The sequence below is a fragment of the Enterobacter cloacae complex sp. P14RS genome (assembly GCF_014895895.1).
Taxonomy (GTDB): Bacteria; Pseudomonadota; Gammaproteobacteria; order Enterobacterales; family Enterobacteriaceae; genus Enterobacter; species Enterobacter bugandensis.
Genome location: NZ_JADBQM010000006.1, coordinates 1 through 115,343 on the forward strand (window position 1 = coordinate 1; position 115,343 = coordinate 115,343).

The 115,343-nt window shown below is 57.7% G+C and carries 101 protein-coding genes (1 of these 101 running past the window's edge); 72 read left to right on the forward strand and 29 right to left on the reverse strand.

Annotated features, from left to right (window positions below; all coding sequences use genetic code 11):
• Window positions 1-141: 141 nt before the first annotated feature.
• On the forward strand, window positions 142-594 hold the full coding sequence (locus tag IM295_RS04045; RefSeq protein WP_193066265.1) for a DUF4385 domain-containing protein: 453 nt from the start codon (window positions 142-144) through the stop codon (window positions 592-594).
• A gap of 151 nt (window positions 595-745) precedes the next feature.
• Complete coding sequence (locus IM295_RS04050) at window positions 746-2,053, forward strand: MFS transporter (protein ID WP_041908648.1); 1,308 nt, start codon at window positions 746-748, stop codon at window positions 2,051-2,053.
• Here the strand turns inward: IM295_RS04050 and IM295_RS04055 are convergent.
• The 5 genes from IM295_RS04055 to trxC all read right to left on the reverse strand — a co-directional run bounded on the left by IM295_RS04055 (window position 2,050) and on the right by trxC (window position 7,771).
• A complete protein-coding gene (locus tag IM295_RS04055; RefSeq protein ID WP_045260160.1) occupies window positions 2,050-2,373 on the reverse strand; it encodes a YfiM family lipoprotein in 324 nt (107 codons plus the stop codon). The genes IM295_RS04050 and IM295_RS04055 overlap by 4 nt on opposite strands.
• Before the next feature lie 45 nt (window positions 2,374-2,418).
• Window positions 2,419-3,774, reverse strand: coding sequence for a CDP-diacylglycerol--serine O-phosphatidyltransferase (gene pssA, locus IM295_RS04060; protein WP_023331103.1), 1,356 nt, complete (start codon window positions 3,772-3,774; stop codon window positions 2,419-2,421).
• A 110-nt stretch (window positions 3,775-3,884) separates the two neighbouring features.
• Complete coding sequence (pat, locus tag IM295_RS04065; RefSeq protein WP_193066266.1) at window positions 3,885-6,548, reverse strand: protein lysine acetyltransferase; 2,664 nt, start codon at window positions 6,546-6,548, stop codon at window positions 3,885-3,887.
• A gap of 35 nt (window positions 6,549-6,583) precedes the next feature.
• Window positions 6,584-7,282, reverse strand: a complete 699-nt coding sequence (tapT, locus tag IM295_RS04070; protein WP_193066267.1) for a tRNA-uridine aminocarboxypropyltransferase — start codon at window positions 7,280-7,282, stop codon at window positions 6,584-6,586.
• Window positions 7,283-7,351: 69 nt separating this feature from the next.
• Complete coding sequence (gene trxC, locus IM295_RS04075; RefSeq protein WP_028014108.1) at window positions 7,352-7,771, reverse strand: thioredoxin TrxC; 420 nt, start codon at window positions 7,769-7,771, stop codon at window positions 7,352-7,354.
• A gap of 204 nt (window positions 7,772-7,975) precedes the next feature.
• On the opposite strand from trxC, the gene IM295_RS04080 reads away from it, so the two are divergent.
• Window positions 7,976-9,076: a tRNA/rRNA methyltransferase gene (locus tag IM295_RS04080; RefSeq protein ID WP_041908658.1), complete on the forward strand. Its 1,101-nt coding sequence runs from the start codon at window positions 7,976-7,978 to the stop codon at window positions 9,074-9,076.
• A gap of 39 nt (window positions 9,077-9,115) precedes the next feature.
• Here the strand turns inward: IM295_RS04080 and ung are convergent, their stop codons facing one another.
• Window positions 9,116-9,805: a uracil-DNA glycosylase gene (gene ung, locus IM295_RS04085; protein ID WP_193066268.1), complete on the reverse strand. Its 690-nt coding sequence runs from the start codon at window positions 9,803-9,805 to the stop codon at window positions 9,116-9,118.
• 314 nt (window positions 9,806-10,119) lie between these two features.
• On the opposite strand from ung, the gene grcA reads away from it, so the two are divergent.
• A complete protein-coding gene (gene grcA / locus IM295_RS04090; RefSeq protein WP_006176733.1) occupies window positions 10,120-10,503 on the forward strand; it encodes an autonomous glycyl radical cofactor GrcA in 384 nt (127 codons plus the stop codon).
• A gap of 53 nt (window positions 10,504-10,556) precedes the next feature.
• Here the strand turns inward: grcA and srmB are convergent, their stop codons facing one another.
• A complete protein-coding gene (gene srmB / locus IM295_RS04095) occupies window positions 10,557-11,885 on the reverse strand; it encodes an ATP-dependent RNA helicase SrmB (RefSeq protein ID WP_193066269.1) in 1,329 nt (442 codons plus the stop codon).
• Between the two features lie 132 nt (window positions 11,886-12,017).
• On the opposite strand from srmB, the gene IM295_RS04100 reads away from it, so the two are divergent.
• A complete protein-coding gene (locus tag IM295_RS04100) occupies window positions 12,018-12,755 on the forward strand; it encodes a tRNA1(Val) (adenine(37)-N6)-methyltransferase (protein WP_193066270.1) in 738 nt (245 codons plus the stop codon).
• On the opposite strand, the gene nadB is transcribed toward IM295_RS04100, so the two are convergent.
• Window positions 12,740-14,359, reverse strand: coding sequence for an L-aspartate oxidase (gene nadB / locus IM295_RS04105; RefSeq protein WP_193066271.1), 1,620 nt, complete (start codon window positions 14,357-14,359; stop codon window positions 12,740-12,742). The genes IM295_RS04100 and nadB overlap by 16 nt on opposite strands.
• Window positions 14,360-14,702: 343 nt before the next feature.
• Here nadB and rseD point away from each other — a divergent pair, with 343 nt between their 5' ends.
• The 12 genes from rseD (at window position 14,703) to acpS (ending at window position 24,118) form a co-directional block, all read left to right on the forward strand.
• Complete coding sequence (gene rseD, locus IM295_RS23270; RefSeq protein ID WP_231940818.1) at window positions 14,703-14,786, forward strand: rpoE leader peptide RseD; 84 nt, start codon at window positions 14,703-14,705, stop codon at window positions 14,784-14,786.
• On the forward strand, window positions 14,783-15,358 hold the full coding sequence (rpoE, locus tag IM295_RS04115; protein WP_028014102.1) for an RNA polymerase sigma factor RpoE: 576 nt from the start codon (window positions 14,783-14,785) through the stop codon (window positions 15,356-15,358). The genes rseD and rpoE overlap by 4 nt, the downstream gene beginning before the upstream one ends.
• Window positions 15,359-15,389: 31 nt before the next feature.
• Window positions 15,390-16,040 (forward strand): anti-sigma-E factor RseA, encoded by a 651-nt coding sequence (gene rseA / locus IM295_RS04120; protein WP_014832926.1) that lies wholly within the window; start codon window positions 15,390-15,392, stop codon window positions 16,038-16,040.
• The gene (rseB, locus tag IM295_RS04125) at window positions 16,040-16,993 is read left to right on the forward strand and encodes a sigma-E factor regulatory protein RseB (protein ID WP_048999422.1); all 954 of its coding nucleotides are present in this window, start codon (window positions 16,040-16,042) and stop codon (window positions 16,991-16,993) included. Before rseA ends, rseB begins: the two co-directional genes overlap by 1 nt.
• Window positions 16,990-17,466 carry a SoxR-reducing system protein RseC gene (rseC, locus tag IM295_RS04130; RefSeq protein WP_045260167.1) on the forward strand — a complete coding sequence of 159 codons (477 nt, stop codon included), beginning with the start codon at window positions 16,990-16,992 and terminating at the stop codon, window positions 17,464-17,466. Before rseB ends, rseC begins: the two co-directional genes overlap by 4 nt.
• Window positions 17,467-17,651: 185 nt before the next feature.
• Window positions 17,652-19,451, forward strand: coding sequence for a translation elongation factor 4 (lepA, locus tag IM295_RS04135; protein WP_028014099.1), 1,800 nt, complete (start codon window positions 17,652-17,654; stop codon window positions 19,449-19,451).
• 16 nt (window positions 19,452-19,467) lie between these two features.
• Window positions 19,468-20,442, forward strand: coding sequence for a signal peptidase I (gene lepB / locus IM295_RS04140; protein WP_028014098.1), 975 nt, complete (start codon window positions 19,468-19,470; stop codon window positions 20,440-20,442).
• Window positions 20,443-20,664: 222 nt separating this feature from the next.
• Window positions 20,665-21,345, forward strand: coding sequence for a ribonuclease III (rnc, locus tag IM295_RS04145; RefSeq protein WP_003860711.1), 681 nt, complete (start codon window positions 20,665-20,667; stop codon window positions 21,343-21,345).
• On the forward strand, window positions 21,342-22,247 hold the full coding sequence (era, locus tag IM295_RS04150; RefSeq protein WP_193066272.1) for a GTPase Era: 906 nt from the start codon (window positions 21,342-21,344) through the stop codon (window positions 22,245-22,247). Before rnc ends, era begins: the two co-directional genes overlap by 4 nt.
• Before the next feature lie 18 nt (window positions 22,248-22,265).
• The gene (recO, locus tag IM295_RS04155; RefSeq protein WP_028014096.1) at window positions 22,266-22,973 is read left to right on the forward strand and encodes a DNA repair protein RecO; all 708 of its coding nucleotides are present in this window, start codon (window positions 22,266-22,268) and stop codon (window positions 22,971-22,973) included.
• A gap of 33 nt (window positions 22,974-23,006) precedes the next feature.
• Window positions 23,007-23,738, forward strand: coding sequence for a pyridoxine 5'-phosphate synthase (pdxJ, locus tag IM295_RS04160; RefSeq protein WP_063437746.1), 732 nt, complete (start codon window positions 23,007-23,009; stop codon window positions 23,736-23,738).
• Entirely contained in the window at window positions 23,738-24,118 is a 381-nt protein-coding gene (acpS, locus tag IM295_RS04165; protein WP_023294331.1) for a holo-ACP synthase, read from the forward strand. Before pdxJ ends, acpS begins: the two co-directional genes overlap by 1 nt.
• Here the strand turns inward: acpS and IM295_RS04170 are convergent.
• Together IM295_RS04170 and IM295_RS04175 are read right to left on the reverse strand one after the other, a co-directional pair.
• A complete protein-coding gene (locus IM295_RS04170; RefSeq protein WP_028014093.1) occupies window positions 24,115-24,375 on the reverse strand; it encodes a YfhL family 4Fe-4S dicluster ferredoxin in 261 nt (86 codons plus the stop codon). The genes acpS and IM295_RS04170 overlap by 4 nt on opposite strands.
• A gap of 46 nt (window positions 24,376-24,421) precedes the next feature.
• Entirely contained in the window at window positions 24,422-25,270 is an 849-nt protein-coding gene (locus IM295_RS04175) for a MurR/RpiR family transcriptional regulator (RefSeq protein ID WP_193066273.1), read from the reverse strand.
• Window positions 25,271-25,388: 118 nt separating this feature from the next.
• On the opposite strand from IM295_RS04175, the gene murQ reads away from it, so the two are divergent.
• Genes murQ through tadA form a run of 4 tightly spaced genes read left to right on the forward strand, consistent with a single transcriptional unit; the run spans window position 25,389 to window position 28,858 of the window.
• Complete coding sequence (gene murQ / locus IM295_RS04180; RefSeq protein ID WP_193066274.1) at window positions 25,389-26,282, forward strand: N-acetylmuramic acid 6-phosphate etherase; 894 nt, start codon at window positions 25,389-25,391, stop codon at window positions 26,280-26,282.
• An 11-nt stretch (window positions 26,283-26,293) separates the two neighbouring features.
• Window positions 26,294-27,655 (forward strand): PTS transporter subunit EIIC, encoded by a 1,362-nt coding sequence (locus IM295_RS04185; RefSeq protein WP_193066275.1) that lies wholly within the window; start codon window positions 26,294-26,296, stop codon window positions 27,653-27,655.
• 3 nt (window positions 27,656-27,658) lie between these two features.
• Window positions 27,659-28,294 carry a phosphatidylglycerophosphatase C gene (gene yfhb, locus IM295_RS04190; RefSeq protein WP_045260171.1) on the forward strand — a complete coding sequence of 212 codons (636 nt, stop codon included), beginning with the start codon at window positions 27,659-27,661 and terminating at the stop codon, window positions 28,292-28,294.
• 24 nt (window positions 28,295-28,318) lie between these two features.
• Window positions 28,319-28,858 (forward strand): tRNA adenosine(34) deaminase TadA, encoded by a 540-nt coding sequence (gene tadA, locus IM295_RS04195; RefSeq protein WP_048338854.1) that lies wholly within the window; start codon window positions 28,319-28,321, stop codon window positions 28,856-28,858.
• Here tadA and mltF read toward each other — a convergent pair.
• A complete protein-coding gene (gene mltF / locus IM295_RS04200) occupies window positions 28,746-30,296 on the reverse strand; it encodes a membrane-bound lytic murein transglycosylase MltF (RefSeq protein ID WP_028014088.1) in 1,551 nt (516 codons plus the stop codon). The two genes, tadA and mltF, sit on opposite strands and share 113 nt — an antisense overlap.
• 267 nt (window positions 30,297-30,563) lie before the next feature.
• Between mltF and purL the strand changes: the two genes are divergently transcribed.
• The 5 genes from purL (at window position 30,564) to glnB (ending at window position 38,879) form a co-directional block, all read left to right on the forward strand.
• Window positions 30,564-34,451, forward strand: coding sequence for a phosphoribosylformylglycinamidine synthase (gene purL, locus IM295_RS04205; protein WP_049136688.1), 3,888 nt, complete (start codon window positions 30,564-30,566; stop codon window positions 34,449-34,451).
• Window positions 34,452-34,984: 533 nt separating this feature from the next.
• Window positions 34,985-36,409 carry a two component system sensor histidine kinase QseE/GlrK gene (qseE, locus tag IM295_RS04210; RefSeq protein WP_126327211.1) on the forward strand — a complete coding sequence of 475 codons (1,425 nt, stop codon included), beginning with the start codon at window positions 34,985-34,987 and terminating at the stop codon, window positions 36,407-36,409.
• A 4-nt stretch (window positions 36,410-36,413) separates the two neighbouring features.
• Window positions 36,414-37,151, forward strand: a complete 738-nt coding sequence (gene qseG, locus IM295_RS04215; protein WP_126327210.1) for a two-component system QseEF-associated lipoprotein QseG — start codon at window positions 36,414-36,416, stop codon at window positions 37,149-37,151.
• Window positions 37,138-38,475 (forward strand): two-component system response regulator GlrR, encoded by a 1,338-nt coding sequence (glrR, locus tag IM295_RS04220; RefSeq protein ID WP_028014084.1) that lies wholly within the window; start codon window positions 37,138-37,140, stop codon window positions 38,473-38,475. The genes qseG and glrR overlap by 14 nt, the downstream gene beginning before the upstream one ends.
• A 65-nt stretch (window positions 38,476-38,540) precedes the next feature.
• Complete coding sequence (gene glnB, locus IM295_RS04225; protein WP_003860685.1) at window positions 38,541-38,879, forward strand: nitrogen regulatory protein P-II; 339 nt, start codon at window positions 38,541-38,543, stop codon at window positions 38,877-38,879.
• 51 nt (window positions 38,880-38,930) lie between these two features.
• Here glnB and hmpA read toward each other — a convergent pair whose 3' ends face one another.
• Entirely contained in the window at window positions 38,931-40,121 is a 1,191-nt protein-coding gene (gene hmpA / locus IM295_RS04230) for an NO-inducible flavohemoprotein (RefSeq protein ID WP_101865759.1), read from the reverse strand.
• Between the two features lie 303 nt (window positions 40,122-40,424).
• On the opposite strand from hmpA, the gene glyA reads away from it, so the two are divergent.
• Entirely contained in the window at window positions 40,425-41,678 is a 1,254-nt protein-coding gene (gene glyA / locus IM295_RS04235; protein WP_025757663.1) for a serine hydroxymethyltransferase, read from the forward strand.
• A gap of 55 nt (window positions 41,679-41,733) precedes the next feature.
• Here the strand turns inward: glyA and IM295_RS04240 are convergent, their stop codons facing one another.
• Window positions 41,734-42,156, reverse strand: coding sequence for a DoxX family protein (locus IM295_RS04240; RefSeq protein WP_059358596.1), 423 nt, complete (start codon window positions 42,154-42,156; stop codon window positions 41,734-41,736).
• 172 nt (window positions 42,157-42,328) lie between these two features.
• Here IM295_RS04240 and IM295_RS04245 point away from each other — a divergent pair, with 172 nt between their 5' ends.
• The gene (locus IM295_RS04245) at window positions 42,329-43,468 is read left to right on the forward strand and encodes a 3-phenylpropionate MFS transporter (protein ID WP_048960048.1); all 1,140 of its coding nucleotides are present in this window, start codon (window positions 42,329-42,331) and stop codon (window positions 43,466-43,468) included.
• On the opposite strand, the gene csiE is transcribed toward IM295_RS04245, so the two are convergent.
• Entirely contained in the window at window positions 43,469-44,746 is a 1,278-nt protein-coding gene (gene csiE / locus IM295_RS04250) for a stationary phase inducible protein CsiE (protein ID WP_193066276.1), read from the reverse strand.
• Between the two features lie 125 nt (window positions 44,747-44,871).
• Between csiE and IM295_RS04255 the strand changes: the two genes are divergently transcribed.
• Both IM295_RS04255 and IM295_RS04260 read left to right on the forward strand, forming a co-directional pair.
• Window positions 44,872-45,510, forward strand: coding sequence for a DUF1007 family protein (locus IM295_RS04255; protein ID WP_028014079.1), 639 nt, complete (start codon window positions 44,872-44,874; stop codon window positions 45,508-45,510).
• Window positions 45,501-46,493, forward strand: a complete 993-nt coding sequence (locus IM295_RS04260; RefSeq protein WP_028014078.1) for a nickel/cobalt transporter — start codon at window positions 45,501-45,503, stop codon at window positions 46,491-46,493. Before IM295_RS04255 ends, IM295_RS04260 begins: the two co-directional genes overlap by 10 nt.
• A 5-nt stretch (window positions 46,494-46,498) precedes the next feature.
• Here IM295_RS04260 and suhB read toward each other — a convergent pair whose 3' ends face one another.
• Window positions 46,499-47,302, reverse strand: coding sequence for an inositol-1-monophosphatase (gene suhB / locus IM295_RS04265; RefSeq protein ID WP_028014077.1), 804 nt, complete (start codon window positions 47,300-47,302; stop codon window positions 46,499-46,501).
• 132 nt (window positions 47,303-47,434) lie between these two features.
• Here suhB and trmJ point away from each other — a divergent pair, with 132 nt between their 5' ends.
• The 11 genes from trmJ to sseB all read left to right on the forward strand — a co-directional run bounded on the left by trmJ (window position 47,435) and on the right by sseB (window position 56,157).
• Complete coding sequence (gene trmJ / locus IM295_RS04270; protein ID WP_193066277.1) at window positions 47,435-48,160, forward strand: tRNA (cytosine(32)/uridine(32)-2'-O)-methyltransferase TrmJ; 726 nt, start codon at window positions 47,435-47,437, stop codon at window positions 48,158-48,160.
• 216 nt (window positions 48,161-48,376) lie between these two features.
• Window positions 48,377-48,868, forward strand: coding sequence for a Fe-S cluster assembly transcriptional regulator IscR (iscR, locus tag IM295_RS04275; protein ID WP_008502158.1), 492 nt, complete (start codon window positions 48,377-48,379; stop codon window positions 48,866-48,868).
• 117 nt (window positions 48,869-48,985) lie between these two features.
• The gene (iscS, locus tag IM295_RS04280; protein WP_193066278.1) at window positions 48,986-50,200 is read left to right on the forward strand and encodes a cysteine desulfurase; all 1,215 of its coding nucleotides are present in this window, start codon (window positions 48,986-48,988) and stop codon (window positions 50,198-50,200) included.
• Between the two features lie 24 nt (window positions 50,201-50,224).
• Entirely contained in the window at window positions 50,225-50,611 is a 387-nt protein-coding gene (iscU, locus tag IM295_RS04285) for a Fe-S cluster assembly scaffold IscU (protein ID WP_003860661.1), read from the forward strand.
• Between the two features lie 13 nt (window positions 50,612-50,624).
• Window positions 50,625-50,948, forward strand: coding sequence for an iron-sulfur cluster assembly protein IscA (gene iscA / locus IM295_RS04290; protein WP_003860659.1), 324 nt, complete (start codon window positions 50,625-50,627; stop codon window positions 50,946-50,948).
• Window positions 50,949-51,024: 76 nt separating this feature from the next.
• Window positions 51,025-51,540, forward strand: a complete 516-nt coding sequence (gene hscB / locus IM295_RS04295; protein ID WP_193066279.1) for a co-chaperone HscB — start codon at window positions 51,025-51,027, stop codon at window positions 51,538-51,540.
• A 14-nt stretch (window positions 51,541-51,554) separates the two neighbouring features.
• Complete coding sequence (gene hscA, locus IM295_RS04300; protein ID WP_193066280.1) at window positions 51,555-53,405, forward strand: Fe-S protein assembly chaperone HscA; 1,851 nt, start codon at window positions 51,555-51,557, stop codon at window positions 53,403-53,405.
• Window position 53,406: 1 nt separating this feature from the next.
• Entirely contained in the window at window positions 53,407-53,742 is a 336-nt protein-coding gene (gene fdx, locus IM295_RS04305) for an ISC system 2Fe-2S type ferredoxin (RefSeq protein WP_003860652.1), read from the forward strand.
• A gap of 1 nt (window position 53,743) precedes the next feature.
• Window positions 53,744-53,944: a Fe-S cluster assembly protein IscX gene (gene iscX, locus IM295_RS04310; protein ID WP_003860650.1), complete on the forward strand. Its 201-nt coding sequence runs from the start codon at window positions 53,744-53,746 to the stop codon at window positions 53,942-53,944.
• 53 nt (window positions 53,945-53,997) lie between these two features.
• Complete coding sequence (pepB, locus tag IM295_RS04315; RefSeq protein ID WP_045260180.1) at window positions 53,998-55,284, forward strand: aminopeptidase PepB; 1,287 nt, start codon at window positions 53,998-54,000, stop codon at window positions 55,282-55,284.
• A 96-nt stretch (window positions 55,285-55,380) separates the two neighbouring features.
• Window positions 55,381-56,157, forward strand: coding sequence for an enhanced serine sensitivity protein SseB (sseB, locus tag IM295_RS04320; RefSeq protein WP_032648693.1), 777 nt, complete (start codon window positions 55,381-55,383; stop codon window positions 56,155-56,157).
• A 17-nt stretch (window positions 56,158-56,174) separates the two neighbouring features.
• Here sseB and IM295_RS04325 read toward each other — a convergent pair whose 3' ends face one another.
• From IM295_RS04325 to IM295_RS04340, 4 genes are all read right to left on the reverse strand, one after another.
• A complete protein-coding gene (locus IM295_RS04325; RefSeq protein ID WP_028014071.1) occupies window positions 56,175-56,945 on the reverse strand; it encodes a MurR/RpiR family transcriptional regulator in 771 nt (256 codons plus the stop codon).
• A complete protein-coding gene (gene sseA / locus IM295_RS04330) occupies window positions 56,945-57,790 on the reverse strand; it encodes a 3-mercaptopyruvate sulfurtransferase (RefSeq protein ID WP_069733425.1) in 846 nt (281 codons plus the stop codon). The genes IM295_RS04325 and sseA overlap by 1 nt, the downstream gene beginning before the upstream one ends.
• A gap of 90 nt (window positions 57,791-57,880) precedes the next feature.
• The gene (locus tag IM295_RS04335; protein ID WP_193066281.1) at window positions 57,881-59,248 is read right to left on the reverse strand and encodes a 6-phospho-alpha-glucosidase; all 1,368 of its coding nucleotides are present in this window, start codon (window positions 59,246-59,248) and stop codon (window positions 57,881-57,883) included.
• Window positions 59,249-59,260: 12 nt separating this feature from the next.
• Complete coding sequence (locus IM295_RS04340) at window positions 59,261-60,805, reverse strand: PTS transporter subunit EIIC (protein WP_126327202.1); 1,545 nt, start codon at window positions 60,803-60,805, stop codon at window positions 59,261-59,263.
• Window positions 60,806-61,092: 287 nt separating this feature from the next.
• Here IM295_RS04340 and IM295_RS04345 point away from each other — a divergent pair, with 287 nt between their 5' ends.
• From IM295_RS04345 to IM295_RS04425, 17 genes are all read left to right on the forward strand, one after another.
• Window positions 61,093-66,045, forward strand: a complete 4,953-nt coding sequence (locus tag IM295_RS04345) for an alpha-2-macroglobulin (protein ID WP_193066282.1) — start codon at window positions 61,093-61,095, stop codon at window positions 66,043-66,045.
• A 1-nt stretch (window position 66,046) separates the two neighbouring features.
• Window positions 66,047-68,374, forward strand: a complete 2,328-nt coding sequence (gene pbpC, locus IM295_RS04350; protein ID WP_193066283.1) for a peptidoglycan glycosyltransferase PbpC — start codon at window positions 66,047-66,049, stop codon at window positions 68,372-68,374.
• 88 nt (window positions 68,375-68,462) lie between these two features.
• Window positions 68,463-70,841 carry a DMSO/selenate family reductase complex A subunit gene (locus IM295_RS04355; protein ID WP_193066284.1) on the forward strand — a complete coding sequence of 793 codons (2,379 nt, stop codon included), beginning with the start codon at window positions 68,463-68,465 and terminating at the stop codon, window positions 70,839-70,841.
• On the forward strand, window positions 70,838-71,467 hold the full coding sequence (locus tag IM295_RS04360; RefSeq protein WP_003860631.1) for a DMSO/selenate family reductase complex B subunit: 630 nt from the start codon (window positions 70,838-70,840) through the stop codon (window positions 71,465-71,467). Before IM295_RS04355 ends, IM295_RS04360 begins: the two co-directional genes overlap by 4 nt.
• Window positions 71,460-72,248 carry a DmsC/YnfH family molybdoenzyme membrane anchor subunit gene (locus tag IM295_RS04365; RefSeq protein WP_028014064.1) on the forward strand — a complete coding sequence of 263 codons (789 nt, stop codon included), beginning with the start codon at window positions 71,460-71,462 and terminating at the stop codon, window positions 72,246-72,248. The genes IM295_RS04360 and IM295_RS04365 overlap by 8 nt, the downstream gene beginning before the upstream one ends.
• A complete protein-coding gene (locus tag IM295_RS04370; RefSeq protein WP_028014063.1) occupies window positions 72,248-73,123 on the forward strand; it encodes a 4Fe-4S dicluster domain-containing protein in 876 nt (291 codons plus the stop codon). The genes IM295_RS04365 and IM295_RS04370 overlap by 1 nt, the downstream gene beginning before the upstream one ends.
• A 123-nt stretch (window positions 73,124-73,246) precedes the next feature.
• On the forward strand, window positions 73,247-73,678 hold the full coding sequence (gene ndk / locus IM295_RS04375; RefSeq protein ID WP_003860625.1) for a nucleoside-diphosphate kinase: 432 nt from the start codon (window positions 73,247-73,249) through the stop codon (window positions 73,676-73,678).
• A 148-nt stretch (window positions 73,679-73,826) separates the two neighbouring features.
• Window positions 73,827-74,993: a bifunctional tRNA (adenosine(37)-C2)-methyltransferase TrmG/ribosomal RNA large subunit methyltransferase RlmN gene (locus IM295_RS04380; RefSeq protein ID WP_028014062.1), complete on the forward strand. Its 1,167-nt coding sequence runs from the start codon at window positions 73,827-73,829 to the stop codon at window positions 74,991-74,993.
• A 291-nt stretch (window positions 74,994-75,284) separates the two neighbouring features.
• Window positions 75,285-76,292, forward strand: a complete 1,008-nt coding sequence (gene rodZ / locus IM295_RS04385) for a cytoskeleton protein RodZ (protein ID WP_192986415.1) — start codon at window positions 75,285-75,287, stop codon at window positions 76,290-76,292.
• Between the two features lie 26 nt (window positions 76,293-76,318).
• Entirely contained in the window at window positions 76,319-77,437 is a 1,119-nt protein-coding gene (gene ispG / locus IM295_RS04390) for a flavodoxin-dependent (E)-4-hydroxy-3-methylbut-2-enyl-diphosphate synthase (protein WP_025757688.1), read from the forward strand.
• 80 nt (window positions 77,438-77,517) lie between these two features.
• Window positions 77,518-78,792 carry a histidine--tRNA ligase gene (hisS, locus tag IM295_RS04395; RefSeq protein ID WP_193066285.1) on the forward strand — a complete coding sequence of 425 codons (1,275 nt, stop codon included), beginning with the start codon at window positions 77,518-77,520 and terminating at the stop codon, window positions 78,790-78,792.
• A gap of 13 nt (window positions 78,793-78,805) precedes the next feature.
• Complete coding sequence (locus IM295_RS04400) at window positions 78,806-79,426, forward strand: YfgM family protein (protein ID WP_028014059.1); 621 nt, start codon at window positions 78,806-78,808, stop codon at window positions 79,424-79,426.
• Window positions 79,427-79,436: 10 nt separating this feature from the next.
• Window positions 79,437-80,615: an outer membrane protein assembly factor BamB gene (bamB, locus tag IM295_RS04405; protein ID WP_028014058.1), complete on the forward strand. Its 1,179-nt coding sequence runs from the start codon at window positions 79,437-79,439 to the stop codon at window positions 80,613-80,615.
• 112 nt (window positions 80,616-80,727) lie between these two features.
• On the forward strand, window positions 80,728-82,203 hold the full coding sequence (gene der, locus IM295_RS04410; RefSeq protein WP_028014057.1) for a ribosome biogenesis GTPase Der: 1,476 nt from the start codon (window positions 80,728-80,730) through the stop codon (window positions 82,201-82,203).
• 299 nt (window positions 82,204-82,502) lie between these two features.
• Window positions 82,503-84,047, forward strand: a complete 1,545-nt coding sequence (locus IM295_RS04415) for a peptide MFS transporter (protein ID WP_193066286.1) — start codon at window positions 82,503-82,505, stop codon at window positions 84,045-84,047.
• Window positions 84,048-84,105: 58 nt separating this feature from the next.
• Window positions 84,106-85,140, forward strand: coding sequence for an oxidoreductase (locus IM295_RS04420; protein ID WP_028014055.1), 1,035 nt, complete (start codon window positions 84,106-84,108; stop codon window positions 85,138-85,140).
• A gap of 47 nt (window positions 85,141-85,187) precedes the next feature.
• On the forward strand, window positions 85,188-85,409 hold the full coding sequence (locus tag IM295_RS04425; RefSeq protein ID WP_028014054.1) for a zinc ribbon domain-containing protein: 222 nt from the start codon (window positions 85,188-85,190) through the stop codon (window positions 85,407-85,409).
• Here the strand turns inward: IM295_RS04425 and IM295_RS04430 are convergent.
• Genes IM295_RS04430 through xseA form a run of 3 tightly spaced genes read right to left on the reverse strand, consistent with a single transcriptional unit; the run spans window position 85,406 to window position 88,208 of the window.
• A complete protein-coding gene (locus IM295_RS04430) occupies window positions 85,406-85,756 on the reverse strand; it encodes a protealysin inhibitor emfourin (RefSeq protein WP_028014053.1) in 351 nt (116 codons plus the stop codon). The two genes, IM295_RS04425 and IM295_RS04430, sit on opposite strands and share 4 nt — an antisense overlap.
• Window positions 85,757-86,776: a M4 family metallopeptidase gene (locus tag IM295_RS04435; RefSeq protein WP_028014052.1), complete on the reverse strand. Its 1,020-nt coding sequence runs from the start codon at window positions 86,774-86,776 to the stop codon at window positions 85,757-85,759.
• Between the two features lie 58 nt (window positions 86,777-86,834).
• On the reverse strand, window positions 86,835-88,208 hold the full coding sequence (gene xseA, locus IM295_RS04440) for an exodeoxyribonuclease VII large subunit (protein WP_047368089.1): 1,374 nt from the start codon (window positions 88,206-88,208) through the stop codon (window positions 86,835-86,837).
• A 158-nt stretch (window positions 88,209-88,366) separates the two neighbouring features.
• Between xseA and guaB the strand changes: the two genes are divergently transcribed.
• Both guaB and guaA read left to right on the forward strand, forming a co-directional pair.
• Complete coding sequence (gene guaB, locus IM295_RS04445; RefSeq protein ID WP_014884799.1) at window positions 88,367-89,833, forward strand: IMP dehydrogenase; 1,467 nt, start codon at window positions 88,367-88,369, stop codon at window positions 89,831-89,833.
• Between the two features lie 66 nt (window positions 89,834-89,899).
• Window positions 89,900-91,477, forward strand: a complete 1,578-nt coding sequence (guaA, locus tag IM295_RS04450) for a glutamine-hydrolyzing GMP synthase (protein WP_003860599.1) — start codon at window positions 89,900-89,902, stop codon at window positions 91,475-91,477.
• A 57-nt stretch (window positions 91,478-91,534) separates the two neighbouring features.
• Here the strand turns inward: guaA and IM295_RS04455 are convergent, their stop codons facing one another.
• Complete coding sequence (locus IM295_RS04455; protein ID WP_193066287.1) at window positions 91,535-92,365, reverse strand: MurR/RpiR family transcriptional regulator; 831 nt, start codon at window positions 92,363-92,365, stop codon at window positions 91,535-91,537.
• Window positions 92,366-92,657: 292 nt separating this feature from the next.
• Between IM295_RS04455 and IM295_RS04460 the strand changes: the two genes are divergently transcribed.
• From IM295_RS04460 to iolB, 10 genes are all read left to right on the forward strand, one after another.
• Window positions 92,658-94,163 carry a CoA-acylating methylmalonate-semialdehyde dehydrogenase gene (locus tag IM295_RS04460; protein WP_045630997.1) on the forward strand — a complete coding sequence of 502 codons (1,506 nt, stop codon included), beginning with the start codon at window positions 92,658-92,660 and terminating at the stop codon, window positions 94,161-94,163.
• Between the two features lie 11 nt (window positions 94,164-94,174).
• Window positions 94,175-96,100: a 3D-(3,5/4)-trihydroxycyclohexane-1,2-dione acylhydrolase (decyclizing) gene (gene iolD, locus IM295_RS04465; RefSeq protein WP_193066288.1), complete on the forward strand. Its 1,926-nt coding sequence runs from the start codon at window positions 94,175-94,177 to the stop codon at window positions 96,098-96,100.
• A gap of 300 nt (window positions 96,101-96,400) precedes the next feature.
• Entirely contained in the window at window positions 96,401-97,387 is a 987-nt protein-coding gene (gene iolG / locus IM295_RS04470) for an inositol 2-dehydrogenase (RefSeq protein WP_047368086.1), read from the forward strand.
• A 31-nt stretch (window positions 97,388-97,418) separates the two neighbouring features.
• The gene (locus IM295_RS04475; protein ID WP_041908742.1) at window positions 97,419-98,348 is read left to right on the forward strand and encodes a sugar ABC transporter substrate-binding protein; all 930 of its coding nucleotides are present in this window, start codon (window positions 97,419-97,421) and stop codon (window positions 98,346-98,348) included.
• 48 nt (window positions 98,349-98,396) lie between these two features.
• Window positions 98,397-99,944, forward strand: coding sequence for a sugar ABC transporter ATP-binding protein (locus tag IM295_RS04480; RefSeq protein ID WP_028014046.1), 1,548 nt, complete (start codon window positions 98,397-98,399; stop codon window positions 99,942-99,944).
• An 11-nt stretch (window positions 99,945-99,955) separates the two neighbouring features.
• Window positions 99,956-100,984 (forward strand): ABC transporter permease, encoded by a 1,029-nt coding sequence (locus IM295_RS04485; RefSeq protein WP_028014045.1) that lies wholly within the window; start codon window positions 99,956-99,958, stop codon window positions 100,982-100,984.
• An 8-nt stretch (window positions 100,985-100,992) separates the two neighbouring features.
• Complete coding sequence (locus IM295_RS04490; protein ID WP_126327191.1) at window positions 100,993-102,126, forward strand: Gfo/Idh/MocA family protein; 1,134 nt, start codon at window positions 100,993-100,995, stop codon at window positions 102,124-102,126.
• Window positions 102,127-102,138: 12 nt separating this feature from the next.
• Window positions 102,139-104,043, forward strand: a complete 1,905-nt coding sequence (iolC, locus tag IM295_RS04495) for a 5-dehydro-2-deoxygluconokinase (RefSeq protein WP_193066289.1) — start codon at window positions 102,139-102,141, stop codon at window positions 104,041-104,043.
• Window positions 104,044-104,054: 11 nt separating this feature from the next.
• The gene (iolE, locus tag IM295_RS04500) at window positions 104,055-104,945 is read left to right on the forward strand and encodes a myo-inosose-2 dehydratase (RefSeq protein ID WP_045260203.1); all 891 of its coding nucleotides are present in this window, start codon (window positions 104,055-104,057) and stop codon (window positions 104,943-104,945) included.
• A gap of 9 nt (window positions 104,946-104,954) precedes the next feature.
• Window positions 104,955-105,779 (forward strand): 5-deoxy-glucuronate isomerase, encoded by an 825-nt coding sequence (iolB, locus tag IM295_RS04505; protein ID WP_193066290.1) that lies wholly within the window; start codon window positions 104,955-104,957, stop codon window positions 105,777-105,779.
• Between the two features lie 89 nt (window positions 105,780-105,868).
• On the opposite strand, the gene IM295_RS04510 is transcribed toward iolB, so the two are convergent.
• From IM295_RS04510 to IM295_RS04520, 3 genes are read right to left on the reverse strand one after another with little or no spacing between them, the layout of a single operon-like run.
• The gene (locus IM295_RS04510) at window positions 105,869-106,612 is read right to left on the reverse strand and encodes an alpha/beta fold hydrolase (protein ID WP_047368081.1); all 744 of its coding nucleotides are present in this window, start codon (window positions 106,610-106,612) and stop codon (window positions 105,869-105,871) included.
• Window positions 106,613-106,624: 12 nt separating this feature from the next.
• A complete protein-coding gene (locus IM295_RS04515) occupies window positions 106,625-107,092 on the reverse strand; it encodes a DUF6130 family protein (protein ID WP_047368080.1) in 468 nt (155 codons plus the stop codon).
• A 49-nt stretch (window positions 107,093-107,141) separates the two neighbouring features.
• Window positions 107,142-108,371, reverse strand: a complete 1,230-nt coding sequence (locus IM295_RS04520; protein ID WP_047368079.1) for an MFS transporter — start codon at window positions 108,369-108,371, stop codon at window positions 107,142-107,144.
• A 97-nt stretch (window positions 108,372-108,468) separates the two neighbouring features.
• Here IM295_RS04520 and IM295_RS04525 point away from each other — a divergent pair, with 97 nt between their 5' ends.
• Window positions 108,469-109,359: a LysR family transcriptional regulator gene (locus tag IM295_RS04525; protein WP_047368078.1), complete on the forward strand. Its 891-nt coding sequence runs from the start codon at window positions 108,469-108,471 to the stop codon at window positions 109,357-109,359.
• On the opposite strand, the gene IM295_RS04530 is transcribed toward IM295_RS04525, so the two are convergent.
• Entirely contained in the window at window positions 109,356-109,526 is a 171-nt protein-coding gene (locus IM295_RS04530) for a YfgG family protein (protein WP_193066291.1), read from the reverse strand. The genes IM295_RS04525 and IM295_RS04530 overlap by 4 nt on opposite strands.
• Before the next feature lie 371 nt (window positions 109,527-109,897).
• Between IM295_RS04530 and IM295_RS04535 the strand changes: the two genes are divergently transcribed.
• Window positions 109,898-112,138 (forward strand): EAL domain-containing protein, encoded by a 2,241-nt coding sequence (locus IM295_RS04535; protein WP_028014035.1) that lies wholly within the window; start codon window positions 109,898-109,900, stop codon window positions 112,136-112,138.
• A 4-nt stretch (window positions 112,139-112,142) separates the two neighbouring features.
• Here IM295_RS04535 and ppx read toward each other — a convergent pair whose 3' ends face one another.
• Together ppx and ppk1 are read right to left on the reverse strand one after the other, a co-directional pair.
• On the reverse strand, window positions 112,143-113,681 hold the full coding sequence (gene ppx, locus IM295_RS04540; protein WP_028014034.1) for an exopolyphosphatase: 1,539 nt from the start codon (window positions 113,679-113,681) through the stop codon (window positions 112,143-112,145).
• Window positions 113,682-113,684: 3 nt separating this feature from the next.
• A protein-coding gene (ppk1, locus tag IM295_RS04545) for a polyphosphate kinase 1 (protein WP_193066292.1) crosses the window boundary here: on the reverse strand, window positions 113,685-115,343 show its 3' portion. It continues 402 nt past the right edge of the window; only the last 1,659 of its 2,061 coding nucleotides appear in the window; its start codon lies off the right edge, out of view; its stop codon occupies window positions 113,685-113,687.

The following is a 115,343-nucleotide window of genomic DNA, read 5'->3' on the forward strand; positions in this document are numbered from 1 at the left end:
GGGAACTGCCAGGCATCAATTAAGAAGAACCCCGTACCGTAAGGTACGGGGTTTTTTGCTTTGTGCGCCGGAAAATACCGGGTGGCGGCACCGCCTGACCGTGCCTACAATTGTTAAAACGATTTTAACAATGGTGCCGCTTTGACACGTCCCTTTAATTACCAACAAGATTTTGCCAACATTAATTTCCGTGACCATGCAGAGCTGTATCAGGTGGGGCGGGGAGAGCAGGGTGTGCTCATGGTGGAACCTTACAAAAGCGAGATCCTTCCGCACTGGCGATACAAAGATGCTGAAGTTGCAGCGCGATCGGCAAAAGAAATTTACGCCCTGTTTGAAGAATATCGTCAGCAAAACGACTTTGTGGGTATGGATATGGCGCGTAAATTCATTCAGATGGGCTATACGCGCGCCAGGCGATACGCCAATCATAAAGGCGGTAAAAAGTACGATGAGAAGCGCCAGGTCAAACCGCCGGATTGCGATCCCGTAAAAGCCGAAGCCGCCGCGGTCTTCAAAAAGTGGTGGGATAAAATTCGTGCAGATGAAGATTATTTGCAGCGAAAAAAGGCGCATCAGCAGAAGTGGGGATAATTACTACGTACGCTAATAATTCGATACCTGATCGAGTTCACAAAACGCAATGAAACATATTAGAAACATTTTATTTACCTAACGATTCGTTTTAAATCCGGTTTTACTGTTTGTGGGCAATGGCCCGCAATGTGAGACAGGGGATTTTAAAATGACAGAAACCGTAGCCAGTGCAGATACGGATAACACCAATTTGGCAGGTAAGGATACCCGTCGTCGGGTTTGGGCAATCGTTGGGGCCTCCTCGGGGAACCTCGTAGAGTGGTTTGACTTTTACGTCTATTCATTCTGTTCACTCTACTTTGCGCATATCTTTTTCCCGTCCGGGAATACCACCACTCAGCTTCTGCAAACCGCAGGCGTTTTTGCCGCCGGGTTCCTGATGCGCCCTATCGGTGGATGGCTGTTCGGCAGGATCGCAGACAGAAAAGGGCGCAAGACCTCCATGCTCATCTCCGTATGCATGATGTGCGTCGGCTCGCTGGTGATTGCCTGCCTGCCCGGATATGACACTATCGGAACATGGGCACCCGCGTTGCTGCTGCTGGCACGTCTGTTCCAGGGGCTGTCGGTCGGTGGGGAATACGGCACCAGTGCGACATACATGAGCGAAGTGGCGGTTGAAGGCCGAAAGGGTTTCTATGCATCATTCCAGTATGTGACACTCATTGGCGGACAGCTGCTGGCGTTACTGGTTGTGGTGATCCTGCAACAAATCCTTAGCGATGAAGATTTGCACGCCTGGGGCTGGCGCATCCCGTTTGCTATGGGCGCTGCCCTGGCGGTTGTCGCCCTGTGGCTACGCCGTCAGCTTGATGAAACCTCTCAACAGGAGGTCAGGGCGCTGAAAGAGGCGGGCTCGATGAAGGGGCTCTGGCGAAACCGCAAAGCATTTTTGATGGTGTTAGGTTTTACCGCCGCGGGCTCGCTAAGTTTCTATACCTTTACCACCTACATGCAAAAATATCTGGTTAACACCACGGGCATGCATGCAAACGTTGCGAGCGTCGTCATGACGGTGGCGTTACTCGTCTTTATGCTTATCCAGCCGATTGTCGGCGCGCTGTCGGACAAAATAGGTCGCCGCACCTCCATGCTGATCTTTGGCGGCATGCTCACCCTGGGTACCGTTCCGCTTTTGACTGCGCTACAGCAGACAACGTCGCCGTATGCCGCTTTCGCGCTGATCATGGTGGCACTCATTATTATCAGTTTTTACACGGCAATCAGCGGCATTTTGAAAGCGGAAATGTTTCCCGCACAGGTAAGGGCGCTGGGTGTTGGCCTCTCTTATGCGGTCGCGAATGCCCTGTTTGGCGGTTCGGCAGAGTATGTCGCGCTATCGCTTAAGTCGTGGGGCAGTGAAACGACCTTCTTCTGGTATGTCACCGTAATGGGAGCGCTGGCGTTTATTGTCTCGCTGATGCTGCATCGCAAAGGAAAAGGTATCCGCCTTTAATAATGTGCCATCTGCCAGACGGCGTAGCCGGTTGTTGCGCCGGCTACGTCCCAGGCGAAATCTTTCCAGCTCCAGCCGCTCCCTGCGGGGCGGCTATCCCATAGTTCTTTTGATGCCCCAAGGCCCACTGAGAACATCAACCCTATCGCCGCGCTACGGTCCCGGCTGTATCCCTGATGCTGCGCATACTCATTACCGGCTGCAGACAGCATAGCGGAAGCGAGGAAGTGTTGTGCTTTGTCCTGACCGGACCAGCTATCATTGGCCATATGACTGCAGCCAGTCAGAAAGAAAGCGCTCAGTAACAGAGGAATACGCATCAACGGGCTCCATAAAAAAGCCCTGCGGGTAACAGGGCCTGGACATTACAGAATTCGGCTGATAAGTCGGTCAATACGGATACGACGCAAGCGGCGAATCAGCTTGCGAACTTTCACCGGATAATCGGCAATGCTCTGCAGCTCGCGGTAATGATTAACCACCGTGGTGTGCGTGCGAATCAACTCCAGTTCACGCTCACGCTGTGCGGCTAACTCATGCTGCGGGTCATGGATCAGGATCGCGTTTTCCAGATCCAGTCTCCACGCGCGCGGGTTCAGGTTATTACCGGTCAGCAGCATCCACTCATCGTCGACCCACATACCTTTCAGATGGTAACTGTTGTCTTCATCTTTCCACAGACGCACAACCAGCTGGTCAGTGTTTACGTAATACTGTAAACGGCTCAGGAAGCGGCGCAGGTTAATTTCATAAAGATAAGGCAGCGCACCGATGATTTTGAACGGCTGATCTTCAGGTATGAAGAAGTCGTTCGCCGTTTTATCCCCAACGATAATTTCCACTTTTTTACCATCGCGCAGCAGCTGAATGATATTACGCACCAGCACGGCAGGAAGGTTAAAGTACGGCGTACAGATGGTGAGCTTTTGCTCCGCGCACGGCATCAGATGGAAGATCGTTTTATTCAGCAGGCTTGATTTGCCAAGCCCAACCAGCGGGGTAACGGATAACTCTTCGTTGTTAGCGTCGCCCTGAAAATGGTAAACAGCATCGCGCAGCTCCTGGCGGAAGGCGCGAACATCGTTTTTAATTTCCGGGCTCTTAGGGCGCTCGGGATCGTCAAGGCGATTAACGCCACGGCCATGTACCAGGTTTTTATCAACCCAGTTAAACATGATATCGGCCATCTGAGGATTACGGATCAGATGGTAGCGGTCATAGCGATATTTATCGAGCTGATGAAGGTAGACATCATTGAGGCTTGCGCCGCTGTAAAGCACGCTGTCATCGATGATGAACCCTTTAAAATGAAGGACGCCGAGCGCTTCGCGGGTATTCACCGGGACGCCATAAACAGGTACATCGACGCCAGGATTTTCCTGCGCCGTGCGGCAATACCAGTCTGCATTGGTGTTTGAAGCGGCCGCGCCAATACGGCCACGCTGGGCGCGATGCCAGTCAACCAGCACGCGAACATCCAGCTCCGGACGCTGACGCTTGGCTTCATAGAGCGCGTTCAGGATCGCGCGCCCGCCTTCATCTTGTTCAAGATACAGGGCCACAATGCAAATGCGTCGCGTGGCACTGGCAATCTTTTCCAGAAGCGTCTCCCGAAAATGAGCGGGAGCGTAAAAGAACTCTACATCATCAACTGACTGAGAAATCTTCGGTAGTTGAGCAAGGTGTTGTTGATGTTTATTACGCTTAAATTTTGACAACATCACAGTGCGTTTCTTCTCTGTTCATTGAAGGGTTGTCTGTACCATGCAAACAACATAAGCGGACAATGATACCACCAGTCCCGTCCAAAGTGGGTAACATTTCCAGTAGCTTACTCGGGTTTGTCTGCCGGTGTCAGGCCGAGGGATAAGGCGACAATACCTTCGTCCAGCTGAATATCAACGTCAAATCCGAGTTTTCGCGCCAGGGTCACCATACCGCGATTGTTCGGCATAGTAATGCCATTCAGGCGTAACAATCCGTGATCTCGCGTATAACTGATGAGTTTTTCCAGCAGTCGTCTGCCCAGACCCAGGCCTTTAAGATCGGAGCGCACCAGCACAGCAAATTCCGCGTCAATGTTATCCGGGTCAGAAATTGCGCGCGTCACGCCGAGGATCTCATCGCCCCGTTCGGAACGTCGAACGGCGACAAACGCCATCTCTCGATCGTAGTCGATCTGGGTCATATTGGCTAAATCATCGTGGGTAAATTCGTTGATTTCGCTAAAGTAGCGATAATAGAGATCTTCTTTCGTAACCTGAGAAATAAAGGCACGCAGCTGCGGTTCATCTTCCGGCAGAATAGGGCGGAACAGGGCGCGTTCCCCATTCTTCATCTCGACCCACTCCTCCAGCTGCAGAGGATACGGACGGATCGCCAGGCGGCTCTCTCTGTCCCCTTCAAATGGCGCGATATCCAGCGTTACGTCCAGCGCCGTAAACTCAGTGCCGGAGGCGAGCAGCGGATGGATATCCAGCCGCTGGATCTCCGCACAATCTACAACCAGGTTAGACACCTGCACCAGGAACTGACTCAACCCGGCAATATCGAGCGGACGCAGGGCGCTGCGGCCACGGATCTTTTTGCTTTTAATCGCCTGAATGATCAGATAGCGCGCCAGATTCATGTTCAGCGGCGGTAGCGCCACCGCGGCCTGTTCCTCTGGACGCCACTCAACGCCGCCTTCCCCCAACATAATGAGCGGGCCGAAGACAGGATCGTGTTCAACCACCACCCGCAGTTCCTGGGCGCCCGCGCGGTGAGCCATGCTTTGCACCAGCAGTCCGTGGATCCGGGCCTGCGGCCAGGCCATTTTGACGCGATCGAAAATGGCATCGGCTGCCTGCTGCACCTCCGTTGCCGTACGCAGGTACAACATGACCCCCTGAACGTCAGACTTATGCGGGATATCGGGGGAACGAAGCTTAAGGGCGACCGGGTAGCCAATCTGTTCGGCTATATGTACGGCCTCAGCGCTGTCGCTGGCGATCCAGGTTGGCAGAGTTTGCATCCCGTAGCTGCCCAGTATGGGCTGCACTTCATGCGTATCAAGCGAGGTCGCGCCTTCTTCAATGGCCTGCTGTAACAGCCGATGAACGTCGACGGTGTTCGCCGTCAGGTTTCCGGGCAAAGCCGGTGTCTCACGCAGCTGTTTCTGGTTGCGGCGATATTCCACCATATGCATAAATGCCGTGATGGTGCCTTCCGGCGTGCGGTAGGTTGGCAGTCCGGCTTCACTGAACAAGCGTCGCGCCTCCTGAGAGGAAAACTCACCGCACCAATTGGTCAGCAGGGTGACATATTTGCCGCGCGGATGATTTCGTATCGCCTCAATCAGCGCCCGCGCGCTTTCACTGCCCGGCGCGGCCGCGCTGGGGGAGTGGATAATCATCAGCGCATCGAAATCCTGGCTGTCCAGCAATATGGAGATTGCCCTGATATAGCGATCGCTGCTGGCATCATCGCGCAAATCAAGCGGATTGCCGGGCGTCACGCTTGCCGGAAGCGCCTCTCTGAGGCGTTGCAGCGTCTCTTCACCCAGCGTGGCCAGCTTGCCGTTACGCAGCCAAAGCTCATCCAGCGCCAGCGCGGCAGGGGCCGCGCCATTGCTGACAATCATTAACTTCTCGCCGCGCAGCGGACGCATGTGGCTCAACGTCTCGACGGCGGAAAAAAGCTCGTGTGTATCCTGCACCCGCAGCAACCCCGCGCGCTGAATGGCAGCATCCCAGGCCGGATCCATACCGGAATGAGACTGCAGCAGACGCTGCGCCGCAGGGCTGCGACCGCTTTTGATAACGAGGATCGGTTTATTGCGCGATGCGCTACGCGAAGCGGAAACAAAACGACGGGCGTCGCTCAGGTGCTCAAGATAAAGGAGGATTGCGCTGGTTTTGCTGTCTCGCGCCAGGAAATCCAGCAGTTCGTCAACGTCAATATCCAGGCTGTCGCCCAGAGCAATGAAGTAGGAGAATCCCATTTCACGCTGCTGCGCCCAGTCAAGGATGGTGTTTGAGACCGCAGCCGACTGCGAGATAAACGCCAGCTTACCTTTACGGATCGGCACCGGGGAGAAGCTGGCGTTCAGCCCCTGCCAGGGCGCGAGCAGACCCAGGCTGTTCGGCCCGAGAATGCGCATCTGATATCGGCTGGCGCAGGCCAGCAGTTCGGGCTGCTGTTCAGGCGGAGACGAGAGAATAATGCTGGTTTTACACCCTTTCTTACCGAGTGACTCCAGCAGTTCCGGATTGCGTTTGGCGTTTGTACACAGAACGGCGAGATCCGGTACGAAAGGCAGGCTCTCCACGTCCGGCCAGGCAAGCACGCCCTGAACGGCCTTATAAGACGGCGTGACGGGCATAACGGGACCGTTAAATCCTCCGGCCAGAAGGTTGCGCATCATCAGATAGCCTGCACGATCCGGTTTCATTGATGCGCCGATGACGGCAATGGATTTAGGACGGAGTAGCGCTTCTAACCCTCTCTGGCTCATGCAGGCCTCCTGTGAATGCAAGCGACCTGATGATTTTAAACGCTTTCTGTCTCCGTTGCTGTGATGCTGCCCTTATGAACGGTTTTTCCCGCCAGATAGCGCTCCCGGAAGCATGAGAAATGGTTGCCCAGGGTGCCAGCTGCAGCGGTATCTCCTGCTAAATCCAGTAGCGCAATGGCGACTTCGGCAGTGCAGTATTGCCCGTCAGCATGCGCTTCGCGCAGGCGGTAGGCCGAGACGCGGGAAAGATCGACAGAAATAACCGGCAGAGCGTCGAGGTAAGGGCTTTTGCGAAACATTTTCCGCGCTTCGGTCCAGGTACCGTCCAGCATAATAAACAGCGGTGGTTTGCCTGATGGCGGCGCGGTAAGGACCTGACGCTGTTCTCCCGCATAAGATGCCGGGAAAACCACCATCGGCTGGTAGTCCGGGCTTGCCACCAGGTCGAGCAGAGCCTGAGGTGGCTCAGTGCGCGACCACTGAAACGCGGCGGTATCCGGCAGAATATCGGCAATAAGACGCCCCGTATTACTGGGCTTCATCGGCTCGGTATCGAACATGACCAGACAAAAGCGGCTCTCCGCAGTACTTGGGGCCAGCGTCTCGCACAGACACACCTTCAGCGGCAGCAGGCAGCGCTGACAGCGACGTATGCGATTGCCACGAGCAAGAAAGGGGCGAGTCGCGCGCGCAAGGCGTTCGGCGCGTAATTTAAGGACAGCGTTATCAGTCATGGGCGAAATGGAGGAAAAACCCTATTTTCGCAGAGGCGGGAACGGGGCACAAGGTGTGCCCCGGGAATGTTACAGCGATTCGTTTAACCAGCTATCAAAAGGTGCTTTTGGAACCGCACCGTTGAGCATATCGATCACTTCACCATTTTTGAAAATCATGATGGTCGGGATACTGCGAATACGAAAACGTGCGCTTAACTCGCGTTCGGCCTCGGTATTAACCTTAACGAACCGCATTTTTCCGCTGCGCTCTTCGGCCACATCTTCGAAGATTGGCGCGAAGCTGCGGCACGGACCGCACCATGGCGCCCAGAAATCGACCACCACCGGGAGATCGTCCTTGAGGAGTTTGTCCAGCGTAGCACCCGTCGCGTTAATGACATCGCCATCAAACAATTCATGGCCACAACGTCCGCATTTCGCACCGTCATCCATCCGATCGTCCGGAATGCGGTTTAAAGCCTGACAGTTGGCACATACGGTATTCATAACTAACCTCTGATAGAGCCGTGGGACAGCGGCAGAACGCCGATAATGTTTCTGATATGTTACATATTATCAGTGAGCCTGTATGAAACGACAATGCGTTTTATTCAATGGGAACAATAGTCACAGGCTTTTGTACGAAATTATGGCTATGCGCTGGCACATCGGGTAATCTGCGCGCTTCGCGCAGCGCTGGTGGAGAAAAGCATGAACGACGAAATGAAAAACAAAAGCGGCAAGGTCAAAGTGATGTATGTCCGCAGTGATGATGACTCTGATAAACGCACCCAAAATCCGCGTACCGGAAAAGGTGGCGGGCGTCCAGCGTCCTCTCGTGCAGACGGTGGCCGTCGCCCCGCCCGCGATGACAGAAATAACCGCGGTGATGACCGCAAACGTGATGACCGCAAGCGTGACGATCGCAAGCGCGATGACCGTCCGCGTGATGACTTCTCACGTGATAACGCCTCTCCGTGGCGCACCGTTTCTCGCGCCCCTGGCGATGAGACGCCGGAAAAAGCCGATCACGGCGGTATCAGCGGTAAAAGCTTTATCGACCCGGAAGTGCTGCGTCGTCAGCGCGCGGAAGAGACCCGTGTATATGGCGAGAACGCCTGCCAGGCGCTGTTCCAGAGCCGTCCTGAGTGTATTGTCCGCGCCTGGTTTATCCAGAGCGTGACCCCGCGCTTTAAAGAAGCGCTGCGCTGGATGGCCGCGAACCGCAAAGCCTACCACGTGGTTGATGATGCTGAACTGACAAAAGCGTCCGGTACCGAGCACCACGGCGGCGTCTGCTTCCTGATTAAAAAACGTAACGGCACGACAGTTCAGCAGTGGGTCAGCCAGGCAGATGCCGATGACTGCGTGCTGGCGCTGGAAGACGTGGGCAACCCGCACAACCTGGGCGCAATGATGCGCAGCTGCGCGCATTTTGGCGTGAAGGGCGTGCTGCTGCAGGATGCCGCGCTGCTGGAATCCGGCGCCGCGATCCGTACTGCGGAAGGCGGAGCCGAGCACGTACAGCCGATCACCGGCGACAGCGTTCTGGATGCCCTCGAGCAGTTCCGTAAAGCGGGCTATTCCATCGTGACCACATCCAGCCATGCCGGTACGCCGCTGTTTAAAGCGACGCTGCCGCGCAAGATGGTGCTGGTGTTGGGTCAGGAACGCGATGGTCTGTCTGATGCGGCGCTCTCCAGTTCGGATCTGAGCGTCTCCATCGACGGGACGGGCAATGTGGAAAGTCTGAACGTATCCGTTGCGACCGGCGTGCTGCTGGCCGAGTGGTGGCGTCAGAATAAGGCATAAGCCTCTTATGTGCCGGGCCTGACCCGGCACATTCAAACCCTACTCGCTCTCTGCCGGTAACACAGGCATCCAGTCAATTGGCGTTTCGCCACGTTTTTCCAGCCATTCATTTGCCAGAACAAAATGATTACTGCCAAAGAAACCGCGATGGGCAGAAAGCGGTGACGGGTGCGGTGCCTTCAACACGTGATGACGCTGACGATCGATAATTGCCCCTTTCTTCTGCGCGTGAGAACCCCAGAGTAAAAACACGACCCCTTCACGATGCTCGTTGATAAGGCTGATAACTTTATCGGTAAAGGTTTCCCACCCAAGGCTGGCATGCGAGTGCGCCTGGCCCGCCCGTACGGTGAGCACAGTGTTCAATAACAGCACGCCCTGGCGCGCCCAGCTTTCCAGATAACCGTGGTTGGGGCGGGTAAACCCGGGCACGGTTCCCTCAAGCTCTTTATACATGTTGAGCAGAGAAGGGGGGATCGCCACGCCTGGGCGTACGGAAAATGCCAGCCCGTGCGCCTGTCCAGGGCCGTGATAGGGATCCTGGCCCAGAATGACGACTTTCACATCGCTCAACTCGGTATAGCGAAACGCGTTGAATACATCTTTTTGCGGCGGATAAATCGTTTGCCCGGACTGACGCTCAGCGGCAACGGTACTGAGCGTATTGATAAAATAAGGCTGCTGCTTTTCTTCTGCCAGCACGTCATGCCAGGCTAAAGGTGTCGTCATGTCGCTCTCCTGCGAATCTCAATCTGTCACTAGCTTACCTGTTTAACGCTTGTGAGCAAAATTACGCGCTGAAATGCGTGCTAAGTCGTTAAATTTATTTTGAAATGATGCAGGTTAAGTTGAGTTGGTAGAGGTGTGAAATTGATCTAAAGCAATAAATTCAAACCACACACTTTATGTGGTTGGTGTTTTTGTTGATTTAAATCAATAAATCGCCGTGGTGTGAATGATATATATACACACAAGAAACAATGGTTTTACCAATTGGCCGCGTAAGGCCAGCATCAGTTAATGTAGCCTAAGGGAGGCAACACATGATTACAGGTATCCAGATTACCAAAGCGGCAAATGACGATCTGCTCAACTCTTTCTGGCTGCTGGACAGCGAGAAAAATGAAGCGCGCTGTGTGGTTGCGAAAGCGGGTTTTGCTGAAGATGAAATCGTACCGGTGAATAAACTGGGCGAAATCGAATACCGTGAAATCCCAATGGAAGTGCAGCCGGAAGTGCGCGTTGAAGGGGGTCAGCACCTGAACGTTAACGTGCTGCGCCGCGAAACGCTGATGGATGCCGTTGAGCACCCGGAAAAATACCCACAGCTGACTATCCGCGTGTCTGGTTATGCGGTTCGCTTTAACTCACTGACTCCAGAACAGCAGCGCGACGTTATCGCCCGTACCTTTACTGAAAGCCTGTAAGGCTTCAGCCACGGGGGTGGAACAAAAAAGCCGGAGATTACCCCGGCTTTTTCTTACTCTTCAGTCTTCGTTTCCTGCGCGACAGCGCTTGGCTTACGACGCTTACCAATGTTTTTGGTATCGCGGTGGCGCTGCTTCACGCGCGGCTTCTCTTTTTCTTTCTCTTTTCTCTCAGCACGTTTCGCGAGCGCTTTCTTGGACGGTTTACCCGTCATTTTTTCACTCGGCGCACGTGTGGTTGGGCGCAAGCCATCAATAACGCGCGCTTTCAGCGGCTCGTCAACATAGCGGCCAATTTTCTGCAGCAGCAGGTAGTCATGCGCTTCAACCAGTGAAATTGCAATCCCTTTGCGGCCCGCGCGACCGGTACGGCCAATGCGGTGCAGGTAGGTATCTCCGCTGCGCGGCATATCGAAGTTAATGACGTGGCTCACGTCAGGGATGTCGATCCCGCGGGCGGCAACGTCTGTTGCGACCAGCACGTTAACGCGGCCATCGGTCAGGCGCTTAATGCCTTCGGTACGCTTGATCTGCGCCATCTCACCTTCAAGATAGCAGTTGTTGATCCCGGCGTTGCGCAGCATTTCAGCCAGCTCGTGCACGCGCTCGCGCTTACGCACAAACACGATAGTGCGGGTGGCGTCTTCCTGCTTCAGCAGGTGCTTGAGCAGCTCAACCTTATGCTCAAGGTTGTCCGCACGGTAATACCACTGGTGGATCTTTTTACGCTCTCGCGTGGATGGCGTCGCAGAGACTTCCACCGGATCTTCCAGCAGACGCTCTGCGAAGTCTTTAATCGCATCCCCTTCAAGGGTGGCAGAAAACAGCATCGTCTGGTTACGCCAGCGCGTTTCACCTGCAATATGCTCGATATCCTGCGCAAAGCCCATGTCCAGCATGCGGTCCGCTTCGTCGAGGATCAGCGTTTCTACCGCGCGGCAGTCGAAGTTCTCTTCTTTAATATACTGCAGCAGGCGGCCCGTCGTCGCGACGACGATGTCCTGGTTTTCGCTGAACACTTCGGCGTGGTTCATATACGCAACGCCGCCGGTGATGGTGGCGATATCCAGATGCGTATTCGCCGCGAGTTCACGCGCGTGATCGGCAACCTGCATGGCCAGCTCGCGCGTAGGCGTCAGGATCAAAATACGCGGCGGGCCAGATTTTTTACGTGGAAAGTCGAGCAGGTGCTGCAACACAGGCAGCAAATAGGCTGCTGTCTTCCCCGTGCCGGTTGGCGCAGAACCGAGCACATCGCGGCCCTCAAGCGCAGGCGGAATGGCCGCTGCCTGAATGGCGGTCGGGCGTGTAAAGCCTTTGCTCTCAAGAGCATCGAGCAGGCTTTCATCGAGTTCAAGTTCGGAAAAAGTCGTTACAGTCATGTTCTACCTCTGTGTGGGGCGCTGATTATAGACGTTACGGCTGTAATCTTCATCTGTTTGTATGGATATCGCTTTGCGGCCACTTCGCTTTCCCCTATGCTACTCCAGTTTCACTTAGAAGGTTGCCCTGACATGTCTCAACTCAAAGCGCAGCTGCGCCGCGATGGTTTTACGTTTAAACAATTTTTTGTCGCTCACGATCGCTGTGCCATGAAAGTCGGTACAGACGGCATTTTACTGGGAGCATGGGCACCTGTCGCAGGTGTTAAGCGTATTCTTGATATCGGTACCGGCAGCGGGCTGGTGGCCTTGATGCTGGCGCAGCGTACTGAAGAGCATGTCACCATTGATGCCGTTGAGCTGGATGCGCAGGCCGCAGGGCAGGCGGGTGAAAACGCGGCCGAGTCCCCCTGGGCTGACCGGATAACCGTTACGTGCGCGGACGTGCTGGCCTGGGCGCCAGAGCAGACGGCGCGTTACGATCTGATTGTCAGCAACCCCCCTTACTACGAGCCCGGCGTGGAGTGTGGTACACCGGAGCGTGAACAGGCGCGCTATACCGGTTCACTCGATCACAAAGCGCTGCTCGTCAACGCGGCTGAACTTATCTCAGAAGAGGGCTTTTTCTGCGTGGTGCTGCCAGAAAGTACGGGCAACACGTTTATCGCTACCGCGCAGGAGATAGGCTGGACGTTACGTTTGCGAACCGACATTTCTGATACGGAAGGCCGATTGCCGCACCGCGTGCTGCTGGCGCTTTCGCCAAAAGAGGGGGAGTGTTTTAATGACCGTATGGTGATCCGTGGGCCAGACCAGAGTTATTCCGAAGATTACACGGCTCTGACCCAGGCGTTTTATTTGTTTATGTAAACCTGCGGGGCGAGTATCGACGGGCCGGACTCAGCAAGCGGATCCGGGTAGTCGAGTGTGTAGTGCAAACCGCGGCTCTCTTTACGCATCATCGCGCAGCGAACAATCAGCTCGGCAACCTGCACCAGATTGCGCAGCTCCAGCAGATTATTGGAGACGCGGAAATGGGCATAATATTCATCAATTTCCTGCTGCAGCATCGTAATGCGGCGCAACGCGCGTTCCAGACGTTTCGTGGTGCGCACAATCCCAACGTAGTCCCACATAAACAGCCGTAGCTCGTGCCAGTTGTGCTGGATCACTACCAGCTCGTCCGGGTTCTCCACGCGGCTTTCATCCCAGGCCGGTAAACGCTCTGTTTCACGGGCGTAAGGCATGCGCTTCGTGATGTCCTCCGCCGCTGACCAGCCGTACACCAGACATTCAAGCAGCGAGTTAGACGCCATACGGTTCGCGCCGTGTAGCCCGGTATAGCTGACCTCACCAATAGCATACAGACCGTCTACATCAGTGCGTCCGTGATCGTCAACCATCACGCCGCCGCAGGTATAGTGGGCGGCTGGCACAATGGGCACCAGATCGCGTGTTAAATCAATGCCAAGATTGAGCAGCTTTTCGTAAATCATCGGGAAGTGCTGGCGAATGAATTCTGCCGGCTTATGGCTGATATCGAGATACATGCAGTCCACGCCAAGGCGCTTCATTTCGTGGTCGATGGCGCGGGCAACAATATCACGCGGCGCCAGTTCACCGCGGGCGTCAAAGTCCGGCATAAAGCGGGTACCGTCAGGGCGTTTTAGATAAGCCCCTTCGCCGCGCAGGGCTTCCGTCAGCAGGAAATTTCGCGCCTGAGGGTGGAACAGGGCGGTGGGGTGAAACTGATTAAATTCGAGATTCGCCACGCGGCAGCCGGCGCGCCAGGCCATAGCGATACCGTCCCCGGAAGCGATATCCGGATTCGTGGTGTACTGATACACCTTAGAGGCGCCACCTGTAGCCAACACCACAGCCTTCGCCTGACAGGTTTCCACCTTCTCTTTATTACGGTTCCAGACCCACGCTCCCACCACGCGACGCGTGCCGGGCAGGCCTATCTTGTCGGAAATGATCAGATCAACCGCGTTGCTCCGCTCAAGGACCCGGATGTTAGGATGGTTCAGCGCTTTGCTGACCAGAGTGGTTTCCACTTCTTTTCCGGTAGCATCCGCGGCGTGCAGGATGCGGCGGTGGCTATGGCCGCCTTCACGCGTTAAGTGGTAGCTCTCTTCACCGTTGGGCTGAACCTGAGTATCGAATAAAACACCCTGATCGATAAGCCACTGAACGCAATGGCGGGCATTGCTGGCGACAAACTCTGCCGCGTGTGCATCCACGATCCCGGCCCCGGCAATCAGCGTATCTTCCACATGTGACGCAATGCTGTCGGTCTCGTCAAATACCGCGGCAATGCCGCCCTGAGCATAAAATGTGGAGCCTTCACTTATCGGGCCTTTGCTCAGAACGATAACGTTCTGATGTTCAGCCAGACGCAGCGCCAGAGAGAGACCGGCAGCGCCGCTGCCGATGATCAGTACATCACAATGAAGTTCAGGTGTTGTGTTCATGATTGTTGTTTAATTTACTAAACAGTGTTGGGGCAGAATAGCACCTGAATGCGAGATATCGCACGTTTTTTTTAAGGGAAGTTGCAATGACTAAACGCGCAGGCAGGGGTAAACGAAGGGTAAATAAATGAAATTATTTTGCGAAGCAGATCGTTAGCGTCAGATTTTGTGGTGAAATAAAGCCTGTGTTGCGTTACTCTTCTGGCGGGAAAAAGATGTTTCTTGTCAGAAAGTGGTGCGTATCGTGAACAGACTTATAATGAGAGAAAATGAACGGTCTGCGGCGCGATGAACAAAAACAAAGGCGTTACGGAACTTATTGAAGATCAGACACTCTAAGCTGGTGCTTGCTCAAAGTGCGGTAGTTATAGAGTGGCGTTTCGATAACGCGTGGAATTTAGGTTTGGGGAGACATTACCTCGGATGAGCGAGCAGTTAACGGACCAGGTCCTGGTTGAACGGGTCCAGAAGGGAGATCAGAAAGCCTTTAACCTACTGGTGGTGCGCTACCAGCATAAGGTGGCGAGTCTGGTTTCCCGCTATGTACCGTCAGGTGATGTACCTGATGTGGTGCAAGAGTCTTTTATTAAGGCCTATCGCGCGCTGGAATCTTTCCGGGGAGATAGTGCTTTTTATACCTGGCTGTACCGTATTGCTGTCAATACGGCAAAGAATTACCTGGTTGCTCAGGGCCGTCGTCCGCCGTCCAGTGATGTAGACGCTATCGACGCCGAAAACTTCGAAAGTGGCGGTGCGCTGAAAGAAATTTCGAACCCTGAGAACTTAATGTTGTCAGAAGAACTGAGACAAATTGTTTTTCGCACGATCGAGTCACTCCCGGAAGATTTACGCATGGCAATTACGTTACGGGAGCTTGATGGTCTGAGCTATGAAGAGATAGCCGCTATCATGGATTGTCCGGTCGGCACGGTTCGTTCACGAATTTTCCGTGCGCGAGAAGCTATTGATAATAAAGTTCAACCGCTTATCAGGCGTTGACGATAGCGGGATACTGGAAAAGGTATTAGGCATGCAGAAAGAAAAACTTTCCGCTTTAATGGATGGTGAGACGCTGGATAGTGAGCTGCTCAACGAGCTGTCTCATTCTCCCGAAATGCAAGAGACCTGGGAGAGTTACCATCTCATCCGTGACACGCTGCGCGGTGATACCGGAGAGGTTCTCCATTTCGATATCTCAGCCCGCGTGATGGCGGCCATCGAGAATGAGCCTGTTCATCAGACCACTCCGCTGATTCCTGAAGCGCAACCCGCACCGCACCAGTGGCAGAAAATGCCGTTCTGGCAAAAAGTGCGTCCGTGGGCCAGCCAGCTCACCCAAATGGGGGTGGCTGCATGCGTATCGCTTGCAGTTATCGTTGGCGTCCAGCACTATAATACTCAGTCTGAAACTAATCAGCAGCCAGAAGCGCCAGTGTTTAACACACTGCCGATGATGGGCAAAGCCAGCCCGGTAAGTCTGGGCGTACCGGCTGATGCCTCCGCCAGCGGCGGTCAGCAACAGCAGGTTCAGGAGCAGCGCCGTCGCATTAATGCGATGTTGCAGGATTATGAGTTGCAGCGTCGTCTGCACTCTGAACAGCTTCAGTTTGAGCAGGCCCAAACTCAGCAAGCTGCTGTGCAGGTGCCCGGAAACCAAACTTTAGGAACGCAATCGCAGTAATGAAGCAACTTTGGTTCGCCATGTCTCTGATGGCGGGTAGCCTGTTCTTCTCTGCTAACGCCTCGGCTGATGTTTCATCCGGGGCGTTGTTGCAGCAAATGAATCTGGCCAGCCAGTCACTCAATTACGAGTTGGCATTTATCAGCATCAACAAGCAGGGCGTCGAGTCGTTACGCTATCGCCATGCCCGTCTTGATAACCAGCCGCTCGCCCAGCTTTTACAGATGGATGGCCCGCGTCGGGAAGTTGTCCAGCGTGGCAACGAAATCAGCTATTTCGAGCCCGGTCTGGAGCCTTTCACCCTGAATGGCGACTATATCGTTGATTCTCTACCGTCGCTTATCTATACCGACTTCAAACGACTTGCCCCTTACTATGATTTTATTTCGGTAGGGCGTACCCGTATTGCAGACAGGCTGTGTGAAGTGATCCGCGTGGTTGCGCGCGATGGCACGCGCTACAGCTATATCGTCTGGATTGATGCGGAAACCAAGCTGCCGATGCGCGTGGACCTGCTCGACCGCGACGGCGAGACGCTTGAACAGTTCCGCGTCATCTCCTTCAGCGTGAACAATCAGGTTGGCAACAGCATGCAGAATCTGGCGAAGGCCAGCCTGCCGCCGCTGCTTTCTGTTCCTGCAGGGGACTCCGCTAATTTCAACTGGGTTCCTTCCTGGATACCGCAAGGCTTTAGCGAAGTGTCCAGCAGCCGTCGTCAGTTGCCCACCATTGATACGCCGGTTGAATCACGCCTCTATTCCGATGGCTTGTTCAGCTTCTCGGTGAATATCAACCGCGCAACGGCAAACAGCGCTGAACAAATGCTTCGTACCGGGCGTCGTACGGTCAGCACCATGGTTCGCGATAACGCAGAAATCACGATTGTGGGGGAATTACCTCCGCAGACGGCGAAGCGCATTTCAGACAGCATTAAATTCAGGGCCGCACAATGATTAAAGAGTGGGCGACCGTCGTCTCGTGGCAGAATGGTATTGCGCTGGTCAGCTGTGATGTTAAAGCCTCATGCAATAGCTGCGCATCCCGAGCCGGTTGTGGCAGTCGCGTGCTGAATAAGTTAGGGCCACAGACATCGCATACAATCTCCGTGCCGAGCGAACAGCCGCTGGTGGCGGGTCAGAAGGTGGAACTGGGCATTACGGAAGGCAGTCTGCTGAGTTCCGCGATGCTGGTCTATCTCTCCCCGCTGGTGGGGCTGTTTGTCATGGGCGGCCTTTTTCAGATGCTGTTTGGTACCGACGTGGCCGCCATGTGCGGCGCAGCTTTGGGTGGCGTAGGGGGATTCTGGCTTGCCAAAGGCATCTCACCGAAGCTCGCCGCGCGCGATGAGTGGCAGCCCGTTATTCTGAGCGTTGCGCTGGCGCCTGACCAACTTCGCGTCGAGACGCTCTCTTCTGAGGCCCGGTGATCCACCGGGCTTTATCATTATTTACATCTCAAAAAAGAAAACGCCATTTCTTCGCGCTATGCTTGGCTCTAAGTGCATTTCCAGGTTGCGGGTATGTAGTGTAGAATGCTGCGTTTTCGCACTGAAAAACGTCAGGCTAAGAACAGCGGCCTCCAGGAATTCGTAAGGCATAATTATTTAACTATATGAAGAACATACGTAACTTTTCGATCATTGCTCACATTGACCACGGTAAGTCGACGCTGTCTGACCGTATTATCCAGATTTGCGGTGGCCTGTCTGATCGTGAAATGGCAGCCCAGGTACTGGACTCCATGGACCTGGAACGCGAACGCGGTATCACCATCAAAGCGCAGAGCGTGACGCTCGACTATAAAGCTTCTGATGGCGAAACCTATCAACTGAACTTTATCGACACCCCAGGCCACGTTGACTTCTCCTATGAAGTATCACGCTCGCTGGCGGCCTGTGAAGGTGCGCTGCTGGTGGTCGATGCCGGGCAGGGCGTTGAAGCCCAGACCCTGGCGAACTGCTACACCGCGATGGAAATGGATCTCGAGGTTGTGCCGGTTCTGAACAAAATCGACCTGCCCGCCGCCGATCCTGAGCGCGTGGCGGAAGAGATTGAAGACATTGTCGGCATTGACGCGACCGACGCCGTACGCTGCTCCGCGAAAACCGGTGTGGGTGTGACCGACGTGCTGGAACGCCTGGTACGTGATATTCCGGCCCCGGAAGGCGACCCGGATGGTCCATTGCAGGCGCTGATCATCGACTCATGGTTCGATAACTACCTGGGCGTGGTCTCTTTGGTGCGTATCAAAAACGGCACCATGCGTAAAGGTGACAAAATCAAGGTCATGAGTACCGGACAGGTCTACAACGCAGACCGTCTGGGTATCTTCACGCCAAAACAGGTTGACCGTACCGAGCTGAAATGCGGCGAGGTAGGCTGGCTGGTCTGCGCGATTAAAGACATCCTCGGCGCGCCAGTGGGCGATACCCTGACCGGCGCGCGTAACCCGGCAGACAAAGCGCTGCCAGGCTTCAAAAAGGTGAAACCGCAGGTTTACGCAGGTCTGTTCCCGGTCAGCTCTGACGACTACGAAAACTTCCGCGATGCGCTCGGCAAGCTGAGCCTGAACGATGCCTCCCTGTTCTATGAGCCAGAAAGTTCAACGGCGCTGGGCTTCGGCTTCCGCTGCGGCTTCCTCGGCCTGCTGCACATGGAGATCATTCAGGAGCGTCTGGAGCGTGAATACGATCTGGATCTGATCACCACTGCACCAACGGTAGTCTACGAAGTGGAAACCACCTCGAAAGAAGTGATCTACGTAGACAGCCCATCCAAGCTCCCGCCGCTGAACAACATTCACGAGCTGCGCGAGCCTATTGCAGAATGTCACATGCTGCTGCCGCAGGAGTTCCTGGGGAACGTTATTACGCTCTGTATTGAGAAGCGTGGCGTGCAGACCAACATGGTTTACCACGGTAACCAGGTGGCGCTGACCTATGAAATCCCTATGGCGGAAGTGGTACTCGACTTCTTCGACCGTCTGAAGTCTACCTCCCGTGGCTATGCGTCACTGGATTACAACTTCAAACGTTTCCAGGCCTCCAACATGGTGCGCGTGGATGTGCTGATCAACGGCGAGCGTGTGGATGCGCTGGCGCTGATCACCCACAACGACAATGCGCCGTACCGTGGCCGCGAGCTGGTTGAGAAGATGAAAGATCTGATCCCGCGTCAGCAGTTTGACATTGCGATTCAGGCGGCCATCGGTAACCACATCATTGCCCGCTCAACCGTGAAGCAGCTGCGTAAAAACGTTCTGGCGAAGTGCTATGGCGGTGACGTCAGCCGTAAGAAAAAGCTGCTGCAGAAGCAGAAAGAAGGTAAGAAGCGTATGAAGCAGGTCGGTAACGTTGAGCTGCCGCAGGAAGCATTCCTTGCCATTCTTCATGTCGGTAAAGACGGCAAATAACCTTTAAGGAGTTGGCATGGCGAACATGTTTGCCCTGATCCTGGTCATCGCTACGCTGGTGACAGGCCTGCTGTGGTGTCTGGATAAGTTTATCTTCGCCCCAAAACGCCGTGAACGTCAGGCTGCCGCGCAGGTAGCGACTGGCGATGCGCTTGACGCGAAAACCCTGAAGAAAGTTGGCCCGAAACCGGGCTGGCTGGAAACGGGCGCGTCGGTGTTCCCGGTGCTGGCTATTGTGCTGGTGGTACGTTCGTTTATTTATGAGCCGTTCCAGATCCCATCGGGATCAATGATGCCAACGCTGCTGATCGGTGATTTTATTCTGGTTGAGAAGTTTGCCTACGGCATTAAAGATCCGATTTACCAGAAAACGCTGATCGAAACGGGGCATCCGAAACGTGGCGACATCGTGGTGTTTAAATATCCGGACGATCCGCGTCTGGATTACATTAAGCGCGCGGTGGGTCTGCCGGGGGATAAAGTGACCTACGATCCGGTTGCGAAGGAAGTCACCGTTCAGCCGGGCTGCAGCTCCGGTACCGCGTGTGAAAACGCGCTGCCAATCACCTACTCAAACGTTGAGCCAAGTGATTTCGTGCAGACTTTCGCCCGTCGTAACGGCGGTGAAGCGACCAGCGGGTTCTTCCAGGTGCCAAAAGGTGAAACCAAAGAGAACGGCATTCGTCTGGTTGAGCGCAAAGAGACGCTGGGCGATGTCACTCACCGCATTCTGACCGTGCCAATCGCGCAGGACCAAGTGGGGATGTATTACAAACAGCCGGGTCAGCAGCTGGCCAGCTGGATCGTACCGCCGGGACACTACTTCATGATGGGCGATAACCGCGATAACTCCGCGGACAGCCGTTACTGGGGCTTTGTGCCGGAAGCGAATCTGGTGGGTAAAGCAACCGCGATCTGGATGAGTTTTGAGAAGCAGGAAGGCGAGTGGCCGACCGGCGTGCGCCTGAATCGTATTGGCGGAATCCATTAATTCTCAGGAAAAGAACACGTAGCCGCGTTATTTCGCGGCTACGTGAATTATTTCCTCGATAAACCTCTTTGAACTAACGACATCCCCTGTCGTTGTGTATAGAATATTCCCCCGAAGTTTAAGGTTGGCCCTGCAAGGGTGCCACGGCACACGAAACCGCGTTGGTTTTCTCAGGTCGGTTTCGTGTGCTGCATTTTTGACGCATTCATTTATTGGTATCGCATGAACCCCATCGTAATTAATCGGCTTCAACGGAAGCTGGGCTACACTTTTCATCATCAGGAGTTGTTGCAACAGGCATTAACCCATCGCAGTGCCAGCAGCAAACATAATGAGCGTCTCGAGTTTCTGGGTGACTCTATTTTAAGTTTCGTGATTGCGAATGCGCTTTATCATCGTTTCCCGCGCGTGGACGAAGGTGATATGAGCCGCATGCGCGCCACGCTGGTGCGCGGCAACACCCTCGCTGAAATCGCGCGCGAATTTGAACTGGGCGAATGTCTGCGTCTTGGGCCGGGTGAACTGAAAAGCGGCGGCTTCCGTCGTGAATCTATTCTTGCCGATACGGTCGAAGCATTAATTGGTGGCGTGTTCCTGGACAGCGATATCCAGACCGTAGAAAAGCTGATCCTTAACTGGTATCAGACCCGTCTGGACGAAATTAGCCCGGGCGATAAACAAAAAGATCCGAAAACGCGCCTGCAGGAATATTTGCAGGGCCGTCATCTGCCGCTGCCATCCTATCTGGTGGTGCAGGTGCGTGGCGAAGCGCACGATCAGGAATTTACCATCCATTGCCAGGTCAGTGGCCTGAGTGAACCGGTGGTGGGCACAGGTTCGAGCCGCCGTAAGGCTGAACAGGCTGCCGCCGAACAGGCGTTAAAAATGCTGGAGCTGGAATGAGCGAAGAAAAAACCTATTGCGGATTTATTGCCATCGTCGGACGTCCGAACGTCGGCAAATCCACCCTGCTGAATAATCTGCTTGGGCAGAAGATTTCCATCACCTCGCGTAAGGCGCAGACCACGCGTCACCGCATTGTCGGCATCCATACTGAAGGCGCGTATCAGGCAATCTACGTCGATACACCTGGCCTGCACATGGAAGAGAAGCGTGCCATTAACCGTCTGATGAACAAGGCGGCGAGCAGCTCCATCGGCGACGTAGAACTGGTGATTTTCGTTGTGGAAGGCACCCGCTGGACGCCGGACGACGAAATGGTACTGAACAAGCTGCGTGACGGCAAAACGCCGGTGATCCTCGCGGTCAACAAAGTTGACAACGTGCAGGAAAAAGCTGACCTGCTGCCGCACCTGCAGTGGCTGGGCAGCCAGATGAACTTCCTCGATATCGTTCCGCTGTCTGCTGAGACCGGCCTGAACGTCGATACCATCGCGGGCATCGTACGTAAGCACTTGCCAGAAGCGGTTCACCACTTCCCGGAAGACTACATCACCGATCGCTCTCAGCGCTTTATGGCGTCTGAAATCATCCGTGAAAAGCTGATGCGTTTCCTGGGCGCCGAGCTGCCGTACTCTGTGACGGTGGAGATCGAGCGTTTCCAGAGCAACGAGCGCGGTGGCTACGACATTAACGGCCTGATCCTCGTCGAGCGTGAAGGGCAGAAGAAGATGGTGATCGGCAACAAAGGCGCCAAGATCAAAACCATCGGTATCGAAGCCCGTAAGGACATGCAGGAGATGTTCGAAGCGCCGGTTCATCTGGAACTGTGGGTGAAGGTGAAATCTGGCTGGGCCGATGATGAGCGTGCTCTGCGCAGCCTCGGTTACGGCGAAGATCAGTAACTCAAGACGACGAGTATAATGGAAGGTTGGCAGCGCGCCTTCGTTCTCCATAGTCGTCCCTGGAGCGAAACCAGCCTGATGCTGGACGTCTTCACGGAAGAGTCGGGCCGCGTGCGCCTTGTTGCGAAAGGCGCACGTTCCAAACGTTCTAATCTGAAGGGTGCCCTACAGCCTTTTACGCCGCTGCTGGTTCGCTTTGGCGGGCGAGGGGAAGTCAAAACCTTGCGCAGCGCTGAAGCCGTCTCTCTGGCGCTTCCCCTTTCTGGCATCACGCTCTACAGCGGTTTGTATGTCAACGAGCTCATCTCCCGCGTCCTTGAACATGAGACTCGCTTCTCGGAACTTTTCTTCGATTATCTGCACTGTATCCAGGCACTGGCGGGTGCGACCGGCACGCCCGAACCCGCCCTGCGTCGTTTCGAACTGGCGCTGCTGGGCCACCTCGGGTACGGCGTGGATTTTCTGCACTGCGCAGGCAGCGGTGATGAGGTGGAAGACACCATGACCTACCGCTACCGCGAAGAAAAAGGTTTTATTGCCAGCGTCGTCGTTGATAACAGTACTTTTACCGGACGCCAGCTCAGAGCGCTTTATGAACGCGAGTTTCCGGACGCCGACACCCTGCGCGCAGCAAAACGCTTTACCCGGATTGCCCTCAAGCCGTATCTTGGCGGCAAGCCCTTAAAGAGCCGCGAATTATTCAGGCAGTTTATGCCCAAACGTTAGACCACAGCATCAGAAAGAAAACCGAGGATTGTCATGGCTGAATTACTGTTAGGCGTCAACATCGACCACATCGCCACCCTGCGCAACGCGCGCGGCACGGCGTATCCCGATCCGGTTCAGGCGGCGTTTATCGCTGAACAGGCTGGTGCCGACGGCATTACCGTTCACCTGCGTGAAGACCGCCGCCACATTACCGACCGCGACGTGCGCATTCTTCGTCAGACGCTGGACACCCGTATGAATCTGGAGATGGCGGTCACCGAAGAGATGCTGACCATTGCCTGCGAGACCAAACCGCACTTCTGCTGCCTGGTGCCGGAAAAACGCCAGGAAGTGACCACCGAAGGTGGACTGGACGTGGCGGGGCAGCAGGACAAAATGCGCGATGCCTGCAAGCGCCTGGCGGATGCCGGTATCCTGGTTTCTCTGTTTATCGACGCCGATTTCGTGCAGATTAAAGCGGCAGCCGACGTGGGCGCGCCGTATATCGAAATTCACACCGGCTGCTATGCCGATGCTAAAAACGATGCCGAGCAGGCCAAAGAGCTGGAGCGTATCGCCAAAGCGGCCACCTACGCCGCGAGCCTGGGACTGAAGGTTAATGCTGGTCACGGCCTGACCTACCACAACGTGAAGGCCATTGCCGCCCTGCCGGAAATGCACGAGCTGAACATCGGCCACGCCATTATTGGCCGCGCGGTGATGAGCGGCCTGAAAGAGGCGGTTTCAGAGATGAAACGCCTGATGCTGGAAGCGCGTCAGTAATGGCCATTCTGGGCTTAGGCACCGATATCGTCGAAATAGCCCGCATTGAAGCGGTGATCGCCCGGAGCGGCGATCGCCTCGCAAGGCGCGTGCTGAGCGATAACGAATGGGCCATCTGGGAGGCGCACCAGCAGCCGGTGCGTTTTCTGGCAAAGCGCTTTGCGGTAAAAGAGGCGGCAGCCAAGGCCTTCGGGACCGGCATTCGTAACGGCCTGGCATTTAACCAGTTCGAAGTTTTTAATGATGAGCTGGGCAAACCGAGCCTGCGTCTGTGGGGTGAAGCGCAAAAGCTGGCGGAGAAGCTGGGGGTGAATCATATGCACGTGACGATCGCAGATGAACGCCACTATGCCAGCGCGACGGTGATTATCGAAAGCTAAATTTTGTCCGCGTGGTGCATCAGGACAAATTTATCCCACAGCTGCTCTTCGCTCTCGACGTGTGTCGGATCCTTCAGAATAGTGTTGGGGATCGGGCACACCTTCTGGCAGGTCGGCGTCTCATAGTGGCCGACGCATTCCGTGCAGCGGTCGCTGTTAATCTCGTAAATGCTGTCGCCCATCGAAATCGCCTGGTTCGGGCATTCGGGTTCGCACATATCGCAATTGATGCATTTTTTGGTAATTAACAGCGCCATCAGGAAATTCTCAGAAACAACACAAACTGGGCGGGCATTATACGCGTCAAACCAGTTTCTTTACCAGTTCTTCGCTGTGACGAATGCGCTCAGGCGCGCGCTCCAGATCCTGCTGTACCAGCGCCATAAACAGCAGGTCCGTCAGCATCATTTGTGCGCTGGTGGACGAAATTGCCGCGCTGCGCGTGGCCTGCTCTTCGGCAATGGTATATAAACAGCGCGTTGCCCGCTGCTGCAGCGCATTAGGCGTAAAGCCGGTGATCGCCAGAATTTTGCCGCCGACGCGCAGGGCTTCGTCGGTCGCCATGTTGATCTCGCGGCGCTCGCCGGAGTAGGAGATGGCCAGCAGCATATCGTCAGGATCCATCGCCTGCACGGTCGCCAGCAGGGCGTGCATATCCTGCTCGACGATGGCGTTAAAACCGATTTTAGTCAGCTTCCAGCCAAAATTACGCGCCACCAGACCGGACGCGCCAATACCGGTCAAAATAATACGCCGCGCCGCCCGCAGCATCGCCACGCTTTCCAGTAATTTCTCTTCGGTATTCACGTCCAGCGTGGCGTGCATGGCCGCCACGTTCTCCTTGATCAGCTTTTCCCCAACCAGACGCATCGGGTCATCGCCGCGGATCTGGTTATGCACCGGCATGGACTGCGGATTCGGGTTACTCACCAGCGCTTCGCTGATTGCCAGCTTAAGAGCGGGAAAACCCTTAAACCCGATCTTCTGGGCAAATTTCACCACGCTTGACTGGCTCACTCCAGCTTCGCTTGCCAGCTGCTGTGAGCTGAGGTGGCGGGCGCGATCGGGCTGAGAAAGCAGAAAATCCGCCAGCTTTTTGTCGCTTTGAGCAAAGCCGGCGTAGCGCTGGCGAATGCGAATTAAACAGTTCATAAGTACTCCCGGCGGAAATGTGATTGTCTGCGCAAAAACGAATTCTGCTCGCCTGAATGAATTTTATATTCCATTATAGTGTGATTATTATGAATTAAAAATTCTTGAGGTACAAAAAATGAATCTTGGCTCACTTGTTTCTGAAACGCGTAACCCGCAAACCATGGATCTGGATGCGCTCTCCACCCTGGAGCTGGTTAACCGCTTTAATCAACAGGATACGCTGGTCGCGCAGGCAGTGAAAGAGACATTGCCAGAGGTGGCGAAAGCGGTCGATGCGGCGGCGGAATCTCTTAAGGCCGGTGGTCGCATTATCTATATGGGGGCCGGTACCAGCGGGCGTCTCGGGGTGCTGGATGCCTCGGAATGTCCGCCCACCTTTGGCGTTCCGCACGGCCTGGTGGTTGGCCTGATTGCAGGTGGTCCCGGCGCGCTGCTGAAGGCCGTTGAAGGGGCGGAGGACAACAAACAGCTGGGTGAGGATGACCTGAAGGATCTGAACCTGACGGCGAACGATCTGGTGGTCGGCCTGGCGGCATCCGGGCGCACGCCGTACGTCATTGGCGGCCTGGAATACGCCAACCGGACCGGCTGCACGACGGTCGCCATCTCCTGCAACCCCGGCTCGCCGATTGCGCAGGTGGCCGCTATCGCCATCTCTCCGGTCGTTGGGCCGGAAGCGCTCACCGGCTCCACGCGCCTGAAATCCGGGACCGCGCAAAAGCTGGTGCTCAATATGATCTCCACCGGTGCGATGGTGAAGTTCGGAAAGGTCTACCAGAACCTGATGGTCGATATGCAGGCCACCAACGTCAAGCTGGTGGACAGAGCCTGCCGCATGGTGATGGAGGCGACAGGCGCGGGCCGTGAAGAGGCAGAAGCGGTGCTCAGGCAGACCGATCACGAGGTTAAACCGGCCATTTTAATGATCTTAAGCGGGCTGGACGCGGCGGCCGCGCGAGCCAAACTCGACGCGCACAACGGCTTCTTACGGGCGGCTTTAGAAAACTAGCAGAGGCGTTTATGGACAAAACAGCAGCGCTCGCCAGCGATATCCTGCAGGGGATAGGCGGGGAGAAAAATATTCAGCGTCTGGAAAACTGCATGACGCGCGTGCGCGTCGAGGTGCATAACGACGATCAGCTTGACGTGCCGGGCCTGAAGAAGCTGTCCGGCGTCAGTGGCTACGTGAAACAGGGGCAGCAACACCAGCTGATCGTCGGGCCGGGCAAGGCGGCGCAGGTTGTCGATGCCATGCGCGCGCTGATGGTCGGCGGTGCAAGCGTGACGGTTGACGACGCTGAACGCACCAAAGCGCAGGCGAAGGCCAAATACAAAGCTCCCATGAGCGATGCGCTGCGACAGCTGGCAAACGTCTTTATCCCGCTGATCCCGGCGTTTATAGCTTCCGGCTTGATCACCGGGATCATCAACATCCTTAAGCGGCCAGATATCGTCGGGGATTTTGCCACGCAGTATCCGAACCTGCTGGGCATTCTCGGGATCTTCGGCAGCGCGGTGTTTGCCATTATGAACATCCTGGTCGGGGTCAATACCGCGAAGGTGTTTGGCGGCTCGCTGGCGATGGGCGGGGTGATGGCGGGCATTCTCTCCAGCCCGCAGCTGGCGCAGATCACGCTGTTTGGTGAGGCGCTCCAGCCTGGCCGCGGCGGGGTGATCGCGGTGCTGCTGGTGGTCATCCTGATGTGTTGGATCGAGAAGCGGCTGCGCGCGGTTCTGCCCGGCTCGATTGAGCTGATCCTCAACCCGCTGCTCACCACGCTGATCACCGGTAGCATAGCGATTGTGGCCCTCCAGCCGTTAGGCGGTTGGATCTCTGACGCCATCGCCCACGGCGCGTCTCTGGCTATCGACCGCGGCGGCCTGCTGGTGGGGGCGGTGCTGTCAGGTACCTTCCTGCCGCTGGTGCTGACCGGCCTGCATCAGGGGCTGGTGCCGATCCACGTCGAGCTGGTGCAGGCGCACGGCTATAACGCGCTGCTGCCTATTCTCTCGATGGCGGGCGTCGGGCAGGTGGGGGCAGCGATTGCCGTCCTGATGAAAACCCGCAACGCGCGCCTGAAAAAAGTGATTAAAGGGGCGCTGCCGGTCGGGCTGCTCGGCATTGGCGAGCCGCTGATATTCGGCGTCACGCTGCCGCTGGGTAAACCGTTCCTTGCGGCCTGTCTGGGGGGCGCGGTAGGCGGGGCACTCATCAGCTACTGGAAAGTCGCCACCGTTATCACCTTTGGTCTCTCCGGTTTACCGCTGGCATTAACCATCGTGACCGGAAAAGTCATGCTCTATCTGTTAGGCTATTTAGTAGCGGTGATCGCCGGGTTCCTGTTTACCTGGCTGTTAGGATTCAACGACCCAGAGGAGTAAGGTTTGGCCAATCACGAGCGTCGCGTTGTCTTTTTCGATCTGGATGGAACGCTGCATCAGCAGGATATGTTTGGTACGTTTATGCGCTACCTGCTGCGGCGTCAGCCTCTGAACGCGCTGCTCGTCTTACCGCTCTTACCCCTCATTGGCATCGCGCTGCTGGTAAAAGGCCGGGCGGCGCGCTGGCCGATGAGCCTGCTGCTGTGGGGATGTACGTTTGGCCACAGCGAAGCGCGGCTCAAACAGCTCGAAAAGGAGTTCGCTCTCTGGTTCCGCGGCCACGTTGCCGCGTTTCCCGTGGTGCAGGCGCGCCTGACCAGCTATCTTGACGCCAACGATGCCGATATCTGGCTGATTACCGGCTCCCCGCAGACGCTGGTGGAGCTGGTCTACTTTGATACCCCCTGGCTGCCGCGCGTAAATCTTATCGCCACGCAAATTTCCCGCGGCTACGGCGGCTGGGTCCTGACGATGCGCTGTCTGGGGCATGAAAAAGTGGTCCAGCTGGAAAAACGCATCGGCACGCCGCTGCGTCTTTACAGCGGCTACAGCGACAGCAAGCAGGACAACCCGCTGCTCTATTTTTGCCAGCACCGCTGGCGCGTTACTCCCCTCGGTGAACTTCAGCAACTCGAATAGTCTTATCTATAAGGGCTGTGTATAATGCCGCCCGCTTTTAGACTGGAGTATCAGCCCTTGTCCACCTCAGAACACAATCATGAATACTGGATGCGCCACGCGCTGGCGCTGGCTCAACGGGCCTGGGACGAGGGCGAAGTGCCCGTGGGCGCGGTGCTGGTTCATAACAACCGGGTGATTGGGGAAGGGTGGAACCGTCCTATTGGCCGCCACGATCCTACCGCGCATGCCGAAATTATGGCGCTTCGTCAGGGCGGGCTGGTGCTGCAAAACTATCGTCTGCTTGATACCACCCTGTACGTCACCCTTGAACCCTGCGTGATGTGCTCCGGGGCGATGGTGCACAGCCGAATCGGTACCCTGGTGTTTGGAGCGCGGGATGAAAAAACCGGTGCGGCCGGTTCACTGATGGACGTGCTGGGTCATCCAGGAATGAATCATCAGGTGCAGACTATCGGTGGGGTACTTGCACCAGAGTGTTCGGGGCTATTAAGCGATTTCTTTCGAATGCGCCGTCAGCAGAAAAAGCAACAAAAGGCAGAATTGAAGTTGTCGGATGATTAAGCTCGTCCGGCGCCACAACCGGATAACTTTCCGCCAGCTGTTTTGCCTCTGTTGCCTCTTTCTCTTTCTCCAGCAGATAGCCGACCAGGCTAATCTGATACTTACGTATATTTTCCACGTAGGCGTAGGCTTCATGTCCGCGCGCGTAGCCATACGTCAGCTTGTTGTACCATGGCTTCTGGCTCAGCAGCGGCAGGCGCTGTTTTACGTCTGACCAGCTGTCCGGGTTTCCCTTCGTTTTCGCCGTCAGAGCCCGCGCGTCAAGCATGTGCGCGTAGCCCATGTTGTAGGCCGCCAGCGCAAACCAGATCCGTTCCTCTTCCGGCACGGTTTCCGGGACTTTAGCCATCATATCCTGCAGGTAGCGCGCCCCGCCGCTGATGCTCTGTTCCGCATCGGTACGGTCGTTAACGCCCAGGCTCAGCGCGGTATTTTTGGTTAACATCATCAGTCCGCGTACGCCCGTTGGCGACGTGGCCTGAGTGTCCCAGTGGGACTCCTGGTACGAGATAGCCGCCAGCAGTTTCCAGTCAATCTCCTGGGCATATTTTTCGAAAAGCGGCTGCAGGTCAGGCAGGACGCTGTCAACCGCGCGCAGGAAGCTGCGGGTGTCAACGTAGTCAAAGTCATCCCCGTGGCCGAGGTACTTCTCCTCAAGTCGCGCCAGCGTGCCGTCTTCATTGATGGTGTTATAAAAATCCAGCATGGCCGCCGAGAGGGTCTGGTCATCATCCAGATGGGTAAACCAGGTCACCGGCTGTTCGTCCGTCACGTCCAGCGCCACGGCGATTTCAGGATGCACCCGCTGGAACAGGCTGATCGCCACCGAATCGGCGATGGTGTAGGGCAGTTTCTGATCTTTGACCTGCTCCAGCAGCTCCGTCGTGCCGAGTTTAGGGTCAACCGTCCAGCTCAGATCCGGGTATTTTTTCTCCTTTAACTCACGCAGGTCGTCAATCACTACGTGGCCGGGAGCAATCGTCAGCTGTTGCGCGTTGATCGAGGCAAGCGTACGCGGGCGCAGGCTCCCGACGCGATAAACCAGCTGCTGGGAAACGGAGTAGTAGGTCGGGCCCGGCTGGTAGTTCTTGCTGCGCTCGCTGTTATAGACCAGCCCGGCAGCGAGGATATCGGCGTTGTTGTTGTCCAGGTCGTCAAACAGCTGGTTGATGTTCTGGCGGACGGTAATTTTAAGCTTCACGCCCAGATAATCGGCAAACTGCTGCGCCAGCTCATAATCCAGACCAATAATTTTGCCGTTGATGTCGCTGTAAATCAGCGGAGAGTTGAGGGTACTGACGCGCAGTTCCCCCCGCTCCTGAATGGCGGCGATACGATTTTCGGCTTTGCCGAACCAGGGGATGGAAGGCCAGAGGGCCACTGCCAGCAGCAACGTTACAATGCCGATGAGCAGATAATTAATCTTTAATTTTTTCAATTAGTTAATTCTCTGCGACGCCGGTTGCCTCAGTCTGCTGTAGCCATGTTAATCATAAGGTTTGTCATTGAATGAGCGGCATTTTGCGTAAACTTGCGCCACTTGGCAACCAATTAGAGAGACAGGTCACATCTATTGTTAAACGCTGAAGTCGATTTTATTTCGACGCAAACGGTTTCGTCGGCGCTCAGGATTCTCTATAATGACGCCCGTTTTCCCCCCTTGCGCACACTGTAAGCGCCCCGGCGCTTCGAAGACGAGAGACTTATGATGGAAATTCTGCGTGGTTCGCCTGCACTGTCTGCCTTCCGTATTACCAAACTGCTGGCACGTTTTCAGGCGGCCGACCTTCCGGTAAGCAATATTTACGCTGAGTATGTCCATTTTGCTGACCTGAATGCCCCCCTGAATGCAGAGGAGCGCGTACAGCTGGAACGCCTGCTCAAGTATGGCCCAAATCTGAGCAGCCATACGCCAACCGGCAAACTGATCCTTGCGACGCCGCGTCCGGGCACCATCTCCCCCTGGTCTTCCAAAGCCACCGACATTGCCCACAACTGCGGCCTGAGCCAGATTAACCGTCTGGAACGCGGCGTAGCGTACTACGTCGAAGCCTCTACCCTGAGCGACGCGCAGTGGCAGGCGGTTGCGGCTGAATTGCACGACCGCATGATGGAGAGCGTGTTTGCCTCTCTTGATGACGCACAGAAGCTTTTCTCCCATCATCAGCCTGCGCCGGTACAGAGCGTGGACCTGCTGGGGCAGGGCCGCCAGGCGCTGATTGACGCCAACCTGCGTCTCGGTCTGGCGCTGGCAGAAGACGAAATTGACTACCTGCAGGACGCGTTCGTTAAGCTCAACCGCAACCCGAACGACATCGAACTCTACATGTTCGCGCAGGCCAACTCTGAGCACTGCCGCCATAAGATTTTCAATGCCGACTGGATTATCGACGGCGAACAGCAGCCGAAGTCGCTGTTCAAAATGATCAAAAACACCATGGAACAAACCCCTGACCACGTGCTGTCTGCCTATAAAGACAACGCCGCGGTGATGGAAGGTTCCGAGGTGGGCCGCTTCTTCGCCGATCGCGAAGCAGGGCGCTATGACTTCCATCAGGAGCCTGCGCATATTCTGATGAAAGTGGAAACCCACAACCACCCGACGGCCATTTCTCCGTGGCCGGGTGCGGCAACCGGCTCCGGCGGCGAAATCCGTGACGAAGGGGCGACCGGGCGTGGGGCGAAACCCAAAGCGGGTCTGGTCGGCTTTTCCGTTTCTAACCTGCGCATCCCTGGCTTTGAACAGCCGTGGGAAGAAGATTTCGGCAAGCCAGAGCGCATTGTGACCGCGCTGGATATCATGACCGAAGGCCCGCTGGGCGGCGCGGCGTTTAACAACGAATTTGGTCGTCCGGCGCTGAACGGTTACTTCCGTACCTACGAAGAGAAGGTGGACAGCCACAACGGCGAAGAGCTGCGTGGCTACCACAAACCGATCATGCTGGCGGGCGGGATCGGCAACATCCGTGCCGATCACGTGCAGAAAGGCGAGATCGTCGTCGGCGCGAAGCTGATAGTGCTGGGCGGCCCGGCGATGAACATCGGTCTGGGCGGCGGTGCGGCCTCTTCTATGGCCTCCGGCCAGTCTGATGCGGATCTTGACTTCGCGTCCGTGCAGCGTGACAACCCTGAGATGGAGCGTCGCTGCCAGGAAGTGATCGACCGCTGCTGGCAGCTGGGCGATGCCAACCCGATCCTCTTTATTCACGACGTGGGCGCGGGCGGCCTGTCCAACGCCATGCCGGAGCTGGTGAGCGACGGTGGTCGCGGTGGCCGTTTCAACCTGCGCGATATTCTGAGCGATGAGCCGGGCATGAGCCCGCTCGAAATCTGGTGTAACGAATCCCAGGAGCGCTACGTGCTGGCGGTTGCGGCCGACCAGCTGCCGCTGTTTGACGAACTGTGCCGCCGCGAACGCGCGCCGTATGCCGTGATCGGTGAAGCAACCGAAGAGCAGCACCTGACTCTGAGCGACACCCATTTCGACAACCAGCCGATCGATCTGCCGCTGGACGTGCTGCTCGGTAAAACGCCGAAGATGACCCGCGACGTAACAACCCGTAAAGCAGCGGGCAAAGCGCTGGATCGCCAGGGCATTACCGTGGCGGAAGCGGTCAACCGCGTGCTGCACCTGCCTGCTGTGGCAGAGAAAACCTTCCTGGTGACCATTGGCGACCGTACCGTGACCGGTATGGTATCCCGCGATCAGATGGTTGGCCCGTGGCAGATCCCGGTGGCGAACTGCGCCGTGACCACCGCGAGCCTCGACAGCTACTACGGTGAAGCGATGGCGCTGGGTGAACGCACCCCGGTCGCGCTGCTGGACTTCGCCGCCTCTGCACGACTGGCGGTCGGTGAAGCGCTGACCAACATTGCGGCGACGCAGATTGGCGACATCAAACGTATCAAACTTTCCGCGAACTGGATGGCGGCAGCCGGTCACCCTGGTGAAGACGCTGGCCTGTATGAAGCCGTGAAAGCGGTGGGTGAGGAACTGTGCCCAGCCCTCGGCCTGACCATTCCGGTGGGTAAAGACTCCATGTCGATGAAAACCCGCTGGCAGGAGGGTAACGAGCAGCGCGAGATGACGTCTCCGCTGTCGCTGGTGATCACCGCGTTTGCCCGTGTAGAAGACGTACGCCATACCGTTACGCCGCAGTTGGCGACCGAAGATAACGCCCTGTTGTTGATTGACCTGGGTAAAGGCCACAACGCGCTGGGCGCCACCGCACTGGCGCAGGTTTACCGTCAACTTGGCGACAAGCCAGCCGACGTGCGCGACGTGGCGCAGCTAAAAGGCTTCTACGACGCAATTCAGGCGCTAGTGGCACAGCGCAAGCTGCTGGCCTACCACGACCGTTCCGACGGCGGCCTGCTGGTGACCCTGGCAGAGATGGCCTTCACCGGCCACTGCGGCGTGGAAGCGAACATTGCAACGCTTGGCGAAGACCGCCTGGCGGCGCTGTTTAACGAAGAGCTGGGTGCGGTGATTCAGGTTCGCGCCGCAGACCGCGAGGCGGTGGAAGCGATTCTGGCGAAGCACGGTCTGGCAGACTGCGTCCACTATCTGGGGAAAGCCGTTCAGGGCGACCGCTTCGTCATTGAGGCCGACGGTCACGCCGTGTTCAGCGAAAGCCGCACCACGCTGCGCATGTGGTGGGCAGAAACCACCTGGCAGATGCAGCGCCTGCGCGATAACCCGGAATGCGCCGATCAGGAGCATAACGCGAAAGCGAATGACCAGGATCCTGGCCTGAACGTGAAGCTCTCCTTCGACATCAACGAAGATATCGCTGCGCCGTACATTGCGACCGGCGCGCGTCCGAAAGTGGCCGTGCTGCGCGAGCAGGGCGTTAACTCCCACGTTGAGATGGCTGCGGCCTTCCACCGCGCGGGCTTTGACGCTATCGACGTCCACATGAGCGACCTGCTGGCCGGGCGTACCGGTCTGGAAGATTTCCATGCGCTGGTGGCGTGCGGCGGTTTCTCCTACGGTGACGTGCTGGGCGCAGGCGAAGGCTGGGCGAAGTCCATTCTGTTTAACAGCCGCGTGCGCGACGAGTTCGAGACCTTCTTCCATCGTCCGCAAACCCTGGCGCTGGGCGTGTGCAACGGCTGCCAGATGATGTCTAATCTGCGCGAGCTGATCCCGGGCAGCGAAGCCTGGCCACGCTTTGTGCGCAACCAGTCCGACCGCTTCGAAGCGCGCTTCAGTCTGGTTGAAGTGACTCAGAGCCCGTCTCTGCTGCTGCAGGGGATGGTTGGCTCTCAGATGCCAATCGCCGTTTCCCACGGCGAAGGTCAGGTAGAAGTGCGCGATGCGGCCCATCTGGCGCAGCTCGAGAGCAAAGGCCTGGTGGCGCTGCGCTTTGTCGATAACTTCGGCAAGGTCACGGAAACCTATCCGGCGAACCCGAACGGCTCCGTCAATGGTATTACGGCGGTGACCAGCGAAAGCGGTCGCGCGACCATCATGATGCCGCACCCTGAACGCGTGTTCCGTACCGTCAGCAACTCCTGGCACCCGGAAAACTGGGGCGAGGACAGCCCGTGGATGCGTATCTTCCGCAACGCGCGTAAACAGCTGGGTTAAGATGTAAAGCAGGTACTTTGTAGGCCCGGTGAGCGTAGCGCCACCGGGTTTTTTTATGCGTGTCGCAAAATTGCGACAAAGATGGTATAGGGGTGTCTCCAAATGGAGACACTTAACTCATTGATTTATATATGGCAGGACAGGTTCCCGTTAAGGTGTTGCTTAATAGCGACACTTAGCCTGAAAATCATTCAGCGCACAACAAATAGATCAAACGAATAAAAGATATATATTTCAATGTGTTAATATTTTGTTTTGCATTCTGGCATGGGTGTTGCATAATATTAACCAGTGGCTCATTCACCTTCTTATGTCAGCCCCTTCGGGACGTGCTACATAAACTTCGAATGACGCACAAAAAGGTGCCTGCCGTCCAACTACTGATCATAGCGATGCTTTATCAGGCCAGGGCGAAACGTCGAGTTAGGCACCGCCTTATTCCATAACAAAGCCGGGTTTTTACCCGGCTTTGTTGTATCTGAAGGGCAGACTCAGTTACGCTCTCCGTAAACCCCCATGAAGAGAGTAATGCGTTGAAACGCTGGCCCGTTTTTCCCCGCTCCCTGCGACAGCTCGTGATGATGGCCTTTCTGCTGATCCTGCTGCCGCTGCTGATCCTCGCCTGGCAGGCATGGCAGAGCCTCAACGCGCTGAGTGCCCAGGCGGCGCTGACGAACCGCACCACGCTTATCGATGCCAGACGCAGTGAAGCGATGACCAACGCCGCGCTGGAGATGGAGCGTAGCTATCGTCAGTACTGCGTGCTCGACGATCGGACGCTGGAGAAGGTCTACCAGAGCCAGCGCAAGCGCTACAGCGAAATGCTGGATGCCCACGCGGGCGTGCTGCCGGACGACAGGCTGTATCAGGCGTTACGTCAGGATCTGAACGATCTCGCGCAGCTGCAGTGCCAGAACAGCGGCCCGGATGCGGCTGCCGCCGCGCGCCTTGAGGCATTCGCCGCCGCCAATACCGAAATGGTGCAGTCAACGCGCACGGTCATTTTCTCTCGCGGCCAGCAGCTGCAGCAGGAGATTGCCGAGCGCGGCCAGTTCTTTGGCTGGCAGGCGCTGGTGCTGTTCCTGGTGAGCCTCGGGCTGGTGCTGCTCTTTACCCGCATGATCATCGGCCCGGTAAAGGGTATTCAGCGTATGATCAACCGCCTGGGGGAGGGGAAATCGCTCGGGGATACGGTTGCCTTTAAAGGCCCGCGCGAGCTGCGATCCGTCGGTCAGCGCATTATCTGGCTATCCGAGCGCCTGGCGTGGCTGGAATCCCAGCGTCATCAGTTCCTGCGCCATATTTCCCATGAGCTGAAAACCCCGCTGGCCAGCATGCGTGAAGGAACGGAGCTGCTGGCGGACGAGGTGGCAGGGCCGCTTACGCCGGAGCAGAAAGAGATTGTCGACATTCTGGACGCCAGCAGCCGCAACCTGCAAAAGCTGATCGAGCAGCTTCTGGATTACAACCGCAAGCTGGCTGACGGGACGGTGGTACTGGAAGAGGTGGAGATTGAGCCACTGGTGGATATGGTGATCTCCGCCCATAGCTTGCCGGCAAGAGCTAAAATGATGCATACCGGGGTGGAGCTGAATGCGCTGACCTGCCTGGCTGAACCCATGCTATTAATGAGCGTTCTGGATAATCTTTACTCCAATGCGGTGCACTATGGTACTGAATCCGGTAACATTTATATCCGAAGTTATACGAAGGGCTCCCGGGTGTTTATTGACGTCGCAAACACCGGCACCCCGATCCCCGATGACGAAAAAACCATGATCTTCGAACCCTTTTTCCAGGGGAGTCATCAGCGGAAAGGCGCGGTAAAAGGAAGCGGTCTGGGATTAAGCATTGCCCGGGACTGCATACAACGCATGCAGGGTGAGCTAAACATTGCCACGGACGAACGTTCAGATGTTTGCTTCCGTATTGAACTGCCCCTGAGCCGGAAAAATTAATAAAATGAATCTATATCTGGTGAGTATGTCACACGTCTTTTTCCGCGCCATACGCGCGGTGTTTTCCAGCAAAGCGGGTCGCCTGAGTCTGCCCTGTTTAGTTCTGGCGGGGTGCGTTTCCCATGCGCCGCAAAGTGCGATAAGCGGTAAACATGAAGACAAATGGCCCGATAACCAGCTGGCGGATTTCCTCTCTACCCGCTGTGAGGATATCTGGAATCTGTCAGGGCATGATGTCGAAAATAATCCGCTGTTCTGGCTGCGCGGAATAGATTGCGCCCAGCGGCTTGCGCCGGTAGACGCCCGCATGAAGGCGGCGATGCTGGATGAAGACACCTGGCAGGACGCTTTCAAGCGTGGGATTTTACTGGCCGATGCGAAAATTACACCCGTTGAACGTCGGGCCAACGTGACCCGTCTGGACACGTTTGTGATCAATCTTCCCGCACAGGTGCGCCCGGTATACCAGCTCTGGCGGGATGGGCAGACGTTACAGCTGCAGCTGTCTGAAGAGCGCTCCCGCTACAGCAAGCTACAGCAGTCAACTGACAGCGAGCTGGATACGCTGCGCCAACAGCAACAGCATTTACGTACTCAGCTGGATACCACGACGCGAAAGCTGGAAAACCTGACCGATATCGAAAGACAGCTCTCGTCGCGTAAATACCAGCCTGGTAGTTCATCTGCTGCACCGGACAGCGATATGCCGAAACAAGAGGATGTGAAGCATGACGAGCCGTAAACCAGCCCATCTCTTACTGGTGGATGACGATCCCGGCCTGTTAAAGCTGCTGGGGATGCGTCTGGTGAGTGAAGGCTACACCGTGGTGACCGCGGAAAGCGGGCAGGAGGGGCTTAAAGTCCTCAGCCGCGAAAAGATTGACCTGGTGATCAGTGACCTGCGGATGGACGAAATGGATGGCATGCAGCTGTTCGCCGAAATCCAGAAGCAGCAGCCTGGCATGCCGGTCATTATCCTGACGGCGCACGGGTCAATCCCGGATGCCGTCGCCGCAACCCAGCAGGGCGTGTTCAGCTTCCTCACCAAGCCGGTAGATAAAGACGCGCTCTACAAAGCTATCGACAGCGCGCTGGAGCACGCCGCGCCCTCCGGAGACGACGCATGGCGTGAATCTATCGTCACCCGCAGCCCGATAATGCTGCGTCTGCTTGAGCAGGCGCGAATGGTCGCACAGTCAGACGTCAGCGTGTTGATTAACGGCCAGAGCGGAACCGGGAAAGAGATCCTGGCGCAGGCGATCCACAACGCCAGCCCGCGCAGTAAAAATGCTTTTATCGCCATTAACTGCGGTGCCCTCCCAGAGCAGCTTCTTGAGTCTGAACTTTTTGGCCATGCCCGCGGCGCATTTACCGGCGCGGTAAGCAGCCGGGAAGGGCTGTTCCAGGCCGCGGAAGGCGGCACGCTGTTCCTCGACGAGATTGGCGACATGCCTGCGCCGCTGCAGGTCAAACTGTTGCGCGTACTTCAGGAGCGCAAAGTGCGCCCGTTGGGCAGCAACCGCGATATTGATATTAACGTGCGAATCATTTCCGCTACCCACCGCGACTTGCCCAAAGTGATGGCCCGCAACGAGTTCCGTGAAGATCTCTACTACCGTCTGAACGTGGTGAACCTGAAGATCCCGGCGCTGGCGGAGCGTGCGGAAGATATTCCGCTGCTGGCGAATCACCTCCTGCGCCAGGCGGCCGATCGGCATAAACCGTTCGTGCGCGCCTTTTCGACTGATGCGATGAAACGGCTGATGGCCGCCAGCTGGCCGGGTAACGTGCGCCAGCTGGTGAACGTGATTGAGCAGTGCGTGGCGCTAACGTCCTCGCCCGTTATCAGCGACGCGCTGGTGGAACAGGCGCTGGAAGGAGAGAACACGGCCTTGCCGACGTTTGCGGAAGCGCGTAACCAGTTCGAGCTGAACTATCTGCGCAAGCTGCTGCAGATCACCAAAGGCAACGTGACCCACGCGGCGCGGATGGCCGGACGCAACCGCACCGAGTTCTATAAGCTGCTCTCACGCCACGAGCTGGAAGCAAACGATTTTAAAGAGTAATGCCGTATGGTACTGTGAGCAATCGATTACGAGGCAGCTTACAGGCAAGAGTTTAAGGACCCACCATGAAAAAGATTGATGCGATTATTAAACCTTTCAAACTGGATGATGTACGTGAAGCGCTGGCGGAAGTAGGCATCACCGGAATGACCGTGACGGAAGTGAAAGGTTTTGGTCGTCAGAAGGGCCACACCGAGCTCTATCGTGGCGCAGAGTACATGGTCGACTTTCTGCCGAAAGTGAAAATTGAAATCGTGGTCAGCGACGATATCGTCGATACCTGCGTGGATACCATTATCCGCACGGCGCAGACGGGCAAAATTGGCGACGGTAAAATCTTCGTCTTTGACGTGGCGCGCGTGATCCGTATCCGTACCGGCGAAGAAGACGACGCCGCGATTTAACCATTCGCCACCCGGCGCAAAAAAAGCCCCTCGAACGAGGGGCTTTTTGCGTTACAGCACCTTATGCGGCCCGAAACATTCGTAATGAATGTTGTCTTTATTCACGCCCAGCTCAACCAGCTGCTTCGCGGCATACTGCATAAACGCCACGGGTCCACAGACGTAGAACTGCATTTCCGGCGCGCTAAACGTCCCTTCCATCTGGCTTAAATTCATTAGTCCTTCGCTGTCAAAGCGTGCGGCAGTGCGGTCTGCCTCCGTCGGCAGGCGATACCAGGTATGCGCGGTGAAACGCGGCAGGGTCGCTCCCAGCGCTTTCACTTCATCCGCAAAGGCGTGCACGTCGCCGTTCTCCGCTGCGTGGAACCAGTTAATCTGCGCGCTGTGGTTTGCTTTCGCCAGCGTATCCAGCATCGCCAGCATTGGCGTTTGGCCCACGCCCGCGGAGATCAGCGTGACCGGGGTATTGGTTTCAATGGCCATAAAGAAGTCGCCCGCCGGCGCGGCCAGATGGACCACGTCGCCCACGCTCGCTTCGTTATGCAGCCAGTTGGATACCTGACCGCCGTCCTCGCGCTTCACCGCAATGCGGTAGCCTTTGCCGTTTGGTTTGCGGGTCAGAGAGTACTGGCGGATCTCCTGGTGCGGGAAGCCTTCAGGCTTCAGCCATACGCCCAGATACTGGCCCGGCTGGTAATCGGCCACCGGCTGGCCGTCAACCGGCTCAAATTCAAAACTGGTGATAAGCGCGCTGCGCGGCGTTTTCTCGATGATACGGAAGGCGCGCGTTCCTTCCCAGCCGCCGTTCTTGCTGGCGTTTTCGCTGTAGATCTGCGCTTCACGGTTGATAAACACGTTTGCCAGCACGCCGTAGGCTTTACCCCAGGCGTCCAGCACCTCCTGGCCCGGGCTGAACATTTCGTCCAGCGTTGCCAGCAGGTGAGTGCCGACGATGTTGTACTGCTCGGGTTGGATCTGGAAGCTGGTGTGCTTCTGCGCGATCTTTTCCACCGCAGGCAGCAACGCCGCCAGGTTTTCGATATTGCTGGCGTAGGCCGCGATGGCGTTGAAAAGCGCTTCACGCTGATCGCCGTTACGCTGGTTGCTCATATTGAAAATCTCTTTGAGCTCCGGATTGTGCGTGAACATGCGATCGTAGAAATGAGCGGTAAGTTTAGGACCGGTTTCCACCAGCAGGGGAATGGTGGCTTTAACGGTAGCGATGGTTTGAGCGTCGAGCATGGCAGCTTCCTTCTGATATTACCTAATGATGTATTTTAAATACATCTTATAAAAAATACCCTTGCTTTGTAAATGGTTCTTTGCAAGATGAAAAATACGCATCACAAACCTGAAAAGAAATCCGCTGGAAATAGTGAGATCTTTATTCCTCAAACCCTTGCGTGGCGTGAAGGAAAACGTTTGCGTAAAATCGTTTGTCAAGACCTGTTATCACAGAGCTATTCAGTTATACTGTTGCCCGTCGTCCAACAGGACTGCCTTTTCAGGCCAAAATTTACTTGTTAGCTGAGTCAGGAGATGCGGATGTTAAAGCGTGAAATGAACATTGCCGATTATGATGCCGAACTGTGGCAGGCTATGGAGCAGGAAAAAGTACGTCAGGAAGAGCACATCGAACTGATCGCCTCCGAAAACTACACCAGCCCGCGCGTGATGCAGGCGCAGGGCTCTCAGCTGACCAACAAATACGCTGAAGGTTACCCGGGCAAGCGCTACTACGGCGGTTGCGAGTACGTTGATATCGTTGAGCAGCTGGCTATCGACCGTGCGAAAGCACTCTTCGGCGCTGACTACGCGAACGTCCAGCCGCACTCCGGCTCTCAGGCTAACTTCGCTGTTTACACCGCGCTGCTGCAGCCGGGCGATACCGTTCTGGGTATGAACCTGGCGCAGGGCGGTCACCTGACTCACGGCTCCCCGGTTAACTTCTCCGGCAAACTGTACAATATCATTCCTTACGGTATTGATGAGTCCGGTAAAATTGACTACGAAGACATGGCTAAGCAGGCCAAAGAGCACAAGCCGAAGATGATCATCGGTGGCTTCTCTGCTTACTCCGGTATCGTTGACTGGGCCAAAATGCGTGAAATCGCAGACAGCATCGGCGCGTACCTGTTCGTTGACATGGCGCACGTTGCGGGCCTTATTGCCGCAGGCGTTTACCCGAACCCGGTTCCTCACGCTCACGTTGTGACCACCACCACCCACAAAACCCTGGCGGGTCCACGCGGTGGCCTGATCCTGGCGAAAGGCGGTGACGAAGAGCTGTACAAAAAACTGAACTCTGCCGTGTTCCCAAGCGCGCAGGGCGGCCCGCTGATGCACGTTATCGCCGCAAAAGCGGTCGCGCTGAAAGAAGCGATGGAGCCAGAGTTCAAGGTGTATCAGCAGCAGGTTGCTAAGAACGCCAAAGCGATGGTGGAAGTGTTCCTGAACCGTGGCTACAAAGTGGTATCCGGCGGGACTGAAAACCACCTTTTCCTGCTGGATCTGGTTGATAAGAACCTGACCGGTAAAGAAGCTGACGCTGCCCTGGGCCGCGCCAACATCACCGTGAACAAAAACAGCGTGCCAAACGATCCGAAGAGCCCGTTCGTGACCTCCGGTATCCGTATCGGTTCTCCGGCCGTGACGCGTCGCGGCTTTAAAGAAGCGGAAGTGAAAGAGCTGGCTGGCTGGATGTGTGACGTTCTGGACAACATCAATGACGAAGCGGTTATCGAGCGCGTCAAAGGTAAAGTTCTGGATATCTGCGCACGCTTCCCGGTATACGCATAATTCCTCTGCTTTGCAGAAATAAAAAAAGGCCGCGCTTGCGGCCTTTTTTTATGGCTTAACGCCGGTCCAGGGAAATGGCCCCCGGTCCCACAATCGCCAGCAAAATAAACGCGCCAGCAATACTGACGTTCTTGTAGAAATTAATCATATTCGGCACAACCGCATCTCCGGTCATATCCCAGTAGTGGTGACCGATAATCGCCGTGCCCAGCGTATAGAAGATAAAGAGCACCGCGAGGGGGCGGGTGAAAAAGCCGAGCACGATCAGGATAGCGGCGGGAACCTCCATTACTACGGCGATAATGGCCGCCAGCATCGGCATGGGGGCGCCGAGCGACGTCATATACTGAACGGTGCCGCTAAACCCCGTCAGCTTGGGATAGCCAAAAATAATAAACAGGACAACGATGGCAATACGGGCAATCAATAGCAGGAAGGAGCGTGAGGAGCCGAAATCGAAATAACGTAAGCTGTTCATGGCAAACGACCTCTTCAGGCGATGTCTTTTAAACGTAATACAATTTTGCCGCTCACGCCATACGCCGACCGGCTGTCCAGGACGTTAATTTATCGTTAATTTATAGCGCGCTAACGACTTGCTAAAGTGCAGGATAAACGCCAGACTATCGCCTCCATTTCGGGAGGGATTCATGGTCTTGCATTCCACGCGCTGGCTGGCGCTCAGCTACTTCACCTACTTCTTTAGCTACGGTATTTTTCTGCCTTTCTGGAGCGTCTGGCTCAAGGGAATTGGTTTGACGCCAGAAACCATCGGCATTCTGCTGGGCGCGGGGCTGGTGGCGCGTTTCCTCGGAAGCCTGCTGATTGCCCCCCGCGTCAGCGATCCCTCCTTACTGATTAAAGCGGTGCGCATTCTGGCCCTGCTGACGCTGGTCTTCGCGGCCTGCTTCTGGGTCAGCCATCAGTTTGCCTGGCTGATGGTGGTGATGGTTGGCTTTAATCTGTTCTTCTCCCCGCTGGTACCCCTGACGGATGCGCTGGCGAACACCTGGCAAAAGCAGATCACCATGGATTATGGTCGCGTGCGCCTCTGGGGATCGATTGCCTTCGTGATCGGCTCGGCGTTGGTGGGGAAACTGGTCAGCCTTTACGACTACCGCGCGATTCTGGCGCTGCTGAGTATCGGTATTGCCTCGATGCTGCTGGGAATGCTGCTGCGCCCGTCGGTGATGCCGCAAGGGGAGAGTCGCCATCAGGAGAGCGCCGGCTGGCCCGCCTGGCGGAGCCTGGTGGCCCAGAGCTGGCGTTTTCTGGCGTGCGTCTGTCTGCTTCAGGGGGCGCATGCGGCGTACTATGGCTTCAGCGCCATCTACTGGCAGGGGGCGGGCTACTCGGCCTCTGCGGTCGGTTACCTGTGGTCGCTGGGGGTGGTGGCAGAAGTCATTATTTTCGCCCTGAGCAAAAAGTTGTTCCGCCGCTTCGGCGCGCGCGATCTGCTGCTGCTTTCCGCGGTCTGCGGCGTGGCGCGCTGGGGGATTATGGGCTGGACGACCGAACTGCCGTGGCTGATTGTGGCGCAGATCCTTCACTGCGGCACCTTCACCGTGTGCCACCTGGCGGCGATGCGCTATATCGCGGCGCGCGAGGGCGGGGACGTGATCCGTCTGCAGGCGGTCTACTCTGCGGTGGCGATGGGCGGCAGCATTGCGGTGATGACGGTCTTTGCGGGCTTTCTGTATCAGCATCTGGGACACGGCGTGTTCTGGGTCATGGCGCTGGTGGCGCTCCCGGCGATGTTTGTTCGACCGAAAGTGGCCGCACGGGCGTAGCTACGATTCCAGCATGGCGCGAATATGTTCCTGCTGCTGCGCGTTAAGTGATTCAACCGCGTGGATCAGCGGCGGCGAGAACAGCGGCAGCACGGTAGGATAGGGGGTGATAACCAGCGCGGCTTCGCGCGGTGCCCCCTCTTTCTGGAACGCCTGCAGCGTCAGATAGCGAATGTTGAGCGGCAGCAGGGTTAATTCGCGCAGCTGCTGTTCAATCACCTCCTCACAGGATTTATCCTCCCCGGTCAGCAGCACTACCTGTTTTTCATGCAGATCGGTCTCCTGCATCAGCCAGGCGCCGAAAATAACCGCTACCAGCGCCATCTCTTCATCGGAGAACCGCAGCCCAAATTCGGCTTCCAGCTCAAAGAGTGCCTCTTTCGTGGTGCGTAACAGCCGGGGATAGAGACGGTGAATTTCCTCGGGCAGGCTATTGTCGATGCCGATCTCAAACAGCGAGCGGTCCAGCGCCTGAGCCAGATGGATATACAGCTGATCGGTCAGCCCCTGCTCATCGCTGAAGTTCATCCCGGTCTGGGAGCGGAAACGGGCCACCATGCGCACAATGGCGCGGCGCAGGCGCTGATCCTGCTGGTGTTTATCGAGCGCTGGATCGGGCGTGCGGAGCATCATAAACAGCAGCGCCAGAAACAGCTGCTCATCCACGTGCGCGCCCTGCGGCACGCGCCGCTTCCAGTGACGAACAATTTCCTGCGCCGTAAAATACTCTCCCCGCGACTGGGTCCAGCTGCGCTGCGCGTGGGAAAACTGCGGCGTATTCCCTAAGTGGTGCTGGATGAGGCAGTATTGCAAGTAGAGCTGTAAGAACTGGACGTCCCGGCATTCAAACTGACGCTGCAGCTTGCGTGAGCAGAAGCCGATCAGCGCCCGCAGATTAGCATCGTCGTAGAGCGGCCGCGCGATGCCGTGCTGTTTAAGCGCGGTTTTTAAGGCTGGGGTAAACTGGTGCGAGACAAACTGCGGACAAAGGCGGAGCGCCCTGCGCAGCCAGTGCAGCAGACATAAACGCTGATTCAGGGCAGTGCCTTCAATTCGGTAGCTACCGTCATGGTGCGTGACGATATCCAGCCGGTGATAGCGCTGGATTTCATCGCGCGTCTCGGCTATATCTTGCCGTGCCATGACCTCGTCCACGCCGTTGGCAGCGATTATGCTCTGTGCGGTGACGACAGCATCGGGCAGGTAAAGCATCAAAAGCACCTGGCAGCGGCGCTGCGAACTGGAAAGCACAGATGGAATTTCAAGCGTCGTCATCATCTGTCGGGTATCCAGTGTGAATGTTTGATAAGAATAGCTAAAGGATGGGCGCTGAAAAGCGCGCCGGCAGGCCTTTCACTCAGGATTGCTGGGGAACATCACAGAATTTTTGACGTGAGGAATTGATGCAGACAGTTAAACAAAATGCGATGGCGTTATTTTTGGCGGTTATCACCTTTACCGCCAGCGCACATCCTCACAGTTTTATCAGCCTGAAAACCGAGCTGGTCACCGACGGCACGCAGCTGAGCGGCCTGAAAATGCGCTGGACGATGGATGAAATCACCTCAGCGGATCTGCTTTATGATGCGGGTAACGCGAAGCCCGGCGACGAAATCTGGAAAAAGCTGGCGGCAGAAGTGATGGCCAACGTGCTCGGGCAGCACTACTTCACCGAGTTCTGGCATAACGGACAAAAGGTGAAGTTCCTCAATCGCCCGACAGAATACGGCATGTCCCGCGACGGACATCAGGCAGTGCTGACGTTCGTGCTCCCACTGGCGCATCCGCAGCCGCTGGCAGGACAAACCTATACGTTTTCCACCTTTGACCCAACGTACTACGTCGATATGAGCTACGCCGAGGACAGCGACGTGCAGCTTCCTGCGTCGTTGCAAAAAACCTGCAACATTACGGTTCACACCCCGAAGCCCAGCGAAGAGACGCTGAATTTTGCTGTCTCTCTTGATAAAGAGGATGCCCCACCGGAGGACATGGAACTGGGTAAACAATTTGCGCAGAAGGTAACGTTACAATGTCAGTGATCTCCTCTCCGGTACGAAAGCCGCGCCGCTGGCTGCACCTCTGGCCGCTGGCGCTTTTTCTACTGCTCGCCGTTTGCGGTTCGCTCTGGTTGTGGCAGGCCTGGCCGCAGGTGATGATGAAAAGCATCATCTGGCAGCGTGAGGTCAACCAGCAGATGAGCGGGCTGCTGAAGGCGGTGGCAGAGAACCCGACCAAAGCGGGCGGTTCCCTGCTGGCGTTCAGCTTTATCTATGGCGTGCTGCACGCGCTGGGGCCGGGGCACGGCAAAATCGTTATTACCACCTGGCTTGCCACCCATCCGTCGAAGCTGAAATCAAGCATTGGCCTGACGCTGGCCTCTTCGCTGCTTCAGGGGGGCGTGGCGATTGCGCTGGTGGTGGTTGTGCTTTCGCTATTACAGCTTCCCGCGCGCCAGCTGCACCTGAGCAGCTTCTGGCTGGAGAAGGGCAGCTATGCGCTGGTCGGCGTGCTGGGGCTGATCCTCTGCTGGCGGGCGCTGAAAAAGCTGCGCGCGCTGCTGCAAAAGCCCAAATTCAAAACCTTTACGCCGCACCACGTTCATGATGAACACTGCGGCTGCGGGCATCAGCATCTGCCGACGCAGGAACAATTACAGAGCGGTGACGACTGGCGCGCGCGGCTGATGATAGTTCTCTCTATGGGGATGCGCCCGTGCTCGGGAGCAATCATGGTGCTGCTGTTCAGTAAAGTGATTGGCGTGTTCGGCTGGGGCATGCTCTCGGCGCTGGCGATGGCGGCAGGAACCTCTCTCACCATTTCGTCTTTGGCGTTGCTGGTTCACAGCTTCCGTCAGCTTGCGGTAAAACTCAGCGGCAATAAAACGCCGGTACTGTGGCGGCAGGTAGGATGGACAACGCTCGCGCTGGCGGGGGGAGTGATTCTGCTGGTGGCGGCGGTAACGATGTGGATGAGCGCGGCGCCGTTTAGCACCCTCTCCCCTTTGGGGAGAGGGCTGAGATGAGGAGATTAACGCTTCAGCGCATCGCTCAGCTCGTCACGCATGTTGGCCAGCATGGCTTTAACAACGCGTGGGTTACCCGCAACGATGTTGCCGGTGGTCATGTAGTTGTGGCCGCCGGTGAAGTCGCAAACAATCGCGCCTGCTTCACGTGCGATCAGCTCGCCCGCAGCGAAGTCCCACGGCTTCAGTGACAGTTCGAAGTAACCGTCAACGCGGCCGGTTGCCACATAGGCCAGATCCAGCGCAGCAGAGCCGGTGCGACGGAAGTCCGCGCATTCGGTGAACAGCTTGCCCAGGATATTCATATAGGTAGTTGCGTGCTGCTTCGCCTTGAACGGGAAGCCGGTCGCCAGGATGGTGCCGTCCAGATCGCGTGCATTGCTGCAGCGCAGACGGTAGCCGTTCAGCTGTGCGCCCTGACCGCGGGTCGCGGTGAACAGTTCGTTACGCATTGGATCGTAAACAACGGCGACTTCAGTACGGCCTTTAATGCGTACTGCGATTGACACAGAGAAGTGTGGCAGGCGTTTAACGAAGTTGGTGGTGCCATCCAGTGGATCGATAACCCATTGAACATCCTGATCGGTACCTTCATGTTCACCGCTTTCTTCGGTGATGATGGTGTGCTGCGGGTAAGATTTGCGGATCGTTTCGATAATAATCGCTTCTGCGGCTTTATCGACGTTAGTCACGAAATCATTGCTGCCTTTCTGGCTGGTTTCTACGGAGTCTGGCGTTTCGTAGTGTTTGGCAATTACATTACCCGCCTTGCGCGCTGCGCGCACGGCGATGGTCAGCATCGGATGCATCGGTCTCTCTCACTGGATGTTAAAGAACAGGAAAATCGGCGCAGAGTATAGCAGCGGGATCGGATTATGTCTCCCGTTTATGATAATATGCCCGAATATTCTTCAGACACTGAACCCAGACATCTAAAAATTATGCTGCAAAACATTCGAATCGTGCTGGTCGAAACATCGCACACCGGCAACATGGGCTCTGTGGCCCGCGCTATGAAAACCATGGGCTTAACGAACCTGTGGCTGGTTAATCCGCTGGTGAAACCAGACTCTCAGGCTATCGCCCTGGCGGCAGGGGCCAGCGACGTTATCGGTAATGCGCAGATCGTTGATACCCTCGACGAAGCGCTGGCCGGTTGCAGCCTGGTGGTGGGCACCAGCGCGCGCTCACGCACGCTGCCGTGGCCGATGCTGGATCCGCGCGAATGCGGCCTGAAAAGCGTCTCAGAAGCAGAGCAGGCGCCGGTTGCGCTGGTGTTTGGCCGCGAGCGCGTTGGCCTGACCAACGACGAACTGCAGAAGTGCCACTACCACGTGGCGATTGCAGCCAACCCGGAATACAGCTCGCTGAACCTGGCAATGGCGGTGCAGGTAATCGCCTACGAAGTGCGCATGGCCTGGCTGGCGACGCAGGAGAAGCAGGCAGAACCGAAAGAAGATACGGCCTACCCGCTGGTGGACGACCTTGAGCGTTTCTACGGTCACCTGGAGCAGACGCTGCTCGCTACCGGCTTCATCCGTGAAGGCCACCCTGGCCAGGTGATGAATAAGCTGCGCCGCATGTTTACCCGCGCGCGTCCGGAAAGCCAGGAGCTGAACATCCTGCGCGGAATTCTGGCGTCGATTGAGCAGAAGAATAAAGAGTAGTGCCGATTTCCCCCTCTCCCCGTGGGAGAGGGTTGGGGTGAGGGCATCAGGCCGCACCTATATTATGAAGGCACAGAAGGTTAAATACCTGACTAAAACAGTCAAGTAAATAGTTGACCATTTTAGTCAGGAATGTCAGACTTGGCCCTGCTATGCAATACCCCCATTTTACAATAAAAAACCCCGGGCAGGGGCGAGTTTGAGGTTAAGTAAGACATGAGACTGACATCTAAAGGGCGTTATGCCGTGACCGCGATGCTGGACGTTGCGCTCAACTCCGAAGCGGGCCCGGTTCCGTTGGCTGATATTTCTGAACGACAAGGGATCTCCCTCTCTTACCTGGAACAGCTGTTCTCCAGACTGCGTAAAAATGGACTGGTGTCCAGCGTTCGTGGCCCGGGCGGCGGTTATCTGCTGGGTAAAGACGCGGGCAGTATTGCGGTTGGCGAAGTGATTAGCGCGGTGGATGAATCCGTTGACGCAACCCGTTGCCAGGGTAAAGGCGGCTGCCAGGGCGGCGATAAGTGCCTGACCCACGCGCTGTGGCGCGATCTGAGCGACCGTCTGACCGGCTTCCTGAACAACATCACCCTCGGTGAACTGGTCAATAACCAGGAAGTTCTGGACGTATCAGGCCGTCAGCACAGCCATGATTCACAACGCAGCACCCGCGCGCAGGACGCTATCGACGTCAAATTACGCGCGTAATAAAACGATAAGTATTTCAGAATCAGGCCGGGGTGGTCACACCCCGCGTACTCGGTCGTACATCCAGCCGGTTGCCTGATTCCTTGCATTGAAGCGATGTACGGAGTTTATAGAGCAATGAAATTACCGATTTATCTCGACTACTCCGCAACCACGCCGGTGGACCCGCGTGTTGCCGAGAAAATGATGCAGTGTCTGACCCTGGACGGAAACTTTGGTAACCCAGCTTCCCGTTCACACCGTTTTGGCTGGCATGCTGAAGAGGCGGTGGATATCGCCCGTAATCAGATTGCTGACCTGGTGGGTGCCGACCCGCGTGAGATTGTTTTCACCTCCGGTGCGACCGAATCCGACAACCTGGCGATCAAAGGTGCAGCCAACTTTTATCAGAAAAAAGGCAAGCACATCATCACCAGCAAAACCGAACACAAAGCCGTGCTGGACACCTGCCGCCAGCTGGAGCGTGAAGGGTTCGAAGTGACCTATCTGGCGCCGCAGAGCAACGGTATTATTGACCTGAAAGAGCTCGAAGCGGCGATGCGTGACGACACCATCCTGGTCTCCATCATGCACGTTAACAACGAAATCGGCGTCGTTCAGGACATCGCGACCATCGGCGAAATGTGCCGCGCGCGCGGTATCATCTACCACGTGGATGCGACCCAGAGCGTGGGTAAACTGCCTATCGACCTGAGCCAGCTGAAAGTAGACCTGATGTCCTTCTCCGGCCACAAAATCTATGGCCCGAAAGGGATCGGCGCGCTGTACGTTCGTCGTAAGCCACGTATCCGCATCGAAGCACAGATGCACGGCGGCGGTCACGAGCGCGGCATGCGTTCCGGTACGCTGCCTGTTCACCAGATCGTGGGCATGGGCGAAGCGTACCGCATTGCGAAAGAAGAGATGGAAACCGAGATGGCACGCCTGCGCACGCTGCGTAACCGTCTGTGGGACGGCGTGAAAGATATGGAAGAAGTGTATCTGAACGGCGATCTCGAGCAGGGCGCGCCGAACATCCTCAACGTCAGCTTCAACTATGTTGAAGGCGAATCGCTGATCATGGCGCTGAAAGACCTGGCCGTTTCTTCCGGTTCTGCCTGTACGTCTGCAAGCCTGGAGCCATCCTACGTGCTGCGCGCGCTGGGTATGACTGACGAGCTGGCACACAGCTCTATCCGTTTCTCTTTAGGTCGTTTCACTACCGAAGAAGAGATTGACTACACCATCGAGCTGGTTCGTAACTCCATTGGCCGTCTGCGCGACCTTTCTCCACTGTGGGAAATGTTCAAGCAGGGCGTGGATCTGAACAGCATTGAATGGTCACATCACTAATCGGTATATAAGGAGAATTCAATCATGGCATACAGCGAAAAAGTTATCGATCATTACGAGAACCCGCGCAACGTTGGCTCTTTTGACAACAGCGATGAATCTGTCGGTAGCGGCATGGTTGGCGCGCCAGCGTGTGGCGACGTGATGAAGTTGCAGATTAAAGTCAACAATGAAGGTATCATTGAAGACGCGCGCTTCAAGACCTACGGCTGCGGTTCTGCAATTGCGTCCAGCTCCCTGGTCACCGAGTGGGTGAAGGGCAAGTCTCTGGACGAAGCACAGGCAATTAAGAACACGGATATTGCTGAAGAACTCGAACTGCCGCCGGTGAAAATTCACTGTTCAATTCTGGCAGAAGACGCGATCAAAGCCGCCATTGCGGATTACAAAAGCAAACGTGAAGCAAAATAATTGAGGTTTGAGTATGTCGATTACCCTTAGCGACAGCGCTGCCGCGCGAGTAAGCTCTTTTCTGGCGAACCGTGGTAAAGGCTTTGGCCTGCGACTGGGCGTACGTACCTCCGGCTGTTCTGGTATGGCTTACGTACTGGAGTTTGTTGACGAGCCGGCGTCTGACGACACCGTGTTTGAAGACAAGGGCGTGAAGGTGGTGGTCGATGGCAAAAGCCTGCAATTTCTCAACGGCACTCAGCTGGACTTCGTAAAAGAAGGCCTGAACGAAGGGTTCAAATTCACGAACCCGAACGTCAAAGACGAGTGTGGTTGCGGCGAAAGCTTCCACGTTTAACCGCGCGTCATCCGAAACCCCACCGTGGCTTTGCTGCGCGTGGGGTTTGTTCTAACAGGCTACCCCTGAGATTGTTATGGATTACTTCACTCTCTTCGGACTACCCGCTCAATACCCGATCGATCTTCAGGCGCTGACGGTCCGTTTTCAGGATCTGCAGCGTCAGTATCATCCGGATAAATTCGCCAGCGGGACGCAGGCAGAGCAGCTGGCTGCGGTATCGCACTCCGCGACTATCAACCAGGCCTGGCAGACGCTGCGCCATCCGCTGGCGCGTGCAGAATATCTGCTCTCGCTCCACGGCTTTGATCTGGCGAGCGAACAGCACACCGTGCGCGACACCGCGTTTCTGATGGAACAGCTGGAGTTGCGCGAAGAGCTGGATGAGATTGAACAGGCCAAAGACGAAGCGCGTCTGGAACGTTTTATCACGCGCGTGAAGGGCATGTTCGATACCCGCCATCAGCAGATGGTGAAGCAACTGAACAACGAGACCTGGGACGTGGCGGCAGACACTGTGCGCAAACTCCGTTTTCTCGATAAACTGCGAAGCAGCGCTGAACAACTCGAAGAAAAGCTGCTCGATTTTTAATTTCGGAAGCAATTATGGCCTTATTACAAATTAGTGAGCCTGGCTTAAGCGCCGCACCGCACCAGCGTCGTCTGGCGGTCGGTATTGACCTGGGCACCACCAATTCCCTCGTGGCGACCGTGCGCAGCGGCCAGGCGGAAACGCTGGCCGACGAGCAGGGCCGCCATCTGCTGCCTTCCGTGGTCCACTACCAGCAGCAGGGTCACGCGGTCGGCTATGACGCCCGCGCCAACGCCGCGCGCGATCCGGCCAACACCATCAGCTCCGTAAAGCGCATGATGGGCCGCTCGCTGGCTGATATCCAGACCCGCTACCCGCACCTGCCGTATCAGCTGCAGGCCAGTGAAAACGGTCTGCCGATGATTGCCACGGCGGCCGGTTTGCTGAACCCAATTCGCGTTTCCGCTGATATCCTCAAAGCGCTGGCGGCGCGCGCGACGGCGACGCTTGGCGGCGATCTGGACGGCGTAGTGATCACCGTTCCGGCCTATTTTGACGACGCACAGCGTCAGGGCACCAAAGACGCCGCGCGTCTGGCGGGCCTGCACGTGCTGCGCCTGCTGAACGAACCGACGGCGGCTGCGATTGCCTACGGCCTCGACTCCGGTCAGGAAGGGGTAATTGCGGTCTACGATCTGGGCGGCGGCACCTTTGATATTTCGATCCTGTGCCTGAGCCGCGGGGTGTTTGAAGTGCTGGCGACCGGCGGGGATTCCGCGCTCGGCGGCGATGATTTCGACCATCTGCTGGCGGACTACATCCGCGAGCAGGCGGGCATCAGCGATCGCAGCGATGCGCGCGTTCAGCGCGAACTGCTGGATGCTGCCATCGACGCCAAAATTGCGCTGAGCGATGCGCAGTCGGTCAGCGTTAATGTCGCAGGCTGGCAGGGTGAAATCACCCGCGACCAGTTCAGCGAGCTGATTGCGCCTCTGGTTAAACGCACCCTGCTGGCCTGCCGTCGCGCATTGAAGGATGCGGGCGTGGAGGCTGACGAGGTGCTGGAAGTGGTCATGGTGGGCGGCTCAACGCGCGTGCCGCTGGTGCGCGAGCGGGTGGGCGAGTTCTTTGGCCGCACGCCGCTGACCTCCATCGACCCGGACAAAGTGGTTGCCGTCGGCGCCGCTATCCAGGCCGATATTCTGGTTGGCAACAAGCCGGACAGCGAAATGCTGCTGCTGGATGTCATCCCGCTGTCTCTCGGTTTAGAAACCATGGGCGGCCTGGTGGAGAAAGTGATCCCGCGTAACACCACCATTCCGGTGGCGCGTGCGCAGGAGTTCACCACCTTCAAAGACGGCCAGACCGCGATGTCCATCCATGTGATGCAGGGCGAGCGCGAACTGGTGCAGGACTGCCGCTCTCTGGCGCGCTTTGCGCTGCGCGGCATCCCGGCGCTGCCAGCTGGCGGGGCGCATATTCGCGTGACCTTCCAGGTAGATGCGGACGGCCTGCTGAGCGTCACGGCGATGGAAAAATCGATCGGCGTGGAGTCGTCCATCCAGGTGAAGCCGTCCTACGGCCTGACCGATGGCGAAATCGCCTCCATGATCCAGGATTCAATGAGCTACGCCGAGCAGGATGTGAAGGCGCGTATGCTGGCTGAACAGAAAGTTGAAGCCGCACGTGTGCTGGAAAGTCTGAACGGGGCGCTCGCTGCCGATGCCGCGCTGTTAAGCGCCGCCGAGCGTCAGGTGATTGACGAGGCTGCCGCGCGCTTACGCGCAGTCGCCGAAGGCAATGACGCTAACGCAATAGAAGAAGCCATTAAAAACGTTGATAAACAAACCCAGGACTTCGCTGCTCGCCGCATGGACAAATCTGTCCGCGTCGCGCTGAAAGGCCAGTCCGTGGACGAGGTTTAATATGCCAAAGATTGTTATTTTGCCTCATGCGGACCTCTGTCCGGATGGCGCTGTTCTGGAAGCGAAGACCGGTGAAACCATTCTCGATGTTGCCCTGCGTGCAGGTATCGAAGTGGAACACGCCTGTGAAAAATCCTGTGCCTGCACCACCTGCCACTGCATCGTGCGTGAAGGTTTCGACTCTCTCGCCGAGAGCACCGAAGACGAAGACGACATGCTGGATAAAGCATGGGGTCTGGAGCCAGACAGCCGCCTGAGCTGCCAGGCCGCGGTGACCGATGAAGATCTGGTCGTGGAATTCCCACGCTACACCATCAACCACGCACGCGAGCATTAATATGGGACTGAAGTGGACAGACAGCCGTGAAATCGGCGAAGCGCTCTACGACGCGAACCCGGATCTCGATCCCAAAACCGTACGATTCACCGACATGCACCAGTGGATCTGCGATTTAGAGGATTTCGACGACGATCCAAACGCATCCAATGAAAAAATTCTGGAGGCGATTCTGTTAGTCTGGTTAGATGAAGCAGAGTAAATCACTTAACGGGCTGCCTTCAGGCGGCCCGTTTGCTAATAAGGATAAATAAAATGACCGAAGCGATGAAGATTACGCTCTCTACGCAGCCCGCCGACGCGCGCTGGGGCGAGAAAGCCAGCTACAGCATCAACAACGACGGTATCACCCTGCACCTGACGGGCAAAGATGATTTAGGTCTGATCCAGCGCGCCGCGCGTAAAATTGACGGCCTGGGCATTAAGCATGTCTCGCTGGAAGGCGAAGGTTGGGATACTGACCGCAGTTGGGCGTTCTGGGCGGGCTACAAAGGCCCGAAAGGCACCCGTAAAATTGAGTGGGCGAACCTCGACGAAGCCGGTCAGAAAGAGCTGGAAAGCCGCCTGCAAATTATCGACTGGGTGCGCGACACCATCAACGCCCCGGCGGAGGAGTTAGGCCCTGAGCAACTGGCGCAGCGTGCGGTTGACCTGCTGTGCGGCGTGGCGGGGGATAACATGTCCTACCGCATCACCAAAGGTGAAGATCTGCGCGAGCAGAACTACATGGGCATCCACACCGTGGGCCGCGGCTCCGAACGTCCTCCGGTCCTGCTGGCGCTGGATTACAACCCAACCGGCGATAAAGAAGCGCCTGTCTTTGCCTGCCTGGTCGGTAAAGGTATCACCTTCGACACCGGCGGCTACAGCCTGAAGCAGAGCGCGTTCATGGATTCCATGAAGTCCGACATGGGCGGCGCGGCAACCATCACCGGCGCGCTGGCGTTCGCCATCACCCGCGGTCTGAACAAGCGCGTGAAGCTCTACCTGTGCTGCGCGGATAACATGGTGAGCGGCAACGCCTTCAAGCTGGGCGACATCATTCGCTACCGCAACGGTAAAAATGTCGAAGTGATGAACACCGATGCCGAAGGCCGTCTGGTGCTGGCCGATGGCCTGATCGACGCCTCTGCCCAGAAGCCAGAGCTGATTATCGACATGGCGACCCTGACCGGCGCGGCGAAAACCGCCCTGGGCAACGACTACCACGCGCTGTTCAGCTTTGACGACAAGCTGGCCGCTCGCCTGCTGGCAAGCGCGGCTGCGGAAAACGAACCGTTCTGGCGTCTGCCGCTGGCCGAGTTCCACCGCAGCCAGCTGCCGTCTAACTTTGCCGAGCTGAATAACACCGCGAGCGCGGCGTACCCGGCGGGGGCAAGTACCGCAGCAGGCTTCCTGTCGCACTTCGTTGAGAACTATCACGAAGGCTGGCTGCACATCGACTGCTCCGCAACCTACCGTAAGGCGGCAGTTGAGCAGTGGTCCGCGGGTGCGACCGGTCTGGGCGTGCGTACCGTGGCGAACCTGCTGACGGCTGAGTGATCTTTTTTGCCCGGCGGCGCTGCGCTTGCACGGGCCTGTGATTTTGTAGGCCGGGTAAGCAAAGCGCCACCCGGCGTTTATTGAAGTAGCCAAACTATGTCAGATACCAAAAACGAATTAGAAACCCTGCTGGAACAGGCGGCGACCGAGCCAGCCCATCGTCCGGCATTTTTCCGCACGCTACTGGAATCCACCGTCTGGGTGCCGGGCACCGCGGCGGAAGGTGAGCAGGTTGTCGAAGACAGCGCGCTGGATCTGCTGCACTGGGAGAAAGATGACGGGACGTCGGTTATCCCGTTCTTCACTTCATTGGAAGCGTTGCAGGAAGCGGTAGAAGATGAACAGGCGTTCGTGGTGATGCCGGTGCGCACGCTGTTCGAAATGACGCTGGGCCAGACGCTGTTCCTTAACGCTAAGCTGCCAACCGGGAAAGAGTTCACCCCGCGCGAGATCAGCCACCTGATTGGTGAAGAGGGCAATCCGCTCAGCACGCAGGAAGTGCTGGAAGGGGGCGAAACGCTGCTGCTGTCTGAGGTGGCCGAGCCGCCTGCGCAGATGATCGATTCGCTGACCACGCTGTTCAAAACTCTGAAACCGGTAAGACGCGCGTTCCTCTGCTCCATTAAAGAGCGCGCGGACGAAAAGCCGGTGCTGTTGATCGGTATTGAAGCCGATGGCGATTTCGACGAGATCGTTCAGGCGGCGGGAAGCGTGGCCACCGACACGCTACCGGGCGATGAGCCGATCGATATCTGTCAGGTGAAAAACGGTGAGAAGGGCATCAGCCATTTTATTACCGAGCACATCACGCCGTTCTATGAGCGTCGCTGGGGCGGCTTCCTGCGCGATCTCAAGACCAACCGCATCATCTGATTACGGCGGGGTGAATGTCACCCCGTTGCCTCCAGCAGCAGTAAATCCATCAGCAGCACCAGATTCGACTCAAACGACGTCACGCCCGCGGCTTCGGCGGCGAAGTGCACCGCTTCGTCATACAGCGCAAAGTGCACGTCCGCCATACCCGCCAGCGTATTGGCCGAGGCGCGGGTAAAGGCGACGACCGTCATGCCGACGTTTTTGGCAATCCGCGCCTTATCCAGCACCTGTTCCGTTTCGCCGCTGCGGGAGACGGCAATAAATACCTGATAACGCGCAGCGTTGCTGAGAAAAATGTTTCGGCTGTCCCCCGGCCCGGAGATGAACGCCGTTTTGCCCAACACCTGCAGCTTCTTGGTCAGGTATTCGGCAAAGAGATAGGAAAACCCGGCCCCGTAGAGAAAAAAGCTCTCTTTCTGCCGCAGCAGGTCGGCGAACTGCTGGCGCTTCTCCTGCGTGATCCACTGGAAGGTGTGCTGATAGTTAGCGATAAACTGATTAAACAGCGCCGGGAGCTCAGGAAGGGATTGCGCCTGAGCGGCAATATGCGGCGTGTCGGAGAGCAGCTGCTTGCAGTGCCAGATAAACTCGCTAAAGCCGCTAAACCCCAGCTTCTGACACAGCCGCATGATGGTGGCGGTAGAAACAAACGTCGCCTGCGCCAGCTCGCGCACCGTGATGTTGCCCACCAGCAGCGGATGCTCCGTCAGGTGGGCGAGGACGCGATACTCCGCGCGGGTCAGCGACGCCCCGCGCGTTAACAGCGTGGCCAGGCGGTTATCCATTATTTCGCCGGTTCAACTGGCAGATCGTCACGCGCCCCCCATTCGCTCCAGGCGCCGTCGTAGAGCGTAACGTCGTTGACGCCGAGGGTGGCGAGTGCCAGGATCACCACGCAGGCCGTCACGCCGGAGCCGCAGCTGGCAATAATCGGGCGATGTAAATCCACGCCCGCGCGGTCAAAAATGGCACGCAGCTCGTCGGTAGTTTTCAGCTCGCCCTCAAACACCAGGTCGCCCCACGGCACGTTCAGCGCACCTGGAATATGGCCTCGTCTCAGCCCTGGACGTGGTTCATCCGCTTCAGCGTTAAAGCGTGGTGCAGGGCGCGCATCGACGATTTGCGCCGTCTTTTCATGGCTCGCGACCAGTACGTCGGTCAGGCGCTTCACCACGTTGACGTCGAACGTCGCGTCGAACTCGCCTTCCGGCAGCGTCACGTCGCCCTGCTGGAGCGGCAGCTCGTCACGCTTCCAGCCCGCCAGACCGCCCGCCAGAATCGAGACTTTTTCCACGCCAAACTGTTTCAGCATCCACCATGCGCGCGGCGCGGAGAACAGATTGCCTTCATCGTAAACAACAAGATGTTTGTCTTTGCTGACGCCCAGCTCGCGCATCGCCACGGAAAACGCTTCCGGGCGCGGCAGCATGTGCGGCAGGGGAGAGGTATGATCGGAGAGGGCTTCGATATCAAAAAATACCGCGCCAGGCAGATGCCCGGCGCGGTATTCACCGGGAACGTCACGATGTTCCTGGCCCGGCGGGGCCATACGCGCGTCAATAATCTGGACTTCCGGATCGTCGCCGTGCTCAATCAGCCAGTCGGCGGCGACAAAATATGAGGTGGACATGGGTTGCCTCCATTCTTTTCCGTAAAAAAGGATTGTCGGTGTTTTTTCTGACACCGACAAGCAAACCACGTTCAACTCGCGAGCAAGCCCCTATTTTTTCACCGTTTCGCTGTCCTGCCAGGCTTTTTGCAGCGCAGGCCAGTAGTCGCGGTTGGCTTCTATCATCTCATCCAGAATCGCTTTTGCGTGCTCCATAGTGGGCACGGTGCGGTTGAGGGTGAACGCCTGAAGCGCTTTCTCATAGCTGCCTTCGATGGTCGCCTCTACCAGCAGCTGTTCAGACGCCAGCTGCTGTTGCAGCAGGGTCTGGTGGAACAGCGGTACCAGCCCCACGCGCACAGGCTCCGGCCCTTCGGAGGTGATATAGGCGGGTACTTCCACCACCGCATCATAAGGCAGGTTGGTAATCGCCCCGCGGTTCTCCACCATTACCAGATGGCGTTGGCGCAGGTTAAAGGCCAGCGAGCAGGCGACATCGACGATAAACTCGCCGTGAACGCCCACGTGGAAGGCATCCGGTAAAATCCCGGTGTGCTTGTACTCTTCGGCGGCGGCGAACAGCTTTTTCTCACGCCCGTTCATCACTTCGTTGGCGCGGGTATAGTCCGGGTTCTGATGCTCCACAATCTGGTTCGGCATCAGGTAGTACTGAAGGTACGGGTTCGGCAGGTACTCCGGGAAGTTATCCATAATCGGCTTGATGTTGCGCCAGGTTTTAACCCACGAAGGATCCGAGTGCTGCGGATCGGTTTTGGCCGCATCTTCCGTCAGCAGGCCAAACTTCGCGATATGTTTGCGCAGCTCCGGTAATTTGTCCTCGCCGTCCACCAGCACGCGGGTAAACCAGCCGAAGTGGTTCAGGCCAAAGTAGTCCACCTCCAGTTTGCGACGATCGACACCCAGAATGGCTCCCATATTACGCATCGCCGCGACCGGCATATCGCAGATGTTCAGCACGCGAGCATTTGGTCGCAGACGTCGCACGCCCTCCGCGACGATCGCCGCCGGGTTGGAGTAGTTCACGATCCAGGCTTTCTCATGCGCGTAGCGATCCACCAGATCGATAAGCTCGACCATCGGCAGGATCGTGCGCAGTCCGTAGGCCAGCCCGCCGGGGCCGCAGGTCTCCTGGCCGACCACGCCGTGACGCAGCGGGATCTTCTCATCCTGCTCGCGCATTTTGTACTGGCCGACGCGCATCTGGGCGAAAACGAAATGCGCGCCGCTGAAGGCCACTTCTGGGTCACTGGTGACGGTAAATTTGATGCTCTGGCTGTGGTCGCGAATCACTTTCTCAACCACCGGCGCAATGGTGTTCTGACGCGCCTCGTCGATGTCATAGAGGCGGATTTCGGCCAGCGGAAAATCCTGCAGGCGCACCATCAGGCTTTTCACAATACCCGGCGTGTAAGTGCTGCCGCCGCCGGCAATCGACAGAATGAATGGGGGTGTAAACATCTTTAGCTCCTTTCAGAGAAACGTCTCAACGGCTTCTCGCATTTTTTTGACGTGCAGCCCGTAGACCACCTGAACGTTGTTACCTTGTTTGATAACCCCTTTCGCGCCGGTCGCCTTCAGGCGCGGCTCGTCGATGATGGCAACATCCTTCACCGTGACGCGTAAGCGGGTGTAGCAGTTATCCACAACCTCAATATTTTCCCGGCCGCCCAGGCCCACCACGATGGACTCGCCCAGCCCGTCGTTATTGCCTTTCGCCTGGTACTCCTGCTTGCTGTAGAGGCGTGTCTCCTGATCTTCATCCTCACGGCCCGGCGTTTTCATGTTGAAACGCAGGATAAGGAAGCGGAACACCACGAAGTAGAGGGCAAACATGATCAGCCCAACCACGATGTACATCGGCCAGTTGGATTTCTCGGTGCCTAGCGGCAGGTTGTAGAGAATGAAATCGATAATCCCGTTGGCACCGATAGCATGAACGCCCAGCAGCGAGAACAGCATCATGCCAATACCGGTCAGGACCGCATGCACCACGAACAGCAGCGGGGCGACGAACAGGAAGGAGAATTCAATCGGTTCGGTCACGCCGACCAGCAGCGAGGTCAGCGCCGCCGGGATCAGAATGGCTTTCGCAACGGCTTTACGCTCCGGCTTCGCGGTCATGTACATCGCCAGCGCCGCGGCGGGCAGGCCGAACATCTTGCTGATGCCGCGCGCGTCCCACACTACCGTGCTGCTGAGCTGTTTCACTTCCGGGCAGGCCATCTCGGCGAAGTAGATATTGCGCGCCCCCTGGTAAGCCGTGCCGCACACCTCCTGCGTGCCCCCCAGTTCGGTATACAGGAACGGCGTATAAACCAGATGGTGCAGGCCGGTCGGCACCAGAATGCGCTCAAGGAAACCGTAGATCGCCACCCCGAACGGGCCAGAGCCTTTAATTGCCAGCGCCAGGGCGCTAATCCCATGCTGCGCGTACGGCCAGAGTTCGCTCATTACCACGCCGAGCAGCATAGAGACGGGCAACATGACAATGGCGACAAAACAGTGGCCGGAGTAAATCGCCATCGCGCCGTTAAACTGTACGCCGGAGTATTTGTTGTACAGGTAACCGGAGAGCGCCCCGGTCAGGATCCCGGCGAAAACGCCCATCTCCAGCACCTGAACGCCCAGCACCATGCTTTGCCCGGCGGCTTTAATCTGCTCAGCAGGGGCCAGCTCGCCCTGCAGCTGCAGCGTCACGTTCATGGCGTTGATAAACACCACGAAAGTCACCAGACCAATCAGCGCCGCGTAGCCTTTATCGCGCGTCGCCAGACCAATCGGGATCCCGACGGCAAACACCAGCGCCAGGTTGACCAGCACCGACACGGCAGATTTGGCGATCAGCTGGCCGATACTCTGGATAAGCGGATGGCCAAGGAACGGCAGGTATTCGGCCAGGTTACCGTTGCCCAGCACATTGCCAAAGGCGATAAACAGACCGACAATCGGTAAGATAAGTACCGGTCCGTATAATGATTTTCCGAAATTTTGTAGGGCGTTCACGGCTCGTTTCATGGCTTTCTCTCTTTTTGAACCGCGCACTCGGGGTGCGTCATGGTCATAAAACTAGCAGGCTCTGAGCGAACATATCCAGCTATCTTCTTGTTTTAAAAACAAATGACGTAAAAGGTAACATGTGACGTTATGCGCTGTGATCGCGGTTCCATCACGGTGTAGCGGCGTGATGCCATTATGCGAGGCGCTTTCCAGATTCTTAAATTGGACTTTTTGTATTAACGAAACTTGCGGATAATACTTATCCGGACGACGACCAACAGGCCCCCTCAGGCCAGGGACACAGGATGAAACCGTTTCGCTTAGCCGCGATCTCTCTCGCGCTGCTCACCACCTTTACGCTTGTCGCCTGTGATAACAGCGACGATAAACCTCAGGCTGCGGCTGCCGCAGCATCCACCGCATCAACACCGAAAGCCGCGGAAAAGCCCGACGCTGAAAAGCTGGCTAAAATGGCCGCCCAGAGTCAGGGAAAAGCGCTGACTCTGCTTGATGCGTCTGAAGTGCAACTGGACGGCGCCGCTACGCTGGTGCTGACCTTCTCTGTCCCGCTGGATCCGGAACAGGATTTCGCGAAGACGGTTCACGTCGTGGATAAGAAAAGCGGCAAAGTTGACGGGGCGTGGGAACTTGCGCCTAACCTGAAAGAGCTGCGCCTGCGCCATCTGGAGCCAAACCGTAATCTGGTTATCACCGTGGATCGTGGCCTGGTGGCGCTGAACAAAGCGACCTTTGGCATTGATTATGAAAAAGCCCTGACCACGCGAGATATAGAGCCGTCGGTCGGTTTCGCCAGCCGCGGCTCGCTGCTGCCGGGCAAAGTGGTGGAAGGGCTGCCGGTGATGGCGCTTAACGTCAACAATGTGGACGTCAATTTCTACCGCGTGAAGCCGGAATCGCTGGCCTCGTTTGTCAGCCAGTGGGAGTACCGCAACTCGCTGACCAACTGGGAATCTGACAATCTGTTGAAGATGGCGGAACTGGTCTATACCGGTCGTTTTGACCTCAACCCGGAGCGCAACACGCGTGAAAAACTGCTCCTGCCGCTTAAAGATATCAAGCCGCTTCAGCAGTCCGGCGTTTATATCGCCGTCATGAACCAGGCAGGGCACTACAACTACAGCAATGCCGCAACGCTCTTTACCCTGAGCGATATCGGTTTGTCTGCTCACCGCTATCATAACCGGCTGGACATTTTCACCCAGAGCCTGGAAAACGGTGCGGCGCAGTCCGGCGTTACCGTCACGCTGCTGAATGACAAAGGTCAGACGCTCGCCGAAGCCAGCAGCGACGCCGACGGCCATGCGAAGCTTGAAACAGACAAAGAAGCCGCGCTGATCCTCGCCAGCAAAGACGGCCAGACTACGCTGCTCGATCTCAAGCTCCCAGCGCTCGACCTGGCAGAGTTCGACATCGCCGGTAGCCCCGGCTTCAGCAAGCAATTCTTTATGTTTGGCCCACGCGATCTCTATCGTCCGGGTGAAACGGTGATCCTTAACGGCCTGCTGCGCGACAGCGACGGAAAACCGCTTCCCGATCAGCCCGTGAAGCTTGACGTGCTGCGCCCGGACGGGCAGGTGGCACGCACGATCGTTGTTCAGCCTGAGAACGGCCTCTACCGCTTCAACTACCCGCTGGATAGCGGCGCGCAGACCGGCATGTGGCATATTCGCGCGAATACCGGTGATAACCAGCAGCGCCTGTGGGATTTCCACGTCGAAGATTTTATGCCCGAGCGTATGGCGCTCAATCTGACGGGACAAAAAGCACCGGTTTCCCCACAGGATGAGGTGGACTTCAACATTGTGGGCTATTACCTGTATGGCGCTCCGGCCAACGGCAATTCTCTTCAGGGCCAGCTTTTCCTGCGTCCGCTGCGCGACGCCGTTGCTGCGCTGCCTGGCTTCCAGTTTGGTGATATTGCGGAAGAAAACCTGAGCCGCAGTCTGGATGAAGTGCAGCTTACGCTGGATGAGCAGGGGCGCGGGCAGGTGACCACCGAAAGCCAGTGGAAAGAGGTACACTCGCCGCTGCAGCTGATCCTGCAGGCGAGCCTGCTGGAATCAGGCGGTCGTCCGGTGACGCGCCGCGCGGAGCAGGCTATCTGGCCGGCGGCGCAACTGCCGGGTATCCGTCCGCAGTTCGCCAGTAAGGCGGTCTATGACTACCGTACCGATACCACCGTCAACCAACCGATCGTCGACGAGAACGGCAACGCCAGCTTTGACATCGTCTATGCCGATGCCAGCGGGGCGAAAAAAGCGGTATCCGGTTTGCAGGTTCGTTTGATCCGCGAGCGTCGCGACTACTTCTGGAACTGGTCCGAGAGCGAAGGCTGGCAGTCTCAATTCGATCAAAAAGATCTCGTTGAGGGCGAGCAGGAGCTTAGCCTTAAGGCCGATGAAACCGGCAAAGTCACCTTCCCGGTGGAGTGGGGCTCATACCGACTGGAAGTGAAAGCGCCTGATGATGTGGTCAGTAGCGTGCGCTTCTGGGCAGGTTACAGCTGGCAGGATAACAGCGACGGCACGGGTGCGGCGCGCCCTGACCGCGTGACCCTGAAACTGGATAAACCGGCCTATCAGCCAGGCGATACCATCCAGCTGCACATTGCAGCGCCAGCCGCAGGTAAGGGCTATGCCATGATCGAATCCAGCGAAGGACCGCTGTGGTGGAAAGAGATCGACGTACCGGCAAACGGGCTCGATCTTTCCATTCCGGTGGATAAAGCCTGGAAACGTCACGATCTCTATCTCAGTACGCTGGTGGTGCGTCCTGGCGATAAATCCAAATCCGCCACGCCGAAGCGCGCGGTCGGTCTGCTGCATCTGCCGATGGGCGACGAAAATCGCCGCCTGAACATCGCGCTGGATAACCCGCAGAAAATGCGTCCAAACCAGACGCTCTCCGTGAAGGTGAAGGCCAGCGTGAAAGAGGGGGCGGTTCCGCAGAAAGTGAACGTGCTGGTCTCGGCGGTGGACAGCGGCGTGCTGAACATTACCGATTACGTTACGCCGGATCCGTGGCAGGCTTTCTTTGGCCAGAAGCGCTACGGCGCGGATATCTACGATATTTATGGCCAGGTCATTGAAGGGCAGGGCCGTATGGCCGCGCTGCGCTTCGGTGGTGACGGCGATGAGCTCAAGCGCGGCGGTAAACCGCCGGTGAACCACGTCACCATTATTGCCCAGCAGGCTCAGCCGGTTACGCTGGATGCCAACGGAGAAGGCACAATTACGCTGCCGATTGGTGATTTCAACGGCGAACTGCGTCTGATGGCGCAGGCGTGGACGGAAGATGATTTCGGCAGCAGCGAAAGCAAGGTTGTGGTGGCCGCGCCGGTCATTACCGAGCTTAATACCCCGCGCTTCCTGGCGAACGGCGATACCTCACGGCTGACGCTGGATATCACCAACCTGACCGATCGGCCGCAAACGCTGAATATCGCCCTGAGCGCGACAGGCAAACTGGCGCTGGAAGGGGCGCAGCCTCAACCTGTCCAGCTCCCACCGGGGGCGCGCAGCACGCTGTTTATTCCGGTGCGCGCACTGGACGGTTATGGTGACGGTGAAGTGACCGCGCAGGTGACCGGCCTGCAGCTTCCGGGCGAAACCTTCGCACCGCAGCAGAAAAGCTGGAAAATTGGCGTACGTCCGGCATTCCCGGCACAAACGGTAAACACCGGGGCCATGCTGAACCCGGGAGAATCCTGGACCGCACCGGCGCAGCACAGCAACGGTTTCTCTCCCGCCACTCTGCAGGGGCAACTGCTGCTGAGCGGCAAACCACCGCTCAACCTGGCGCGCTATATTCGTGAACTGCAGGCGTATCCGTATGGCTGCCTGGAGCAGACCACCAGCGGCCTGTTCCCGTCACTCTATACCAACGCCGCGCAGCTTACCGCGCTTGGTATAAAAGGAGATACCGATGACAAGCGCCGTGCTGCCATTGATATTGGGATCTCCCGTCTGCTGCAGATGCAGCGTGATGATGGCGGTTTTGCTTTGTGGGATAAAAACGGCCCGGAAGAGTACTGGCTGACCGCCTATGTGACTGACTTCCTGGTGCGCGCGGGCGAGCAGGGTTATAGCGTACCTGCCGATGCGGTGAACAACGCCAACAACCGTCTGCTGCGCTACCTGCAGGATCCGGGCATGATGTCTATCCGCTACAGCGACGACACCCAGGCCAGCAAATTTGCCGTGCAGGCGTATGCCTCGCTGGTGCTGGCGCGTCAGCAAAAAGCCCCGCTGGGCGCGCTGCGTGAAATCTGGGATCGCCACGCTCAGGCCGCCTCCGGGCTGCCGCTGATGCAGCTGGGCATGGCGCTCAAACTGATGGGCGACGCGCCGCGCAGCCAGCAGGCGCTGGATCTGGCGCTCAAAACGCCGCGCAACGACAGCAAAACATGGATGGCCGATTACGGCAGCCCGCTTCGCGATAACGCGCTGATGCTCTCCCTTCTGGAGGAGTATAAATTGCTGCCGGATGCGCAAAATACGCTGCTGATTGCTCTTTCTGAACAGGCATTCAGCCAGCGCTGGCTATCCACCCAGGAGAGCAATGCGCTGTTCCTGGCCGGACGTTCGCTGCAAACCCTGTCAGGCGCATGGCAGGCGAAAACCTCCCTGTCTGATACCGCATCAGGCGGCGATAAGGCGCTGGTACAAAACCTAAGCGGCGACCAGCTTGGTGCGCTTCAGGTAACCAATACCGGCACGGCACCGCTGTGGGTACGTCTGGACAGTACCGGCTATCCGGAATATGCGCCTCAGCCGAGTTCCAACGTGCTGCAGGTTGAACGTCATATCCTGGCAACCGATGGCAGCAGCAAATCGCTCTCTTCGCTGAAGAGCGGTGAGCTGGTGCTGGTCTGGCTTGAAGTGAAAGCCAGCCAGAACGTGCCGGATGCGCTGGTTGTGGATCTCCTCCCGGCTGGTCTGGAGCTGGAAAACCAGAACCTGGCGAGCAGCAGCGCAAGCCTGCAGGACAGCGGCAGCGAAGTGCAGAACCTGCTCAGCCAGATGCAGCAGGCGGACATTCAGCACATGGAGTTCCGCGACGACCGCTTTGTGGCCGCCGTGCCGGTAAACGAAGGTCAGCCGGTTACGCTGGTTTATCTGGCCCGTGCCGTAACGCCGGGCACCTACCAGGTGCCGGTTCCGATGGTGGAGTCTATGTACGTTCCGCAGTGGCGGGCAACGGGTGCGGCCAGCGGCCCGCTGATTGTTGTTCCGTAATATGTTGATAGCGCGTCTGACACGCTCCCGCTGGCTTTGGCTGGCGGGAGCGCTTCTCGTTTTAGGGGGGCTGATTGTCGCCGCCGACCGCCTGTGGCCGCTGCCTCTGAAAGAGGTTAACCCCGCACGAGTTGTGGTGGACGAGAAGGGCGCGCCGCTCTGGCGTTTTGCCGACAGCGAAGGCATCTGGCGCTACCCGGTGACCATTGAAGAGGTTTCTCCCCGTTATCTTGAGGCTCTGATCCAGTACGAAGATCGCTGGTTCTGGGAGCATCCGGGCGTAAACCCGCTCTCTGTCCTGCGCGCCGCCTGGCAGGATCTCAGTTCCGGAAGAGTGGTTTCGGGAGGAAGCACGCTTACCATGCAGGTGGCACGCCTGCTGGATCCGCATCCGCGCACCTTTGGCGGCAAAATTCGTCAGCTCTGGCGGGCGATGCAGCTGGAATGGCACCTCTCTAAGCGTGACATTCTTACGCTCTATCTCAATCGTGCTCCGTTTGGTGGCACGCTGCAGGGCGTGGGAGCAGCAAGCTGGACCTACCTTGGGAAACCCCCGTCGCAGCTGAGCTACTCCGACGCGGCGTTGCTGGCGGTACTGCCGCAGGCACCCAGCCGTCTGCGCCCGGATCGCTGGCCCGAGCGGGCCGAAGCGGCACGCAACAAAGTGCTCGATCGCATGATGATTCAGGGCGTCTGGTCAGCAAAGCAGGTGAAGGAGTCCCGTGAAGAGCCTGTATGGCTGGCTCCCCGGCAGATGCCGCAGCTGGCGCCGCTCTTTGCACGCATGATGCTCGGCAAAAGCCGCGACACAAAAATTGTCACTACGCTGGATGCCGGACTGCAACGGCAGCTGGAAGAGCTGGCGATGAACTGGAAATCCCGCCTGCCGGCACGCAGTTCGCTGGCGATGATCGTGGTCGATCATACCGACATGAAGGTGCGCGGCTGGGTGGGATCGGTGGATATCAACGATGACAGTCGTTTTAGCCATGTGGATATGGTCAACGCGATCCGATCGCCGGGATCGGTGTTAAAACCCTTTATTTACGGTATGGCGCTGGACGATGGCCTGATCCATCCCGCCTCGCTGCTTCAGGACGTGCCCAGAAAAACCGGTGATTATCGCCCAGGAAATTTTGACAGCGGGTTCCACGGGCCGGTCAGCATGAGTGAAGCGCTGGTGCGCTCTCTCAACCTGCCAGCCGTCCAGGTGCTGGAAGCCTACGGTCCCAAACGGTTTACCGGGATGCTGAGTAACGCAGGCCTGCCGCTGATCCTGCCTGCGGGCGCGCAGCCGAATCTGTCGCTGATCTTGGGTGGCGCAGGCGCGAGGCTGGCAGATATCGCCGCCGCGTACAGCGCCTTTGCAAGGCATGGCAAGGCGGGCCGGCTGCGCTTACAGCCGGGCGACCCGCTAACTGAACGCCCGCTGTTATCGCCAGGTTCGGCGTGGATTATTCGCCGTATTCTGGCGAATGAAGCGCAGCCGCTGCCGGATAATGCGCTACCGCAAATCGCCCCGCTGGCATGGAAAACCGGTACCAGCTACGGCTACCGTGATGCCTGGGCCATCGGTCTGAATGCCCGCTACGTGATAGGCATCTGGACCGGACGACCGGACGGCACGCCAGTGGCGGGGCAGTTTGGTTTCGCCAGCGCAGTGCCGCTATTAAACCAGGTCAATAACCTGCTTCAGTCGCGCTCGACAATAGACGAAGCCCGTCTGCCGCGCGATCCGCGTCCGGAGAGCGTTGGGCGGGGCGTGATCTGCTGGCCGGGCGGCCAGTCGCTGCCGGAAGGCAGTGAAAACTGTCGGCGTCGTCTTTCGACCTGGCTGCTGGAAGGGAGTGAACCACCCACGCTGCTGCTGCCGGAGCAGGAAGGTATTCGCGGCATTCGTTTCCCGGTCTGGGTGGATAAAAAGGGCAAACGTGTGGCCGCAGATTGCTCCGATGCTACAGAGAAAGTCCTGGACGTCTGGCCGCTGCCGCTGGAGCCCTGGTTGCCCGCTGCTGAAAAAAGGGCTGCGCGTCTCCCTGCCCGATCAACTGACTGTCCGCCTCTGGACAATAACAATGTAGCGCCGCTTATGATTTCGGGTATCAGAGAGGGGGCTGTTATTAAGCGACTTCCCGGTGAAGGTAATGTCACGCTTTCTGTTATTTCAACAGGAGGGGAAGGGGAGCGCTGGTGGTTTTTAAATGGAGAGCCTTTAGCGGGGCGGAATTATAATTATTCATTAAAATTATATTTACCGGGTGAATATCAATTACTGGTAATGGATAAATCAGGCCAAACGGCGACGGTCAATTTTGAATTAGACCGTTAAGTATTACCTCTGAAGAGTTAGCTTGATAATTATCAATATGCGTTCCTGAAAAAAAACGAGAATGCGTTTTTATTTGTAGGAACGAGCAATGAAAGAGAATAAAAATCAGGAAGAGGGTCTTATTCCTGCCCTGTCCCGGCGGCATTTTATTCAGGCAGGATCGGCTCTGGCCGCACTCCCGTTTGTGGTGACAACCAGCAAAGCACGGGCACAGGGCACGGTGGCAGCAGACGTGACTCCTGAAGAAAAAGTCGTGCAGACCTGTAGCACGTTTGACTGTGGCGGGAAGTGTGATATTCGTGCTCACGTTAGTGAGGGCGTTGTAACCCGAATTTCTACCCGCCCGGACAATGCGTTAGATCCGGAGATGCCGATAATGCGCGCCTGCGTTCGTGGCCGCGCTTATCGGAAATTTGTTTATCATCCCGATCGGCTTAAATATCCAATGAAACGCGTGGGTAAACGTGGCGAAGGAAAATTCGAGCGTATTACCTGGGATGAAGCCACCACGCTTATTGCGAATCAATTAAAAACGATTACACAAAAATACGGCGCTGCCTCACGCTATGTGCATGTGGGCACTGCGGTATCCGGCGGAACGTTTTCCGGCGATAAAATGGTTCGTCGTCTGCTCAACTTAACCGGCGGCTATCTTGAAAGCTATCACTCGGTCAGTATGGGCAACACGGCGGCAGCCACGCCGTATACCTACGGCACCGCCGCCAGCGGCAGCTCTCTGGACACGCTGCTGGATACCAAACTGGTCATCCTCTGGGGGCATAACCCGACGGAGACGATCTTTGGTCACAGCAACTACTTCTATCAGAAGATGAAGCAAAACGGCACGCGCTTTATCGTTGTCGATCCGCGCTATTCCGATACGGTTTCCTCCCTGGCTGACCAGTGGATCCCGCTGCTTCCCACAACAGACAACGCCCTGATGGACGCCATGATGTACACGATCGTCACGGAGAATCTGCACGATCGCGACTTCATTCAGCGCTATACCCTGGGCTTTGACGAAGCATCCATGCCGGAAGGCGTTCCGGCCAATGAATCCCTGATGGCTTATCTGAGCGGCGCAAAAGATGGCGTGGCGAAAACACCCGAGTGGGCAGAGAAAATCACCCACGTGCCTGCGCAGACCATTCGTCAGCTGGCGCGCGACTACGCAACCACCAAACCCGCCGCGCTGATTCAGGGCTGGGGACCGCAGCGCCATAACTGCGGCGAGCGCACCGCGCGCGGCTCGACGTTACTGGCAACGCTGACGGGTAACGTTGGGGTGAAGGGCGGCTGGGCGGCAGGCTATGGCGGCTGCGCTAATCGTAAATTTGCTACCGGGCCGGAGATGCCGGATAACCCGGTAAAAGCCAAAATATCGGTGATGAACTGGGTGCAGGCCGCCGATGATGCTTCTAAGGTAACGGCGGAAGACGGCCTGAAGGATGCAGAGAAGCTGGACAGCAATATCCGCATCCTCTTCTCGCTGGCGGGAAATTATCTGGCTAACCAGAACCCGGATCTGCATCAGGCGACGCGCGTGCTGGAAGACGAGTCGAAAATCGAGTTTATCGTCGCAAGCGATCTGTTTATGACGCCGAGCGCCAGATACGCCGATCTTCTCCTGCCGGAAACCAGCTTTATGGAACGCTGGAATATCGGCGAAACCTGGGGCACGGCAAGCTATCTGATCCTGTCGGAAAAGCTGATTGAACCTGAATTCGAACGCCGTTCAGACTACGACTGGCTGCGGGAAGTTGCTGCTAAGCTTGGCGTCGAACCTGCATTCAGCGAGGGCCGTGACGAAAAAGCGTGGATTGAGCACATCTGGGAGCAGACGCGGCTCTCCATGCCAGATGAAAACCTGCCGGACTTCGCGACGTTACAAAAGACGCGCCAGCATCTTTTCAAAAGCGCGCCGTTCGTCGCTTTTGAAGACAATATTCGCGATCCGCAAAATCATCCGTTCCCGACGCCGTCCGGGAAAATTGAGATCTTCTCGAAGCGTCTGTACGACATGCACCATCCGGAGATTCCGGCGCTATCGCACTACGTGCCTGCCCATGAAGGGCCGGAAGACGAACTGGCGAAAACCTTCCCGCTGCAGCTGATCACCTGGAAAGGGAAAAACCGTGCTAACTCAACCCAGTACGCCAACCCGTGGCTGATTGAGGCGCAGCAGCAAAAGCTGTGGATCAACCCGCAGGACGCGCAAAAGCGCGGCATTTCCCAGGGGGATACCGTGCGCATTCATAACGCGCGCGGCATTTGTGAAATTCCGGCTGAGGTCACGCCGCGCATCATTCCGGGCGTTGTTGCCATGCAGGCAGGCGCCTGGTGGCAGCCGGACGAACAGGGCGTCGATAAAGGCGGCTGCGCGAACGTGCTCAGCTCTGCCCGTATTACCGCGCTTGCGAAAGGGAATTCCCATCAAACCATGCTGGTGGAGGTAGCTAAAGCATGAGTCAGTTTAAACACTACGCGCCGGTGAGCGATAAACAGCTGGGTTTCTATATTGACTCTTCCCGCTGCTCGGGCTGCAAGGCATGCCAGGTGGCGTGCAAAGACAAAAACAACCTTGAGGTCGGACGTCGTTTCCGTCGCGTATACGAAGTCAACGGCGGGAATTTCATCCCAACCGGGCAGGGCGGCGTTAGCAACAACGTTTTTGCCTACACGCTCTCTATTTCCTGTAACCACTGTGCGGACCCGATCTGCACCAAAAACTGTCCGACCACCGCAATGCACAAGCGTCCGGGCGACGGCATCGTGCGCGTTGATACGGACAAGTGCGTTGGCTGCGGCTACTGCGCGTGGTCTTGCCCTTACGGCGCGCCACAGCTCAACGAGCAGACCGGGCAGATGTCCAAATGCGATTTTTGCGTGGATCTGCAGGCGAAGGGCGAGCAGCCCGTCTGCGTGGCAACCTGTCCGCTTGAGGCGATCAAATTTGGGCCTATTGATGAACTTCGGGCGAAATATGGTGCGGTATGCGATGTGAAGGGCTTGCCTGATTCCTCGATTACAAAACCGAACCTGGTTATCAAAGCGCATCAGGGCGCAGAGAAAGAGGGGAAACGTCATGCATGAGTTACCGCTGCTGATTTTTACGCTGTTCCTGCAGGGATCGGTTGGCGTGACGCTCTGGCTGGCATTCGGGGGAGCGCATACTACACCGCGTAGCGCGCTGCTGCCTGCCGCTGGGGCGTTTGTGCTGGCGAGCCTGGGGCTGCTCGCCTCAGCGCTGCATATGGGCTATCCGCTCAACGCCCTGAACGCGCTACGCCACGTCTCCAGCTCGTGGCTGAGCCGTGAGATTATCTTTGCCAGCCTTTACCTGGCGGCGCTTGGCCTCGCCGTGCTGCTGATGTTTTCCAATAAGCCAGGCTGGAAGCTGCTTTTGGCCGTGGCGGGTCTTGTCGGGCTGGTGGACGTGTTCTGCATGGCACAAATCTACATGCACGCGTCCGTGGTGACCTGGCAGCACATTAACACGCTGGTACTGTTTATCGGCTCGGTGGGTATCATCGGTTCAGCCTGCATGGCAGTTGGGATGCGTTCCCAGACCACCTTGCGTGCGGCGGTTGTCATTATCACGCTGGTGGTGCTTGTGCGTCTGGTGATGCAGCCCGTCTGGCTGGCAGACATCACTGCCATGGACAATACCGTGGTGACGTTCCCTCACGCTCCGCTACGGATGCTCGAACAACTGCGCGCGGTACATCTGCTGAGCTGGTGCGTGTCCGTTGCAGGTATGCTCTGCTTTGCTGCGGGCGGCCTGAAAGCGGCGCGCGGCACGCTGCTGCTGGGCAGCGCCTTGCTGATTGTGGGTGAGCTGATGCTGCGCTTCGTTTTCTTCAGTATTGGCTGATGGGCAGATTGACGTTTGCCCCGGCGATGGACGTGACGCATGCGTGCGTCCGTCGCCGTTTTCGCCACGCTTCCTGCTGCGCCTGCGCGGACGTTTGTCCAGCGCAGGCTTTTTCTTTTACGGAAACCGGCGTCTCGGTTGATGAAAATCGCTGTATTGAATGCGGTGACTGCCTGTTCGTCTGCCCCTCCGGGGCCATTACCGGCATCGCGCCGCGAAAGCGATTTCTGCGTGGAGATACCCTTGTTGGGCCTTTTACTGAACGCGCACCTGGGGTGAATGAGCTGCTGCTGTGGCACGCGCAACGCCAGGTTCGTTTTATCAGTATCGACGCAGAGCAATACCCTGACTGGCTGCTGGCGCTTGCCCGGCTTAATCTTGCGCTTCGTCGCCGTGGTGAAGCGGAGTGGGGGTTTAAGCTCATACCGATCGGCGAGGTGAATATCGCTCGTCGTGCGCTGATGCACGTTCCCCGCGAGGATGTAAAAGCCTGTCGCGTTTCCCCGGGGCCGCGGGAGCTGCGCAGGGCATTCTCGACGTTTAGCGAGTCAGATATCGCACTCGATATTAATAAGTGCGTGCTGTGCGGTGCGTGCTGGCGAAGCTGCCCGGAAAACGCGATTCGATTTGAGAACGCCGCGCTGGTGGTGGAGACCGGGCGCTGTACCGGCTGCGGTGGCTGTGAGGCAGTATGTCAGCACGAGGCGATAAACGTCGCAGAAACAGATGGACCGGCAAAAAACGTGGCCACTCCCGCATATAAAGCAGTTTGCCTGACGTGCCAGCGCCAGTTCTGGTCATTTACGCCTGATGAAAAGCAGTGCCCGCTCTGTTTACGCCATCAACACGGTATGCGAAATCCGGCCTGTTGCTAATCTTCGTCTCATTTTAAAAAAATGTTATGCAGAACCATAGGCAATGGCGCTATTGCTCTTTATAATCCGCGCCACACCATACTCAGGTATGCAAAACAACAGAACATTTTACAGAGGTTATCAATGGCTATTGAACGTACTTTTTCCATCATCAAACCAAACGCGGTGGCAAAAAACGTTATTGGCAGCATCTTCGCTCGCTTTGAATCAGCAGGGTTTAAGATCGTTGGCACCAAAATGCTGCACCTGACCGTTGAGCAGGCTCGCGGCTTCTACGCTGAGCACGAAGGTCGTCCATTCTTTGACGGCCTGGTGGAGTTCATGACCTCCGGTCCAATCGTGGTCTCCGTGCTGGAAGGCGAAAACGCGGTACAGCGTCACCGCGATCTGCTGGGTGCAACCAACCCGGACAACGCGCTGGCAGGTACCCTGCGCGCTGACTACGCGGACAGCTTCACCGAGAACGGCACCCACGGTTCCGACTCCGTTGAGTCTGCCGCGCGCGAAATCGCGTTCTTCTTCGCTGAAGGCGAAGTGTGCCCGCGCACTCGCTAATAATTTCGTAAATGCCGCGTGCAAACGTGGCATCCCTGCGCCAGACTTTGTACAATGCAACGCCCCGGACGAGCAGACCGCTTTCCGGGGCGTTTCTATTCAACCCTCCACGGGCCACAACGTGTAACAACGAGGCCGGAAAAAAATTATGTCTGAACTAGTGAATACCTCCGAAGTCGCCATTCCTGCGGTTCCCAATAAAAATGGAAAAATTAACCTGCTGGACCTGAACCGTCAGCAGATGCGCGAGTTCTTTAAAGATATGGGTGAGAAGCCGTTTCGTGCCGATCAGGTAATGAAATGGATGTACCACTACTGCAGCGACAACTTTGATGAGATGACCGACATCAACAAAGTGCTGCGCAACAAGCTCAAAGAAGTGGCTGAAATCCGCGCGCCGGAAGTGGTGGAAGAGCAGCGCTCGGCAGACGGCACCATCAAATGGGCGATTGCCGTAGGCGATCAGCGCGTTGAAACCGTCTACATCCCGGAAGACGATCGTGCCACGCTGTGCGTCTCTTCTCAGGTGGGTTGTGCGCTGGAGTGCAAATTCTGCTCTACGGCTCAGCAAGGTTTTAACCGTAACCTTCGTGTGTCTGAAATCATCGGTCAGGTCTGGCGCGCCGCGAAGATCGTGGGTGCAGCAAAAGTGACCGGCACGCGTCCTATCACCAACGTGGTAATGATGGGGATGGGCGAACCGCTGCTGAACCTGACCAACGTGGTGCCGGCGATGGAAATCATGCTGGATGACTTCGGTTTTGGCCTGTCCAAGCGCCGCGTGACGCTGTCTACCTCAGGCGTTGTGCCTGCGCTGGATAAGCTCGGCGACATGATTGACGTTGCGCTGGCTATCTCCCTGCACGCGCCAAACGATGAAATTCGTGACGAAATTGTACCGATTAACAAAAAGTACAATATCGAAACCTTCCTCGCTGCCGTGCGTCGCTACCTGGAGAAATCCAACGCAAACCAGGGCCGCGTCACCATCGAGTACGTGATGCTGGACCACGTCAACGACGGTACTGAGCACGCGCATCAGCTGGCTGAACTGCTGAAGGATACGCCATGCAAAATCAACCTGATCCCATGGAACCCGTTCCCGGGCGCGCCGTATGGCCGTAGCTCGAACAGCCGTATCGACCGTTTCTCCAAGGTGCTGATGGAGTATGGTTTCACCACCATCGTGCGTAAAACCCGCGGTGATGATATTGATGCTGCATGCGGACAGTTGGCCGGTGACGTCATTGACCGTACCAAACGTACCCTGCGTAAACGCATGCAGGGCGAGACCATTGCGGTTAAAGCTGTTTGATTATTATGCATCACGGCGCATTATCTACGCTGTGATGCATAATCTGACTGAATAATCAGTCAGATTCGTGACGTTTGATTAATAATTACGGTGCGTTTCATATGAGTTTCGGGCAGTATGTAACGACGTAACAACAGTTTAGCCACGCGGGCAGAGCTGCACTGTCATCTACCGGCTGACAGTCTTATACTGTCTGTTCAAGGTTAACTGACCTGAAGTTTCGCGGTGCGGGCGGCATTGTGACTCACCGGCACCTGAACCCTTTTTTTCACGTACCAGTAGTTGTAGCGAATGAATACTGAAGCCACTCACGACCAACATGAAGCACTCTCCACTGGCGTTCGTCTTCGCAACGCCCGTGAACAACTCGGACTCAGCCAGCAAGCTGTTGCAGAACGCTTGTGCCTGAAAGTTTCCACGGTTCGCGATATTGAAGAAGATAAGGCGCCTGCCGATCTGGCTTCAACATTTCTGCGCGGCTATATCCGCTCTTACGCAAAACTGGTGCACATCCCCGAAAACGAATTACTGCCAATGATGGAGAAGCAGGCACCGGTTCGTGCAGCAAAAGTTGCCCCGATGCAAACTTTCTCCCTGGGGAAACGTCGTAAAAAACGTGATGGCTGGCTGATGAGCTTTACCTGGCTGGTGCTGTTTGTTGTTGTCGGCCTGACCGGCGCATGGTGGTGGCAAAACCATAAGGCGCAGCAGGAAGAGATCACCACTATGGCCGATCAGTCCTCCGCTGAACTCAATCAGGCGAGCAATGGTGGTGCCCAGAGCGTTCCGCTGAACACCGACGGTGCGGCGGCCTCAAGCGAGCCGCAAACAACGGCTCCGGCAACCGATGCAGCACAGGCTCCGGCCGCAACGGCGAACACCGCTGCGCCTCAGGCTCAGGATCAAAACGCGGTCGTCGCCCCTTCTCAGGCAAATGTCGATACTGCGGCGAACGCCCCTGCAACGACTCAGCCAGCGAACAACGCCGCGGCGTCCCTGCCGACCGACCCGGCGGCAACCGCCGCGCCAGCCGCCGATCCAAACGCGCTGGTGATGAACTTCACGGCTGACTGTTGGCTGGAAGTGACTGACGCGACAGGTAAAAAACTGTTCAGCGGCCTGCAGCGGAAAGATGGCACGTTAAACCTAACGGGTCAGGCACCTTACAAACTTAAAATCGGCGCTCCGGCAGCGGTACAGATCCAGTATCAAGGAAAACCTGTCGACCTGAGCCGCTTTATCAGAACTAACCAGGTTGCACGTCTTACCGTTAATGCCGAACAATCAGCAGCACAGTAACAGACGGGCAACGCGGGAGATTTTTCATGCATAACCAGGCTCCGATTCAACGTAGAAAATCGAAACGGATTTACGTTGGGAATGTGCCAGTCGGCGATGGGGCACCTATCGCCGTCCAGTCGATGACCAATACGCGCACCACGGATGTGGAAGCAACGGTCAACCAAATCAAAGCATTAGAGCGTGTAGGCGCGGACATTGTTCGCGTCTCAGTGCCCACGATGGATGCCGCTGAGGCGTTCAAGCTGATCAAACAGCAGGTCAGCGTGCCGCTGGTTGCAGATATCCACTTCGACTACCGTATCGCGCTGAAAGTTGCTGAATACGGCGTTGATTGCCTGCGTATTAACCCGGGCAACATCGGCAATGAAGAACGCATTCGCATGGTGGTTGACTGCGCCCGCGACAAAAACATTCCAATCCGTATCGGCGTAAACGCCGGCTCTCTGGAAAAAGATCTACAGGAAAAGTATGGCGAGCCAACGCCGCAGGCGCTGCTCGAATCCGCCATGCGTCACGTCGATCATCTGGATCGTCTTAACTTCGATCAGTTCAAGGTCAGCGTAAAAGCCTCTGACGTTTTCCTGGCCGTTGAATCGTATCGTCTGCTGGCAAAACAGATCGACCAGCCTCTGCATCTCGGGATCACCGAAGCGGGTGGCCTGCGTAGCGGTTCGGTGAAGTCTGCGATCGGCCTGGGCCTGCTGCTCTCCGAAGGGATCGGCGACACCCTGCGCGTCTCGCTGGCGGCGGATCCGGTAGAAGAGATCAAGGTCGGTTTCGATATTCTGAAATCGCTGCGTATCCGCTCGCGTGGGATCAACTTCATTGCCTGCCCAACCTGTTCGCGTCAGGAATTTGACGTGATCGGCACGGTGAATGCCCTGGAGCAGCGTCTGGAAGACATCATCACCCCGATGGACGTCTCCATCATCGGATGTGTCGTGAACGGTCCGGGTGAAGCGCTGGTCTCAACCCTGGGCGTAACCGGCGGTAACAAGAAAAGTGGTCTCTATGAAGATGGCGTTCGTAAAGATCGTCTGGATAATAGCGACATGATTGACCAGCTTGAAGCCCGCATCCGCGCCAAAGCCGCGATGATGGACGAGACACAGCGAATCAGCGTTCAGCAGGTTGAAAAATAACGTGATGGGAAGCGTGCCGCTTCCCATGTATGATTGAACCCATTCTTTGGGTTTTTTTTGTATATAGAAAGAGAATAAACGTGGCAAAAAACATTCAAGCCATCCGCGGCATGAACGATTACCTGCCTGGCGAAACCGCCATCTGGCAGCGCATTGAAGGCACGCTGAAGCAGGTGCTCGGCAGCTACGGTTACAGCGAAATCCGTTTGCCGATTGTAGAGCAGACCCCGTTATTCAAACGCGCGATCGGTGAAGTAACCGACGTGGTTGAAAAAGAGATGTACACCTTTGAGGACCGCAACGGCGACAGCCTGACCCTGCGTCCGGAAGGTACGGCGGGCTGCGTACGCGCCGGCATCGAACATGGTCTTCTGTACAATCAGGAGCAGCGCCTTTGGTATATCGGCCCGATGTTCCGCCACGAACGTCCGCAGAAAGGTCGTTACCGCCAGTTTAACCAGCTGGGTGTGGAAGTCTTTGGCCTGCAGGGCCCGGACATCGATGCCGAACTGATTATGCTGACCGCCCGCTGGTGGCGCGCCCTCGGTATCTCTGAGCACGTTTCGCTGGAACTGAACTCAATCGGTTCTCTGGAAGCGCGCGCTAACTACCGCGATGCGCTGGTGGCGTTCCTGGAGCAGCATAAAGAGAAGCTGGACGAAGACTGCAAACGTCGCATGTACAGCAACCCGCTGCGCGTGCTGGATTCCAAAAACCCTGATGTTCAGGCACTGCTGAACGATGCCCCTGCGCTGGGTGACTACCTGGACGACGAGTCTCGCGAACACTTTACCGGCCTGTGCAAGCTGCTCGAAGCGGCGGGCATTGCCTACACCGTGAACCAGCGTCTGGTGCGCGGTCTGGACTACTACAACCGCACCGTGTTTGAGTGGGTAACCACCAGCCTCGGTTCTCAGGGCACCGTGTGTGCCGGCGGCCGTTATGACGGTCTGGTTGAGCAACTGGGTGGCCGTGCGGTGCCTGCGGTTGGCTTCGCGATGGGTCTTGAGCGACTTGTTTTGCTGGTTCAGGCAGTTAATCCGGAATTTAAAGCAGATTCCGTTGTCGATATATACCTGGTGGCTTCAGGCGCGGAAACGCAGCCTGCGGCGATGCAGCTTGCCGAACGCGTGCGCGATGCGCTACCGGGCGTTAAGCTGATGACCAACCATGGCGGCGGCAACTTCAAAAAACAGTTTGCTCGTGCCGATAAGTGGGGCGCAAGTATTGCACTGGTGCTGGGCGAGTCCGAAGTGGCTAACGGCGAAGTGGTAGTAAAAGACCTGCGCTCTGGTGAGCAGACAACGGTAACGCAGGACGGCGTTGCGGCGCACTTGCGCACTCTATTGGGCTAAGGAGAAAGACGGCGTGGAAATGTACGAGAACGAACACGATCAGGTCGACGCGATTAAACGCTTCTTTGCTGAAAACGGCAAAGCGCTGGTTGTTGGGGTTATTTTAGGTGTGGGTGCGCTGGTGGGCTGGCGTTACTGGAACAACCATCAGGCGGACTCCGCGCGCGGCGCGTCCCTGTCCTATGAAAATACCGTTAGCGCGATTCGTGCCGACCAGCCGCAAACGCTGGCTGCGGCAGAGAAATTTGCCGCTGACAACAAAAACACCTACGGTGCACTGGCAGCACTGGAAGTGGCTCAGCAGTACGTTGATAAAAACGAACTGGATAAAGCCGCTGCTCAGCTGTCTCAGGGCCTTGCTGCTGCCAGCGATGAAAACCTGAAAGCGGTGATCAATCTGCGCCTGGCACGTATTCAGGTTCAGCAGAAAAAAGCTGACGACGCGCTGAAAACGCTCGATACCATCAAAGGCGAAGGTTTTGCTGCCATCGTTGCCGATCTGCGCGGTGAAGCACTGCTGAGCAAAGGTGACAAAGCGGGCGCGCGTAAAGCGTGGCAAGCTGGCGTAGAGAGCAAAGCGTCACCTGCGCTGAGCGAAATGATGCAGATGAAAATAAATAATTTGTCCGTCTGAGAGGGACCCGATGCAATTGCGTAAATTACTTCTGCCAGGACTGCTTTCTGTTACGTTATTAAGTGGTTGTTCACTGTTCAGTGGCGAAGAAGACGTTGTGAAAATGTCCCCACTGCCGACGGTTGAAAACCAGTTTACCCCATCCACCGCGTGGGATGTCTCCGTGGGCAGTGGGATTGGTGATTTCTATTCCAACCTTCATCCTGCGTATGCAGACAGCGTTGTCTATGCCGCTGACCGCAAAGGTACCGTGAAAGCGGTGAACGCCGATGACGGGAAAGAGGTCTGGTCCGTTAACCTGGCGGAAAAAGACGGCTGGTTCTCCCGTAAACCTGCACTGCTATCTGGCGGCCTGACCGTTTCCGGTGGTCACGTGTACGTGGGCAGCGAAAAAGCGCAGGTTTACGCGCTGAATGCCAGCGATGGTTCTGTTGCATGGCAGACCGCCGTAGCCGGTGAGTCCTTGTCACGTCCGGTTGTGAGCGACGGGCTGGTGCTGATCCATACCAGCAACGGCCAGCTGCAGGCGCTGAACGAAGCGGACGGTCTGGTAAAATGGACCGTTAACCTGGATATGCCAGCGCTGTCTCTGCGCGGTGAATCCGCACCTGCAACCGCATTTGGCGCTGCCATTGTGGGTGGTGACAACGGTCGCGTGAGTGCCGTGCTGATGCAGCAGGGCCAGATGATCTGGCAGCAGCGTATCTCGCAGGCCACTGGCTCAACTGAAATCGACCGCCTGAGCGACGTAGACACTACCCCGGTTATCGTTGACGGTGTGGTTTACGCCCTGGCCTATAACGGCAACCTGACCGCGCTGGACCTGCGCAGCGGCCAGATCATGTGGAAACGTGAGCTGGGCTCTGTGAATGATTTCATCGTGGACGGTAACCGCATCTATATGGTTGACCAGAACGATCGCCTGCTGGCGCTGAGCACCGAAGGCGGCGTGACGCTGTGGACGCAAAGCGATCTGCTGCACCGTCTGCTGACCGCGCCAGTGCTGTACAACGGTAGCCTGGTGGTTGGCGACAGCGAAGGCTATATGCACTGGGTTGATCCAGAGAATGGCCGCTTCGTGGCGCAGCAGAAAGTGGACGGTTCAGGCTTCCTGACCGACCCGGTTGTGGCTGACGGCAAACTGCTGATTCAGGCAAAAGACGGCACGCTGTACGCGATCACGCGTTAATTACCCGGCGGTTGTAGTATACTAAACGGCTCCTGTTCACTCAGGAGCCGTTTTGACATTTTTAAAAACGCCGCGAATGCGACGTTTATTTGAATTTTATGAGGCTTCAAACATGGTACCTGTGGTCGCGCTTGTCGGGCGCCCTAACGTTGGAAAATCCACTCTTTTTAACCGTTTAACACGCACCCGTGATGCGCTGGTTGCGGATTTCCCGGGGCTGACGCGTGACCGTAAGTACGGTCGTGCAGAGGTGGAAGGACGCGAGTTCATCTGTATTGATACCGGCGGTATTGATGGCACAGAAGACGGCGTTGAAACCCGCATGGCGGAACAGTCCTTGCTGGCGATTGAAGAAGCGGATGTCGTGCTGTTCATGGTAGATGCGCGCGCTGGCCTGATGCCGGCGGACTCCGCAATCGCTAAGCACCTGCGTTCTCGCGAAAAGCCAACTTTTCTGGTGGCGAACAAAACTGACGGCATCGATGCCGATCAGGCTATCGCGGACTTCTGGTCTCTGGGCATGGGGGATATCCACCCGATTGCGGCATCGCATGGCCGCGGTGTGACCAGCCTGCTGGAAACCGTTCTGCTGCCGTGGGTGGACGAAGTGAACCCGCCGGAAGAGGTGGACGAAGACGCCGCATACTGGGCGCAGTTCGAAGACGGTGAAGAGGGCGAAGAAGAAGAGCCTGAGGATGACTTCAACCCGCAGGATCTGCCGATCAAGCTGGCTATCGTCGGTCGTCCAAACGTAGGTAAGTCTACGCTTACTAACCGTATTCTGGGTGAAGAGCGCGTGGTGGTTTACGACATGCCGGGCACTACGCGTGACAGCATCTACATCCCGATGCAGCGCGATGAACGTGAGTATGTCCTCATCGACACCGCCGGTGTACGTAAGCGCGGAAAAATCACCGACGTGGTGGAAAAATTCTCCGTTATCAAAACCCTGCAGGCGATTGAAGATGCCAACGTGGTGCTGCTGGTCATCGACGCGCGCGAAGGTATCTCCGATCAGGATCTCTCTCTGCTCGGCTTTATCCTCAATAGTGGGCGCTCACTGGTCATCGTCGTCAACAAGTGGGACGGCCTGAGCAATGAAGTGCGCGAGCAGGTGAAAGAGACCCTGGACTTCCGTCTGGGCTTTATCGACTTTGCCCGCGTGCACTTTATCTCTGCGCTGCACGGCAGCGGCGTCGGTAACCTGTTCGAATCCGTGCGTGAAGCCTACGACAGCTCCACCCGTCGTCAGAGCACCGCCATGCTGACCCGTATCATGAATATGGCAGCGGAAGACCACCAGCCGCCGCTGGTGCGCGGTCGTCGCGTGAAGCTGAAATATGCCCACGCCGGTGGCTATAACCCGCCAATCGTGGTGATTCACGGCAACCAGGTGAAAGACCTGCCGGATTCCTACAAGCGCTACCTGATGAACTACTTCCGTAAATCGCTGGACGTGATGGGCACGCCTATTCGTATCCAGTTTAAGGAAGGGGAAAACCCGTTCGCCAACAAGCGCAACACCCTGACGCCGAACCAGATGCGTAAGCGTAAGCGTTTGATTAAGCACATTAAGAAAAGCAAATAATCATTGCCGATCTCACAAAGGCCCGCGTTTATCGCGGGCTTTTTTTGGCCCAATCATACCGTCGGTTCTCTCTGTGTGAAGTCAATCACTATTCACTCCCAACCATCTTTAAATCCAGAAAAGTAGACAATCGTCGAATTTTCATCTTAAAGTCCCTGGTCCGGTACTAGACAAAACTAGCGACTGGTTATCAAATGGTTAACTAACTTTTCGCCGCATGTAAAAAATCGGTCAGATACGTAACTGGCCGGCGTACCTGCTGGTGTTTACAAGCACGACACATACCTTTCGGGAGAATTATGCAATCCTCTGTTAATCACAAAGAGAGCCGAACCTTCTTCGGCCATCCTTATCCGCTCGGTTCGCTGTTCTTTACCGAGATGTGGGAGCGTTTCTCGTTCTACGGCATTCGCCCGCTGCTGATCCTGTTTATGGCCGCCACCGTCTATGACGGCGGGATGGGGCTGGCGCGTGAAAACGCCTCGGCGATTGTCGGTATTTTTGCCGGCACCATGTACCTGGCCGCGCTGCCGGGCGGCTGGCTGGCGGATAACTGGCTCGGCCAGCAGAGAGCCGTCTGGTACGGTTCGATACTGATTGCGCTCGGCCACCTGTCGATTGCGCTGTCGGCTATCATGGGCAACAACCTGTTCTTTATCGGCCTGATGTTCATCGTGCTCGGCTCTGGCCTGTTCAAAACCTGTATCTCGGTGATGGTCGGCACCCTGTATAAAAAAGGCGACGCGCGTCGTGACGGCGGTTTCTCGCTGTTCTACATGGGCATTAATATGGGCTCGTTCATCGCCCCGCTGATTTCCGGCTGGCTGATAAAAACCCACGGCTGGCACTGGGGCTTTGGTATTGGCGGCATCGGGATGCTGGTGGCGCTGATTATCTTCCGCGTATTTGCGGTTCCGGCGATGAAGCGCTACGACAGCGAAGTGGGTCTGGACTCCACATGGAACAGCCCGGTGGTGAAGCGCAACGGCGTGAGCGTCTGGCTGCTGGCGCTGGCGGCAGGCGTGGCAACGCTCGTGACGCTGATCGCGCAGGGCGTGATTGTCATTAACCCGGTCGCGGTAGCCAGCGTGCTGGTCTACGTAATTGCGGCGTCCGTTGCCCTCTACTTCATCTATCTGTTCATCTTCGCGGGCCTGAACCGTAAAGAGCGCGCCAGGCTGCTGGTCTGCTTTATTCTGCTGGTCTCCGCCGCGTTCTTCTGGTCCGCGTTTGAGCAGAAGCCAACCTCGTTCAACCTGTTTGCCAACGACTACACTAACCGCATGATCGGTGATTTTGAAATTCCGGCGGTATGGTTCCAGTCGATCAACGCCCTGTTCATCATCCTGCTGGCCCCGGTGTTCAGCTGGGCATGGCCAAAGCTCGCGAGCATGAACATTCGCCCGAGCAGCATCACCAAGTTTGTTATCGGTATTCTGTGTGCGGCAGCGGGCTTTGGCCTGATGATGCTGGCGGCACAGAACGTGCTGAGCAACGGCGGGGCGGGCGTGTCGCCGTTCTGGCTGGTGGGCAGTATCTTAATGCTGACGCTGGGTGAGCTGTGCCTGAGCCCGATCGGTCTGGCGACCATGACCCTACTGGCGCCGGAGAGAATGCGCGGCCAGATGATGGGGCTGTGGTTCTGCGCCAGCGCGCTGGGTAACCTGGCGGCGGGCCTGATTGGCGGTCACGTGAAGGCCGACCAGCTGGATATGCTGCCGGATCTCTTCGCGCGCTGCTCCATCGCGCTGCTGATTTGTGCCGCAGTGCTGATCGTCCTCATTGTTCCGGTGCGCCGCATGCTGGAAAATGCGCAAACTAAACCGGCAGCTAGCGCCTCATAAACCTCAGTGTGCCGGGGCAGGCGTTATGCCCCGGCACTGTACTTCCTGAGGTGAAACCATGCAGTTAGGATTTGTTGGTCTTGGTGCGGTAGTGGAAACAGCGTATCTGCCCGCACTACGTAATCTGTTCGATGGCGCTGTTCGTTGTTTCGGTTTTGATGTTCTCCCCGCAAAGCACCCTGAAGGCGTTACGCGCTGCGCCTCGCTTGCGGCGCTTTTAGCCACCCCGCTGGATACCCTTTTTATTACCACCGCATCGCTGCACCACCTTGAGGTGCTTGAGCTGGCGATTGCCTCGCCGGTTCCGCGGATTGTGATTGAAAAACCGATTGTCGCCACGCTTCCTCAAATCGAAAAACTCAACGCGCTGCTGGCAACGCCCGGCGTGGCGTCCCGCGTGCTGGCGCTCGACCACTGGATGGCGCGCATCGAAACGGTGAAGCGGTCGCTGGTCGGCCATGTATCTGACATTGCCAGAATCGAAGGTTTTTTGCAGGAGCCGAGCGGATATAACGCCGCAGGGGAACCCATCGCGCTCAATTTCGCGACCGGAGAACCGGATACCAGAACGCTTCGCCACCCGGACGGCGTGATTCTGGATATCGGAACGCACGTGCTGGCGATGCTGCGTGAAACGCTGCGTTATCTGGGCGGTCAGGACGATATGACGCTGCAGGTGGTAACGGCTAAAGACCGCCTGGGCCACGATATTGCAAAGGGTGACCAGACCACCGCGGAAGGCGAGGCGCACTTGCAGGGAACCATCAGCGGCGTGCCGGTGGGCATCTGGCTTAATAAATACGCGGGACCCGCGGGCGGGCAAAAGGGCCTGCGTCTCTATTTACGCGACGGCCGCATTATCAACTACGACCGACGCGGCGCGGAAGATGTGCTGGAGCTAGTTAAAGGTAAGAATATTCAGCGCTGGTATATCCCCGGCACGATCTACGAACGCTGTCTTGCCGGTCATATTCTTGGCGCAAACAGTCTGTTTGAGCGCGATCCGCAGGAGGTGAGCCGCACAACGCGCCGCAGGATAGATGAGGTGGCGCTGCTGCTGACCTTGCAGCAACAGTTGCGTGGCCCGCACTGAAGACGTGGTAAAATTATCGCAGACCTGAACGCCCTGAAGGAGACACCATGACCATTACCTGCCCGGATTGCCAGGCACAGCTTGAACCCCTGAACGGGGCGGCGCACTGCGACAGCTGTAATAAAGATATTGCGCTCGAAGCCCGCTGCCCGGAGTGCCATCAGCCACTCCAGGTCTTAAAGGCCTGCGGGGCGGTGGACTATTTCTGCCAGAACGGCCACGGCTTAATTTCTAAAAAGCGCGTGGAGTTTGTTCCGGCCGAAGATTAATCGCACACGCAGTCTTCGCCTTTTTTCCACAGCTCGACCAGCGACTCTGGCGCTTCCTGCTCAGGTACCAGCACGATGATATCGGCGTAGTGCGCCTGATTTTGGCCGGTCCAGATAATCTGGATGCGGAAATAGCGCTGGTCACCGCTGCCGGGTGACGACGTCTGACCCGGCGGCTGACCGCGTGGAAAGGCCTGCTCCAGGATGCTCACCAGGCGCTGGCGCTGGGCCTCATTAAGCGAGGAGAGCGCGATGGTACGCTGGCCGCTCAGCTTAGGAATAAAAGCGACGCCGCCTTCCCGGGCCAGCTCAACCACGGCGTCATCCGTCAGTTCCGGAACCTGCATTTACAGCACTCCCACCTGTTCCCAGGCCTGTTTTATCGCCGCCCCAACGTCGCTACCGGAGCGTTTCTCTCCGTGCGCTATCGTCAGTTTTGCGAAGGCATCAAAATCCGCATCCTGCGCCAGATTGCGATCGCAAACCGTGTCGTACCAGGCATAACCGGCTTTTTCCCAGGCGTAACCGCCGATCGCCGTCGCGGCCAGGTAAAACGCCCGGTTGGGGATGCCGGAGTTAAGATGGACGCCGCCGTTATCCTCGCGCGTTTTGATGAAATCTTTCATGTGCGCGGGCTGCGGGTCTTTGCCGAGCAGGGGATCGTCGTAGGCGGTGCCGGGTTCAGACATGGAGCGCAGCCCTTTGCCGTTAATGCCCGCAGCCAGCAGCCCTTCACCAATCAACCAGTCTGCTTTATCGGCGGTTTGCTTGAGATGGTACTGTTTCACCAGCGAACCAAACACGTCTGACAGGGACTCATTCAGCGCACCCGACTGTTCAAAATAGATTAGCCCGGCTTCGGTCTCGGTGACGCCGTGGCTCAGCTCGTGCGCCACCACGTCGATGGCAATCGTAAAGCGGTTAAAGATCTCCCCGTCACCGTCGCCAAACACCATCTGCTGACCGTTCCAGAAGGCGTTCTGATATTCCCGACCGTAATGCACGGTGCCGGTCAAAATAAGCCCCTTATTATCGAGCGAATCACGCTGATATTCTTTCCAGAAGAAATCATGGGTGATACCCAAATAATCGTACGCCTCGTCCACGGCCACATCGCCATTAGACGGCTGACCCTCGTAACGCACCTGGGTACCCGGCAGCTCCTGGGTCTGTTTCGCATCGTAGATATCGCGCTCAAGCTGACCGGCTTTATTCACGTGCGGCGCGGCGGGTTTGCCCGGCATATGCGCCATCAGCGTCTGGACGTGGGTTAAGGTCTGACGGGCATAGCGCTGCTGCGGTTCGGAACCGCTTTCGATAATACGACGAAGAATATAAGGGGGAATAACGCTACGAAGATGGGACATGCTGCTCTCCTTATTAAAAAAGGGAATAGCAGCAGTATAGTAAGTAACCGACGAAGAATTATCCGGTTTTGCGCTGACGCGTCTTTTTCACCGGTTTAATTGATTTCACTTCGCTTTCCACCCAGCCGTCAGACAGGCGGGTGGTAAGAACGTCACCGGTGTTCACCTGTTTGGTTTGCTTCAGCACTTTGCCGTCCGCTGCTGTCGTTACGCTATAGCCGCGCGCCAGCGTGGAGAGGGGGCTGACGGCTTCCAGATGGGTCACCGCGTTGCCAAAACGCTCACGCGTGGTGCTCAGGCGCGCCCGGAGAGTCTCCGCCAGACGATATTCCAGTTGCTGAATGCGCGTTTGCGCACGATAGATTTTCGGCTGCGGATTCTGCTGGTTCAGGCGCTGGGTCACACGCTGCTGGCGCGTCACCGCGCGCTTAAGCTGATTATCAAGCGCAAAGTTCATGCGCTGACGCAGGCGTTCCAGCACGGTCTGCTGACGCGCCAGACGAAGCTGTGGGTGCTGCTGCTGAAGACGGTGATGAAGCTGGGTAAAGCGGCGGGTACGGTTGGCAAGGAAGTAGTCCATCGCCATCTCAAGACGCTGCTGACCGTTCTGAAGCTGACGCAGCAGCTCCAGCTGGTTACGGCTTACCACTTCCGCCGCCGCGGACGGCGTAGGCGCACGCAGATCCGCAACAAAATCCGCGATTGTTACGTCCGTTTCATGCCCGACGGCGCTCACCACGGGGATCTCGCTTGCAAAGATTGCCCGCGCCACGCGCTCGTCGTTAAAGCTCCACAGGTCTTCCAGCGAGCCGCCGCCGCGCCCGACGATCAACACGTCACACTCCTTACGCGCATTTGCCAGCTCAATGGCGCGTACAATCTGGCCTGGCGCATCGTCACCCTGAACGGCGGTCGGGTAGATAATGACGGGCAGGGAAGGATCGCGACGCTTCAGTACGTGCAAAATGTCGTGCAGGGCGGCACCGGTTTTCGAGGTGATGACACCCACGCAGTGGGCAGGTGAGGGCAGCGGCTTTTTGAACTGTTGGTCGAAAAGTCCCTCTTCGGAGAGCTTCGCCTTTAACTGTTCATACTTTTGCTGCAGCAGGCCTTCGCCCGCGGGCTGCATGCTCTCAACGATAATTTGATAATCGCCGCGCGGCTCATACAGGGTAATATTGGCGCGAACCAGAACCTGCTGGCCGTGCTGCGGACGGAACGTCACGCGGCGGTTGCTGTTACGGAACATCGCGCAGCGCACCTGGGCGGTATCGTCTTTTAAGGTAAAGTACCAGTGTCCGGAAGACGGTTGCGTGAAGTTTGAGATTTCACCGCTGATCCAGACCTGCCCCATTTCCTGCTCAAGCAGCAAACGTACCGTCTGATTAAGGCGGCTGACAGTATAAATTGAGGGGGATTGAGAGGATAACATGTGAGCGGGATCAAATTCTAAATCAGCAAGTTATTCAGTCGATAGTAACCTGCTGAGAGGCATTCGCAAGCATTTTTTCAAAAAAGTGTAGATGCAATCGGTTACGCTCTGTATAATGCCACGGCAATATTTAACCACCCAGGTCAGAGATATTGCCCATGCTACGTATCGCTAAAGAAGCACTGACGTTTGACGACGTCCTCCTCGTTCCCGCTCATTCCACCGTTCTGCCGAATACTGCCGACCTCAGCACGCAGTTGACGAAAACCATTCGTCTGAACATTCCTATGCTCTCCGCGGCAATGGACACCGTGACTGAAGCGCGCCTGGCTATCGCCCTGGCACAGGAAGGCGGCATTGGCTTTATCCACAAAAACATGTCTATCGAGCGTCAGGCGGAAGAAGTTCGCCGCGTGAAGAAGCATGAGTCCGGCATCGTGTCCGACCCTCAGACCGTTCTGCCAACCACTACCCTGCACGAAGTGAAAGCCCTGACCGAACGTAACGGCTTTGCCGGCTACCCGGTAGTGACCGAAGACAATGAACTGGTGGGCATCATCACCGGTCGTGACGTGCGCTTCGTGACTGACCTGAACCAGCCTGTCAGCGTCTACATGACGCCAAAAGAGCGTCTGGTGACCGTCCGCGAAGGCGAAACTCGCGACGTGGTACTGGCGAAAATGCACGAAAAACGCGTTGAGAAAGCGCTGGTTGTGGATGCGAACTTCCACCTGCGCGGCATGATCACCGTTAAAGATTTCCAGAAAGCAGAACGTAAACCGAACGCCTGTAAAGACGAGCATGGCCGTCTGCGCGTCGGCGCTGCCGTAGGCGCGGGTGCAGGTAACGAAGAGCGCGTTGACGCGCTGGTGGCGGCGGGCGTTGACGTCCTGCTGATTGACTCCTCTCACGGCCACTCCGAAGGCGTGCTGCAGCGTATTCGCGACACCCGTGCGAAATATCCTGACCTGCAGATCATTGGCGGCAACGTGGCGACGGGCGCAGGCGCTCGCGCGCTGGCTGACGCCGGCTGCAGCGCGGTGAAAGTGGGTATCGGCCCTGGCTCCATCTGTACCACCCGTATCGTGACCGGCGTGGGCGTTCCGCAGATTACCGCGGTTTCTGACGCGGTTGAAGCGCTGGAAGGCACCGGTATTCCAGTTATCGCTGACGGCGGTATCCGCTTCTCTGGCGACATAGCTAAAGCCATCGCCGCGGGCGCTGCTGCCGTCATGGTAGGCTCCATGCTCGCTGGTACCGAAGAATCCCCGGGCGAAATCGAACTCTACCAGGGCCGTTCTTACAAATCTTACCGTGGAATGGGCTCCCTGGGCGCGATGTCCAAAGGTTCCTCTGACCGTTACTTCCAGACCGATAACGCTGCTGACAAACTGGTACCGGAAGGTATCGAAGGCCGCGTGGCCTATAAAGGCCGTCTGAAAGAGATCATTCACCAGCAGATGGGCGGCCTGCGTTCCTGTATGGGTCTGACCGGCTGTGGTACCATTGACTTGCTGCGTACCAAAGCGGAATTCGTACGCATCAGCGGTGCGGGTATCCAGGAGAGCCACGTTCACGACGTGACGATCACCAAAGAGTCCCCGAACTACCGTCTGGGCTCCTGATAAGTTTCCGCGCCCGGCTTCTGCCGGGCGCTTTGTTTTGTTTCACTTGCCTCGGAATTAGCGTCAATGACGGAAAACATTCATAAACATCGCATTCTCATCCTGGACTTCGGTTCTCAGTACACTCAGCTGGTGGCGCGTCGCGTACGTGAACTGGGCGTTTACTGTGAACTGTGGGCCTGGGATGTCACGGAAGCACAGATTCGCGAATTCAATCCAAGCGGCATCATCCTGTCCGGCGGCCCGGAAAGCACCACCGAAGAGAACAGCCCGCGCGCGCCGCAGTACGTGTTCGAAGCGGGCGTGCCGGTATTCGGCGTCTGCTACGGCATGCAGACCATGGCGATGCAGCTGGGCGGTCACGTAGAAGGCTCTAACGAGCGTGAGTTTGGCTACGCGCAGGTTGAAGTTGTCACCGACAGCGCGCTGGTGCGCGGTATCGAAGACTCCCTGACCGCAGACGGCAAGCCGCTGCTGGACGTGTGGATGAGCCATGGCGACAAGGTTACCGCCATCCCATCCGACTTCGTGACCGTAGCCAGCACCGAAAGCTGCCCGTTCGCCATCATGGCGAACGAAGAAAAACGCTTCTACGGCGTGCAGTTCCACCCGGAAGTGACCCACACCCGTCAGGGTATGCGCATGCTGGAGCGCTTCGTGCGTGACATCTGCCAGTGTGAAGCCCTGTGGACCCCGGCAAAAATCATCGACGACGCCGTTGAGCGTATCCGCCAGCAGGTTGGCGATGACAAAGTGATCCTCGGCCTCTCCGGCGGCGTGGACTCCTCCGTCACCGCGATGCTGCTGCACCGTGCCATCGGCAAAAACCTGACCTGCGTCTTCGTGGACAACGGTCTGCTGCGTCTGAACGAAGCGAAGCAGGTCATGGACATGTTCGGCGACCACTTCGGTCTGAACATCGTTCACGTGGAAGGCGAGCAGCGCTTCCTGGACGCGCTGAAAGGCGAGAACGATCCGGAAGCAAAACGTAAGATCATCGGCCGCGTCTTCGTGGAAGTGTTCGACGAAGAAGCGCTGAAGCTGGAAGACGTGAAGTGGCTGGCGCAGGGTACTATCTACCCTGACGTGATCGAGTCTGCGGCCTCCGCAACCGGTAAAGCGCACGTCATCAAATCTCACCACAACGTGGGCGGCCTGCCGAAAGAGATGAAGATGGGCCTGGTTGAACCGCTGCGCGAGCTGTTCAAAGACGAAGTGCGTAAGATCGGTCTGGAACTGGGTCTGCCGTACGACATGCTCTACCGTCACCCGTTCCCGGGTCCGGGTCTGGGCGTGCGCGTGCTGGGCGAAGTGAAGAAAGAGTACTGCGACCTGCTGCGTCGCGCGGACGCGATCTTCATCGAAGAGCTGCACAAAGCTGACCTGTACAACAAGGTAAGCCAGGCGTTCACCGTGTTCCTTCCGGTTCGCTCCGTCGGTGTAATGGGCGATGGCCGTAAGTACGACTGGGTTGTTTCCCTGCGTGCGGTGGAAACCATCGACTTCATGACCGCGCACTGGGCGCACCTGCCGTATGACTTCTTAGGCCGCGTGTCTAACCGCATCATCAACGAAGTGAATGGTATTTCCCGCGTGGTGTATGACATCAGCGGTAAGCCACCGGCTACGATTGAGTGGGAATGATTTCCCTCTGAATTAACACCCAAACCCTCTGCCTGCGCAGGGGGTTTTTTTATTGCCTTATTTCCCTTCACCCAACCTGTACGCCAGCGCCACCACCAGCGACTGCACCAGGCACAGCGTTGCCGACTGAGACCGGAACGCATCCACTTGCGCCTCTTTCACCACAAAGCAGAGATCGCTGAACGTTGCCAGGGGGCTTATCTGGCTGTCCGTAATCACGATCTGCCGGGCGCCGACGCTGGCGGCGGTTTCGCTGACCATCACCGTCTCTTCCGCGTATGGCGAGAAGCTGATCGACACCACGATGTCGCGCGCCTTAATGCGGCTGATTTGCTCGCGCAGCATCCCGCCCATGCCGTCGAGCAGGATAGGGCGGCACTCCAGGTGGCTCAGGGCGTAGGTGAGGTAGGCAGCGACGCTAAACGAGCGGCGCAGTCCGGCGATGTAGATAGTGTCGGCGTCGGCCAGCAGCTGTACCGCGCGCTCCAGCATTTCCGGCTCGGCGCGGGCGGCCAGCTGCTGCAGCGCCTGCGCGTTCGAGCGGGCGAACTCCTGCAGAATATCGAGCGGCGTTTCCGGCACGGCCTCGTTCTCCATTTCGCGGAACAGCCGCGCGCGGTCGCTGTAGCTGGCCGTCTCCTCCACCAGGTTCATGCGAAACAGCTGTTTCATTTCGTTGAAGCCGGTGAAGTCAAAGGCGTTGGCAAAGCGGATCAGCGTCGAAGGCGGCACGTCGGCGCGCTCGGCAATGACGGCAACCGTATCAAAGGCCACGCTGTTGGTGTTATCCAGCACGTAGCGGGAGACCTGCTGCAGCCTCTTGCTCAGGCTATCGTAGCGATCGCGGATTTGCTGCTGCAGTTCGTTCAGGCTGGTTGCTGTCGTCATGTTATCCCCCAAATACAGTCTGATGATTCTAAACGCAAAACCGCGTCTTTTAAATGTCGGCCATCCATCTGGCAGCAAAAATGAAACAGAAGCTTCAGTCATTTCCTCGCCCGAAATCCCTTAATAGCGCACGCAGCGTCAGTGTTGCTGGCTGTTAACATAAAAATCCATCCTTGATCACAATAATCATCATTTATTTTATTTCAACTTAAAATGGAATATTTGTTTCATATATAGTGTCCTGTACACAGCGTTCAGGTAACAGTCACGTATCAACAGCGAGAGGTTAAGGATGGAGACGGTAGCGAATTTTATTCACGGCGAATGTGTCACCGGTTCAGGCCAGCGCGTTCAGGCGATCTTCAACCCGGCCACCGGCGAGCAGATCCGCCAGGTGGTGATGAGTACGGCGCAGGAAACGGAGCAGGCGATTGCCGCCGCGCAGCAGGCGTTTCCCGCGTGGGCGCGCCAGGCTCCGCTTAAGCGCGCGCGCGTGATGTTCCGCTTCAAGGCGCTGCTGGAAGAGAACATGACGCGCCTGGCCCGCATCATCAGCGAAGAGCACGGCAAGGTTTTCTCCGACGCGGTGGGCGAACTGACCCGCGGCCTGGAAGTGGTGGAATTTGCCTGCGGTATCCCGCATCTGCAAAAGGGTGAACACTCTGCGAACGTCGGTACCGGCGTCGACAGCCACTCGCTGATGCAGCCGCTCGGCGTCTGCGCCGGGATCACGCCGTTTAACTTCCCGGCGATGGTGCCGATGTGGATGTTCCCCATTGCGCTGGCGACCGGGAATACCTTCGTGCTGAAGCCGTCGGAAAAAGACCCTTCTCTCGCGCTCGCGCTGGCGCAGCTGCTAAAAGAGGCAGGCTTGCCGGACGGCGTCTTCAACGTGGTGCAGGGGGATAAAGAGTCCGTTGACGTGCTCCTGACCGACCCGCGCGTGCAGGCGGTGAGCTTTGTCGGCTCCACGCCGATTGCCGAATACATTTACCAGACCGCCTCCGCCCACGGTAAGCGCTGTCAGGCGCTGGGCGGCGCGAAAAACCACTGCATTTTAATGCCGGATGCCGACATGGAGATGGCGACCAACGCCATCATGGGCGCGGCCTACGGCGCGGCGGGGGAACGCTGCATGGCGCTCTCGGTGGTGCTGGCGGTGGGGGATAAAACCGCCGATGACCTCTGCACCCGGCTGGAAAAACAGATTGAAGCGCTGCGCGTCGGACCGGGGCTGGACCAGACACCGGAAAACGAAATGGGGCCGCTTATCTCCTCCGCGCACCGCAGCAAGGTGCTGGGCTATATCGACAGCGGGGAAGCGCAGGGGGCGAAACTGCGCGTGGACGGGCGCGGCTTCAGCGTGAAGGGCCACGAGCAGGGCTACTTCGTCGGGCCGACGCTGTTTGATAACGTCACACCGGAGATGACCATCTATAAAGAAGAGATTTTTGGCCCGGTGCTTTCTGTGGTGCGGGTAGCAGATTACGCCAGCGCGGTGGACCTCATTAACCGCCATGAATATGGTAATGGCTCGGCGATCTTCACCCGTGACGGCGGCTGCGCGCGCCGCTTCTGCGAAGAGGTGCAGGCGGGCATGGTGGGGGTCAACGTGCCGATCCCGGTGCCGATGGCATTCCACAGTTTCGGTGGCTGGAAGCGTTCCATCTTTGGCGCGCTCAACGTACACGGCAACGACGGCGTGCGTTTCTACACCCGAATGAAAACCATCACCGCGCGCTGGCCGGAAATGCAGCAGGAGACAGGCGCTGCGTTCTCCATGCCTACGCTGGGCTGACAGGAGGCATTATGCAAACCGAACGTATGACCATGGCCCAGGCGCTGGTCCGGTTCCTGAATCAACAGTACGTCAGCGTTGACGGCAACGAAACGCCCTTCGTGGAGGGCGTGGCGACGATCTTTGGGCACGGCAACGTGCTGGGTATTGGCCAGGCGCTGGAGCAGGATCCCGGTCATCTGAAAATCATGCAGGGGTGCAACGAGCAGGGCATCGCCCACATGGCGACGGGATTCGCCAAACAGCAGCGCCGCCAGCGCATTTTTGCCGTCACCTCCTCAGTCGGGCCGGGCGCCGCCAATATGGTCACGGCAGCGGCCACCGCCACGGCGAACCGCATCCCGCTTTTACTGCTGCCGGGCGATATCTACGCCAGCCGCCAGCCGGACCCCGTGCTGCAGCAGATCGAGCAGTATCACGATCTCAGTATCAGCACCAACGACTGCTTCCGTCCGGTTTCCCGCTACTGGGACCGCATCAACCGCCCCGAGCAGCTCATGAGCGCCATGCTAAGCGCGATGCGAACGCTTACTGACCCCGCAGATACCGGAGCGGTGACCCTCTGTCTGCCGCAGGACGTGCAGGGGGAAGCGTGGGACTACCCGCTAAGCTTCTTCGCGCGTCGGGTGCACCACATCGAACGCCGTCCGCCCGATCCGCAGCGACTGGCGCAGGCGCGGGCGCTGATCGCCCGCAAGCGCCGTCCGCTGGTAGTGTGCGGCGGCGGCGTGCGTTACTCCGGCGCGCATGAGGCGTTTCGCGAATTTGTCGAGACGCTGCAGCTGCCGTTTGCCGAAACGCAGGCCGGGAAGGGGGCGCTGGTAAGTGACCACCCGCTTAACCTCGGCGGCGTAGGAGTGACGGGCGGAATGGCCGCCAACCAGCTCGCGCCACAGGCTGACTTAGTGATTGGTGTCGGCACGCGCCTGACTGACTTTACCACCGGCTCCAAGGCGCTATTTTCCCACCCGGACGTCGAATTCCTGCTGCTGAACGTGGCCGAGTTTGACGCCCTGAAGCTGGACGCCACCGCGCTGATTGCCGATGCCCAAACCGGGCTCCAGGCCTTAACCCACGCGCTCGGCGAGTATCGCAGCGGCTGGGGAGAGGCGATCGCCCAGGCGAAATCCGCGTGGCGCGATGAGTGCCGCCGCCTGTGGGATCGCCAGTGGCATCCGGACGACGCGCCCGAAGTGGCGGGGCATCTGGACGCGCAGCTGGCGGAATACGGCGAGACGCTCAACACCCGCCTGACCCAGACGCGGGTGCTGGGGCTGATCAATCAGCATGTGGAAGATAACGCCATCGTGGTGGGCGCGGCCGGTTCGCTGCCGGGAGATTTACAGCGCCTCTGGCAGGTCAAAACGCCGGACAGCTATCACCTGGAGTACGGCTACTCCTGCATGGGCTACGAGATTGCGGCGGCCATCGGCGCGAAGCTCGCCCGACCCGGGCAGCCGGTTTACGCCATGGTGGGGGATGGCTCCTACATGATGCTGCACTCCGAGCTGCAAACCGCGGTGCAGGAAGGCATTAAGGTCACCGTTCTGCTGTTTGACAACGCCAGCTTCGGCTGCATCAACAACCTACAGATGGGGCACGGGATGGGCAGCTTCGGCACAGAAAACCGCCATCGCAGCCCGGAAACCGGGCGGCTTGACGGGCCGCTGGTGAAGGTCGACTTTGCGCAAAACGCGGAAAGCTACGGCTGTCGCGCGTGGAGGGTGAACGACGAGCAGAGCCTGCTGGCGGCACTTGAGGCGTCACGCGCCCATCCGGGCCCGACGCTGCTGGACATCAAGGTATTGCCGAAGACCATGACCCATGACTACGCTTCGTGGTGGCGAACCGGTGACGCGCAGGTGGCAGAGTCGTCTGCCGTGCGTGAGGCCGCGGAGCAAACGCAGGCGCAGGTGAAAAAAGCCCGTCAGTATTGAGTTTTCCTGTCTTAACGAAATTTTCATTTCATTTCCCCCTCACCCTAACCCTCTCCCAAAAGTGGAGAGGGTTAGGGGTGGTGCACTCTTTTCTCCCTCGCTCCTTTGGGGAGAGGGCCGGGGTGAGGGGTGAGCAGTACCTTCTTTCATGTTGTGAGATTGATAACAAAAATTATCTCATACATCTCAAAAGTGTTAACCCGCACTCAAAAACATAATTTTCACTATTTATAAAAATGAAATAAATGTTTTATTTATAGGGTCGTTAGTTCACAGCATTCACAAACACCGGGAGCCGTTATGTTTAACATTGCTTTACTGGGCGCTGGCCGAATTGGCCAGGTACATGCAGCTAACATCGCCAGCCACGGCGCGACCACGCTCTGGTCCGTGGTTGACCCGAATCAGGAATTTGCCACCCGTCTCGCCGCACAGTATCAGGCCCGCCAGCAGAGCGTGGATGAGGCGATGACCGACCCTAACGTTCACGCCGTGCTGATCGCCTCCGCCACCGACACCCACGCGGATCTGATTGAAATGGCCGCCCGCCACGGCAAGGCTATCTTCTGCGAAAAGCCGGTACACCTCGACCTCGCCCGCGTGCGCGACTGCCTGAAAGTGGTTAAAGAGTACGACGTGCCGCTGTTCATCGGCTTTAACCGCCGCTTTGACCCACAGTTCCGCCGCGTGAAAACCGATGCCCAGGCCGGGCGCATCGGCAAGCCGGAATCGTTGCTGATCATCTCCCGCGACCCGTCTCCGCCGCCCGCCGAGTACGTGCGCGTCTCCGGCGGCATGTTCCGCGATATGACCATTCACGACTTCGACATGGCCCGTTTCATCATGGGCGAAGAGCCGGTGTCGGTGTATGCCCAGGGCAGTAACCTGGTGGATCCGGCGATTGGCGAGGCGGGGGATATCGATACCGCGTTTATCGTTCTGAAATATGCCTCCGGCGCGATGGCGACCATCGTCAACAGCCGCCGCTCCTCTTACGGCTACGACCAGCGCCTGGAGCTGCACGGCTCCGAAGGGCTGCTGTGCGCCGGCAATATTCTGGAAAACCAGGTGCAGCACTACGGCAAACAGGGCTGCACCAGCGCGCTGCCGGAACACTTCTTCCTGCAGCGCTACAAATCCGCTTACGCCGCGGAATGGGAACACTTTGTTGCGGTCCTGCGCGGCGAAGCGGTGCCTGACTGCAGCGGCGATGATGGTGAACGTGCGCTGTACCTCGCGGATAAAGCGCTGGAGTCGCTGCGTAGCCAGCGCGAGATCGTCCTCTAAACACAACAACCCTACACAGAGAGACATAATAATGAAAAAACTGATCTTAGCCGCCCTCATCGCAATGACGTCCGGGGCCGCCCTCGCCGAAAACGAGCAGATTGTTTTCAGTACGCCAAACCTGGCCATGCCGTTTGAGGTTCACATGCAGCGTACGGCGGTGAAAGCCGCGAAAGAGATGGGCGTGAAGCTTCAGGTACTGGACGGGCAGGGCAGTTCACCGAAGCAGGTGGCTGACCTGGAAAACGCCATCACCCGCGGGGCGCAGGGCTTTATCGTCTCCCCGAACGACGTGAACGCGGTCTCCAGCGCGGTGGATGAAATTCAGGATGCGAAGCTGCCGGTGGTCACCCTTGACCGCTCCGTCGACAGCCAGAAAAAAGTGCCCCACTTTGGCGCCAACAACTACAAAGGCGGCCAGGCGATTGGCGACTTCGTCAAAACCAAATTCCCCGACGGGGCAGAGATCATCCTGCTCACCGGCCAGCCGGGTTCCTCTTCCAATATTGAACGCACCAAAGGGATCCGCGACAGCCTGAAGGCGGGCGGGGATAAGTACAAGATCGTCGCCGATCAGACCGGCAACTGGATGCGTTCTGAAGGGATGCGCATCGTCGAAAGCGTTCTGCCTTCGCTACCGAAACGCCCGCAGGTGATCCTCTCCGCCAACGACGATATGGCGCTGGGCGCGATTGAAGCCCTGCAGAGCCAGGGCGTGAAGCCGGGTGAAATCCTCGTGACCGGCTTTGATGCGGTGCCGGAAGCGCTGGCCCGCGTGCGCGACGGCTGGCTGGCGGTAACGGCGGATCAGCGTCCGGGCTTTGCGGTGCAGACGGCGATGAGCCAGCTGGTGGCCAACGTGCGCGAGAAGAAAGCCATCACCGGGGCCGACTACCCGCCAACGCTTATCACCAAAGAGAACCTGCAGCAGGCTGAGCGTATCGGTGAGGCCGGTAACTGATATGTCCCGAGCCGCCTCTGGCGGCTCAACATGAGGAGGAGCAGACCGATGTCGCAACCCTTACTGAAAGTGACCGACCTGGCAAAAAGCTTTTCTGGCGTCTGGGCGCTAAGCAGCGCCCAGCTGACCGTCGGCGCGGGGGAGATCCACGCCCTGCTGGGGGAAAACGGAGCGGGAAAATCCACGCTGCTGAAGGCGCTTGCGGGCGCGCAGCCGCAAACCCGCGGGGATATCTGGTTCAACGGCGAAATGCTGCCGGTGGACGACTCTCCGGTGGAACGGCAGAACAAGGGCATTATCACCATCTATCAGGAATTCAACCTGCTGCCCAACATGACCGTCGCGGAAAACATGTTTCTCGGGCGCGAGCCGCGTAAACGTAATCTGATCGTCGACGAAAGGGCGGTAAATCAGGAGGCGCAGGTCATTCTCGATTACCTGCAGCTAAACGTTGCGCCGACCACGCCGGTCGCCCGTCTGAGCGTCGCCCAGCAGCAGATGGTGGAGATCGCCCGGGCGCTGACCCTCAACGCTCGCCTGATCATCATGGACGAACCTTCCGCCGCGCTGAGCGACAGCGAGGTGGAAAGCCTGCACCGCGTGGTGCGGGAGCTTAAAAACCGCGGCGTGAGCATTATTTACGTTACCCACCGCCTGCACGAAGTTTTTCAGCTCTGCGATCGCTTCACCGTATTTCAGGACGGCCGCTTCACCGGCACCGGCGCGGTGGCGGAGACCAACGTCGAACAGCTGATCCGCCTGATGGTCGGGCGCGACGTGGCCTTTAACCGTCGCCCCGCCAGCGAAACCCATCATCAAGACAAACCCGTCCGCCTGGCGGTGAAGGGGCTGAGCCGCGAAAAACCGCCGCTGGATCCGCACGGCATCGCCCTGCACGACATCAGCTTCCACGTCCATGCCGGGGAGGTCTTAGGGATTGCCGGGCTGGTGGGCGCGGGACGCACCGAGGTGGCCCGCTGCCTGTTTGGCGCAGACGCCTTTACCTCCGGGAGCTTTGAGCTGGATGGTGTGCCGTACCAGCCGCGCGACCCGCTGTATGCCCTCGACCAGGGCGTGGCGCTGGTGCCCGAAGACCGTAAAAAAGAGGGGGCGGTGCTCGGGCTGTCGATTCGCGACAACCTGTCGCTCTCGTGCCTCTCCTCGCTACTGCAGTGGCGCTGGTTTGTGAACACCCGCAAAGAGGACGATCTGATTGAATCCTATCGCCAGGCCCTGCAGATCAAAATGGTCAACAGCGCGCAGGAGGTGCGCAAGCTCTCCGGCGGTAACCAGCAGAAGGTGATCCTCGCGCGCTGCATGGCGCTCAACCCGCGGGTGCTGATCGTCGATGAGCCGACGCGCGGCATTGACGTGGGGACCAAATCGGAAGTGCACCAGGTGCTGTTTGACATGGCGAAAAAGGGCGTGGCGGTGATCGTGATCTCCTCCGATCTGCCTGAAGTGATGGCGGTGTCTGACCGGATCATCACCCTCAGTGAAGGCCGGGTGACCGGCGAGATCCACGGTGACGACGCTAACGAAGAACGGCTGATGACGATGATGGCCATCAACCACAACGCCCTGAACGCGGCATAACGGAGTTTCTCATGACGCAGATGATTTCTAAAACGCAGGCCCCGGTCAAACGCGCCGGACGCATCGATCCCATCGCCTTCTTCGAGCGCTTCGGGGTGTTGATTTTCATGATCCTGCTGCTGATCTTCTTTCAGTCGCAGAACAGTAACTTTTTCTCTGAACGCAACATTTTCAACATCCTGACCGAAGTCTCCATCTACGGGATCATGGCCGTGGGGATGACCTTCGTCATTCTGACCGCCGGGATCGACCTCTCCGTGGGCTCCATTCTGGCGGTGTGCGCCATGACCGCGGCGTACGTCATTAAGGGCGATAACTTCACCACCGTCGACCCGAACGCCTGGGGCGGCATGAGCTGGCTGATCGGGCTGGGGATTTGTCTGGCGATGGGCACGGCGATTGGCTTCCTGCACGGTCTGGGCGTCACCCGCCTGCGTCTGCCGCCGTTTATCGTCACCCTCGGCGGGATGACCATCTGGCGCGGCCTGACGCTGGTGATCAACGACGGCGCGCCGATTGCCGGTTTCGACCCCGGCTACCGCTGGTGGGGACGCGGGGAGTTGCTCGGCATCTCCATTCCGATCTGGATCTTCGCCATCGTCGCCGTCGGCGGCTATCTGGCGCTGCATAAAACCCGCTGGGGCCGCTTCGTCTACGCCATCGGCGGCAACCCGGAGGCGGCGCGCCTGGCGGGGGTTAACGTCAAGCGCGTGCTCGTCAGCGTCTACGTACTGATCGGCTGTCTGGCCGGGCTGGCGGGCTTCATCCTGAGCGCGCGTCTGGGGAGCGCCGAGGCGGTGGCCGGGATCTCCTTTGAGCTTCGCGTCATCGCCTCGGTGGTGATCGGCGGTACCTCGCTGATGGGCGGCTACGGGCGCATCGGCGGCACCATTATCGGCTCCATCATTATGGGCATTCTGATTAACGGCCTGGTGCTGATGAACGTCTCGGCTTACTACCAGCAAATTATCACCGGGTTAATTATCGTTCTGGCGGTGGCGTTTGATACCTACGCCAAGAGCCGTCGCGGCGCACTGTGAGGATCACGATGAAAGAGGTTCGTATTGGATTGATTGGCACCGGGTATATCGGCAAGGCGCACGCTATCGCCTATGCCCAGGCCCCGACGGTGTTCAACCTGCGCGGCAGGCTGGTGCGCGAGATGGTGGCGGAAGTCACGCCGGAGCTGGCGGCAGAGCGCGCCCGGGCGTTTGGCTTTAACCGTTCAACGGGAGACTGGCGGGCGCTGGTGGCCGACCCGGCCATTGACGTGGTGGATATTTGCTCACCTAACCACCTGCATAAAGAGATGGCGCTGGAGGCGATCCGCCACGGCAAGCACGTCTACTCGGAGAAGCCTCTGGCGCTCAACGCCCACGATGCGCGCGAGATGGTCGACGCCGCGAAGCGGGCCGGGGTGAAAACGCTGGTGGGGTTCAACTACATGAAGAACCCGACGGCGCAGCTGGCGAAGGAGATTATCGGCCGCGGCGAGATTGGCGATGTGATCCACTTCTACGGCACCCACAACGAAGACTATATGGCCGACCCGCTGTCGCCCATCCACTGGCACTGCTTTAAAGAGACCGCCGGGCTGGGCGCGCTGGGCGACCTCGCGGCGCATATCGTCAATATGGCTCAGTACCTGGTGGGCGATATTGAGCAGGTCTGCGGCGATCTGAAGATCGTGGTCCCGGCGCGCCCGGCGAAGGCCGGATCGTCAGAGATGATTGCGGTGGAAAACGAGGATCAGGCCCACGCGATGGTGCGCTTCGCGGGCGGGGCGCAGGGTGTCATTGAAACCTCCCGCGTCGCCTGCGGCCGCAAGATGGGACTCTCGTACGTGATCACCGGGACGAAGGGCACCATCAGCTTCACCCAGGAGCGCATGGCGGAGCTAAAGCTCTATCTGCACGACGATCCGGTGAACCGTCAGGGGTTCCGCACGCTGCTCGTCGGCCCGGCGCACCCGGACTACGCCGCGTTCTGCATGGGCGCAGGCCACGGAATTGGCTTTAACGATCAAAAAACGGTGGAGGTGCGCGATCTGGTGGACGGGATTGCCGCCGACGCGCCGATGTGGCCGGACTTCGAAGAGGGCTGGAAGGTGTCGCGCGTGCTGGACGCGATTGCGCTCTCGCACCGGGAAGGCCGCTGGCTGAACGTGAACGACATTGTCTGATGAGGTATCAACGTGGAAAAGCAGTTTGATGTGATATGCATGGGCCGCGTGGCGGTAGACCTCTATAGCCAGCAGATTGGTGCCCGCCTGGAGGACGTGTCGAGCTTCGCCAAATACCTTGGCGGATCCTCCGGCAACGTGGCGTACGGCACCGCGCGCCAGGGCTTGCGCTCGTCGATGCTGGCGCGCGTCGGCGATGAACATATGGGCCGCTTCCTGCGCGAAGAGCTCAACCAGGTAGGCTGCGATACCAGCCATCTGATTACCGATAAAAAGCGCCTCACGGCGCTGGTGCTACTCGGCATTAAAGACCGGGACACCTTTCCTCTGATTTTTTATCGCGATAACTGCGCGGATATGGCGATTACCGCCAGCGATGTGGATGAAAGCTACATTGCCTCCGCACGTTGTCTTGCCATCACCGGGACCCACCTTTCTCATCCGCAGACCCGCGAGGCGGTGCTGACGGCGCTGGGCTATGCCCGCCGTCACGGCGTGCGTACGGTGCTGGACATCGACTACCGCCCGGTGCTGTGGGGGCTCACCTCCTTAGGCGACGGCGAAACGCGCTTTATCGCCGCCGACCAGGTCACCCGCGAGCTGCAGGAGGTACTGCACCTCTTCGACGTCATTGTCGGCACCGAAGAGGAGTTCCACATTGCGGGCGGCAGCACGGATACCCTGCAGGCGCTGGGGCGAGTGCGCACCGTCAGTGAAGCAGCGCTGGTCTGCAAGCGCGGCGCGCTCGGCTGCTCGGTCTATACCGACGCCATTCCGTCCCGGCTGGACGACGGCCTGACGGTGACCGGCGTGCGCGTGGAGGTGCTGAACGTTCTCGGGGCGGGGGACGCGTTTATGTCCGGCCTGCTGCGCGGCTACCTGAACGACGAGGGCTGGGAGCAGGCGTGCCGCTACGCCAACGCCTGCGGCGCGCTGGTGGTCTCGCGCCACGGCTGCGCCCCGGCGATGCCGAGCAAAATCGAGCTGGATGACTATCTCTCCCGCGCTGCGGTTGTGCCGCGCCCGGATCTTGACCCGCGTCTTAACCATCTCCACCGGGTGACCACCCGCCGCCGCGAGTGGCCGGAGCTGTGCGTGATGGCCTTCGATCACCGCAGCCAGCTTGAGGATATGGCGATGCAGTGCGGTGCGTCGCTTAAGCGCATTCCGGCGCTGAAGCAGCTGATCCTGCAGGCCAGCCGCGAGGCGGCGAGCCGCGCCGGGCTTGAGGGCAAAGCCGGCCTGCTGTGCGACGGCACCTTTGGTCAGGACGCGCTGAACGCGATCACCGGGGAAGGGTGGTGGATTGGTCGCCCCATTGAGCTGCCGGGCTCCCGCCCGCTGGAGATGGAGCACGGCAATATCGGCACCCAGCTTATCAGCTGGCCGCAGGAGCACGTGGTGAAGTGCCTGGTCTTCTTCCACCCGGAAGACGCCCACGGCCTGCGCCTGGAGCAGGAGCAGAAAATCGCTGAGGTGTACCACGCCTGCTGCCGGTCCGGGCACGAGCTGCTGCTGGAGGTGATCCTGCCCGCCAGCATGCCGCGCAGCGACGAGCTCTACCTGCGCGCCATTTCCCGCTTCTACAACCTGGGCATTTACCCGGACTGGTGGAAGCTGCCGCCGCTTTCCGCCGACGGCTGGACGGCGCTCGGCGAGATTATCGAACGCCGGGACCCGCACTGCCGCGGGGTGGTGATCCTCGGTCTGGACGCTCCGGCGGAACAGCTGCGCGCGGGCTTCAAGGCCGCAGCGGGGCAGCCGCTGGTTAAAGGCTTCGCCGTGGGGCGCACGCTGTTTGGCGACGCCTCCCGCGCGTGGCTGAAGCACGATATTGACGATGCGCAGCTGGTAGCGCGCATCCGGGACAACTACCTGCAGCTTATCGCCTGGTGGCGCGAGCGCGGACACGCATAATGGAGATAACAATGAGTGTGCAATTAGGCATTAACCCGCTGACGTGGACGAACGACGATCTGCCTTCCCTCGGCGCGGAAACCTCGCTGGAGACCTGCCTGAGCGAAGGGAAAGAGGCCGGTTTTGCTGGCTTTGAGCTGGGCAACAAATTCCCGCGTGAAGCACGCCTGCTTGGCCCGATTTTGCAACGCCACGACCTGCAGCTGGTCTCCGGCTGGTACTCCGGCCGCCTGCTGGAGCGCAGCGTGGAGGAGGAGATCGCCGCCGTGCAGCCGCACCTGACGCTGCTGCGCGAGCTGGGGGCGAAGGTGCTGGTCTTTGCGGAAGTGAGCGGCTGCATTCACGGCGAGCAGCAGACCCCGGTGCATCTGCGTCCGCGCTTCCCTCAGGCGCGCTGGAAGGAGTACGGCGAGAAGCTCACCGAATTTGCCCGCTACACGCAGCAACAGGGAGTCCAGATTGCTTACCATCATCACATGGGTACGGTGATTGAGTCCGCCGACGACGTGGACAACCTGATGACCCACACCGGAGAGGCGGTGGGACTGCTGCTGGACACCGGTCACCTGACCTTTGCCGGGGCCGATCCGCTGGCGGTGGCGCAGCGCTGGGCGTCGCGCATCAACCACGTTCACTGCAAAGACGTGCGCGCCGACGTGCTGGCGGACGTGAAAAACCGCAAAACCAGCTTCCTCGATGCGGTGCTGAGCGGCGTGTTTACCGTGCCGGGCGACGGCTGCGTCGATTACCCGCCGATCATGAGTCTGCTGAAGGCGCAGGACTATCGTGGCTGGCTGGTGGTGGAGGCCGAGCAGGATCCGGCGATTGCCCATCCGCTGACCTACGCTCGTCTGGGGTATAACAACCTGAGCCGCCTGGCGCGCGACGCCGGGCTTATTTGAGGAGGTGACATGTCACGTCTGTTATCACGCTGGCAGCAGCCGAACGCGGAGGGGCGCACTCAGTCCGTCACCCCGGAAGGCGCAGGGTGGGGGTACGTCGGGTTTGAGGCGTATGAGCTGCAGGAGGGGCAGACGCTGACGCTGCCCGCCGTCAGGGAAGAGCGCTGCCTGGTGCTGGTCGCCGGGCGCGCCTCTATCACCACGCCTTCCGCGCAGTTTAACGACATCGGCGAGCGGATGAGCCCGTTCGAGCGCATCAAGCCGTGGGCGGTGTACGTCACCCCGCAGGAGACGGTGCAGGTGAAGGCGCTGACGACGCTGGAGCTGGCGGTCTGCGCCGCGCCGGGCAAGGGCACGCATCCGACGCGGCTGATTGCCCCGCAGGATATTGACGGTGAGGCGCGCGGTAAGGGTCACAACCAGCGCTATGTGCATAACATTTTGCCGGAAGACAAGCCTGCCGACAGCCTGCTGGTGGTGGAGGTGTGGACCAACGAGGGCTGCACCAGCTCGTACCCGAGCCACAAGCACGACACGGATAACCCGCCTCAGGAGACCTGGCTGGAGGAGACCTACTATCATCGCCTCAACCCGGAGCAGGGGTTCTGCATGCAGCGCGTCTACACCGACGACAGAACGCTGGATGAATGTATGGCGGTCTACAACCGTGACGTGGTGATGGTGCCGAAAGGGTATCACCCGGTGGCGACGATGGCGGGGTATGACAGCTACTACCTCAACGTGATGGCCGGTCCGGTGCGCAAATGGATGTTCACCTGGGAAGAGGACCACGCGTGGATTAATCGCGATTATCCCGCAGAGAGGGGGGACTGAGACGGCCTTTCTTGTCGGGAGGCGCTGCGCTTACCCGACCTACGAAATCGTAGGTTCGTGCAAGCGTAGCGCCGCCGGGCGAATTGTCCTCAGTGCGTCCGCCTCGCCTGCTCAATCGTCCGGGCGATGGCCTCAGGCTGACTCACCATCGACACGTGGCTCGCGGCCACCTCGGTGGTTTTCGCATGTATCGCCTTCGCCATCGCACGTTCCAGGTCGGGGTTGATCATCCGGTCATGCTTGCTGACCACAAACCAACTCGGTTTATCATGCCACGCCGCGTGAGTCACCTTTTCACCAAACGCATCGGCTTTAATCGGCCCCTGCGTGGCCGCGATAGCGTTTTGTTCACCCGGCTTCACGTCAGGCGCGAAGTCCTTCCTGACGGCTTCTGTCGGCAGGTATAAATAGCCGTCCGCCGTTTTGGCGATGCCCGCGCTGCCCGGCGGCGGAGGGAAGCTACCTGCCAGATCCGCCGTCGACTGGCCGGAATCCGGCGCGAACGCCGCCACATAGACCAGCGATTTTACCCGTGCATCGTTGCCCGCCTCGCTAATCACGGTGCCGCCCCAGGAGTGGCCTACCAGCACCACGTCGCCGTGCGCCCGGGCGATGGCCCGTTTTGTGGCGGCAACATCATCATTAAGCGAGGTGAGCGGGAGCTGGACGGCAATGACCTCTGCGTGTTGTTTCTGCAGAAGGGTTATCACCTTATTCCAGCTGCTGCCGTCGGCAAACGCGCCGTGCACCAGCACGACGCTGGTTTTATTTTCTGCGAAGGCGCTGGCAGAAAGCGCCAGCAGGGCCGCCGTCAGTACAGACAGTGCTTTCATGTTCAGACTCCATTAAAAATGGTGGATCGCCGCGTGGGGCGGGACGGTGAATTCAATGGTTTTGTGGTCGAGCGGCTTGTGCGTCGGGTCAGCCAGGATGATCGTTACCTTGTGCTTGCCGGCGGGCAACCCCACCAGGATCACCGGCTCGCCGCTGGCGTCAGCCCAGTGCCACGGCGCACCGTCCACCACCACGTGAATGTGCCCGATGCGCGGGGTCACCTTGAGCGCCTCGGGGCCGAATACCGGCTCGATGCGCAGGTTTTCGGCCCGGTACTGAATAAACACCGCGCCTTTGCTCAGCGGCCCGGCAAGCGGCGGATCGACGATCAGTTTTGCAGGCGGTTGCGGCTGCGCCAGCGGGGCAACGGCGGCGGGGCCGTTAACGTCCGCGGCGCTCAGGTTGTCCAGCGGTGTGGCCTGGGCATGTGTTACAGAGGCCAGGACGAGCAGGGGTAAAATTGCGTAACGACGAATCATGGTTCTCTCCTCATCAGTTCTGAATGACGACAGGGAAAGAAAACCATTTTTATGTATCGGAGATATTTGCCGGAGGGGGCGTTTTGTACCCGTTTGTCAGCGCGTCGCGCGGGATACAGTGCGATACAGTTTGCCTACCGGGATGGCGCACGATCGCTATCGACAGCCCGGCAATCACCAGCGTTAACCCCGTCGACACTCCCATTGCACCCGCGATCCCCAGCGTTTTGTTCAGCCACGCATAGGCAAACGGTGCGGCTGCGGCCATCAGCTGGCCCGGGATAAGCAGCATACCCGTGCGGCGGGCATAGCTTTCCGTGCTAAACAGCTCCAGTGGCAGCGTGGCTTTTACTATGGTGACCAGCCCGTTGATGGCGCCGTAGCCCAGCACAAACCCGGCCGCACACCACGCAAAGAGGGGGCTGCTCATCCCCAGAATAAAGCAGAGCGGCATGGCGAGGGCGGTGAAGAGCGTGAGTTTGAAGGGGGTTAAGCGGCCGCCTGCCAGCACCTCCAGCGAGCGCGCGCCCGTCTGGCCGATCCCCCACAGCATGCCGATGGCGACCGGCAGGCCAAAGTGGGCAATAAACTCCGGCAGATGGGTGGAGGTGCCGTTAGAGACAAAGGTTATAAGGGCGATGAAGGCCGCATAAAGCCAGGCGTTACGCCGCTCGTTGCGCAGGGGCGGCGCGATGGCCTTCGTGTTTTCCGTCAGCCGCTGCCGGGGAAGCGTGCGGATCAGCACTGAGCTCAGCAGGCCAAGCAGGGCATAAATGCGTAACGCGTCCTGCCAGCTCATGATGTGAAGCAGGCCATCGCCCAGCGGCCAGAAGACGGCAGACGCCAGCCCGCCCATCAGCGTAATACGTGAGATCGTCCCACGTGCCTGCTGACCATATAGATTAACCAGCGCGGCGAACAGTGCGTCATACAGCGACAGACGCATCCCGATGCCGCACAGTAGCCAGGCGCCGTACCAGCCAGACAGCGTCCGGGTATACGCCATACCGGCGCAGCTTGCGGCAATCAGCAGCGTTCCGCCCATTACCACTTTCTGTCCGCCAAAGCGTGCCAGCAGACGGGCGACGAAAGGGGAGACCGCGGCCATCACCAGCATCGCCAGCGTCAGGCCGAGGTAAATCTGCGGCGCTGACCATCCCCGGTCGGCTGAAATGGTCCGCGCAAAGGTGCCGGGCAGATAAAACGAGATCCCCCAGTTGATAAGCTGATTACATCCGGCAGTAAGGGCAAGGCGACGAGGCAGGGCAGGTGTTTCCATTGTTTTTCATTCCGTTATGCAGTTGTCCTGAGCATAGCGAGCGCGGTATTGTGCTGGCAGGCCTGCAACCTTATGCGCTGTATAAGAGAAACTTTGAATGACGACGCTTAACCTTGGCTATCTCGCGACGTTCCGTCTGGTGATCCAGCGCGGCAGCTTTTCGGCGGCGGCGGATCTGCTGGGCATTTCCCAGCCCGCCGTTAGTCTGCAAATACGTCAGCTGGAGCAGTTTCTGCAAACGCGGCTGGTGGAGCGTACCGGGCGGGGCATTAAGGCCACGGCGGCAGGAGAGTCACTGCTGGTTCACGGAGAGCGCATTCAGCAGGTTGTGGACGAAACCCTGCAGTCCGTGAGCGCGTTCAGCCACGATGTCAGCGGGACCATTACTCTTGGCACGGGGGCGACGGCCTGTATCCACCTTCTGCCGCCCCTGCTGGAGCAGCTGCGCCGCGACTATCCGCTCCTGCGGGTGGGCGTAACAACGGGCAACACCCTCGATATCGTCAGGGCCATTGAAGAGAACCGTCTCGATATGGGGCTGGTGACGCTGCCGGTCAGCGGCAGAGCGCTGGACGTTATGCCGGTGATGGACGAGGAGTTTGTTTTTATCGCGTCGCGGGAACAGCAGGATGCTTTCAGGGAGTTAACCCCGGAGGCGCTCCATGCTCAGCCGCTAATCGCCTTTGAGTCTGGCAGCGGTACCCGGGCGCTCATTGATGGCTGGTTTGCGGCCAATGGGTTAGCGATCGCGCCGGTGATGCAGCTTGGCAGCATTGAGGCGATTAAGCGTATGGTTCGGGTGGGGCTCGGCTACAGTATCGTTCCGCGAATGGCGGTTGAGCATGATGCTGACCGTGAAGGGCTCTGCGTCATGTCGCTCACGCCCGTGCTGCAGCGCCAGCTCGCCATCGTGATGCGGCAGGACAAGATCCTCAGCAAAGGGATCGCGGGGATTATTCGGCTGGTGCAAAACCCATCGCAGGGCTAGCGGTCAGCGGCGTCGACGTTCTGGCTGGACTGCTGCGACTGGATTTTGTCCTGATGGTGATACCAGGCGCCGATGGAAGAGTAAACGAAGCGGCCAAAGAAAAACAGAAAGCTGATGAGCAGTATAATGCGGGTCATCCGGGTGTTAAAACGGTGTCGTTTGCGCATACGCGTGGCCTGACTCACTCTTCTTTTTCCTGGGCATGCCCTTCTGGGCGACGGGGATATTAAGGCACAGCGGAAAGAGAGGGTCAATTCCGTCATGTGTAAATAACCGTCAACGTTTACATTAATTATTGTTATTGAAATTAATATTTGCATTTACCATATTGATAATATGAAGAAAATTATTTCAAAAAAAAGCGGTGCAAAGCTTATTTGCGTAAAATAGTTTGATTTATGTCAACGGATTCCCGGCCCTGATATTTAAAATCCCTCCTCCATACCGTTCGCCCCGCACGTCGCCGGGCTGCGCCAGGTCAGGTTGGATGCCTGTCATTATTTTCCTTCTGGAGAAAAAGGGGTTTAACCGGGCATCTATGAACATTTTTGCTTTCCTGAAAAAGAATCAACACCGCTGGTGGGTATTGCCGCTTATTTTACCGGTGGTTTTACTTCCCGTACTGAGCGTGGCGAATACGTTCACGCACCTGGGCGACGGGATAGCGGCACTTTATTATTTACCGCTCTCGTTTTTGCTTTCGCTGATGATGTTTTTTGGTCTGGAAGCCCTTCCCGGGATCGTGTTGTCGCTGTTTATCCGCTATTACCCGTCGGTCGGGATGTTTGAAACCGTCGCCGGCGTGCTTCATTTTATTGTCCCTATAGTGCTTAGCTGGGGCGGCTACCGGGTGTTTGCGCCCAGACGCAATATGACGGCGTACGGCGACGTACGGCTGATGGCGCAGCGCATCTTCTGGCAGGCCTTCTGCCCCGCGACGCTGTTTCTGTTGTTGTTCCAGTTTGCGGTGTATTTGGGCGTGTATGAGAGTCGCCAGAGCCTGGCAGGGCTTAACCCCCTCAACATTCGCACGCTGATCAACTATCAGGCCTTGCTGGTCAGCGGTCTGACGGGCGTGCCGTTAAGTTATCTGCTGATCCGCCTGATTCGTCATCCGCGCTATCTCAAAAGCCTCATCTCGCAGATCCGTACCCAGATAGACAAAAAGGTGACGCGCGCTGAGTTTCTGATTTGGGCCATTGCGCTTGCCGGGCTGCTTTCGCTCCTGCTGCTGCCGATGAATGAAAACAGTTCGATTTTCACCACTAACTACACCCTGTCGCTGCTGATGCCGGTGATGCTCTGGGGAGCGATGCGCTTTGGCTATAAGCTGATTTCGCTTATCTGGATCCCGATACTGCTGGTGTCTATTCACTATTTTTACCGCTATATCCCCGTGAACCAGGGGTACGACATTCAGCTGGCAATCACCTCTTCCAGCTATCTGGTCTTCTCGTTTGTGGTGATCTACATGTCGATGCTGGCGACCCGGCAGCGGGCGGTGAACAAACGCTCCCGCAGGCTGGCGCTGCTCGACCCGGTTCTGCATATGCCTAACCTGCGGGCGCTCTCGCGAGATCTGGCAAAAAACCCGTGGTCGGCGCTCTGTTTACTCCGCGTTCCTGAGCTTGAAATTCTGGGACGTAACTATGGCGTGTTACTGCGCATTCAGTACAAACAGCAGCTCGCGCAATGGATTAACGGCACGCTCCAGCCCAATGAGCAGGTCTATCACCTGACGGGCTGTGACATGGCGGTTCGCCTTAACGCCGAATCGCACCAGCAGCGGATTGAAACCCTGGACGAGCACATCAAGCAGTTCCGCTTTGTCTGGGACGGCATGCCGCTGCAGCCGCAGGTGGGGGTGAGCTACTGCTATGTGCGTTCGCCGGTTAACCACCTCTATCTGGTGCTGGGTGAGCTGGGGGTGGTGGCCGATCTATCGCTCTCCTCTAACCACCCGGAAAATCTTCAGCAGCGCGGCGCCGTCCATCTGCAGCGTAGCCTGAAGGATAAAGTCGCGGTGATGAGTCGCCTGCAGCGTGCGCTGGATAACAACGCATTCACGCTGCTCGTTCAGCCCGTACGCGGCCTGCGTGGCGATAGGTATCATGAGGTCTTGCTGCGGATGACTGATGCAAACGGGCTGTTGATCTCCCCTGAACAATTCCTGCCGATAGCCCAGGAGTTTGGCCTCTCTTCGCGGGTAGATTTGTGGGTGCTGGAGCATACGCTGCGCTTCCTCGCCGCGCATCGCGAACGGCTGCCCGGCCAGCGCTTTGCCATTAATCTGGCCCCTTCAACGGTGTGTCGGGTGCAGTTCCCGCTTGAGGTGAGTCGCCTGCTGGCGAAATATGCCATTGAGCCGTGGCAGCTGATCTTTGAAGTGACGGAGTGCAGCACCTTCTGCAACGCGGAGCAGGGGCTCCACATCCTGCGGCAGCTGCAGAAAATGGGGGTACGCATTGCGATCGATGATTTTGGTACCGGCTATGCGAGCTATGCGCGGCTGAAAAGCGTGGATGCGGACATTCTCAAAATCGACGGCGATTTCATCCGCAATATCGTCAACAACAGTCTGGATTACCAGATTGTGGCCTCTATCTGTCATCTGGCGCGCATGAAGAAGATGCTGGTGGTGGCGGAATATGTCGAGACCGAAGAGATACGTAGCGCGGTGCACGCGCTAGGCATTGATTATGTGCAGGGCTATCTGATTGGCAGACCGGCACCGCTTGAGTCACTGCTGGAAGCAGAGGCGTCCACGGCGGACGCCTGAGCCGTTACGCGGCGACGTCGGCGCTATCTTCCTCGATTTTGAGCATCCAGCCGGTGACCGCTTCCCAGTACTGCTGCTCTTTTTCCAGGTCCAGCAGGACCAGTGCGTTCTGGCTGAACCAGTCGTGCGGGAAGCTCAGCGTCCAGTGGTGATCGTCGGTTTTCAGCTTCAGCGTCGGCGGTGTGGTGGTAGCCTGACGCTGATTGTTCAGCAGCACGCCCAGGCGCAGCAGCTGAATAAGCGGCAGGAACTGCTTTTTCTTAAACAGCGTGAAGCGCGGCAGATCGTCGAGCTTGATGGCTTTACGGTGATAGCGCACCAGGGTCGCCATCATGGTTTGCTGCTCCTGGTTGAAGCCGGGCAGATCGCTGTTTTGCAGAATATACGCTGAATGGCGGTGCATCCCGCTGTGGTTGATGTTCAGCCCTACCTCGTGCAGCATCGCGGCCCATTTCAGCAGCGCGGCAAGCTGCGGGTGCGCCAGCTTGGGGTTCTGCTCCTGCCACTGCTCGTACATCTGCACCGTGGTTTCCAGCACGCGCTTCGCCTGCTCGCGGTCGATGTTGTACTGGTTGGCCAGGCTCTGCGCGGTGCGGCTGCGAATGTCCTGATGGCGGAAGCGGCCCTCCATCTCATACAGCACCCCCTCACGCAGCGCGCCGTCGGAAAGGCGCAGCTCTTTAATCGCCAGGGCGTCAAACACGCCGCAGAGAATAGCCAGGCCCGGCACGAAGACTGCCTTACGCTCGTCGGAAAGCCCCGGCAGGCTTAGGGCGTCAAAACTTTTATGCTTCAGCACCTCTTCGGTCAGCAGGGTCAGGCGTTCAGGCGTGATAAAACCGTCTTTTTCACCCATCGCCAGCAGCACTTCATGCGCCGCCTTGATGGTGCCCGACGCGCCCAGCGCCACGTTCCAGCCCTGAATGCGGTACTGCCAGGCCAGATTCTCCAGCTTCTGGATCGCAGCCATTTTCGCCCGCTGGAAGTTTTCACGGGTAATGGTGCCGCCGGGGAAGTACATCTGCGCGAAGCTGACGCAGCCCATGCGACGGCTCTCCACCAGGCGCGGCTCAAAGTCTTCGCCGATCACCAGCTCCGTAGAACCACCGCCGATGTCGATCACCAGCTTGCGCCCTTTTTCCGGCTGGGTATGTTCAACGCCCATGAAAATCAGACGCGCCTCCTCGTTTCCGGAGATGATCTCAATCGGGTAGGGGATCACTTTTTCGGCCCGCTTGAGGAACTCCGGCGCGTTCAGAGCCTGGCGCAGCGTGTGGGTGCCCACGATGCAAACGCTGGAGGGCGAGAAGCCCTGCAGGCGTTCGGCAAACAGCGACAGGCAGTTTAAACCGCGCTCCATCGCCTCTTCGCTGAGCATGCTGCGCTCATCAAGCCCATCCGCCAGGTGTACGCGCTGCTTCAGACGACCGATGATCTGCAGCGCGCCATCCACCTCACGGGCGATGACCATGTGAAAACTGTTAGAGCCAAGATCGACCGCGGCGTATTCCTGCGGGCGTGGGGTCTTATCATTTATCGGCATAGGTTAATCGGGTTGCTCGAGTGATTTGATATAGTCGTAAATCGCCAGCTGTGACCGCACTTTACGGCGGTTGCCGCGCGGTACGTAGCGGTTACTGAGTTCTTTGTCGATATAGCGCGCCTTCACCGTATCGCTGAACAGGATCTCGATAATGTCGAGGATACGCTGTTTCAGACGCGGATCCAGCAGCGGCGTCGCGACTTCAATTCGATAGTCAATATTGCGCGTCATCCAGTCTGCCGAAGAGAGATAGACCTGTTTATCGCCCGCATTATCGAAAATATAGACCCTATCGTGCTCCAGGTAGCGGTCAACGATGCTGATAACGCGAATATTGTCGCTGATGCCTTCCAGTTCCGGAATAAGCGAGCACATGCCGCGGATCAGCAGGTTAACCGGCACGCCGGAGCTGGACGCCGCATACAGCCTGTCCACCAGCCCTTTATCGACCAGGTTGTTAAGCTTCACCGTGATGCCGGACGACAAGCCTTTCTGGGCATTGGCGATCTCTTTATCGATCATATCGTACAGCAGGCGGCGCGAGTTCTGCGGTGAGACCAGCAGATAGTCGAAGCTCACCGGACGGTACGGGTTTTCGATAAAGTTAAAGACCCGGCGCACTTCGTTGGTAATGCGGGCGTCAGCGGTTAAGAGCGAGTAGTCGGTATAAATCCGCGCGGTTTTTTCGTTAAAGTTCCCGGTGCCGATGTGGGCATAGCGCACCACGTCATCACCTTCTTTACGCGAGATCAGGAACAGTTTGGCGTGAATTTTCAGACCCGGCGCGGAGAAGATCACGTGCACGCCCGCTTCCGTCAGGCGGCGCGCCCAGTGAATGTTCGCCTCTTCGTCGAAGCGCGCCTGCAGCTCAACCACCACGGTGACTTTTTTGCCGTTGTGTGCCGCGTGGATCATCGCATCGATGATGCGGGAATCTTTTGCCACGCGGTAGATGTTGATTTTGATCGCCAGCACGTTCGGGTCGAACGAGGCCTGACGCAGCAGCTCCAGCACGTGTTCAAAGGTGTGGTACGGGTAGTAGAGCAGCACGTCGCGCTCGCGGATGGCGTCGAATCCGTTGCGGAATTTATCGAACCAGATATGACGCAGGCGCGGCAGCGGTTTGTTCACCAGATTGGCTTTGCCAACGTTCGGGAAGCCAATGAAGTCTTTAAAGTTGTGGTAACGGCCACCCGGCACGATGGAGTCATAGCGCGAAATGGTCAGCTTCTCGCGCAGCATCTCCACCATGGCGTCCGGCATGTCGCGCTGATAGACAAAGCGCACCGGCTCAGCCGTCAGGCGCTGTTTCAGGCTGGAGGACATCAGCTCCATCAGGCTGGCTTCCATCTCGTGCACCAGGTCATATTCGGCGTCACGGGTCATCTTCATCGAGTAGGCGTTTAACGCATCGTAATCGAAGAAGCCTTTGAAGATGTCGTCCAGGCAGTAGCGCAGGATGTTATCCAGCAGGATCATCGGCTTGCGTCTGCGCGGGGTTTCCGGCGGCAGGTTCACGAAGCGCGGCACCTTGTCGGACGGGATCTCCAGCAGGGCATAACGGATGGATTCACCGCGAATAATTTCCACCGCCAGGTAGGTGTAGTCATCCTTCAGGAACTGCACCAGATCGGTTTCGCGGTTGATGAGAATCGGGGTAAT

Coding starts and splice junctions, on each gene's coding strand:
- acpS (WP_023294331.1), top strand. CDS start 23,738: ATGGCCATTCTGGGCTTAGGCACCGATATCGTCGAAATAGCCCGCATT.
- sseB (WP_032648693.1), top strand. CDS start 55,381: ATGTCAGATACCAAAAACGAATTAGAAACCCTGCTGGAACAGGCGGCG.
- IM295_RS04430 (WP_028014053.1), bottom strand. CDS start 85,756: ATGCAGGTTCCGGAACTGACGGATGACGCCGTGGTTGAGCTGGCCCGG.
- IM295_RS04455 (WP_193066287.1), bottom strand. CDS start 92,365: ATGACGACAGCAACCAGCCTGAACGAACTGCAGCAGCAAATCCGCGAT.
- rseB (WP_048999422.1), top strand. CDS start 16,040: ATGAAGCAACTTTGGTTCGCCATGTCTCTGATGGCGGGTAGCCTGTTC.
- guaA (WP_003860599.1), top strand. CDS start 89,900: ATGACGGAAAACATTCATAAACATCGCATTCTCATCCTGGACTTCGGT.
- IM295_RS04360 (WP_003860631.1), top strand. CDS start 70,838: ATGAGTCAGTTTAAACACTACGCGCCGGTGAGCGATAAACAGCTGGGT.
- fdx (WP_003860652.1), top strand. CDS start 53,407: ATGCCAAAGATTGTTATTTTGCCTCATGCGGACCTCTGTCCGGATGGC.
- iolE (WP_045260203.1), top strand. CDS start 104,055: ATGAGTGTGCAATTAGGCATTAACCCGCTGACGTGGACGAACGACGAT.
- recO (WP_028014096.1), top strand. CDS start 22,266: ATGGAAGGTTGGCAGCGCGCCTTCGTTCTCCATAGTCGTCCCTGGAGC.
- glrR (WP_028014084.1), top strand. CDS start 37,138: ATGACGAGCCGTAAACCAGCCCATCTCTTACTGGTGGATGACGATCCC.
- IM295_RS04335 (WP_193066281.1), bottom strand. CDS start 59,248: ATGTTTACACCCCCATTCATTCTGTCGATTGCCGGCGGCGGCAGCACT.
- IM295_RS04185 (WP_193066275.1), top strand. CDS start 26,294: ATGGACAAAACAGCAGCGCTCGCCAGCGATATCCTGCAGGGGATAGGC.
- ung (WP_193066268.1), bottom strand. CDS start 9,805: ATGACGACACCTTTAGCCTGGCATGACGTGCTGGCAGAAGAAAAGCAG.
- IM295_RS04535 (WP_028014035.1), top strand. CDS start 109,898: ATGAACATTTTTGCTTTCCTGAAAAAGAATCAACACCGCTGGTGGGTA.
- IM295_RS04515 (WP_047368080.1), bottom strand. CDS start 107,092: ATGATTCGTCGTTACGCAATTTTACCCCTGCTCGTCCTGGCCTCTGTA.
- iolG (WP_047368086.1), top strand. CDS start 96,401: ATGTTTAACATTGCTTTACTGGGCGCTGGCCGAATTGGCCAGGTACAT.
- hscB (WP_193066279.1), top strand. CDS start 51,025: ATGGATTACTTCACTCTCTTCGGACTACCCGCTCAATACCCGATCGAT.
- glyA (WP_025757663.1), top strand. CDS start 40,425: ATGTTAAAGCGTGAAATGAACATTGCCGATTATGATGCCGAACTGTGG.
- suhB (WP_028014077.1), bottom strand. CDS start 47,302: ATGCATCCGATGCTGACCATCGCCGTGCGCGCAGCGCGCAAGGCGGGT.
- pdxJ (WP_063437746.1), top strand. CDS start 23,007: ATGGCTGAATTACTGTTAGGCGTCAACATCGACCACATCGCCACCCTG.
- purL (WP_049136688.1), top strand. CDS start 30,564: ATGATGGAAATTCTGCGTGGTTCGCCTGCACTGTCTGCCTTCCGTATT.
- IM295_RS04420 (WP_028014055.1), top strand. CDS start 84,106: ATGCAGTTAGGATTTGTTGGTCTTGGTGCGGTAGTGGAAACAGCGTAT.
- xseA (WP_047368089.1), bottom strand. CDS start 88,208: ATGTTATCCTCTCAATCCCCCTCAATTTATACTGTCAGCCGCCTTAAT.
- sseA (WP_069733425.1), bottom strand. CDS start 57,790: ATGTCCACCTCATATTTTGTCGCCGCCGACTGGCTGATTGAGCACGGC.
- IM295_RS04345 (WP_193066282.1), top strand. CDS start 61,093: ATGAAACCGTTTCGCTTAGCCGCGATCTCTCTCGCGCTGCTCACCACC.
- ispG (WP_025757688.1), top strand. CDS start 76,319: ATGCATAACCAGGCTCCGATTCAACGTAGAAAATCGAAACGGATTTAC.
- IM295_RS04365 (WP_028014064.1), top strand. CDS start 71,460: ATGCATGAGTTACCGCTGCTGATTTTTACGCTGTTCCTGCAGGGATCG.
- grcA (WP_006176733.1), top strand. CDS start 10,120: ATGATTACAGGTATCCAGATTACCAAAGCGGCAAATGACGATCTGCTC.
- rnc (WP_003860711.1), top strand. CDS start 20,665: ATGAACCCCATCGTAATTAATCGGCTTCAACGGAAGCTGGGCTACACT.
- murQ (WP_193066274.1), top strand. CDS start 25,389: ATGAATCTTGGCTCACTTGTTTCTGAAACGCGTAACCCGCAAACCATG.
- IM295_RS04370 (WP_028014063.1), top strand. CDS start 72,248: ATGGGCAGATTGACGTTTGCCCCGGCGATGGACGTGACGCATGCGTGC.
- IM295_RS04435 (WP_028014052.1), bottom strand. CDS start 86,776: ATGTCCCATCTTCGTAGCGTTATTCCCCCTTATATTCTTCGTCGTATT.
- IM295_RS04510 (WP_047368081.1), bottom strand. CDS start 106,612: ATGAAAGCACTGTCTGTACTGACGGCGGCCCTGCTGGCGCTTTCTGCC.
- tadA (WP_048338854.1), top strand. CDS start 28,319: ATGCCGCCCGCTTTTAGACTGGAGTATCAGCCCTTGTCCACCTCAGAA.
- pat (WP_193066266.1), bottom strand. CDS start 6,548: ATGAGCCAGAGAGGGTTAGAAGCGCTACTCCGTCCTAAATCCATTGCC.
- IM295_RS04425 (WP_028014054.1), top strand. CDS start 85,188: ATGACCATTACCTGCCCGGATTGCCAGGCACAGCTTGAACCCCTGAAC.
- IM295_RS04380 (WP_028014062.1), top strand. CDS start 73,827: ATGTCTGAACTAGTGAATACCTCCGAAGTCGCCATTCCTGCGGTTCCC.
- IM295_RS04475 (WP_041908742.1), top strand. CDS start 97,419: ATGAAAAAACTGATCTTAGCCGCCCTCATCGCAATGACGTCCGGGGCC.
- IM295_RS04485 (WP_028014045.1), top strand. CDS start 99,956: ATGACGCAGATGATTTCTAAAACGCAGGCCCCGGTCAAACGCGCCGGA.
- hscA (WP_193066280.1), top strand. CDS start 51,555: ATGGCCTTATTACAAATTAGTGAGCCTGGCTTAAGCGCCGCACCGCAC.
- IM295_RS04355 (WP_193066284.1), top strand. CDS start 68,463: ATGAAAGAGAATAAAAATCAGGAAGAGGGTCTTATTCCTGCCCTGTCC.
- qseG (WP_126327210.1), top strand. CDS start 36,414: ATGAATCTATATCTGGTGAGTATGTCACACGTCTTTTTCCGCGCCATA.
- IM295_RS04340 (WP_126327202.1), bottom strand. CDS start 60,805: ATGAAACGAGCCGTGAACGCCCTACAAAATTTCGGAAAATCATTATAC.
- csiE (WP_193066276.1), bottom strand. CDS start 44,746: ATGATGACGACGCTTGAAATTCCATCTGTGCTTTCCAGTTCGCAGCGC.
- rpoE (WP_028014102.1), top strand. CDS start 14,783: ATGAGCGAGCAGTTAACGGACCAGGTCCTGGTTGAACGGGTCCAGAAG.
- IM295_RS04490 (WP_126327191.1), top strand. CDS start 100,993: ATGAAAGAGGTTCGTATTGGATTGATTGGCACCGGGTATATCGGCAAG.
- IM295_RS04525 (WP_047368078.1), top strand. CDS start 108,469: ATGACGACGCTTAACCTTGGCTATCTCGCGACGTTCCGTCTGGTGATC.
- rodZ (WP_192986415.1), top strand. CDS start 75,285: ATGAATACTGAAGCCACTCACGACCAACATGAAGCACTCTCCACTGGC.
- IM295_RS04240 (WP_059358596.1), bottom strand. CDS start 42,156: ATGAACAGCTTACGTTATTTCGATTTCGGCTCCTCACGCTCCTTCCTG.
- IM295_RS04255 (WP_028014079.1), top strand. CDS start 44,872: ATGCAGACAGTTAAACAAAATGCGATGGCGTTATTTTTGGCGGTTATC.
- IM295_RS04480 (WP_028014046.1), top strand. CDS start 98,397: ATGTCGCAACCCTTACTGAAAGTGACCGACCTGGCAAAAAGCTTTTCT.
- iscR (WP_008502158.1), top strand. CDS start 48,377: ATGAGACTGACATCTAAAGGGCGTTATGCCGTGACCGCGATGCTGGAC.
- IM295_RS04460 (WP_045630997.1), top strand. CDS start 92,658: ATGGAGACGGTAGCGAATTTTATTCACGGCGAATGTGTCACCGGTTCA.
- IM295_RS04245 (WP_048960048.1), top strand. CDS start 42,329: ATGGTCTTGCATTCCACGCGCTGGCTGGCGCTCAGCTACTTCACCTAC.
- pssA (WP_023331103.1), bottom strand. CDS start 3,774: ATGTTGTCAAAATTTAAGCGTAATAAACATCAACAACACCTTGCTCAA.
- pbpC (WP_193066283.1), top strand. CDS start 66,047: ATGTTGATAGCGCGTCTGACACGCTCCCGCTGGCTTTGGCTGGCGGGA.
- trxC (WP_028014108.1), bottom strand. CDS start 7,771: ATGAATACCGTATGTGCCAACTGTCAGGCTTTAAACCGCATTCCGGAC.
- IM295_RS04055 (WP_045260160.1), bottom strand. CDS start 2,373: ATGCGTATTCCTCTGTTACTGAGCGCTTTCTTTCTGACTGGCTGCAGT.
- iolD (WP_193066288.1), top strand. CDS start 94,175: ATGCAAACCGAACGTATGACCATGGCCCAGGCGCTGGTCCGGTTCCTG.
- trmJ (WP_193066277.1), top strand. CDS start 47,435: ATGCTGCAAAACATTCGAATCGTGCTGGTCGAAACATCGCACACCGGC.
- bamB (WP_028014058.1), top strand. CDS start 79,437: ATGCAATTGCGTAAATTACTTCTGCCAGGACTGCTTTCTGTTACGTTA.
- tapT (WP_193066267.1), bottom strand. CDS start 7,282: ATGACTGATAACGCTGTCCTTAAATTACGCGCCGAACGCCTTGCGCGC.
- ndk (WP_003860625.1), top strand. CDS start 73,247: ATGGCTATTGAACGTACTTTTTCCATCATCAAACCAAACGCGGTGGCA.
- hmpA (WP_101865759.1), bottom strand. CDS start 40,121: ATGCTCGACGCTCAAACCATCGCTACCGTTAAAGCCACCATTCCCCTG.
- rseA (WP_014832926.1), top strand. CDS start 15,390: ATGCAGAAAGAAAAACTTTCCGCTTTAATGGATGGTGAGACGCTGGAT.
- IM295_RS04080 (WP_041908658.1), top strand. CDS start 7,976: ATGAACGACGAAATGAAAAACAAAAGCGGCAAGGTCAAAGTGATGTAT.
- pepB (WP_045260180.1), top strand. CDS start 53,998: ATGACCGAAGCGATGAAGATTACGCTCTCTACGCAGCCCGCCGACGCG.
- IM295_RS04325 (WP_028014071.1), bottom strand. CDS start 56,945: ATGGATAACCGCCTGGCCACGCTGTTAACGCGCGGGGCGTCGCTGACC.
- guaB (WP_014884799.1), top strand. CDS start 88,367: ATGCTACGTATCGCTAAAGAAGCACTGACGTTTGACGACGTCCTCCTC.
- srmB (WP_193066269.1), bottom strand. CDS start 11,885: ATGACTGTAACGACTTTTTCCGAACTTGAACTCGATGAAAGCCTGCTC.
- IM295_RS04175 (WP_193066273.1), bottom strand. CDS start 25,270: ATGAACTGTTTAATTCGCATTCGCCAGCGCTACGCCGGCTTTGCTCAA.
- nadB (WP_193066271.1), bottom strand. CDS start 14,359: ATGAACACAACACCTGAACTTCATTGTGATGTACTGATCATCGGCAGC.
- iolB (WP_193066290.1), top strand. CDS start 104,955: ATGTCACGTCTGTTATCACGCTGGCAGCAGCCGAACGCGGAGGGGCGC.
- era (WP_193066272.1), top strand. CDS start 21,342: ATGAGCGAAGAAAAAACCTATTGCGGATTTATTGCCATCGTCGGACGT.
- ppx (WP_028014034.1), bottom strand. CDS start 113,681: ATGCCGATAAATGATAAGACCCCACGCCCGCAGGAATACGCCGCGGTC.
- iscA (WP_003860659.1), top strand. CDS start 50,625: ATGTCGATTACCCTTAGCGACAGCGCTGCCGCGCGAGTAAGCTCTTTT.
- IM295_RS04520 (WP_047368079.1), bottom strand. CDS start 108,371: ATGGAAACACCTGCCCTGCCTCGTCGCCTTGCCCTTACTGCCGGATGT.
- IM295_RS04050 (WP_041908648.1), top strand. CDS start 746: ATGACAGAAACCGTAGCCAGTGCAGATACGGATAACACCAATTTGGCA.
- IM295_RS04530 (WP_193066291.1), bottom strand. CDS start 109,526: ATGCGCAAACGACACCGTTTTAACACCCGGATGACCCGCATTATACTG.
- IM295_RS04260 (WP_028014078.1), top strand. CDS start 45,501: ATGTCAGTGATCTCCTCTCCGGTACGAAAGCCGCGCCGCTGGCTGCAC.
- IM295_RS04100 (WP_193066270.1), top strand. CDS start 12,018: ATGTCTCAACTCAAAGCGCAGCTGCGCCGCGATGGTTTTACGTTTAAA.
- glnB (WP_003860685.1), top strand. CDS start 38,541: ATGAAAAAGATTGATGCGATTATTAAACCTTTCAAACTGGATGATGTA.
- der (WP_028014057.1), top strand. CDS start 80,728: ATGGTACCTGTGGTCGCGCTTGTCGGGCGCCCTAACGTTGGAAAATCC.
- iscU (WP_003860661.1), top strand. CDS start 50,225: ATGGCATACAGCGAAAAAGTTATCGATCATTACGAGAACCCGCGCAAC.
- iscS (WP_193066278.1), top strand. CDS start 48,986: ATGAAATTACCGATTTATCTCGACTACTCCGCAACCACGCCGGTGGAC.
- rseC (WP_045260167.1), top strand. CDS start 16,990: ATGATTAAAGAGTGGGCGACCGTCGTCTCGTGGCAGAATGGTATTGCG.
- lepB (WP_028014098.1), top strand. CDS start 19,468: ATGGCGAACATGTTTGCCCTGATCCTGGTCATCGCTACGCTGGTGACA.
- iscX (WP_003860650.1), top strand. CDS start 53,744: ATGGGACTGAAGTGGACAGACAGCCGTGAAATCGGCGAAGCGCTCTAC.
- lepA (WP_028014099.1), top strand. CDS start 17,652: ATGAAGAACATACGTAACTTTTCGATCATTGCTCACATTGACCACGGT.
- IM295_RS04415 (WP_193066286.1), top strand. CDS start 82,503: ATGCAATCCTCTGTTAATCACAAAGAGAGCCGAACCTTCTTCGGCCAT.
- IM295_RS04170 (WP_028014093.1), bottom strand. CDS start 24,375: ATGGCGCTGTTAATTACCAAAAAATGCATCAATTGCGATATGTGCGAA.